Genomic DNA, 113,337 nt, shown 5'->3' with positions numbered 1-113,337 from the left:
CACGTCGAGGAGGTCCTGAGCGTCCTGCTCGCTCATCCCCGGTACCTCGGCGCCCGTGTCGTCGCGCTCGATGTGGCACGCGGCGACGAGCGCGGCAGGATAGGTCTCGACGTTGTACTCCATGCCCTGATCGGCCTGGGTCTCGGTCGGCGGGTGGTCGCGGAGTAGCTGCTCCCAAGCGGGCCTCGGGAGGGCCCGGAACGTCAGGACGTCCGTCGCCTCCCGCAGAACCCGCTCAGCGTCGTCGAGCTGGAGCTGTGCAGCGACCACCGCCGGGTAAGCCGCCACCCACTCCTCGCGGGCCGCCTCGCTGACGCCCTGCTCGATGGACTCAGTACGAGCGGCAGTACGCGCCTTCGCCAGGCCGAGGGCGGCGTCGGTGGCGCTCTGCTTAGCCCTGTCGTCATCGCAGAGGCGCAGGCTTCGCTCCGGTAGCTTCCGGGACTTGAGCCGGGCCATCTTGGCGGACCAGTGCGGGTCCCGGGCGACTGCGTCCGCCGGCGGTACGGGATGCGTCGTGGTGGACATGCGGCGCCCCCTCTCAGACGGTCTTCGCCGGGACCGCGGCGTCGAGCGTCGGCTCCTCGGTGATGCCGAACGTCACCTTGAACTTGGCGGGCTCGGACGCGGTGGAGTACGACGGGCTTCGGCTGCCGACGCGGATAGGGAAGACGTCCAGCGACTTCGACGCGGGCACGTCGCCCTTCCGCAGGATCGCGATGTACCCCGTGACGCCCTTGGAGAGCAGCGTCTCGATCGTGTCGCTGACCTTGTCCTCGTAGAAGGTGATCGAGGAGTTGTCGGCCTTGTCCTCGCCGGGAATCGTGGTGGCGAAGGTGCTGCCCATGTCCGGGGTATCGATGGGCGTGTTCTCCAGCGACCAGCCCTCGACGTCGGAGATGGTGTCCGACAGGTTGGTGGCGTTGGTCGGGCCGAGCTCGACACGGCTGGGGACGTTGTCGCCGGAGGCGATCTCCTTCAGGTAGAAGAAGAGGGTGGTGCCTCGGCGCATGAAACGCTGCTGCGTGGTGGCCACGCGACTCTCACTCTCCGGGGACGATGGCCCCGGGAATGCGGCAGGCCCGTCCCCAACAGTTCAAGCTGGGAGTCGGCCCGTACCGGTGGTCGGGCGTCCGCGATGGGCCTCCGCGGTGAGGTGTGGCGGTCAGGCGAGGGTGGTGACCTCAAGCGCGAACCGCTGGATGTAACTGTATACGCCGCTCACGACGGTGACGCCTTCCTCCTTGTCCACCTCGCGGGACATGACCACGTACCCGGCTGCGGCTACGGGGTAGGTGGGGCCCTTTTCTGTTCGGGCCATAAAGGCCGCGCGAACCTTGTCGGCCATCCACTCTGCTTGCTCAGCCGTCGCCGCCACGGACGTGACCTGGTAGAGGATCCGGGCGTCCGCGCTCGTGTCCCCGAAAGGAGGACCGTCGCTGGTGGAGCCGATCGGGTAGAGCACGCTGTACGGAGTGGTGGTGCCGGTGGGGAGACTGCTTGCTGTGGGCGCAGCTCCGTACCCGCAGGACCGGCCAGTTGCACCGGCCAGCATGCTCTGGACAGCGAGGCTGAGGATGCGTCCGGATACGGGCATCAGTCCCCCACCGCCGCTCCCACTGCGGCAAGGAAGCTGGGTCGGATCTCTTCGACGGCCGGACCCATGTGAGGGTACGGGGGCTGCTGGAAGATGCGTCCGAGGCTGTCCGGGCCGACGTATCCGTACTCAAGTCGGCGGGCTTGGGGCTTGTTGGTACCGACGACGGCCTCGGCCGTGAGTCCGGTTGCGGTGAACTCGTGCGTCCAGGAGCGCCGGTAGTCGCCGGTCGGCGCGTTCGGGCCGGGTCGGCCGCTGGCGTGTGCCTTGATCCTGGTCTCCAGCAGCATCGCGTAGTGCTGGACGACGGCGCTCACCGCGGGGAGGGCGGCTGCCGCGCGGCCGTTCAGCTGGGCTGCGATCTGCGTGGCGTTCGAGTCTGCTCGGGCGCCTCGATTACGAGAGAAGGCCATCGGTCTCCTTCGCCTGGTCGAAGTCACCGTTCGCCCACTGCTGCAGCTGCGCAAGGACGGCGGTGGTGAAGCTGTGAGGGCCGCCGAGGTCGGGGCGAGCGAGCGCCGCCTTCTCTAGCAGTCCGGCGTCGATGGCCGACAGGAAGTGGGCGGCGGCAGGCCCCGGCTCGTACGGGACGCCGACGAAAACCCGGGCGTCGCCGTCAAAGGTCGGGGCGGTCTTCCCTGGTGCGATCTGGACGACCAACTCGGCCGGTTCTCCGGCGCGGTGGTGGATCGTGTAGCCGGAGACGAGGTTCGAGCAGTCAGCTCCGTCTACCTGGAGCGATGCTCGGCCGCCGGCTGCCGTGATCTTGACCTGCCGTATGTCTGCGGGTGGGGTGTCCGTGATCTCCATGCATCGAGCGTAGGACGGTTCGCGGACACCCCGAATCGCTCAGGACGGTGGCGTGATCTCGTCGAGCCGGGTGACCCGTACGAGTTCCACAGTGGACGCCTCCGACGGGTCGAGAACTTGCCACACTCGGCCGCCAGTTGCCGCGTCGCCGGAGTTCGCGAGAACAACCTCGACACGGTCGTATCGAGCTGGGACGGGTGCGCTGAGGGGCGTCAGCAGGCGGTACCAGGACACCGTGTCGTCGAGCCACTGCCGACCGACGATGCCCTCTGCAGTCACTTGCCCGTGGCCGGAGAGCAGCGCGCCGGGCCCGTCGTAGACGACGTCAGCTGGCAGCTCGCCAAGGAGCCCCGTCTCGGGGTCGAGGACGGGGGTGCCTGTGGGACGGACCACTCGCACCTGGTCGAGGAGGAGCTTCGCCTCCAGCTCCCTTCGGACCTCCGCTGGATCGATCTCGGTAGTCATGTCACACTCCCGCCACCTGGGTGATCTGGTCCACCCACGTAGTGCGGACGACGCTCAGGGTGGATGTGTCCCCCAGGTCGAGGACCCGCCATATGCGACCGATCGCAGCCACGTCGGCGGCCTCGACCACGGTCACGGTGTCCTCGCGCGAAGCCACCGGCGCCGACAGGGGGGTCAGCAGTCGATACCTGGAGGGAGTGTCGTCCACGTACGCCTGGCCGGCCAGGTGCAGGACGACGGACGGTCCGCCTGCGGGAAAGACCGCTCCAGGCCCCTCATAGACGGTGAAGGGCGGCCCCGGCTCGTACTGGCCAGTGTCCGGGTTGAAGACCGGTTCGCCAGGCCGGTAGATCCTGATCTTGCTGGTGAGAATCTTCTTCTCGACGATCTCGCTGACGGCCCCCAGAGTCAGCCCCACATTAGAGTCGCTCATGCGTTCGAGCGTAGCCGCATGGCCGAACCCTCCAAGCGCGGCCACTTTCCATCCGCCGCCAGGTCGCCCCGCCGACTAGAATCGGCCACATGTTCGATATCTTGCCGCCCGACATCGAGCCACTTCAGGTGATCATGGCCCACCTTCGGCGGCAGCAATCCGAGGCCGAGACGATCAAGACCTACCTTGACGTCCAGATTGACCTGGTCGAGCGGCGTATGGCAGCCGCCGTCCAGGAGGCAGGTCCACGCTCGTCGCCTGCCGCCCCCAGCAGCCCTCCCGAGGATCCGGCGGCCCCGCCTCTCGAAGGTTGGGCCGTCGAATGGCGGCGTACCCCCGAGGGCGGCGTCCCCTACCGCGTTCATGCTGCTGCCTGCATCTTCGCCCCGAAGCCCGGGCCAAAGCGGGCGAAGCTGATCGACGACCAGAACGCCCGAGAACTCCTCGTCAACGGGGTCGAGCCATGCAACCAGTGCAGCCCGGATGTCAGCCTCGGCATCGACCTGTAGCGGAGGCCTCCCAGGAGTGCCGCCCTGGTCATGCACCTTCCTGTAGCTGAAGCATCTCGCAGAACGTGGACCCGGCACCGCGCTGGAGCAGCTCCTCGTAGGTGCCAGTCTCGATCACGCGTCCGCCCTCGAGAACGATGATGCGATCGGCGAGGCGGGCGTTGGCGAGACGGTGGGTGATGAAGAGGGTGGCGCGGCCTGCGGCGAGGTTCTTGAGGCGGGTGAAGATCCGGTGCTCGGCGCGGGCATCGAGGGCGGCGGTGGGTTCGTCCATGACGAGGACGGGGGCGTCGCGGTGGAAAGCGCGAGCGATGGCGAGGCGCTGCCACTGCCCGCCGGAGAGGTCGTGTCCGCCCCACCAGGAGCGGGCGAGGGAGGTATCGAGGCCCTTGGGGAGCTGGGCGATGACGGCGTCGGCGCCGGATGACTCGGCCGCGGCGTGGATGGCGGGGTCGCCCTCTGGCCGGGGCTGACCAAGGTGAACATTGGCGCGGGCGTCGAGAGGCCAGCGGGTGTAGTCCTGCGGGACCAGACCGAGGTGCCGATACACGGTCGCAGGGTCAGCTTGGGCGAGGTCGATGCCGTCCCAGTGGACGCTTCCGCTGGTAGGGAGGTACAGACCGGTCAGGAGTTTGGCCAGGGTGGACTTCCCGGAGCCGTTCTCGCCGACGAGGGCGACGACCTCACCACGCTTGAGGTCGAGGTTGATGCCGGAGAGCGCGGGCCGGTCGGTTCCGGGGTAGGTAAAGGCGGCGTCGTTGACGCTGATCACCTCAGGTCCGGTCTCCGGGATGCGGGCCGTACCGCGGCGGGCAGTCCAGGGCCCGGCGACGGCAAGGAATCGGTGCCAGTCGCCAACGGCGAGCGAGGTACGGAAGAGCCCGGCGCCTGCCCGGACGGTGGTGCTGAGCGCGGCGGAGGCGGTACGCAGGGCGAGGGCGGCGGCGCCGGCGGCGGCGAGTTCGATGCGGCCGGTGGAGACGAGCAGGACGAGCGCGGCCCATGCGGCGGCGGTTGCGAGGGCAGTGAGGGCGTCGCCGATGCCACGGACCGTGAGGGCCTTGCGTGTGGCGGCCAGCTGCTCGTCTTCGAGACGGCCGGAAATGATCCGGTACTGGCTGGTGAGGAAGTCGGCCATGGTGCCGGCACGGACCTCGTCGGCGGTGGCCTGCTCGGTGGTGTAGGAGCGGAAGACATTGCGCAGGCGGGAGTCGCCGAGGTTGCGGTGGTGCGCGTCGTGCTCGATCCGAGCCGCCCGAACGGCACCCCAGGCGCACGGGGCAGCGGCAAGCAGGAGCAGGCCCAGGACGGCTGGGTGCAGGACTGCGACGACAGCGGCGGCGGCGACAATCTGGGCGGCTGCGGAGGTGAGGAGCTGGGTGTCGAGGATGAGGTCGCGGGTCTTGTCGGCACCATCGGCGGCGGCCTGGCGGGCGTTCTCGAAGTCGGGGTCCTCGTACGCTGCGAGTTCGGCTGCCGTGGAGGCCGCGATGACGCGGAGGTCTGCTTCCCGTACGACCTTCGGGGCCAGGCGGGCGGCGGCGGCACGAGCGGCGACGTCGAAGATGTAGCGCCCGCTGAGGGCGATGCACAGAACGGCCAAGGCTCCGGCTCGCCCCTGAAGCCCGGCCAGAACGTTGCCGGTGAAGAGGCCGGCGAGCACTCGCGTGGTGGCGGCGAGCGCGGCAGCGGTGAGCAGAGCGGCAACACCTTGGTAGGCGGCCAAGGACAGGACGGCTCGGTGGTCGGTAGCCCAGCCAAGGCGGACGGCTTCCCCGAGAGTCCTCGGCAGGCGGCGGGCGATGGTCCAGGTCGACATGGTCGCGTTGGCGTCCTGGTACCGGTCGGAGGCCAGGCGCATGACGGGAGGCTGGCCGACGCCGGTGGCTGTCGGCGTGATGGTGGCGGTAGAACTCACGGGCCTAGGAACGCGCGTCGTGGCGCCTGGGGGCAACGGGATTGTCGGCGGCATGTGCACATCGGGGCCGGTCAGACAATCAGGCCGTCAACTTTGCGTTACTGGATTCACTCGATCGAGGAGCCGTGGCGCGGGGAGACGGAGGCAGGTCTCCACGGGCCACGGCCGTTTGGGCACGTCCTAGGGGATGGAGAGGACGCTGGTGTATGGCCGGTCCGCGCCGTCGCCGACGTCGTGGCCGACAGGCCCCTCTACGGTGTCGACCCATGCGTGCGCCGCGTCGGGCAGCCGGCGCGCGCCGAGGGCCCATGAGGCGCGGCGGCCGGTGAGGGCGGTCGCGAAGACGGTGGCGAGACTGATCTCCATGCACGCGATCCGGCCCGGCCACCACGTCGGGGATATGTGGCGTACTGCCGTATCCAGGCAGAGAACCCGCCTGCGGCTGGCGGCCGGAAGGCAGCGCAGCGCCCGGACTACGGCGCTGCGGTATCGCAGCGGCAGGCAGGTGACCGTGAGTGAGAGAGCGAGTCCCGCGGCGGCGATGATCCGCTCGGGCACGGTGGGGGCGTCCACGGGGGAAGGCACCATCTGCGTCATCGCTTCCTCCACCTTCGGCGCGGGGTACGGGTGGGGTCGATGATGACCCCGTCCCGCTGCCACTGGTTCACGAGGTTGTCGATGCCCTGCCTCACGGCGTGAGGGTCGCGGCCGGTGGGGATCGCGAGTTCGTCAGCGAGGCATGCGGTGGTGCCGTTGGTGACGAGGGCCTGCCAGATTCGTGAGACGTCCGGGCTGAGCATCAGCCACGTCGCACTGCGGACATCGAGGACAACGGTCCCGTGCTCGTCAGTGGCGTAGTGGATGTGTGCGGCCGGGGTCAGCATGGCGCCCCCACGGAGAAGCACGTGCCGGTGAGCCACCAGGAGACCGTCAGCATCTGGTGCATGTCGGCAGAGCCGATCGGGGTGCGGCCCTGACCGAGCTCGGCGAGGGATTCGAGCACGGCGCCACGGTCGAAGAGGCCGGACGTGGTGAGGGGGCTCACGGTAACCAGGTCGCCCAGCTGGGTGCGGTGCTGCCGGAAGGCCATGACCCTCTGAGGGGTGAAGGAGCCCTTGGAGCGGCGTCCGAGCAGCCAGGCAGGCAGGTCAGGCAGGGCTGCCGACAGCAGGGGCTTGAAGGTGTAGAGACCACGACGGGCCGCCGGCGATACGGCGAACGCGGCGCGGACCACAGTGTTGTCGAGATAGGGGTAGACGGGATCGATGTTGAGGGCGTCGGCGTACGGGGCCCATCCGCGAGCTGCGGCGCCGGTGAACCGTAGCGCGGCCCACTGGTCGAATTCGTCGGCCCCCTGAGGCGGAGCCGTGTCGGCGGCGGCCTGCCTGAGCAGCGCGGCCACCTGGGCGCGGCCGTCAGGGGTCAGCCAGGACGCGGCGGCTCCAAGGCGGCACCAGGACCACCCGCCCATGCCGGGCGCCGGCTGCTGCCGGTTCTTCTCCAGCTGTTCCACGGCCTTCCCAAGTACGCCGGTCCGGCCGAGCGCCGCAGTGTCGCGTAGGCCGTTCCAGAAGGGGCCCGGCGCTATGTTCCGCATCCGGGCGTAGGCAACGACCTGGCGGTGCGCGGCGCGGCGCTTACCGTCCTGAAGGAGCCGGACCCAGACCGAAGAGGTCGCGTCGAGGACGACGTCGCCGCCGTGCCCGGTCAGGTGGAGCGGCAGCCCGGCCACGGGCCCGAGGTACGTACGGTCCATCTCGAACAGGGCGGCGCCCATCGCCGGCTCCAAGCCGGTCGGCTGGCCGGTGGGGAAGGAGAAGGGCAGGTCTTCGTCGGCACCGTGAGCGATGGTGTGCTCGATGCCGGTGTGCTCGGCGATCCTGGCAGCAAAGGACGCGTCCTCGGCACTGGTGTAGGCGTCGGTGTAGGTGACTGCGTGCACCTGGCCGACCTGGGAGCCGAGAACAACGGCTGCGGAGGAGTCGAGCCCTCCGGAGAGGTCCGCGCCCACCGGTGCTCCAGCGGCGCGCACCCGGTACTGAACGGCCTGGGTCAGAACGGATCCGAATTGAGCGGCGCCGGATTGCAGGTCCTCGACGGGCTGGATCGCGGTGACGTCGACGAGCTGGGGCGCCTGGCCGGCACGGAGCAGCAGGCCGTGGCCGCCCGGCACAAGACTGATCCCCTCGTATGGGCTGCGGCCGGGCCAGTGGTCGCTGCCTGCGACGATTCGCGCGGACGCCAGTACCAGGTCGGGGACGAGCCGCTTCTTGAGGAGGCGAAGGTGGGTCGCCCACGTGCCGTCGGCGGTGTAGTAGATCGGCCGGAGCCCGGCCAAGTCCCCGCAGACGAACCTCTCGCGCTCGTTCTTGGCGATCACCCAGTAAGAACCCGGCCAGCTCGTCAGGTCCTCCCACCGACCTGCCCGTACAGCGACAAGCGCGCGGTGCAACTCCGCCTCCTCCACCGGGCAGTCCCCGACGACCGTGACGGTGGCGCTGCCCTCGGTCGCGCTGCGCGCGCAGCTACCGGGGCGCGTGCGGACGCCACCGAGATCGGCGACGCTGAAGCCGCTACCGTCGGCCGCCGGTCCACCGGCGAGCCACTGTTCTCCCATGCCTCTCTGCCTCCTGCTCGATTCCGGAAACGGGCCCGGGGGCCGCCGCAGTGCGGCGACCCCCGGGTTCGCGTGACGCGGGGCGGTCAGCCCTCGAAGTAGTTGTCCTTGTCGGAGTCGTTGAAGGTCTGGCGCCCGAGGGTGAGCTCGTCGACGGGGTGGACGTTGACCTCGGCCGTGAAGTCGACGGCGGGGACCGCGGGGACGGTGGTCTCGATCTGCTCCGGCATGGCCGGCCTCCTTGATGTCGGTGGTGCCTTCTTGGGTGGTGCACGTCTATGACACTGCAATCGAACTCCCTTTCTTAGAGCGGAACTTGGTGACTTCTTAGGTGAAAACTAGGCGGGCAGAGCAGCAACAGCGAGCGCACATGAATCCGGGGGCCACCGCAGTGCGGCAGCCCCCGGATGGGCATGACATCGGGCCGGTCAGCCCTCGAAGAAGTCCTCCTTGTCGTCGGAGCGGCCCGTGTAGGTGCCGAGGGTGAGCTCGTCGACGGAGTGGATGTTGACTTCGGCGGAGAAGTCGACGACGAGAGTGGTGGGCTGCTCGGCCATGGCCGGCATCCTTGGTCTCAGGGAGTGTCCTGTGAACGGTGCACGTCTAGGAGACCGCCTTCGAACTGACTTCTTTAGAGCATGAGTTGGAGAGTTTCTAGGGGAAGGGTGGGGGATCAGCTCTGGCTGAGCAGATCTGCCACGGCCTTCTGGTGGATCGCGTAGACGTCCGGGAGTTCCGCCAGGGACGCGCGCTCGTCGATGCCGTGCAGGCCTTCGTAGGGGACGCCGAACCCCGCCGTGGCGGGGATACCGTGACCGGCGAGGAGGTTGCCGATGTTCGACGGGCCTGCGGTCTTCGCCCGGACATCGAGCCCGGCGGCCCGAGCCGTGGACAGCAGGGCGGCGGCTGGTTGCTCGTCCTCCTCCAGCCGGAAGGCGGGCCATGCAGCGACCTCGGCGACCTGGGTCGGTACGGGTGCGGGTAGTGCAGCGTCCAGCTCAGCGACAGCTGTGCGGACCAGAGTCTCGGCGTCGTATGTGTCGAAGGTGGGCGTGGTGCGGACGTCCACGTTGATGTCGACGCGGTCGGGGGTTACGGAGAAGCCTTCGCCGCCGTGGAAGGCGGTGACGGTGAGCTTCGGCCCGAGCGGGAACCCGGAGGTGCTGTCGGGGCCCGGCAGCTTGGCGGCGTTGAGCAGGCCCACCAGGTGGGTGGCCCGGGTGATGGCGCTGGTGACGGTGCGGCTGGAACCGGAGTGCCCGGACTGGGCGTGTACGCCGATCGTGGCGCGCCAGAGGCCGCGGCCGCCAACGACGACCTCGTCCATGCCCGGGTATCCGATGATCACGCCGGCCGGGCGAACGGCTTGGGGGTCGGCAAGGTAGGCGCGGGCGCCGCCGAAGTTACCGGTGTGCTCGTCGACGTCCAGGAGCACGGCGAGCCCACCCCCGAAGTCGTGAGGGCGGGCGGCGAGGTCGGCAGCGATATGGCAGTACATCGCCGCGGCGAGCTTGGAGTCGGCCGCTCCCCGGCCCAGAAGCCAGCCATCCCGGACCTGCGCGGACGTGGGATGGAAAGACCAACGGGTGGTGTCCCCGTACGGGGCGGTGTCGACGCACGCGTCGAGCGTCCACCACAGGCCGGGCCGGTCACCCGCGACCTCGACCAGGAGCCCGACCAACGCGCCCACGTTGTCGTGGAGGCGCCGGTGCGGCACCTTTCGGGCAGTCAACCAATCCTCCAGGACGCCTAGGACGGGACCGTAGTCGTCAGCCCCACCACGGCTCGGCTGGCGGACCAGCTCTTGCGCGAGCTCCACCACCGACCGCATCGTCTCGTCCCGCCCGGTCTCCTGAGGGCCATTGGTCATGCCCATCCTCCCCGACTTCCCTATCTGCAACGCACGGGCAGGTCCCGCACGTCTCGTATCGTGCCCAGCAGCCGCGAGGCCGCGCACGCCTCTCGCCCGTGATGGACGAGGCCGGCTGCGGCTTCGCCGTTGAGGACGATGCCGCAGTCGAAGCCGTCCGCGCTGTGCAGAGACGGCAGTGGCACCACGGCCTGTTTCTCCGACGCCACGAAGAACCGCTCCAGCGTCTCCCCGCGGTCGACGATCCCGATGCTCAGCGTTCGGACCCCGTTGCGACGCTCGGCCGGGTCCCTCAGCTCCATGAGCCGCGTCAGGTGCTCGGCCAGCTCCCGGTGGCGGGGCGGACCGTAGAGCACGCGAGTGTGCACCAGCTCCGGGTTCTGTGCGACAGCCGTCTCGATCGCGTCCAGGTATCCCTTCTCGCGGCTCCGGCTCCCCGTCACGACCAGGTGCTCGCGCGCGCCGGTCACCACCGAGGTCATCGCCTCGACCAGGTCGGCCCATCGCGTCACGAGGGTGCCCTGCGCCTGGTGCAGCGCACGCGCGACGCCCTGGTGTGCGTCCTGATGGGCGAACAGCAGCTCACCGGGCTTGTCGTACAGGTCGCAGAGGCCACGTCGGTTGCGTAGTCCTGTACGCCGTCGTCCTGACTCCCAGGCGCTGAGCTGACTGGTGTCGCTCGTCCCGCCCGTGATCGAGTTCAAGAGTGCGACGGCCTCCTCCAAGGTGAGGTTCTTCTCCAGCCGCGCCCTCTTGAGCGCCGATTCTGCCGGCGTGCCCATCGAGACCCCCTCCTCATGACTCCGCCGTGCTTCCAGATGGTCCTGATCGCCGTGCTGGTCGTGCAGGGAAGGGGAGCCCACGCTGTCCAGGCTTCGCAGGAGCCCTTGGACGAGCCGGGCCACGTTCTTGGCCCGCTGGATGGCTGCCTCGGCCGTGACCACGAACGGCGGCACGGGGCTGGCCAGAGGATGTCCTAGGCGTGCGGTCGCCTCGCTGAGGAGGTAGTGCACGCAGTTGGACGACGGCAACGTGCAGGCTGCATCCTGCACGTCGTTGCGCAGCGCCTCGCCGTACCGGTTGAGCTGCGCCACGACGGCGACGGCCTCAGCCACGGTTGGCAGGGTCTCGCCCGTACCCCAGGTGAGCGCCTTGGCCGCGAGCGCGGCCGCGTCTTCATGAAGGGCCCGTGTGCCCCTGGTCATGTCACACCGACGAACTTGAGCGTGGGTGCGTCGGCCGCCGCCTCGGGGCGGTAGTCAGGCTCAGACGAGAGTCGGCGCCTCAGCCTCTCCAACGACTCCTCGGCTGGTGGGAGTCCGGCCTCACGTCGGCGCAGGTCGAGGTTGGCGGCGTCGTTGACCGGCTCCCGCTCCAAGCCCTTGGGGCCGTTGCGGTATTGGGTTCCGAACTCCTGGGCAGCGCCGTACTGGAGGCGGATGCGGTCGTAGAGGTGGGCCCACTGACGGACCGACGCCTCACCGAGCTGCACAGCCCGGTACATGAGCCGCTCGGCGTGCCTCTGGAAGGGGGGCTGATTGTCGGCGCGCAGTGCGATCCGCCAAGCGGCGCTCGCCCCCTCGTCCCCGACCAGTCCTCGGCCCGGCCAGCCGTGAGTATCGGTGATTCGCCGCAGGTAGTCCCCGTTGGTGTAGTCGGTCAGGCGGCCTCGCCCGACCTCCCCGTCCGTGAGCTGCCCGCGCACCAGGCGCGTCCAGTACGCGTCGGCGTTGGCCGCTCGGGCGATCAGCTCCCGGGCGAGGTCCAGACGGAGTCCTCGCGGCGGCGTGGCGGAAGCGTTCTCGGTCACTTCGTTCCTCCAGCTTCCCGCTCCGCCAGGAGCTCAGCGGCCACGGCCGCGAGGCAGGCGGTCAGCCAGAGTCGGTCGGCAGGGGTGTCGGACGAGTCGAACACGAGCGTGGCAACGCGACGCAGGCTGCTCGCTGCCTCTGCACTCTCGGAGGCCTGCGGAAGCAGATGGAGAACTGCTGTGATCAGGTAGCCGCGTGTGTGCTCCATGACCGAGGCGGGAGGCGAGATGCGCTTCTTCCACCATGCCTGGGCCTGCCCGCACCTCCCCCTGATGCCGAGGTGGCTGAGGTCAGCAGAGGAGACCGTCAACGTCTTCAGACGATCCACCAGCGCGTCGAGGGCGAGGGAGTGGGGGACGGGGAACGGCTGGGTGGCGCACACCCTCGTCCCGAACCCGGGGCTGCTGGCCACGCTTCCCTCGTCCCGCAGTTTGCGCACCGCCTCGCTGACATCGCTCGTCGAGGAGACCAGGCTGCGGGCGAGGAGGATGGCCGGAGGGAGCGAGCCGCCCGGCGGGTAGACGCCGGCCTGGATGAGCCGGCGGAGCAGGGCGGCGATCTGTTCGGGCCGGTCAACCGGAGCGTCGACCCACCACGACCTCGTCGCCGATCGGGCGATCAGTCCTTCGGTCTGAAGGTCCTGGAATGCAAGCTCGACCCGGCTGGTGAGAGTGCGGGCACTGCCCATCTCCGCCGCGATTCGACCCGCCGCCAGCCGTGTCCCGGGAAGGTACGCGCCGTTCTTGATCGAAGCACGCACGTGGTCTGCGATCTCCCGAACGCCGGGCCCAGGCGTCTCCGCCTCCATCAGGCCGCGCAGCAGGGAGGCTGCCGCATAGGTGAGGGACTCCAGCGATGGGATCGGTCCGGGCGTGCGGTCCGGTCTCCGAACGGCGGCGAGGAGCCCCTCCCACCGGGCGCGGTCCGCCGGCGACGTGTCCGCCTGGTCCCGGCATGCCTCGGCCCGCGCGATCCACGGCTCCACGAGGGCCCAGACCTTCTCGCGGTCTCGCTCAGCCTCGTTGGGCGTGCGGTGGGGACGGCTCTTCGCTGCGCCGTGCACGCGGGCCAAGGCTGAACGGAGATGTGCGTACCCCGACGGTCTCTTCGAGTCAGAGACAGTCCCAGCAGGGTTCGAGGTGTCCGGCTTGCCGTGTCTCTCATGCATGAGCGGAAGCGTCATCGCTCACCCTCCTCGTTGATCACGACCAGCGATCCCAGGAGATCGGCGGCCGCCATCGCCAGGTGCCGCAGGTGGGCACGATCAGTGATGTAGTCCCCGACAGGGGTTCGGTGCTGCTTCCGCGCCGCTTCGGCGCGAGCGACGGCTCCGGCAACGTCCGGGTACGGCGGCATCCACTCGCGCTTCTTGGCGATCGAGATCAGCCGGTCGAGCATCCGGTCCAGCCGAGTGACGGCGCGACCCATCTCGGCCACGTCGTCAACAGACGGTTTCGGAGAGCGGCGGCGCCAGAGCCGAAGCAGCCCCCGGCCCCACCGCGCAGCGGGCATGTTCATCGGTCCAGACGGAGCCCCCAGGACCTCGTCCAGATCGTTCGCCAAGTCCTCGTCGTTCAGGAACCGCGTCTCCAGCGCGTGGATGACCTCTCGGGCCCCCGAAGCGAACGCGCTCGGTGTGAGCAGAGGACTCACGCCGCCACCGGCCCGGCTTCCCCTTGAGCGTTGGTCTTGGGACGGAGCAAGGTGATGGAGATGTCCTTTCCTCCTGGCACCGTGGACACCGATACCTCGTCGGCGAAGGCGTTGATCAGCGCCCATCCGCGGCCGCTCTCGTCCAGAGGGCCCGGGCTGCCGGGCACGGGCTGCCGTTCGAGGTTGTCGCTCACCACCAGCGTCAGCCCGCCCACTTCCGTCTGCATCAGGAGTTTGGCGCTGGCGCACTGCGTGGAATCCAACCTCGCGTGCAGCAGCACGTTGGTGAGCAGTTCGGTGACGACGAGCACGGCGCGGTCCTCGAAGTAGGACAGGCCCCACATCTGCAGATGAGCCCGAAGCGTCTCCCGGACCGGACGCAGGGAAACGGTCCGCAGGTCGCTCAGATCCATGACGAGTCGCCCAGGCGCGCTCGCCGTCGTCGCCCGCCTGATCCCTCTCTCGCCAACGGTGTTGGTGACGTGCATCCAGTCTTCCGTTCGTCGGCGGAACCCCTGCAAGGAGCTCCGGTTGCGGTGTGTACTGGTGTCGTTTCGATCGGCCACCATTGAGCCAGCGGTGATGCCGAAACGTGCAGGTCCTGATGCCGACAGCCGAGAAGTCGGCATCGCGAGATCCAGGGGGCGGGATGCCACAGCCAGAGAAGCCGCGTACGCCGGGAACTACGCCCGCTGAGTTCTTCGGCTACACCTTGTGGAAGCAGCGCAAGAAGGCGGGCCTCTCAGGAAAGGCTCTCGGCGCGAAGGTGCAGGTCACTGACGACGTCATCTACCGCATCGAGCAGGGTCGGTATCCCAGCTGCCAGTACGACTTGGCTGTCCGTCTCGATCGGTTCTTCGAGACCGACGTCTTAACGGACGCCTGGCCCATGGCCTTCGGGTCTCAGGAAGCCGACAGTGCAGGCTCCGATGCCGACAGGACGCCGGACAGCGTGGAGTTGAACCCAGTACAGGCTGCTGCAGGCAGCATGCTGAACTCCGTTGGATCCGTACGTACAGGAAGCCCTGATCCCATGGACCGCCGCGAGTTCCTTCACGTCGCCGCCCTTGCTCCTCTCGACGTCACCCACCTCCTCGATCCCTCACGGGCCGAACTGCCCACCTCCGTGAGCGTGCTCGACATCCACCAAGTGACCGACCTGGCTACCTACATCAGCCGGATGGATAACGTCTACGGCGGCGGCGGGCTCGTTCGTGACCTGTCTGGACAGTCGATGCGCTGGGCGATCAGCCTGCTGAAGGTCGACTGCCACCCCGCCCTACGAGCGCGGTTGTTCGCTGCTGTCTCACGGCTCGGGATAACGGTTGGCGCGTCTGCCTTCGACGCCTACGCGCACGATGAGGCCACGAAGACGTTCACCTTCGCCGCCCTCTGCGCCGAAGAGGCCCGGGACTGGCACCTACGCGCGAAGGCGTACTCCTTCCTCGCCAGGCAGGCCATCTGGATCGGAGAGCCGGACGACGGCCTGACTCACGCCCAGAAGGGCCTGGTCCGCTCGGACCGACTCACGGCGACGGAACGGGCGATGCTGCACACGGCGACGGCTCGCGCCTGGGGCAAGATGGGGATGGTCCGCGAAACGATGCAGGCAGTGGGGCTCGCGGACGAGGCCTTCGAGGACGCGCGTCCGGAGGAGGATCCGCCTTGGATGGCGTACTACGACGAAGCCCAGCACGCCGGCGACACCGCACACGCCCTCTACGATCTCGTCCTCCTGGCAAATCAGGACCCGGGCCCGGCGGCTCGCCGCTTCGAGCAGGCCGTCCAGGGGCACGGCGAGCAGTTCAAGCGTTCCCGAGCGATCTCACGAACCAAGCTCGCATCCCTGACCATGGCGAAGGCAGACCCCCGAGAGGCTGCCGCCATCGGTCACACGGCGCTCAACGAGGCGGGGCACCTTACGTCTCAGCGAGCGATCGATGATCTACGCGAACTGGCCAGGTACGCGCACCACCACGAAGCCGTCTCCGAGGCCGCTGCCTTGCACGAACGCATCCGAGCTACGGTGCGTTCATGACACCTCCCAACTCCGGCACAGCCCGTGTTCCGCTGGACGACGCGTGCTGCGCCGTCGGGTTGGACAGTGCGGACGCCGTACCGGTGCGTATGGCTGAGAACGAGGTCTGGCGCCTCCCCGGCCGAGGCGTCATCGTCCGCATAGGGCAGGCAGGGCAGGAAGCAGCCGCAAGGCGCGAGGTCGCAGTGGCCAAGTGGCTGCATGGGGGTGGACTGCCTGCGGTGCGCCCCCTGCCTGTGGAGCAACCCCACGTTGTGGGGGATCGTCCTGTCACGTTCTGGCACGAGGTTCGCTCCATCGAGCAAGGTTCCATCGACGACGTCGCCCTGCTGCTGCGCCAGCTTCATGCCCTCACACCGCCGAGTTTCGAACTCGGGCGTCTGGACCCCTTCGTGCGCGTCCCGGAGCGGCTGGATGCAGCGTGGACTCTCTCTCTGGACGACCGACGATGGCTCGCTTCATTGTGCGAGAGCCTGTCCACGGAATGGCAGAGCATCGCGCCACGAGTCGAGACCGCCGTGATCCACGGTGACGCGTGGCCTGGCAACCTCGTCAGGACGCCTGATGGCCCCCTCCTCATGGACCTGGAGCGATTCTCCTTGGGTCCAACAGACTGGGACCTTGTTTCGACGGCAGTCCGATGGCAAACGACAGGTGCTGTCACCACAGGCGAGTACCAGCACTTCTGCAAGGTCTACGGCCGGGACGTGACTACCGCAGGTCACTACCGTCTGCTCGCCGGAGCCAGAGAGCTGCGGATGGTCTCCTACGCAGCTCAGCACGCGACCAGCCACCCCGAGTGGGCCTCACAGGCTCAGCATCGCGTGGACTGCCTGCGCGGCCGAAAGGGCAGTCGGCCTTGGAACTGGAAGGGCATCCTCTAGGCCCGGCCGTCGGGGATCGCGTCCGGACGAGGCCCGAAGCTCCGACGGCAGCGCGGATGGCTGATGGGCCACTCGGCGGCTTCTTCCACGGTGCGCAGCGTGCGGGTGGCCTTGTCAGGGTCCTGGTGGGACGTCCAGCCGCAGTCCAGGCCGTCGAAGACCTCGACCATCGTGACTCCGGCCTCGCGGGACCGGTTGAGGGTGCCGGCGTTGTACGCGACGGAGCTCTTCGTGAGGGTGGCAGCCTCCGCCCACGCGCGGACCGGCACTCGGGCACCGTTCCGGTAGACGACGTGGGTAAGACGGTGATCGGCGGCCAGCCGACGGGCCAGGTTCGTGGCGGCCTGCCTCCCGGTCATGTTCCCCGCCGCCAGGAGCGGCACCTCGCGGCGGGCGGCCGCGCGCGCGGCGCGGTAGAAGCGGTTGGCCATCCGCTCGGCTTCCTGGGAGCGGTGCAAGAAGTCGGCGTAGGAGTCGGAGGCGAGAGCTTGGAGGGCGTCGCGGTGGAACAGGGTCCAGGTAAAGGTGGTCCCCAGGGCTTCGGCGGCGGCCCGCGCGCCTTCCTCGTAGAGATGGGGAAGCTGCCGACGGACGAACAGCTCGGCCTCGTCGTCAACGCGTCGGCGGAAGTCCGCGATGGCCTGCTTGAACTCCTCCAGCGTGGCCGCGGTTGCTTGGGCACGCGGCTTGTCGGCAAGCTGGGTGAGGACGGCGTGCTGCTTGTTGGCGAGCCGCTGCCAGGCGTCGTCCAGGACTGCGGCGACCCGCCGTGCGATCTCGCCCGGATCTCCCGGTGTCAGCGGAGGCCATGTGTACGGCACTCTCCTACCTACCTCGGCGGTGATGCGTCAGGGGCGCGGTGACGAGGTCGACGCTCGCTTCTCCAGGGGCGGGGTCGTCGGGGGCGAGGAGGTCGGCCAGGCCGGCGAGCTGCCTTTCGAGGCCTGCGAGGTTCTGGCTCTGGTCGATGGTGATGACGCCGTCCACGGTCATGCGCAGCGGTTCGGCCAGCAGCGCGGCGCGGCGTTCGGCGAGAACTTCGGCGGCGACGGAGCGGGCTCTGCCGAGCCGCGCGTACCGGGCGGCGAGGTCCTGCTCGTCGGTGGTCGTGCCGAGCTGCGCGCGCAGCCAGGCCAGGATGGTCGGGTCCATGGGCACTCCCCTGGGTACGGGTGTCCGCCCGCGCTCGGAAGCGGCGCGGGCGGACGGTGAGAGGTGGTCGCAGATGTGCTCAGGCGCCGGGCAGCTCGGAGGCCTTGCGGCGCCGAGCGGGCGCCGGGCGCTTGGGCTCCGGCTCCGGCTCCGGCTCCGGCTCCGGCTCCGGCTCCGGCTCCGGCGTAGGGTCCCCGCCAGCCGGCGCGTCCTCACCTCCCGGCTCTGTGGCCGATTCCTCGGTCTCCGACTGGGGGCCGTCCTCCCAGGCGTCGGGGTGGGTGATCAGCTCGGCGACCACCTCCTCGGGTTCGTCGCCCGGGAGGAGGACCACCGGTTCGTGGGTCTCCGGGTGCGTCAGGTGCACGGCGGCGTGCAGGCGGCGCCCCATCACAGCACCTTCGCCACGAGGTGGGCCCGCGGGTCGTGCATGACGGGCATGGCGCTCGCGTTGACCTTGGTCCAGATGCGGATCGGGTCCGAGTCCACGTCCCGGGTGATGACGATGCCGGGCGCTTCCTCCTTCTCGATCTCAGGGTTCTTCCCGGAGGACAGGACGATGGAGTCTGCGTTCAGGCCCCACTGCACGTTGGCCCACTTCTGCCGCTGAGGCGGGACGTAGATGTACCTGTCGTCGGGGATCGGCTTGATCCAGGCGCCGTCGACGCGGACCTGCCCCTTGTAGATGCGGACGGGCGGCAGGCCGTACTCGACGCGCACGCTGTTGACCTGGCTCGGGGTCAGCGAGCTGGTCGGCGTGTTCGAGGGGTTCACCGAGTTGTAGTACGCGGCACGGTACGCCGCGTTGCTCGCCCAGGTGTTGATCACCCGACGCGAGGTGAGAGCGAACTCGGGCTCTGGCGAGCCGATGTCCTCGAGGTACTGGAGCCAGGCGAGCTCGTCGCGGATGGGGTCCGACGTCGGGTCCGACCACACCTTCGGGGCGGTGGGGGTGTTCTCGGCCGGGACGCCGAAGTCGACCTCGGTGATGTAGTTGTTCTCGTTGACCGTCAGCTTGCCGTCGAGGAGGACGTCGGCGGCCGCAAGCTCGATACGGCCCTTGGTCGCCTCGGCGTGCCGCTCGGTGTCCGAGTAGAGGTTGTTCACCAGCCGTTCGGCGTCCGCCCCGCGCTGCATCTCGTCGAGGATGATCTCCTGCTCGCTGACGGTGAGCTTCTGCGAGATGACCGGCAGGCCGCCCTTGCGGGTGGTCTCCCACGCCTCGCGGGTCGCGAGCGGCGCGCTGGCGTCGTACGCCCGGAACTTGGCCGCGTTCACGTAGCGGCCGGAGTCCTTGATCTCCCACATGGTGCTCTGGAGCTTGAGGGCGGGGAAGACAGGGCTGTCGCCCGTGGTGAGCGTCCACTCGTCCGGCGTCGGCACGGCTCGGGCGAAGACGGTCAGGTCGCGGGTGGTGACGTCCTTGATCAGGTCCTGAAGGGTCATGGTTCAGCGGCTCCTTACACGTACCGGATCAGGGCGTTGGTCGAGGTGACGTCGGCGGGGGTGAAGCCGCCGGGGACCTTCGCGGCACGAACGGTGCCGTGCCAGAGCAGCGCGACGGGCACCTTGGTGGCGGTGGGCGCGAAGAGGGTTTCGGCGAGGACGAATCCGGCGAGGATCTGCCGGCCGTCAGCGGCGGCCTTGTCGAAGGGGCCGTAGAGGCCGGAGGCGGTGATCTTGCCGACCGGCACGCCGGACTTGAAGACGCTGTACGGCTGGCTGGTGTCGGTCGACGGCACGTAGTGCGTGCCGGACGTGAATCGGGTGATGTCGAGCGTGACCGTATCGGCGTCATCGGTGCCGTGTCGGCCGCCGAGCCACTCGGTGTTCGCCGTGACGCTGCGCTGCGTCGTGATCGGCTGAAGCATGAAGGTGCCCCTCCCAGGGACGCGATGGCGGAGTCCGCGCGCTCACCTCCTGGTGGCGCCGTCCACGAAGCGGGAGGGGCGTGGTCCCCTGGTCCGGCCTTATCCCGCCGGTGGGAGAGGGTTTGGTCAGCTGATGTAGCCGCGTCGGCGGGCCATGTCGAGTCCTGCCGAGCCGGGCTTCGGCGGGGTCACGCCGCGCGGGGGCGGGCCGCCGGCGGGCGAGCCACCCGGCGCGGGCGGAACGGTCACCCGCCCCGTACCGAACAGCTCCGGACGCCGCTCCGCAAGCTGCTCGACCGCCGCGGCGACCGTCTCCTCGTCGGCGTCATCCTGGCCGTCCAGAGCGCGGTCGATCAGCAGGACGGCGTCGTCCAGATCCTCACCGGCGGCTCCAAGGCCCGCGAGGGCGGCGCGGCGAATCGCGGCGCGCTCCCTTGCGACGGCCTGGGCCTCGCGGGCTTCGGCCCTGCGCAGCTTGTCCTGCGCGGCCTGCTCGCGCCGCTCAACCTCGGACAGCGCGGCCCGCTCGGCGTCGCGCGTCGCGGTGACGAACTCCGTCAGCTTCTCGGTGTCGGCGAACCCGAGGCCGTCGAGGAGCTTCTTCACGGCAGCGCGGCCACCCTGGGTCTTCTCGCGGGCCAACAGCCGAGACAGGTCGTCCTGCGTGACGCCACCGGTTCCCGGGTCGTCGTCGGGCTTGTTCGGGTCGTGCTCGGGCGAGGCACCCAGGATCGGGTAGATGGGCCGCCCGTCACGGCGGTACCCGACCGGGCAGAGCGGGTTGGGGAGCGAAGGGCGCGTCATGCGTGAACCGTCCACAGGTCTCCAGCGCCCCCACGCCGATGATCAGTCTAGCCGCGCGGCGCGACACTCAGCCTCGACCAATACCTGCAAAGCCCTAGCACCCTTAACTTTCCTCGTGATATTTTCACGGCCGTGATTAAGGTTGAGATCGAGCGCATCCGCGACGCGACCGCACAACTCTGCGAGCCCCTTCACGACGCCTTCGCGTGGGCGGTCCAGCGACAGCGAAGCCAGGTCCCCGAGATGGACGGGCACTCCTACGGGTGGTTCCGCACGCATATGACCAGGGCTCTGGTCCACCACCGGCTCGGCGGCGCGGCCCCCGCCCTCGCCGACTGGAAGCTCAGCGGAAACCACCGCCGCAACGGCGAGCTGTGGCTGACGAACAACGAGTACCGGACTCGCCTGCTGCACGGGTTCCGGGACGATCACGTGCCGGCACCGGGCCCTAACCGGCAGCGCCGGGCCTACTACCAAAACCGCCCCCTGACGGAGTTCGGTCAGCCGACCCTGCTGGGCCCCGAGGACAACGACCTGCTTATCCTCTGGCGTATCGACGCCAAGGGAGCACCACTTTTCAGGGTGGTGCGGACCATCGGCGCGTGGCGCTTCGGCAAGGAGCAACTGGTCGACCTGGACTTTCCGCTGCTTGCCAGCGCGTCCGACCTGCGAAACCTTCGCTTCGAGCCGCAAGATGAAGGTCTGGAACTAGAGCTTCCGAACGAGGAGATGAACGATGCAGACGGCACTGGAGGCTTCTCCTGGTGAGCGGCTGCGCACCCTACGTGACCTCCTCGGGCTTACGGGTACGGCCCTCGCAGGCATTGCTGGAGTGAGCCCTAGTTGGATCTCACAGGTGGAGACAGGGGCAAGAGAGCCCTCCGATGATGGATTGCGGAAGATCGCCGGGGCCACCGATACACCCATGGGCTTCTTCTACGTACAGCCATCAACTGTTCCTCTGGACTCACTTCGCTTCCGGAAGATGGCTTCGGCCAGCCGTACCGTCACCCGTCGAGTGAGCGCGTTCTACCAGGAGGGATTTCGCGTAACTGAACATGTCACTAGGCAAGTCGGATACCCAACGCCACCCCTTCCGTATGCCATCGAAGAGCATCTCAGCGACGTCGACATCGAGAATTTCGCTGCACAGACACGTGAAGCATTGCGTCTCGCCGCCGATAAGCCGATCCCGCACCTCACCCGTGCACTTGAGCGCAGCGGCGTCGCTGTCGCACCGATTGTGCTCCCGGACCCGTCAGGCGACACCAGCAGTCCCACTAACAAGCACTTCGGAGTTTCCTATTGGGCTGGGATCTCCGAAACGGCCCTCATCGCATATTTTCCGGGAAACGCAGGTGACAGGGACCGATTCACGCTGGCGCACGAGCTGGGGCACCTTGTGTTGCATACCTTCCGACCCCGCGCAGCGGACCCCGAAGGTGAAGCGAACCGTTTCGCCGCTGCCCTGTTGGTCCCTCTGGAACGAGCCAAGGAAGAACTGACTGATCGCCTCACGCTTGAGGGCTTCGCGCGCCGGAAGGCTACGTGGGGTGTATCGATCCAGGCTCTGATTCTTCGAGGCGCCGCAGTCGGAAACATCAACGATGCCCGAAAGCGATCGTTGTATGTCCAGCTCTCACAGCGAGGCTGGCGAAAGGATGAGCCTGTCGAGGTAGGCCAGGAACACCCACTGCTGCTGTGGTCTCTCCTGAAGAAGCAATACGGCGAACGTCCCTACGTCCCTGCATCTGAAGACCTCGCTATTCAGCCTGCGGTCCTTCGATCACTGGCACCCCAGCCTTCAAGCCCGTCCAGCGCCAGATCCAGCGAGACAGCTGAAGGAACTGTCGTTAGTCTCAGTGACCGACCCGCCCGTCGGCAGCGACGGGCACTCTAGCCGCACATCTCGATACTCCCGCGATCCTTACCAAACAGGACCCCAGGTCCCGCTGGGTCATTTTGGCTGCGAGTTGATATCCAATTCCCTCCGCAGAGCAGCCATAAGGGCATCGCGCTCCTTTTTCCCGGTCTCCATCGAATCCCATTCTGCATTGTACGCGTTGACCATCAAGCGGCGAAGGGTACCTATGTAATCGTCTACAACACTTTTCACGAGATCCCCCGACACGGCTTCCAGATGCAATTGGGCCTGGGTGACCCGCTTGGTCACAGACCCCGTTCGCTGTCGGTACGACGGGGCGCGCTGCACTCCTGGTATCCAACGGCGACGCTTCCATGACCGCCGTTCATCGAATAGGTCGTTGGCGAGCTGCCAGTACTCATCCACTGCGGCCAAGAACTCTTTCACCACGCCGATCTTCATCTTGGTGACTTCTGTCTTAGCCTGAGTCAGCGCGTTGACCTGCGCAACGGTATGGCTCGCCTTCCCAGCGATTATGGCTGCTGAGATCGTCGCTACAGCACCCACGGCAAGTGCCACAATGGCGACTGCGGTATTACCTCCTGTTTGCCCCGAGGTTGGAGCAGGTGAGGGCCCCGATGCAACAGCGAGCGGAAGCTCGAGATGTAGCATTCTCGGCACCTCCCGGGGTCTCCATGCCCAGTTTCTAGTACCGCTCGGCCACATCCCTTTCGCAACTGGATGAGCCCCGGGGCAGACCGGGAACTCACTTCAGCAGTTCGAGGTCACAACCGGGGCGCGGTCCCCTTCTCGTCGAGCCCGCCCTCATGCGCGATGCGCTGGAGTTCGTCGGTCCACGGCTCGCCTTTCAGCAGACGGTTGAAGCCGTCCATCGCAGACCAGAGAAGGGCGAAGGCGATGAACGGCGACCGCTCGGCCAGGTCCTCCGTGTCGGCGGGACGCGTCGGGGTGTCGTAGAGGGTCGTGGTGCTGTCGTCGGAGTCGTCGAAGAAGAACCGGGCGCCCGTCAAGGTCGGGTGAGCCAGCTGCGTCTCTCCCCTCCAGTAGGCGAGGAGCGCCGGAGCGAGACTGGCGATCAGCGGGCCGAGGTTGTTGTACCGGTTGTCCTTGTGGGTGGGGGTGACCGTCGCCTGCACCAAGTCGGCGATCGTCGGGTCGTACTCCATGCCGGCCTCATCCGCCGCCTCGCGCAGCCTCTGCTGCGAGTACTGGAGGGCGCGGTTCATGGAGTCGACGGCGACCGTTCCGTCTGCCGAGAGCCAGCGAATCTGCGCCATGTGCTCGATCAGCGCCCGACGGTTCGCCGCGGCCTCGTGCCCGAACCCCTTCCGGTGCAGAAGGATCACCGCGTGGGTCTGCCGGTGCATGGCGGCCAGCAGGCCCCACGCAACGATGTAGGGCCGCGTGTCGCCCTCGGTCGGGGCGTGGCGAGACACGCCTTCTGTGAGCGCGGCCAGCTGCTCTATGCCCCGGTACGCCCGCTGAGTGTCGGTGGTGACGTCTTGTGCCATGGACCATATGGTGCAGGGTCCCTCCGACGTCGAGGGCGTCTTTTCACGTCACGGCTACTCGGGCGCAATCAGAGGGGCGGCCGGTATCTCGGGTCCCGCCTTCGGGAGACCGAGGTACGCACGGACGGCGCCGTTGTCTCCGGTGGCATCGGCGAGGCGGAGGGCGGCTTCGAAGGCGCGGGACTGGATCCGCACGATCTCGTCCTGTGCGTTGTCGATGGGGTATCCGGCGTCAATGAGCATCTTGACGCCGGTCTCCACCGAGAGGACTCCGGCGCCGACTCCCTTGACCACCTCGTCCAGGACGGCGGCCCGGTCGGTGGGAGTGTGCGGCCCCCACATCAGGCGGGCAGGCACGGACTCCCCCGCGGGCCATCCCTCAGCGTGCCCAGCCTGGTGGAGCCGTTGGACCATGCGCAGCAGGACCGCGTACTTGTGGTTGCGGGCCAGGCGCATGGAGGCGACCAGCGAATCCAGCGGGCCGAGGGCGAGCTGGAGGGCGTAGCCGGAGGGCAGGGCGGTCGGGTCGAGGGTGCCGAGGCCGGCGGCGGTGAGGCGGGAGTTTGCGGCAACGCGGTCGATGAGGTGGTCGACTCGGGCCCGGAGTTCGGCGAGCTGGGCGGAGGTGTCGAGGACGTCCATGCTGCCGTTGTCGTTGAGCTGCCAGACGGTCCCGGCCCGGACCTTCACCGGCAGGGGCTGTCCGGTGGCTCGGTCGATGGGGAGGCGCGCGCCGGACAGGCCGACGATCGGGGAGCCGGTCGTCGCGGAGGCGCCGGAGCTGTCGGTGTCGGTGGCCGACAGCTCGTCGAGGCCTTGGAGGACGGTGGCGATGGTCGGCTTGCCCCAGTGCTCGCCGCTGTTGGGGATGGAGTTGGTGATGTGGATCAGCGGGATGAAGTCGCATCGCAGGTCGAGCCGGTCGAGGACTTCGCCGTCGGCGCGGACGCGGAAGGTGGCCTTGTGCAGCGGCAGGTCGTACAGCAGGTCGGCGTGCGTGAGGTCGTCCAGCTCCCATTCGGCATCCGTGAGGTAGCAGGTCCACGGGCTGGGCCGGTCCGGTGCCCACGGGTAGGGGCGGGTGATGGTGCTGCTGTCCGGGTCGAGCTGGTCGCCGGTAACGAGGACCGGCGTCCCGTCCTCGTCGTACAGGAACTCGCGGACCGCTCCCCCGCCCTTGGCCGTGCCCCGGCGGCTGGCCGGGCCGATGGGGGCGAGCTCGTAGGTGATGCGCCGGACCCTGGTTTTCAGACCGCGCCGCTTGTCCTCGGGCAGCTCCCACGCCAGGTGGACCCGCATCGGGAAGTCTGCGCCGTCCTCACCGTCCTCCGGCCACTCCGGGAAGTACAGGCCCGGGTCCCAAGTACGCAGCAGGACGCGTCCCTTCCCCGGGTCCCATGCCAGGGTGTAGACGCCGTCCCCCAGCAGGATCGCATTCCGCTCGGCCTGCTGGACCCGGAGAGGCAGCAGCTCCTTCTCCGCCCACGCCCGCAGCCGCTCCTGCACGATGCGCGCGGCGTCGGCCTCCGGAGACGGCTCGTCGCCGGCGTGCTCGGCCCCGGCCACGCTGATGGTCTGCTCGGATCCGAGGAGGTAGCCGAGCGCGGTGTCCACGATCTTCGACGGATCGCCCAACTCCCGACGCTCGGCCCCGCTGTCGTCGTCTCCGCTCAGCTCAGCGAGCTGCCCGGCCTGGTTGGAGTCGTAGGCGGCCAGCAGCCGGTAGGCGGCCAGGCGGCGCAGGTCCTCGTCGGGTATCCACGACGACGTCAGGTCCGCCCAGGCGTTCCGCCCCGGGCGGCGCGGGTCGGCCATGGCCGGCTTGTAGTCCAGCCAGCTCCAGGCGTCGGTGATCAGCTCGCGCAGGCCCACAGTGCCCCTCCAGGCAGTCGGCCCCGCGCCAATGATCAGGTTACGGCGTCGCCTCAGCACCGCGCGCTTCGGCCACGGCCTTGCCGTACCCAGGAAGCCCCGGCTGCGGGGAGGAGGAGCAGCCAGCAAGGAACCCTGCTCTGTCGCCCGGGGTCTGCTCCCGTACACCGAGCCACCGAGCACATGCCCGGCTCCGCTTCCCCGTCGAGCGGTCCTCGCCCCGCCTCAAGGCCTGGCGGATCTTCCGCAAAGCACGGGTCAGCCCCAACCGGCTCACGTCAATCACCAAGGCCGTCCTCGCCCTCGAGAGACGACGCTGAAGATCCTTACTGAACACACCCGGGCTGCAAGGCGCTACAGATCCTTCCGTACTCTGAACTCTGCCTTCCCAGCACATTGCGGACCGACGTCCCGTACCATGGCGAAGCGACCTCAGTGGTGTGGTCTGGGATTTCGCGTTCCCCCTGTGCAGGCGAGGTGCCATCAGGAAAACTGCGCTTCAGGCCGGTCGAGCACACCGTTCGCAGGGGCGTTGGAGGGGGAATCGTGGCAAAAGTGACGCTGTCCGAGGCGCTGGCAGAACTCCGCGAAGAGCTGTACAAAGCCGCTGATACCGGTGGCAACGAGCAGTTCAGGTTCGAGGTCGAGCAGGCCGAACTCTGTCTTGAGGTCGAGTTCCGCAAGGACGGCAACGGCAAGGTCAACGTCGAAGTCGGCGCCTTCGGCACCAAGGGTGCAGTGGAGGCCGGAGGTGGGGGTGGGGGCACGCAGCGGCAGACGCTGACGTTGACGCTGAACGTCCGCGACGAGGCCCTGGGTGGACAGCCCGCCCGCATCCGCCGGCACGAGACGCCCGGCGGGGAGCCGAGGGCTGATGTCCCGCCTGGCGGCGACGCCTGAGCAGTTACAAACGTGGAGGCGCGGGCGTAACGGGAGAACGACAGTGGACGCGCAGAGAACGGCGTACATCAAGCCCGACCAGCCGGTGGGCGGGTCGGGTTCGGGGTATCTCATCGGGCCCCGGCTGGTGCTGACCGCGCTCCACGTCGTCCACGACGACGGTGTCCGCGCGTCTGGTGCGACCGTCTGGGTCGGGCATCCTCGCGCGGACTCCGGGCTTCGCGAACGCACCGCGACGGTCATCTGGCCAGCCCCGGATCTCGGCCCGGACAGTGCCGGGGTGCCGGACGTCGCACTGCTGCTTCTGGACCAGGACGCCGATGAAGGCCACACGACGGCCGTGCCTTGGGGCCGGCCCCAGGGCGATGCTCCGCTGGCCTACGCCGGGATCGGGATTCCGGCGTTCCCCACCCTCTCGGGCGGCGGCGTCCAGTACGAGAGCCTCCGCGGCGAACTCGCCCCCCTGACCACCGCCGGCAGACGCTGGGTCCTCGATTGCCGCGTCTGGCCCGCCGCCACACAGCAGAAGGAACGCCCCTGGGCCGGCGCCTCCGGCACGGCCATCTTCACTCACGGACACCTCGTCGGCGTCGCCGTCGAATACGGCACCGGCATGGGCGAACGACGCCTCACCGCCGAACCCGTCCACCTGCTCCTCACCGACCCAGGATTCACCACCCTGCTGACCGAGCACGGTTTCCCCAGCACCCGGAACACAGCCGACGACATCACCGCCGGCGACACCACCATCCAGGCCGAGGCAACCAGCACGGGCACCGTGGTAGACCTCAAGACACTTCGCCCTGACATTCACCTGGTCCTGGACTCGCCCGCGACACGAAGCCGACACGCGTGGTTGGTGCTCGCTGAACAACGCAAGCTCGCTATGGCCGGCGTTCGGACCACTATCGGTGATGAGTCATCCGGTGGACCGGTCGAGATCTCGTTCGCCGACCGCCGCGAGCAACTCACTGAGGCCCTGCGCGAGGCCGGTACTCGTGCTTCGGCTGTGTTGGTATCCGGCGAGTCGGGCATCGGCAAGAGTGCGCTGACGCTGTCGGCCGTCGCCGAGCTGGAAGCCGTAGACCCTGCCGGGTTCCAAGGAGTGGTGGTGAACTTCCGGAGTCTGCCGCAGTCCAGCTTGGAGCTGCGAGCTGCCCTTGGGATGTCGCTGGAGGACGTGCTCGCAGAGACATCGGCACCGTCTCGGGTCTTGGTCATCGACGCGGCTGATGCTGCTCTGGAGCGGTCCGCTGGCCTCTTGGGCGATCTGGTGCTGGCAGCGGCTGCGGCGGGTGTTGGGCTCGTCGCGGTCACATCTGACGTGGCACTGAGTTACGTACGGGAGCAGGTGGAGCTGGGATTCGCGAAGTCCGTTTCATCTTTCGCGATGCGGCCGTTGGGCGATGAGGACATCTCGGTCGTCTCAGGCCGCTTTCCACTCTTGCGCACGGTTTTGAGAGACCTACCCGTGAACTCGCTGCTGCGCAGGCCCGTCGTGTTGGACCTTCTGGTCCGAACCGGGGCGGAGCCAGATAGCTCACTGGGTGAGTGGGAGTGCCTTGATCTGGTGTGGAGCAGGATCGTACGAGGCGATGGGCGACCAGGCGTCGGCTCGGCGGAGGCACGCGAACAGACCTTGCTCGCGGTAGCCGCAGAGACCATACGGCTGCCCGAGGCCCGTGGACCTGGCGCAGGCATCGACGCCGCAGCGGTCGATGCGCTGCGTCGGGATCATCTGCTCGCGCCACCGAGCCGGTATCGGAATAGGCCGGACTTTGCACATGACGAAATCCGACGGTATGCGACCGCCATCCTTCTCGTCCGTGGTCAAAGTCCCACCGAGTTGCTGCAGGCAGCGGGAGCGCCGCGGTGGGCGTTGTCGGCCGCCACTCTTGCATGCGAGGGGCTGCTGAAAGCACCGGACGCTCGACCCGTCCGGAAGTTTATCGAACTGCGCTCGCAATTCGAGGTTTTCGCAGCAGCACGCGGACCCAGGTGGACTGACGTTCCGGTGGAGGCAGTTTTTGGAACGCCATTCGCGTACGAATGTCTGAAATCCGCGTGTGCGAATCAATCTGTCGGTCTGGCACTCGACGACGTGATTCGAGTCGTTCAGCAGAGACATAAGGTCAACGGGCTTATAGACCATCTCATCACGAATCCTGTTGTGCAGATTCTTCTCGATGAGAAAAACCCCTGGGACGTGTCGAAAGATTCGTTCGAATTGCTCTCGGACTGGCTACAAGCCCTGTCCCTAGCAGACGCCCCGGTCGGCAACGAACTGCGAATCCGCCTACGGGACCGCCTCCTTTCCCATTGGAACTCATTTCCTCGACGCGAAATCGAAGCGGACGTACCGTCCGGGGGAATTTTGCAACGCCGTCGACGCCGACGTGAGCTGGACCGCCACCTGACAAGGGAGAATTTCGTCGAAACGTTGGCGCTGCTCGGCCCGGACATTGATGATGCCGTCGAAGCGTGCCTTCGAGCTATTGCGGACGATGCGCCGGCGTTCCTGGCTCCGGCTGCGGACTCGCTATGGAGCGCCCGGGCCCTGGCGCAGAAGGATCCAGAGCTATTGGCGACGTTGATGGTGGCCTACTACATCGACGACGAGCCAAGCTGGCACAGAGCTGAGGGGGTCCGAGGGCATCAGGGGCGGTGGAGGGGTTTCGGAGCACCTCTTTTCCAGTACTACTTTGGTGGGTTCTGGCAGCTGTTCCAGACGGCACCGCTGTCGACCTCTGTGCGGGTGTTGAACAGTATCCTCAATAGCGGCGCGCAGGCACGCGTGGCAACGCTGTCGCGACCTAGTCCGCCTCACGCGTTGCATGATCCTTCCGATGAAGAGGATGAGGGTTCTGATGGTGAGACGGAGAAGAGGGAAGGAGAAGACCGCGGTGCGATTCTGAGCATTGACGGAACTACCCGCCTGTACGTGGGCGACAGTCATGTATGGAGCTGGTACCGGGGCACGTCGGTCGGGCCGCACTCGGCGATGAGCGCACTCCAGGCAATGGAACGACTTATCGACACGTTGTTGAGTCGGGGTGCGTCACCAAGAAGGATCGTCGCGATACTCCTAAACGGCTGCGAAAACCTGGCTGTTCCGGGGATGCTGTTCGGTCTGCTCGTGCGTCACATGGAGAACGTTAGCACCGAACTTGATCTTTTCCTCGCCGAACCAATCGTATGGGATTTGGAGTTCAGTCGCGCAACGAATGAGTATTCAGGCTTGCGCGCGAAAACTGAAGGGCTCGCGAACCTCGAACGTCGTCAATGGACACCGCGTGAGGTAGCTATGCGACTGATGCTGCAAGGCGGGCAGGAGCGTGCCCAGGCTTTGAAGAAGGTCGCCGATAGCCTTGTCGAAAATGGCGACCGTCTCGGTGTCAGCCAGGAGCTCACGAAGAATTGGGCCGCCAGTCTGGATGTGGACCGGTATCGAATTCAGCAGCATGGCAATGAGATGCACATCGAGGTCGAGCCCCCGCCAGAGCTGCGTGCCGCACTGGAGAAGCACGCGGTTTCCCAGGAGGCCATACAGACCAGCCTGCGACTGCAGAATCGGTATTGGGGCTCGGTCAAGCATGACGTCGAGCACGTGCCGCTCCCGTCGGAGCAGATCGCCGCGGACCTGGCGGCAGGCCGTGCCCTGCTGGAGGCTGATGGAGATACGAGCGCGACTCGGCATGTGGATGCCGTTGCCCATGTTGTCCGAGCGGCGGTCGAACGAGCCGCCTCTGGTGATATGGAAGCGCTGGGCAACGAAGCGCAGTTCGCAACCGAGCTCGTCCTCGGCATCGCATTGTCGTTCAAGGAGGCCGAGGACCAACGCCACGAGGACCAGTACTTCGACCTAGGTGCCGACCGAGCCGCGGCTCAAGCCGTGCCAGCGTTCCTCACGCCCGCCCTAGCAGCGCCGCTGGAGACGATCGACGGCTCGACCGAAGATGTTGCCGAGGCTGGTCTCGCTATGGCAGGCAAGGCGTCCTTGGAGACTCGGCTATACCTGGCCCGTGGGTGCGATGTCGTCTGGAGGTCCCCATGCCGCTTCGACCCTTGCATCCACCAGACCGTATTGAACTGGTTGCTTGAAACCGCCCGTGGCGCAGAAATCGGCCCGTGGGACCAGAACGGCCAGCGGCGGCCGAATGTTCAGATTGCCGGTGACGTTGCCGAACGCCTCCAGGAACTACGGAGTGACTCCGTAGACATCGCGGTTCTGGACGCAGCCATTCGCGGACTTGGAGTAGCAGCGTCGACAGACCACTGTTGCACCGACGCCGCAGCCACGCTGTTCGCCGCGTTTCTCGACGTCGAACGACGCGCCATGGTCACGCAGGAGAGTAAGGGCTGGTCTGCGGACGACCGGGGGGCGCACGCCCTCGTCGCCGCACGCGCTCTGCTCGAAGGCTTCGCAAAGAACGGCGATGCCGGACCGTTGCTCGAACACCTCGATGTCCTTCGCGCCAGTGCACAGCTGATGTCGAATTTTCTCCACGGCCTTGCCGCAGCAGGTGCAGAGAACGAACGCTTGGCCGAAGCTGCCCGAGATGTCTGGCCGTCGTTGCTGCGCCGTGCCCTGGGGTACCTGAGCGACGACTCGAGCCCTTACAGCGACCCCCACTGGGGGGACTGGGCTGCCGCTGCCCTGCTGCCGGACCCTCTTGCGTGGGCGCAGGGCCTGTACAACGAGGTCGTCGGTGAACCCATCGACTGGATCCGCGCTAAAGACCTCGTTGAGGTGATTGACGATTGGCTGCCGGCCGCTCGAGGTGAGGTCAAATCCGTCGACGCGCTCATCCGCATCCTGCGAAAACTCCCGGAGGAAGTGCAAGTCGCCCGCGGCGTCTCCTGGGTCTCCGACCTGTGCATTCAAGATGGGCGTGTCACGGTCAAGCAGTCGTGGCTTTCGAACAGCTGGCTCAAGGAAATTCGTGGAATGGCCGATGAACTCGACGAGTTGGACGAGTGGCAGATTCTCGTCGACTCCCTGGTCGTCGCCGGCAACGAGGGGCTGGCGCCGTACAGCAGGTGATGCCTCAGATTCCCTGCCGTCCTCTCTTGACTCTTCCGGATCTACAGCTAGTTCCGGCAGTGGATCTTGATCAATGGCTTCTTCAAGTGGACACCGATCGGGTGACGGCCTGACCCGTGAAGGCGAGCACCACTGCAGGACAAAGGCCGGTCAGCCCCACAGGGTCGTTCACTCTACGGGGCGGCCGCTGAAGAAGCTCAGTAATGCAGGTGACGGCCAGCACGATTCCGTAGGCCGTGATGGTCCAACTCCCCCGGATTGTCATGATCGCGAGGCTACCGGAGCGGTCGCGCAGGCAAAGCAGAAGTCCACCGGCCGGTCCGGGGCGGCTGCCGTGGCGGCTCCCTGGATGAGCAGAGCGTGCTGGCACTGCGGGCACGTGTGGACCTCGGGCGTAAGGTCAAACGCCTCCTCGTTTCCGAAGTGGCCGAGGATCACGCCGGCGTACTCGTGGGCCGCCTCCCGGGGAGTGAGCCGCTCGGTGCAGAACAGGCACTCGACGTTGAACATGTCGTCGATGTCGAGGTCGTCGACGTCCTGGGCGTCTTCATACCCGCGTGCAACCAGTGCCCACTGCCTGCACAGCGGGCATTGGACGGTCGAGCGCCGGACCGGCCCGAGTCGGGGCGCCAGATCCTTCATGCGCTCGCGGACATACTCCTCGATGAACGCGAGCCCGTCACGGACGTGCCTCATCTCCTCCCGAGCTTCGCTGAGCTCGGGCGCCTGCAGCCACGGGAGAAGGTGATCCTCCACGAACGCGACGAGGAAGTTCAGGACCCGGGCGGTGGTCGAGGCCACCACGCTCGCGCGAGCCTGCTCTCCGGTCAGCCCCCAGTGCTGCAGCGCGTTGCGGCTGCGGGCGAGGTCCTTGAGCGCCTGCTCCTCCCGGCCGGTGAAGGTGATCCCCACGATGTTCTTCAGTCGCTGCCGGGTCTCGTCGGGGCTGCAACTGGAGAGTGAGCCATCCTCCAGGGCCTCGCGGGTGGCCTGGCCAGGGTGGGTGAAGACCAGGCTCCAGTGCTCGATGAGCAGCCGGGCCTTGAGGAGGACCTCAGCCCCGGCGGCCAGGTGCAGCACCGCGTACTTCAACTCCCGGGCGGGGGAGCCGCCGGAGTCGCGCTCCAGCAGGTCGACGACGCTGACGAGGTAGTCGAGACCGTTGGCGACGGGCGGGAAGTGCGGATCGCCAACGAACTCGGCCTTGCGGATCCGGTGGGCGGACGGCCAGCGTGCCACCTGCGGCACGATGTTGGCTGGCCGCTCGGTGTCGTCCCCGACGATGCCCGTGGGTAGGTTCGTCACGACGGGCCTCTCCCCTCTCGTTGGCTCCTGGAGAACCAGGCTCGTATAGGGGAATTTAGACGAGCAAGCACCTCAGCATGGCTTGGTGTGCGACGTGATGAATGCAGCTTCGGGAACCGCTCACACCGGAAGACGGCGGTCTGCCGCAGTGAGCGCGTCAGCCCCACATGCCGAGGGCGGCCTCTTCGAAGAACCTGCTCCAATCGCCGTCCTCGCTGGCAAACGGTGTCTCGTCGACCCGGGTGATGCTCTCGCGGAGAGTCTCTACGGCTTCCGCGCGTCCCTGGTCGTCGTCACGGGGGAGCCTCTTGAGCTCGGCGAGACCAGCCTCGACCACAGAGAGGGTATGGACGAGCGAGGAGACATCCTGGTGCATGGGGACGTAGAACTCCTCGCCTTCGGCGAACGAGTAGATCTGCCCGGTCTGGGGATCGAGAGCGACGGTGGCGTACTGGAACTCCCCGAGGACCTCCCACTCCTCGGTCCCCTCGGGGAGGACGGCGCCTTCGGCGTCGAAGGTGGCCTGTAGGGAGGGTCGGCACTCGAGCTGGTCGGGGGAGCCGAGGTCGAGTTTGGTGGAGAACAGCTTGCTCGACGGCAGACCCACGGTGGCCAGGAACCTGGCTGTGCCTGGGTGCATGCGGCTGGTGGAGCGGGGGAAATAGGTGACGCCGGTGAGCCCGAACGCGCTCAGAACCTGGTCGGCCCGGATGTCGATCAGCACGGTTCAGCCTTTCTTATGGGTGGCCTTGGGCTTTGTGGCGTTTCTCCAATTCTGCCATGTAGTCGCGATGCTCCTTGTCGCGCTTGTAGAGGTTCTTCTCCGACTGGTCATAGGTGTTGGTGTGGCTAACTTCCAGGTCAGGGTTCTTCGATTTGAAGTGGAGGTCTAGCCATTGATCGCACTTGGGGGAGAGCTGGCATGGCTCGCGTTCGGTGTAGACGGCGGCGAGGTTGGCCTCTTTGCCGTGCCTGAGCAGTGGATAGCCGAGGGTGCGTTCGGAGTGGGGGCCTTCGCTGTCACCGACGAGGATCATCTCTTTGCCGGTCTCGGGGTCGATGTACCGACCGGCGGCGAAGTTGGAGCCGGTGTAGTCCTGCTTGGCGTAGCGTGCGATCTCTGTGGCGCGGGACAAGTCCGTGCTTCCCGGGTCGATCTTCGTCGAGGTGACCTTGGGGCCCTTACGGCCAGCGGGCAGGTTGAAATCGTGCTTCTCACGGGGGGCGGGCCGCCAGACGGTGCCGTCCTTCTCCATGATGTCCCAGATCCCGGAGCTGTCGGTCTTGGAGACGCTGCTGGTGGTGCCGTCGTAGTGCAGGACCTTCACTGACCCGTCGGCGTTCAGCAGGTACATCGGGACGTCGTCGTCATCGCCGTCGCACTTCTTGAACTTTTCCTTGACGTCGTCGTCGTGGTCCTTGTGGCTGCCCTTGCTCTTGTCGATCTTGCCGCCGTGGTCCTCGAGAGTCTTGACCATCTCGTCGGCCTTCTTGTCGACCGCGTCCTCGGCCTTGTCCATGACGGTGGCGAGCTTGTGGAACCTGCTGTCCTTCTTCACGGACGACTTGCGGCTTGCGCCGCCTTCCTTGAACTCGCCCTTCTTCTTGTCGAAGTTGTTGGCGGTCTTCTGGTAGTCGCCCGCTGCGCTCTCGAACTCGACGAACTCGATGACGAGGTCCTGGGCCATGTCCGCGCTGCCCGATGCCATCACGTCGTAGGTGCCGCCGCCACCGAGCTGATCGGAGAACAGCTTCTCGATCTCGGCGAGGATCTTGCCTTCGATCTTGTCAGTGACGATCGACGTGATCTGCTCGATGGCGTAGTCGATGGCTTCCTGGATGATCAGCCGGGCGGCGGCGATGGCCGCGGCAGACAACAGGCCGCTGAGTCCGACAGTGAAGAACATGCCGACGACACCCGCCGTGGCGGCCGCCGCTGTAGCGGACAGTTTGGTGATGATGGCGATCTTGCAGGCGACGATGAGACCGGCACACTCATCGAGCGCGCCGCCTAGATCGTCGCAGCCCTTCGCGAAGGTCGACAGGTCTCTCGTCGTGAGCTTGCCCCAGCGGCGGTCGATGGCCTTGACCGTGTCGCCCTTGCTCTTGCCGGCGACGATGTGGGAGCAGGCGTCGTTGCCTTCCTTGACCGCGTCGCGGATACCCTCGGCCAGTTTGCGAAAGTCTTTGGCCGAGGCTTTGACTTCATCCTCGTCGATCTGCGGCCAGTCGACGCCCACCAGGTCGAGAACTTCGACCAAGTCGTCGGGCAGTGTCATCCCCATTGGTTACCCCCGTCCCCGTGCCAACCTCCCCACCCTCCACGCCGACTGAACTGCCGTCAACTTTGCTGACGTGAGGACGTTGCGAAACCGGTCAGCTGCCCCGTCACCGTGGCGAGGAGTGTCCGCGCCTACACCTGTCGTCTCAGGACAAGGCAGGTCAACGCCTCATCCATGCCGACGAAGACCCTGCCTCGCGTGTCCATGGCTAGCGCGCGAACGGGCGGACCCAGCCTCAAGGTTTGCTGAGCACCGGTCTCGCAGTTGATCCACTCCACCAGTCCGTCAGCCCAGGCCACCACCGCCGTGGGGCCGCTCGCAGTCCAGGCGGCATCCATGGCGACGACCGGGCAGGACCGCTGCATGAGCGTTCCGGCCATGGGTTCATGACCAGGAGACCAAGCTCGCACCGTGCCGTCCTGCCCGCCGCTGTAGACGAGCGGCACAGTCGTCGCTCCGTCTTCGCTAGTATGGGTGAGGGCACCCAGAGCCGTCACCATCCCCTCGTGCAACGACACCGAATCGGTGATGTCGCCGAAGGACCGGACCGCACCGGTTCGATCCCCCAGGACCACCGTCCCCAAGTCGTCGCCCTCGGCGTAGGCAATGCTGGTGCCCTTCTGGCCCCGTAGTACGTCTGCCAGGCGCTGGGCAGGGGTGGGGCCGTCGTCGAGTAGCCCCGCAATTCCGGAACCTTCTGAACTCGCTGCCCAGGCAGATTCCACATCAAGGTGACCGTGCTCATCCAGGTACAGCACTGTCCCGTCTGACGAAGCCGTCAGCGACGCAGCCCTATCCGACGGCAGGGACACGCGACCTCGTGCCGAAGCGTCTGCGCTCTGCACGGTCCGCACCGCGCTGCCGGCCCCGGCCACCAGGAGGCTGTCTTCCAGCGGTCCTCTACCCGTCGCCAGGGCGGAAACAGGTCCTGGCCAGGGCGGTGTCATGTCTCCTCGCACACGGCTCCACTCCACACCCCAATCAGTGCCAGTGGCTAGCTTCTTCAACGCGGGCGAGCAGCGTGGATCTGCGCTGTCACCCAGAACACTGAGCAGGATCAAAGCCCGGGATGCCGGTGACTGTTGTCTGCACAAGGCTTGCCCTGCCTTGAGCCACGCCGTACGCAGACCCCCGTATTCACCATCTGTGCCTTTCTCGTAGGCAGCCGTGACTTGCCAGGGATCCGCCCGGCAGATCGCTCCCGGATCGGCCAACTCGACATCTGTCGCTGGCTCCGACGACGCGTTGACCGCTATCTCCTCGGCCCAAGACGCCCGCCACTGCTCGAAACGGTCCTGGTCTCGCCACTGCTCCAGGTCCAGATCCAGCTCCGCACAGCCACTCCCTGCCAGCCGCTGATGCGCGCCGCTCCCCGTCCGGGACTCCACGATCAAGCGGGCATGCCCCACGCGGGCCAAGTCCAGGACCAGCTCGGCCACCTCCGCCTCGTGAAGATCAGGCAGCACGATCACCGTGCGCCGCGGGTCACGGGCCAGGGCCTCCACCAGCTCAGCCGGCGACCGGGCCACCACGCCGAGCTGGTCGGCAAGCGACCACACGGTGCCCCACAAGCTCCTTCCCGCCGAGGGAACGACAGCATGTACGGCGCGCTCCGGCGCCGTCCCGCTCTGCGTGCCGTGACGCACAAGCCAGGCCAGCAGCCCCGACTTCCCACACCCTTGTGATCCGGACACCAGACACAGACGAGGCGCATGCGGGTCGGCCAGCCAGCCCAACAGCGCCGCTGCCGCTGGCTCCCTCCCCGCAGCAGGCCGATCCCAGCGCATCAACCGCGCCCCGCCTGCCCGGCAGCGTGGACGATCAGCTCCTTGATGCCCTCCTCGCGGGACTCAGCGGAACTTCCGTAGTCGAAGCTGTGAGTGAACTGCGCCCGAGGAAACGTCTCCTGCATCCACACGGCACAGTAGTGACCGGGCATGACACACGGCTCCAGCTCACAATGAATGCGAACCACCTGCTCCGGCTTCACACCCTGAGCAGACAAGTCACGCCAGATGATCTCCTCCGGGTGCGCCCGGCCGGGCCCGGTGACATCCGTAACAACTTGCTTCGAACCTGCCGCATCGACGTACTCGAATGCGGCGGAGAAGGGGAAGTTCAACGTGTGCCGCAGATCGTCCAAAACGCGCGGCCACCACGACTCCCGCTCCTCGAACGCGACAGGGTCGATCCGGCGCAACTCCGCATTCAGGTCGCGCAGGACCCCCGCAGCCTCTGCCAGCCCTGAGGCCACGGCCATCAGCGGCAGCGCACGATCCAACGCCAGCAGAGCCGCACTCAGCTTCGCCACATCCGTGTTGACGAACATGTCCTCCGCGACGTCCTGCAAGAGCACCGCCTGAACAGCACCGTCAGGACGCACGCACAAGTGCGCCAGGCCGTCACCGCCGATACGCGGCCAGTCCTCCATCGCCTCGTGGGGCCTCGGCAACGAGGAACGCACAGCAACAACTCCAAGGGCCACCGGATCCCGGTCGCCCGGAGACCTGAAAAAGGAGGCCACACCCCGAGGCACGCCGGTTTCCTCCAGAAAGGCCTGGGCCGTGTCGGGCAGTCTCGCTCCAAGCAAGCTCGCCCGCTCGAAACGACGAAGACCCTCACGGCCGAAGTGCTGAACCAACTCGTCGTGGCGCTCCGGAACGGAAGGCGGCATGGGAACCTCGCAGTACAGACAGGCAACCGATAGTCACACACGACCATAGCTCCGGCCGACGGACCACTCGCAGCCCTTGCCGAGCTCCACGTTGGTCCGATTGCTCATCGGGCCGTTTCCACGTGCGGGCCGGTTCCGGTCACCGGCACTCCAAGACAGCAGCTCGTTGCCTAGGCGGCCGGCCGTTGGTAAGCCGCCAGGCGCCGCAGGTCCTCGTCGGGAATCCATGACGACGTCAGGTCCGCCCAAGCGTTCCGCCCCGGTCGACGCGGGTCGGCCATGACCGGCTTGTGGGCGGCGCGCTTCTCGTCAGCGGTCGGCTGTCCCCCGTGCAGCCGGAGAGGCAGGTGATGGCCAGCAGAAGGCCGCTCGCCGGGACAGTCCAACTCCCCCGGGTTGCCGTGATCGCGAGGCCGAGCCAGCGTTGCCTTCCTGTTTTGGACAGGCCGCAGCTCATGGGAGCGGAGCGTTTCTGCAGTGAATTGGGTACCCCAGACGGCTGACGTCGCACCAGCTCACGTGGAGCGCACGCGGTCAGAACGGTATCCCTACGTTTGTGATCAAGAACATGCTGCGCAACACCGGCGCGCTCGCCCTCATCCTGACTCCTCTTGCCCTCCCTTCGACGGCCACTGCTGCGCCAACGGCTGCGGAGGTGTTGAACCTCGTCGATGCCGTTGAGCAGCTCCCCCTCGCAGACGAGGCGCGGGCCGGCTACAGCCGGGACAGCTTCAAGCACTGGAACGCCGGCCTCGACCTGTCTGACGGCTGCAATACGCGCGCCGAGGTCCTCCTTTCCGAGGCGATCGAAGCGCCGACCGTGGCGGCCGGCTGCAAGCTCGCGGGCGGAAAGTGGCTGTCGTACTACGACGGCCAGGAGGTCAATGACCCCGCCAAGTTGGACATCGACCACATGGTCCCGCTCGCCGAGGCCTGGGACTCTGGGGCCTCGAACTGGGGGGCGAAGCGCCGGGAGGCGTACGCCAACGACCAGGACGCCGCCACCTCGCTCGTCGCCGTCACCGCCCGAACCAACCGGAGCAAGAGCGACCAGGACCCGCGGGAGTGGATGCCCCCGCTGCCGGACTCACACTGCCGGTACACCTCGGAGTGGGTCGCCACCAAGCTCCGCTGGGGACTGGCTGTAGACCAGGCTGAGGCCGACGCTCTGGCCGTGTACGCGGAGGCCTGCGAGACCACCGTCGTCCACTACACCCCCGCACCCTAATCGGCCCGGGAACGTGCTGTGCCCCGCACCAGGGTGCGGGGCACAAGGAAGTGCACACCAGCTTGACCAGTCGGTTCGACCTCCCACTCTCACCGTAGGGCACCGCCCCCTGCCAAAACGCAGCAGTTCACTCCCACGGGCACGATCCACCTGCTCGCACCACACGGACGAGCTACCGGGTCACCGGTGACGACGACAGGCTTGTTGACAGGGGTGATCCGAAGGTGCCCGACCCCAAGGTGTCAACGGACCGTTCCCATTTGGGGCTGTTCCGACGACAGGACCAATGAGCAGCCGCTCGGAAAGCCAACGGGACCCGCGGGACAAGCCCTGTCCCGGACAGTCAACGGTGTGCCCCAGAGCGGCTTTTACCGCCCTGGAGATGTGCGAGTCAGAAGATGCGGTTGTATGCGTTCCAGCCGCCGCCGATCTTGACGCGGGTGGCGAACGGGGCCGTGGTCTTGCTGGTGCCCTTGTAAAGCCACAGGACTCCGGCGGTGTCGCGGGCGACGGCGTCGGTCTTGCCATCGTCGGTGAGGTCCCCGGTGATGGTGAGCTGGTTGTAGGTGTTCCAGCCCGCGCCGACCTTGGTGCGGGTGTTGTACGGCACCGAACCGCTGCCCGTGCCCTTGTACAGCCACAAGATTCCGGCCTTGTCCCGGGCCAGAAGATCGGCCCGGCTGTCACCGGTGATGTCGCCGGCGGCGGCGAGCTGGTTGTACACGCCCCATCCGCCGCCGACCTTCACCCGGGTCTTGAACCGTGCCGTGGTGAAGCTGCCGGTGCCCTTGTACAGCCACAGGACGCCGGCCTTGTCCCGGGCCAGGAGGTCTGTGTATCCGTCCCGGTCGAGGTCTCCGGCGCCGGTGATCTGGTCGTAGATGTTCCAGCCGCCGCCGACCTTGACGCGGGGAGCGTTGGGCCTGTCGCGAACGTCCTGACGGTCGTAGTACCACAGGGTGCCGGCCGCGTCACGGGCGACGAGGTCGCCGTGTCCCCGGGTGGCAGCGGACGGCTTGACATCACCGAAGGAGAAGGGGAGCTCCTTGAGCGGGGAGAGTGCGGTGAGTATGTCGTACGTCTGCCAGCCGGTGCCGATCTGATCCCTGATGGAGAAGGGGGCGGTCGCCTGGCCGGTGCCGGAGTACTGGAACAGCGCACCGGTGACATCGCGGGCCAGAAGGCCATGGCGGGGAAGGACGGGCTTGCCCAGTGCGGTGAACGGGGCGCTTGCCTGGCGGACGTCGCTGTCTCGGGTACCGAAGTCGTAGATGTTGTAGGTGGTGAGCGCCTGAAGACGGGCGGTGTACTGGTCTGCGGACGTGGTCAGGTCGTAGCCGATGGTGTGGTCACCCGCCTCGAGGCGGCACTGCAGGTTCGCCACTGTGGACAGCAGTGCGGTCGAGGTCAGGGTGCAGCTCGCGCCGGGACCGGTGGTGACCCCGCCGATGCGGATGGGCTCCGATGCGCGCCAGAAATAACCATCGGCCTGCCGGAACCGCAGGGTCAGATCCCCTGCCTCGTTGGCGTGGAACCGCAGCTGCTGGCGTACCGTTCCGCCGGAGGGAATGTCGGGCACATCGAAGTCAGCGGTGTTCAGAGCGGCGTGCGCTGCGGTCTTGACGACTACCTGGGCGTGGCCGTGGGTGGCATCGGCAGGAGTGGCCCCGGCGGTGCGGGCGGTCTCGATGCCAGCGGCCAGGTCGCCGCCCCTGGGGACATAGGCGAAGCCCCAGTGGACCGTGGTCATGTCCGCCGCGTCCCTGGGCACGCTGAAACCGGGCCGCAAGCCGGACGGACCGCACACGTAGACGGCGGGGAGACCGGTGACTTCCTCACAGCCGTTGGCCTGCGCGACGAATCCTTCAGGCACTCCGGCTCCGTCGCCGGCCGGCCCGTTCAGCGGCTTGGTCGAGAACGCGATCACGGTCTTGCCGTCGGGGGTACCGGACACCGTCTTGGGCTCGAGCCGCGGCGCGGTATCGGGTGCTGCGGTCTGGTCGTATGCAGACAGTTTCACGACGTTGTCCTCGGCGCCCGCGGGGCCGCAGGTGGCGAGCGTCGCGACGGTGAGGAGACCAGTGGCGGCGGTGAGAGTTGCAATACGGCGTGCTGCTTGATTCATGGTTCTTCCCGTACGAGGTGAGCTTCAACGACTGAGGACGCTGTCACGGCCTCGTCGGATGGGGCGAAACAGGCCGGGCAACAGGGCGGGCCGCACTCCTTTCGAAGGGCGGCCCGCCCTGGCGGAGCGTCGGCTGCTGGACGAGGGGGTTAGTGGATGCTGGTGATAGAGGTGGCCCAGCCGCTGGTGCCGGCGAGGCGGGGGACTCCGTGTTGTGTAAGGCCGCCGGGGTAGGTGAGGAGACACCCACTGGGGCAGAGCCTGCTGGTCCAGTTGCCTGTTTCGTCCACGTACTGGACGGGCGTGTCAGGGTCAGCCGGGGTGGTGGCCCAGAAGTCGCCGTAACGTTCTCCGGCCGCAGTCTCGAACTGCTTGAACGGGAACATCTGGCCCTCGTCCTCGACCGAGAGGGACTTCACGGTTCCCTGGATGTTGCCGGGCGAGGTGAGGTAGGGGCGCTGGCTCCAGCCGCCCGTTCCGTACTCCGTCCTGTCCGCGAAGGGGAAGGAGAGGCTGCAGGCATCGGGGCAGGTTCCGGTGAGCTTGCCGCGGTAGAGGTAGAGCTTGCCATCGGCGGGATCGCGGCCGACGAGGTCGCCGACGCCGTCGCCGTTGACGTCGTCCACGGCGAGGTTGGTGAAGTCTCTCCAGCCGCCCGTGCCCAGTACGGTCGGGCTGGCGCTGAACGGTTCGGACTGATTCTGTCCTGCGCCGATGGCGTTGCCACTGTAGAGCAGGAGCTCGGCGTTGACGCACTTTGCCGGCGTGGACGTGTCCCAGATGCATTCGACGGTGATGAGGTCGTTGCCGGGCTTGCCATCGATGTTGCCGGGCATCACGATCTGACGCAGGCCGAGCCAGTCGTCCTGAGCGGGGTGGGCAATCTCCTGGCGGGTGTACGGCCAGGGGGAGCCGAGTCCGTTACCCGGGTAGACAAAGAGCTTGTACTTGTAGGCGCTGTTTTCGTCTTTGACCTGCAGGCGGACGACGAAGTCCTCATAGCCGTCTGGCGCCTTGGTGGGGCTGATGAAGTCTTGGAGGTCACCTCCGTGTGCGAGGAGTGCTCCACTCCAGCCCCCGGTGCCGACGTTTCGGGCCGCTGCGGGGCTTCCGAGGGTTCCATCACCGGCGTAGAGGGCCAGTTTGCCATTGGTGTCAGTGGCGACGAAGTCGGCGTATCCGTCTCCGTTGAGGTCCCCCCGCCGGTCATGGGGGTAGGTGCCCGGTGTGAAGGGAGTGACGCCCGGTTCATAGACGAAATCCGACTTGGTGACGGCGAGCTGCACGGCCTCTGCAGTCTCGTCGACGGGAGAGTGGTTGTCGGCGGCATCGTAGGCCACGACGTACAGGGTGCTGTACGGGTACCCCGACGGGGTGACGGTGACGGTGGCGGTGTTATTCGCGTCCGTACCGGCATTCACCCACGTTCCGTTGGAGCAGCGGGTGTTGCTGACCGACACGAAGTGATCCATGGCCCAGCAGTAGCCAACGACATCGGCTGTGGGGTGGGTGAGGCGGATGGTGACCTGCTTGCGGGCCGGGTACATGTCCTTGGGCCGGGCGGTGCCATCGGGGTTTTTCGTAGTGCCGTCTTCATCGACGCGGCTACCGTCGGTGTTGAGGACGGTCACGGGGATCTTGGGGAAGTAGCTGTCGACAGTGAAGGAACAAGAAGCGGTGGGGGCGCTGTTGGGTCCTTCGTAGTCGGCGGCGTAGACGCTCCAGGTGTAGGTGCCGTTAGGAAGATTCTTGCTGGGCATAGTCGCAGATGCCCATTGGCCGCTGGTGACCCTCTTCCAGTTCGCGTTTGGCGCGAAGGAGATCGCCGTGCCACTGGAGTTCTTGACGGAGAACACTGCGTCCACGTTGCCGCGGTCGGGATCGGTGACTTTGGCAGTGAGGGCGATGCCGCTGTTGCCGATGACCGTGCCGCAGGGGACTGGCTTATTGCCGTCGCCCGAAGGGACCCAGGAGCCCTCGTACGCGGCTGAACTGTCCACACGGGGCTTGAAGTTGAAGTTGACCTCAAGGACCGGGCTGTTACGGAAACGCTTGAAGCTGTTCTGATCGCCGAGGTAACTGTCGGGGACGCGCAGTCCGAAGACGAGGGGATCCCACCCGCTGTTGGCCGCCTGCTGGACGTAGTTCGTGAGCGCGGTGCTGGTGAAGTCGTGGCCGAGGTCGCCGGGGCAGTAGGTGTCGTTGCCCCCGGCGAAGGAGCCGGAGTCGAGCTTGCTGCCCCAGTAGCTTCCCTGGCTGCTCCACGTCGGGGTGGTGGAGATGTCGTCCGCGGACCACAACTCCGTCGGCCCTGCGACACTCGCAGTACATGACCAGGTGTGGGTCTGGACCACGGCGAACGTGGCACTGTTGATGGTGGCGCCTTGCAGCCCGTTGGTGTTCATGGCGAAGAACGAGCGTGTGTTGCCATCACCGTTGAACCCCACCCGCGGCTCGTCCGCAGGGGTGGAGGAGTTCCAGCCCGTCCCGTTGGGGTAGGCGGCGCTCGGCGTCGCCGAATACACCACCGCCCACTTCTCGCGATATCCACCGTCGAAGACCGGGTCGATGACCAGCGGGAACTGGTCCGCCGTGGCGAGGAGACCGGCGTCCGGGGTCAGAGTAAGGGTGTCACCACTGACGCCCACAGCGACGGGAGCACTGGCGGGCGCCTCGGACTCCGAAGCCTCAGCGGCAGTCATCACCGCTGACCTAGCGGCCGCGGTAGTCAGCTGCTCCTCAGATGCAGCCGCCGGCTGCTCCCACATCTTGGGTGCGGGCGCACTGAAAACGGTGTCCCCGGCCCCGTCCTTGGCCAGAAGCTGGTGATCGACGGTCTCGGTGAGGGTGACCCCGTCCGTCTGCACGCCGAGTTCGATGCTGCGCAGGGCAGGGTTGGCCGCTGCAGCATGGGTGTTGACGACCAAGTGCTGGGCGAAGCCGTCGACTTCAGCTATGAGCTTCAGGTCCACTCCAGGAAGCACGGAGTGGTAGGTCGCGGTGTCACCGTTGATAGCGGGTTCGGGCAGGGAGGTTGGCCAGGACAGAGCTAGCTTCTTGCCCTTCTTGACCATCGTGGCCAGCGGCTGGTCGCCGCCACCCGAGAAGGCGATGGAGAAGGCCGGGGCAGCCGGGGCGATCGACCCGTCGGCCTTCTTGATGAGCATGGGGTCGGCCTGACGCCATCGGCCCTCAAACCGGGTCCACTTCGGAGTCGAGTACGAACGGCGGGTGGTGGTGCCGTCGGGGTTGGCGAAGAACTCGGCCGTCTCCTCGCGACGGTCGATGATCTCCACACGCTGACCCGTTCGGGCGGCCGTCTCGAAAGCCGTCTTCTCGAATTGGGCTGCCGGTGCCTCGGTCTCGCCCACAGTGCTGACGGTCGCGGAGGTCTCGGACAAGGCCAGAGCCGCCGAGACGGGCAACGCCAGCGAGGCGGCTATCGCCAGAGCGATCGACCTGCGGCCGCGTCTGGATGTGGTAGTTCTCATGTTCTGTGATGCCTTTCCGGAGGGCACGGCTCTCTTTACAGGCAAGAAAGCGGATCCTGTCTCTCCTGGCGGCGGACTCTATCCCGACGACGGACGCAGCGATCCGGCGGGCATCTATTTCCGTTACGCAGAGAAGAGACTCCGACAAGGAGAGCCACATCCGCAATCGGAGGAACCCCGTCCAGTTAGAGGCGTGTGGCTTTTGCCCCTCAATGACGCACAAAGCGCCTGGTTGAACTGTTGGTCGTGCTTGCAGGAGGCCGTCGTGGAATGGTGGGCGACGTCCACACATCCGGAATACTCCTTCACACTTACGCTTGCCAGGTGCGCATGTGACGGTGTTGGATGCGGTGATCATCAGACTTTCATACGCTTTATGGGGTGGGGATTTTAAATGCTGTTCCGCCATGGCTTTGCCATGCCCTTTTTTAGACGCCCGGAAGGGGGAGCGGCAAACCAGGTACGTACTGGGATTGCTGGCGTTCTTTCCGCAGCCCTGAGTGTTTCGCTGCTTTCCGCACCCGCGTGGGCTGATCAAGCCGAAGTCCCGGGGCGTCCGCCTGCGCCGAAAACCGAGTCCGTCAACGGCACCGATTACTTCCCCACGGGCCTGAAGAGAAGACCTAAAGCGGACCCACCCTGGCAAGCACCATCGGTCACCTGGCCCACCCCCGGCACGCAACAACTCACCGTTGGCAGCGAAGCGCAGAACCGTACAACGGTCGGCGGACTGCCCGTCCGACTCGGTCACGCCGCCTCGCGCGCGAACAAGACCACCGTCGGCTCCGACCGGATGGAGGTCGCGGTCAAGGACCGTGGCACTGCCCAGAAGGCTGGAGTCGAAGGCCTGCTGATGTCGCTGCGCGACGCCGATGCAGCATCCGCCTCCCCCGGCCGACTCGACGTTGAGATCGATTACACGACCATCCGCGGTGCATACGCAGCAGGATGGTCCTCTCGTTTGCGTCTCGTAACGCTTCCGGCATGTGCGCTGACGACTCCCGAGAAGCCTGAGTGCCGCAAGCAGACACCGCTGGCAACTCAGAACGACACCAAGAACCACACCCTGAGCGCCACGCTCACGACGCCGGGTTCCACCACCCCGCAGGTCCCGGTAACCGGCGCAGCAACCAAGACGTCCTCGACTCTGCCCTCGCTTGCGATGAACACCGCAGGCGTCACACTCCTGGCTGCGACGGCCGGAGCCAGCGGTAGCGAGGGCTCCTTCAAGGCGACCTCACTCGCCGCCTCCGGCTCCTGGTCGGCCGGTGGGAACTCGGGCGGCTTCGGCTGGAGCGTGCCGATCGACGTACCCACCGCACCGGGTGGCCTCATCCCGAAGGTCGCTCTGTCCTACAACTCCAGTGCCATCGACGGGCGTACGGCTTCGACGAACAATCAGCCGTCCTGGATCGGAGAGGGTTGGGAGTACTCACCCGGCTTCGTCGAGCGCCGCTACGCCTCCTGCGAGAACGACAAGCAGGACGGCAACAACACCACCAAGACCGGCGATCAGTGCTGGAAGTCGGAGAACGCCACCCTCTCCCTCAACGGCTCCTCCAACGAGCTCGTCTGGGATGCCACGAAGAAGACGTGGAAGCTTGAAGGAGATGACGGCTCCCGTATCGAGCGGATCTACGACAGCGAGCCGAACAACTCGGGTGACGAAGACTCCGAGTACTGGAAGGTGACCACCCTCGACGGCACCCAGTACTGGTTCGGCAAGAACCGCCTCCCGGGCTACACCAGCGGCAAGACCGAGACGAACTCCGTCTTTTCCATCCCGGTTTACGGCAACCACGCTGGCGAGCAGGGCAACGCCGCCGACTACGCCTCCTCCGCCGAGCAGCAGGGCTGGCGCTGGAACCTCGACTACGTCGTCGACCCCCACGGCAACGCCATGGCCCTCTACTACACCAAGGAGCAGGGCTACTACGCACAGAACAGCAAGATTAACGACCCCAAGCCCTACACCCGCGGCGGCTACCTGAACCGCATCGACTACGGTCTGCGAGCCGGCGGCGTTTACAGCACGACCAACCCGGCCGGCCGCGTCACCTTCGGCACCGCCTCCCGTTGCACGGCTGCGGACTGTGCGTTCACCGAGGCCAACGCCACCAATTGGCCGGATACCCCTGTCGATCTGAACTGCACTTCCGGCACCGAGTGTCTGCAGGCTGCCCCGTCCTTTTGGTCGAAGCAGCGACTGACCAGCATCAACACCTTCTCTCTCGTCGGCACCACCCTGCAGCCGGTTGACACCTGGGCTCTGGCCCAGTCCTTCCCCTCGACGGGCGACACCTCCACCCCGTCACTGTGGCTGGACTCCGTACAGCGCACCGGCAAGGCCGGCCCCCTCACCGACATCACCTTGAACAAGACGGTCTTCGGTGGTGAGCTGATGCCGAACCGGGTCGACGCCGCTGAAGGCCGCCCGGCGCTGAACCGCAAGCGCATCACCAGCGTCACCAACGAAACCGGCGGCCAGACCCTGGTCGCCTACCACCCCACAGACTGCACCCCGACGAGCCTTCCCTCCGAGGACACCAACTCCAGGCGGTGTTACCCGTCCTGGTGGACCCCCGATGGCTACGTCGACCCGACCAAGGACTGGTTCCACAAGTACCTCGTCTGGACGGTTACCGAAAGCGACACCACCGGCGGCAGCGGGTCAGAGGCGAAGACCACCAGCTACGACTATGCCAACGGCCCGCACTGGCGCCGCGACACCAGTGAGTTCACCCTCGACAAGCACCGGTCCTGGAACGTCTTCCGCGGCTATGGCACCGTCCGCACGTACACCGGCACCACGAACCGGGTGAAGACCGAGAAGACCTACTACCTCGGCATGGCGGGCGACACCCTCGCCGACGGCACCGCCCGCACCGTCGCGACCATCAACGGCGTCACCGACCGCGAGGACTTCGCCGGCTCCACCGCCTCCAGTGCCACCTACGACAAGAACGGCACTGACGGCAAGATCGTCGCCAAGACCACCTACACCCCCTGGGAATCGGCCGCCACCGCCACCCAGTCGGTGGCGGGCATCACCGACCCCGACAAGCCAGAGACTCCCGCGCCGACGCTCCCGGCCAAGAACGCGTACCTGTCAGGGACGGAGACTGAAAAGGCCAGCACCCTCCTCGACAACGGCACCTGGCGTACCCTCACCACCACCCGCAGCTACGACCCCACCTACGGCCTCCTTCTCAAGGAGACCGATGACGGTGCAGGAACCGTCGAGTCCCGCTGTACCTCGACCACCTACGTCACCCCGGACACGACGAACTGGCTCATCGCGTACCCGAGTGACGTTGTCACCACTGACAACATCGGCTGCGTCGGACGGCCTACCGAGATCACCAGCCGAGCACGCACCTACTACGACAACCAGGCCCTCGGGGCAGCACCGGAGCCAGGTAAAGCCAACCCCACCAAGATAGAGCAGCTCGCCGAGTACACGAGCGACCTGACTCCCGTCTGGGACACCGTCTCGCAGGCCACCTACGACCAGTACGGACGCGTCCTGATCGCCAAGGGACAAGACGGACAGCCGGTCACCACGGCCTACACCCCGGATGCCGGTGCACAGCCCACGACCGTCACCGCCACCAATGTCAAGAGCCACACCGCCACCACCACCTTCGACGGCATGCGCGGCCTTACGCTGACCTCGACGGACGCCAACAACCGCACATCCACGAGCGAGTACGACGCGCTCGGCCGCCTCACCAAGGGCTGGAGCACGGGCCGCACCACCACTGAACAGCCCAACGCCACCTTCACCTACAACCTCTCCAACAGCCTTCCCTCTACAGTCACCACGAAGTCGCTGTACGAGAACGGCACCTGGGGTACCAGCACCACCTTCTACGACTCGCTCCTGCGCGCCCGCCAGACCCAGGCCGATGCCATCGGCACCACGGGCCGAGTCGTCAGTGACACCTTCTACGACAACCACGGCCGCGCCCATCTCACCAACGCACCCTTCTACAACAGCTCCGCGGTCTCGAACACGATGCTGGTGGTCACGCCCAACCAGATCCCGCAGGCCATGCGAAGCGAGTACGACGGCCGTGGCCGCGTCATCGAAAGCATTCAGCTGTCCCTGAACGTGGAGAAGTGGCGCACCAGCACCACCTACGGCGACTACTGGACGGCCATCGTCCCGCCGGCCGGCGGGACCGCCGCTCTCACCCTCACCGATGTGCGCGGCCGGACAATCGAGGAGCGGCAGTACAAGGACCGCACCCCGCTCATCAACGCCGCGGCGACCCAGTACGAGAAGATCAATCGCACCTACACGAGTGCCGGGCTGCTCGCCACCATTTCGGATACGTCCAAGCGCAACGCCTGGACCTACTCCTACGACCTGCGCGGTCGTCAGGTCTCCACGACCGATCCGGACAAGGGTGCCAGCGAGACCCACTACAACGCCGACGGCCGCATAGAAACGGTGAGTGACGCCCGCTTCACCCTCGCCACCACCTACGACGAACTCGGCCGCAAGACCAGCCTGCGCACCGGCTCAGTCACCGGCACCAAGCTCGCCGAGTGGACCTACGACATGACCGGCGGCCTGGGACTGCCCGCCACGTCAACCCGCTACGACTCCTCCATCACCGCCAACGCCGCGTACAAGACCGCGGTCAGGGGCTACGACGCCGCCGGCCAGCCGACGGGCACCACAGTGACCGTCCCGTCCGTGACCGGCGAGGAGCTGCTCGCCGGGACCTACTCGATCGCCACCACGGCCACCCCGGTCAGCCGTCTGCCGAAAACTGCCGTCTACAGCACTACCAACACCAACGCCACCACGCACCTGCCTGCCGAGACGGTCACCAGCCACTACGGCGCGCAGGACATGCTCGGCATCGTCGACGGCACCCTCAGTCAGTCCTACCTCCGCGGCGCCAGCTACACCCCCTTTGGGGAACTAGCCCAGGCCCAGCTCGGCAACCTTGGCAAGATCGTCACCCAGACGAACGCCTACGAGGCGTCCACTCGGCGTCTGATCACGTCCAAGACCGACCGCGAGGCCACCGGCCCGGCCACCCCGTCCAGCATCACCTACGGCTACGACCCCGCCGGCAACATCACCACCATCCGCGATGCCCAGGACGACGGAGCCTCTCTCGACCAGCAGTGCTTCGCCTACGACTGGGCCCGCCGCCTCGCCGAGGCGTGGACCTCGGGCGATGCCTGCACCACCAGGCCCGTCAACGGCACCGGCACCCCGAACCTGGGCACCGTCGACCCCTACTGGACCAGCTGGACGTTCACCGATACCGGCCAGCGCGCCACGGAGACCCTCCACAAGGCCGGCGTCATCACAGCCGACACCACCCGCACCTACACCTACCCGACTTCCGCCGGCGCCGACCAGGCACACGGCGTGCGCAGCGTCACCGCCACCGGCGGCGCCACCGGAACTGACACCTACACCTACGACAGCACCGGCAACCTCACCAAGAAGGCCCCCGCCAACGCCGGACCGGTCCAGGACCTGACCTGGAACGAACAAGGCAAGCTCGCCACCTCCACGACCTCAGGCAAAACCACGTCATTCCTCTACGACGCCGAAGGCACCCGGATCGTCAAGCGCGACCCGACCACCACCACGCTCTACCTCCCCGGCGGCCAGGAACTCGCACTGACCCGCAAGGTCGGCACCACCGCAGCCGTTATCGCCGGCGGCACCCGCTACTACACCGTGCCCGGCGGCTCCGCCATCCGCACCAGCAACGACGGCAAGGTCCGACTTCTCGTCGCCGACCACCACAACACCAACACCCTCTCCTTCAGCGCCACCACCCTCACCTTCAACCGCCGCAAATCCCTCCCATACGGCGGCCAACGAGGAGCAACACCCGCCTTCTGGCCCGGCCACAAGGGCTTCGTCGGCGGCGACATCGATCCCACCACAGGGTTCACCCACATCGGCGCCCGCGAATACGACCCCACCCTCGGACAGTTCATCAGCGTCGACCCCGTCCTCTCGCTTGACCAGCACCAGTCACTCAACGGCTACAACTACGCCAACAACACCCCCATCACCCAGTCCGACCCCACCGGCCTTCGAGTCGACGAAGGAAACGGGAACCACGAATACGAGGACATCCACACTGTAGATCCAGGAACCGGACGGCCATCGCAGGGAACCACGGGTGGAAGTGCAACCACCAACGGAAGCAACGGGGAAGGCAGCTCCGGAACTACGAGCGCCGGAAGCAGTAATGGCTACGACGTAGTTCTGGCCGAAGAAGTTCCTCCCCAGAAATATCAGTACGAATACAACGGCGTATGCATTTTCGCCATGGCCAGTAGTTGTTCGGCACCTCAGACAGCTGCACCGACGGAAATTCCTGACCTCCCTTGCGCTAGCGGAGAATCCGCATGGGTTTGCGGCGCCAGGAATGACCTGTACAAGTTTGCGATCCTGTCTGGAATGCAGGGTGGATCCATCGGGCTCTTCGGGCTCAGGCCTGGTTCTCGCATGATCCGGGCCACGGGAACCCCTGAAGGGGTATCCAACGCCCAATTTTCGAAGATCGCCGGAATTTTTCGAAAGGAATTGGAGATCGAGGCGAACGTTGTGGTTCAGGGAAGCAGAGCCAGCGGAAATGCCAGCGGACGGTCCGATCTCGACATAGCGGTACGCGTCACTCCGGAAACGTTCAATTCGATGGTCCACGCACGCTGGGGGAATGTGAACCCCGGAAGCTCGCGGGCGAATACGCGAGACTGGGCCATCAAGACCGGTAAAATTACAGCCGGCGACGTGAAGCCTAAGAAGCTAAGCGGTATTCGGGATGCCGTTTTCGCTATAGTGGGTGACGAAATCGTCAAGGTTGACGTTTCGGTAATTAGGATGGGAGGCCCCTTCGATGAGGGACCATTCGTTGACATCAACTGAGCTGTCGGGGCGTGACATGGATTGCAATATCTATGTCGACTCGAACTCGCCGGAGTTCATCATGACGCTGATCGCTCGCTCTCTTGATCTGGCGCCACTGCCGACAGGTGCGAGGTACGGATCGATGGAGGTCACTTCCGCCTACAATGACTACCAAACAGAGGGAGGTGATCCATCCAGCTTTCTCCAGTGGGCGACAGTACTCGAATGTGACCCAGCTCCGGGGACTTTGATGAGGCAGGCCGTCGAGGATATCGGCGCTATCATGGCGGTCCTCCGAGAAGCGGGATATCGAGCTGTGGCAGACTGTGACTACGAGGATCAGCTCCCAGCAGTCGAATGAACTCGAGTGCACGCTGCCCGGACGTCGCTTGCGTGTACGGGATATGTGATCGGCTGATACAGCGGTAGTACCGCGAACGGTCTGATAGTCGGCCACAGCTGAAGGGTCCGTCGATTGGCTGGCGGACCCTTCAGGGCATTGCTCCTTGCGGCCTGATCATTTTGCAAAGTACATTTTCGCCTGCACGGTGATGGCAGTAGATCGGCCCGTCGACTGAAGTGGTTTTCAACAATAGGAATCGGGAACTTGCCCCGGCCGAGAGGTACGGCTCCTCATGAGCTCGTGACACAATCTTATGGCGTCAGGCGAGGCATCGCTGACACGCAGCCGCTGCCTCACCTCACCCCTGCCGAGACAGACACTGCAAAGCCGACCGGAACCAGGCGCGTGCCGCAGCTCGCGACCCCTTGGAATGCAAGAAGGGAGTGTGCATTCTTACCGGCGCCCGTCGAAGCGATCGTCTTTGCTGCTCGGGGGAAGCGTCTCGAGCTGGTCGGGATCGGCAAGCTCGGTGAGTCCGTGCACAGCGGCGTCCATACGGTCCGGACTCTCCATGCCTTCGACCCAGGTGATCATCTGATCCTCTAGCGCGGTGTACTCGCCGACGTGGTGGACGAGCTGCTGCTCGTATAGCTGTGCGACCGGTGCGGCGCGGAGGCGTTTGCCGACCTTGGCCGTGACCTCCAGGATCATCGGCATGAGTAGGCCCTTGGTGACACCGTCGCGGCGTAGCTGCTCCCATGCCTGGGTGACCACTTGTTTGGCCATGTCGCCGCCGTAGTTCTTCTCCACCACGATGGCGTCGGCCTTGAGCTCCAAGGCCAGGCGGCATGCGGCCAGGCCCCAGTCGTTGGCGCCCATCGAGCCGGACCTGTCGGCGAGGACGTACAGCTGTCGGTCGAAGTCGCGGGCGACGCCGACGATGCCGGTCTCGTCTCCGACGGTGCTCTCGCCACCGGCAGGGTCAACGGCGACGATGATGCGCGCCATGTCGAGACCGGAGAACTGGACGGCGTTGATGCGGGCGTTGTCGATCCACTCGCGCTGCCACACGCCTCCCGCGGGTGGGCGGGGCTTCTGCATGTAGAGGGCGCCCCAGACGCGTTCGCCGACGCGCTTGCGGGTCTTGGCATGGTGGGCGGCGCTGAACCGCTCGGGCCACAGTGCTTCTCCTGGTGCGCGGCCAAGGGGATCGTCTGGGCTGTCGGCGAGTGCGGGGAGGTCGATGACGCGCCAGGCGTCGCGCTCGGTGGCGAGGATGCGCCCGGCGAGGTCGTCTTCGTGCCAGCGGGTCTGGATCAGGCATATGGCGCCGGTCGGTTCGAGTCGGGTCTGGATGACGGAGGTCCACCAGTCCCAGGCGCGCCTTCGCATGGTCGGGGAGTCGGCGTCCGCCATGTCCTTGACCGGGTCGTCCACGATGGCGATGTGTGCGCCGCGTCCGGTCAGACCGCCGACGAGGCCGGCCGCGAGGAGTCCGCCTTCGCCGCCGACGATGTCGAAGCGGTTGGCGGCCTGGCTGCCGGGCTTGAGCTGGAGGCCGAGGTCGTCGCCCCAGGTGAGGATGGCGTCTCGGATCCACCGGCCGTGGTCGTCGGCGAGGTCGGCGGAGTAGCTGGCGATCATCAGGCGGTGGCCGGGGTTGCGGCGCAGGTACCACAGCGGGGCCCAGCGCGAGGCGCGCCGGCTCTTGCCGTGCCGGGGGGGCATGGTGAGCATGACGCGGTCGCACCGGCCTTCGGCCATGTCGATGAACGCCTGGTCGATCAGGTCGAGATGAGGGGCCTGCATCTCGCGGTCGCCGGTGAGCACGGCGGCGAGCGCCCCTGGGGAGCGGTCCATCGCGAGTTGCCGTTCGGCGCGTACGAGCTCGGCCCGCAGCTCCGGGGAGGCGGAGCGGGCTATGGAGCGGCGCTGCGCCGACGGCAGCGTCCTGTAGCGGGCTACGACACTCGCGGTGTCCCGGGCCCTCATTCGGTGTCCGGGTCGGTGAGCGCGATCAGCTTCTCCAGCTCGTCCACGGTGGTGTTCTCGACCTGAACCGGTCCGCCGTCGGGGCCGGACAGTTCGGTGCGGGCGGGCATGTCGAGGCCGAGGAGCCGGGCGCGGCGTTCCATGATCCGCAACGTGCGGTCGACGGCGGCGAGGTCCTGGTCGCGGACAGCCTTCTTGTAGGCGACGAAGAACAGCCGGTCGAGACGGTCGGCCTCCAGGGCGCGGAGCTCGTCAACGTCGTCTTTCAGCTCGGCGCGCCGGTCGGCGAGGGCCTGTCGGACGTCGCGGCAGGCGGCGTGGATCAGGGCTTCGTCGCTGGGCGGGTCCTGCTTCTTCCGGTACCGGTCGATGCCGTACCCCTGCGGGTAGGCGATGCCGTCGCTGTTGACGGCGGGGTCGGCGGCGAGCTTGCGGGCGATCGTCAGCCAGTCCACGCCGGCGAGGCGTAGGTCGATGGCGTCCGAGCGGCGGCGCGCGATGGCCGCACGCGCAGCCTTGTCGGGGCGTCCCACGTTGGGGTTCCTTCACAGCTCGGGTGCACCCCGCGCCCTACAGACATGATCCCACCTCGCTGCAGGTCAGCCACCTTCCGTCGATCAGGCCCCCCGGCACGCTGCCGGCCGCGCTTCATCTCCGCGTTGAGCAAGTGAAGTTGATAGACTGGCTACGTGAGTGGATGGTCGCGCGAGCCGTGACGTCCAGCCGCAGCAGTGCCCAGAACCGAGTTGGCCGACGCTTACTCGCGAGTTCTGGTCCCAGCGGTCTCCGGTCAGAGCAAGCCGAAGCCACGTACCACGAGACAGGCTTACCTAGTTTCTGGGTTTCAACGTCGGATGAAACTCAGTTCGATCACGCATGTGGTCGAACTGAGTGCGTTCGCGTGCGAAGTTCGGCCCCTGAACAGAAGGACCGAACCGATGGACTCTGCCATCATCTGGATTCTCGCTTGGTCGGGTGTGGTCTCGATCGCGATCTACGCGTTGACTGGATTGCCGGGACAGCTAATTCCCTTGATCGACGCATGGCGCAGCCTGTTCAACGCCTTTCGCGACGACGACGCGCAGAACGCTCCGCACGACAGCGAGTCATTCACACTGGAGACCGCCGTAAGGTCGGCCGCCGACCCGGCGCAGCTTGGAGCTGCCGGGTCGGCGGCTGATGGAGAGCGGCGCGACGAGTTGGGCTCCGCCACGCCAGCACCGCCTTCACATCAGTGACATCTGCTCGCCGTCGCCGGGCTTCTTCGGCGGGACGAACTCTGGCGGGGCATCGGTCGCGTTGCGGTGAGTACGCAGCCACCAGGCGAACTGATAGTTGCGGCAGGTCCGGAATCTCTGAGAGTTCCGGCGAGGCTCGGTAGCGGGGATGTCGTGCTCGCCCCATCCTGTGATGGGGCGAGCGTTCTCCAGATGGACGCGGAGGCCTGGCACGAGGGCGGGTCCTTCCCAGGACTGCCCCGGGGCCGCCTCGAAGGCGAGGTGGGCGTTGTCGCTCCATCGCCAGGGGTTGGGCAGGGCGCACAGGTACCAGGCGAGCGGCTGATTGCGCGCAGGCAGCTCGATGAGCTGATGCCGGCGCTTGGGGTCCACGCGCGGGCGGTCCGGCTGCCCGAAGGCCCTCAGGCAGTGCTGATCGAGGGCGACATGGCGTACGCCCGCGAGCCACATGATGTGGTACCGAGAACGCGACTCGATCCCCACCATTATTCGGTCTGACATGAATTCCCCACCGGTTTCTCAATTCCCGAGAGAATCATTCCTCTCTATAACCAATTTTATCAAATTCCCCACCAATTCCAGGTGCCTGTCATGCCGGAACCCATTCGGGTAAGGCATGTTGAATTCCTCCTCGAAGGCCCTTTCGTACTCCTCCCTCGGGAGGGGTACGGGGCGTCGGCATGTGGCCTTGATGTTGGAGCCGCTGAGGTCGGTGACCTTCACGTCCTCGAAGTAACGCCGGAGGAGGGGTTCGAGGGTTTCGGGGGTGTGGAAGCGGAGCTTCTGCCACTTGCCCTTGACGAAGTTCATCTCGACGTTGTCCTCGTCGAGGAAGCTCATCTTCGTGGTGGCGGTCTGCGAGGTGACGCGCTTGGCCTGCTCGTCGCGGAGTTCGCGGGCGAGGTTGCGGGTGCCGAGGCACACGACACCGTCGGCCGCGCACAGGGCGTTGACGGTGGTCAGTACCCAGTGCTGGTAGTCGAGGCTGGTGGTGGCGTTGATGACGGAGTCGAGGACGACGACGTCGTAGAGGCCGTTGGCCTGGATGTCGCCGTCGATGTCGCGGATCATGCCGACGACGGCCCGGATGTCGACGGCGTACGAGCCGTCCCGGCAACGGTAGGGCTCGTAGTCGTGGATGTTGAAGCCCTTGGCGCGCAGGTGCTTGGCGTAGTCGCCGTACCCGGCGCCGAAGTCCACGACCCGGTGGCTGGGCTTGAGCCAGGGGGTGACGAGCTGATCCCAGGTCTCCGAGCCGTAGGCGAGTTTGCCTGCCTTGGCCTTGGAGGAGAACTGCCGGAGCCGCTTGGGCTGGACGATGTGCTGGTTCCAGACGGGCGCCTTGCCCTCGATGGCGGTCCAGTCGTAGACGCCGTACTCGCCCGTGAGGTCGGCGTGCAGCTGGGCGGCCTCGGAGGAGGGGACGGTCCAGGCGAGCAGGTCGAAGTGGTTGATGCTAGCCACGACGGCGTACTCGGCGTTGAGGACGATGCGGCCCTGGTCGTCGATGACGACGCTGCCCCACGGGCCGTGGCCGGCGGCCATGTGCCCGATCGCGTTGACGAAGGAGAGGTTCTTGCGTTCGGCGACGCGGATGGACTGCCACGGGATCCAGGACCAGGCGCCGAGTTCACCGGGGTCGGCGTAGACGACGCTGGCTTCGGTCTCGACGCGGTTGTGGAGCAGGTTGAACTGGATCTCGTCCTGCAACCTGACCTTGCTGCCGAGCATGACCGCGGGTGTGTGGGTCAGGCCGATCGCCTTGAGCCCCTTCGTTCTCTGGTGACCGGCGACCAGGGTCCCGTCCGCGTTGAGGATGACGGGCTTGACGACGCCGTGCCGGCGCAAGGACGCCTGGAGCCGAACGAACGCGGTCTCGCTCAGGCGCCGCGGGTTGTAGTCGGCGGGGCGGAGCTGGTCGAGCGGGTACGACTCGTGGAACGTCGTGGTGGGCACCTTGCTCATGCGGACTCGCCCTCCTGGTGGGCCTGCGCCAGGACGTGCCAGCCGAAGCCCATGTCGCTGTTCGTGTCGTCGACGAACCGCGTGTAAATGGCGTCCAGGGCCTCGACCTCCTCGGCGGTAATGCGGACCCGCTTGGACTGCCACTGGAGGTAGCCCCACTGGAGGTAGTCGACGGTGGCGGCCGCGCCGGTGCCCGCTCCATCGGAGGTGAGCTCCAGGGTCTCGGGCAGGGAGGTGTCGTCGAGGAGCCGGTCGACGCTCTCGCGGTCGTAGCCGGTGCCGCCGAGGTCGGGGATCTCGGAGAGGACTTCGGCGAGAAGTGCGGTGTCGTAGCCGGCGAGGTCGTTGGTGCGGTTGTCGACGATGACGATGCGGGCGGCGGCCTCGTCGTCGACATCCACCCAGGTGGCGGCGATCTGTTCCCAGCCGAGCTGCTGGGCGGCGGCGACGGTGTGGTTGCCGGCCAGAATCTCGTTGGGGCGGCCGGTGTGCGTGCCCTTGTTAACCACGACGGCGCGGTACTGGCCGTTGACGGTCAGGGATTCGGCGATGGCCGGGAGATCACCGGTGCGCGGGTTGCGGTAGTAGGGGGTCAGCTCCGCGATGGGCACAGCGAGCGGGAGGAGCTGGTCGGGGATGTTGGCGAGCGCGGTCACGAGGCGTCCCTTGGTAGGCCGTTCCCCGCGCCCTACAGGAAACCCACCCTAGACGGTCGGCGGCGCTGTGCCAGCCGCGCACGTCCTATCGGCTCAGGCTGGGGGCGACTCTAGCGATCCCCACTCCGACTCGCATCACCCTCGCGCGCAAGATCGGTGTAGCGGATGCCACCACCGCACGGGTGCCTGCCCCGATCGCAGCCGTCGGGCTGGCATCGTGCCGCGGGTCCCGGCAGGCCACACGAAGGACCGTTTCCCCGGTGCACCTCGCCCCCCACAGGGGCCACCAGTGTTCACCTTCTTCGATAAGGCCGTCAGAGGGGCGTCTGAGGGGACGAGCAGCTGAATCGGCTGTGGGCGCAGTTGCGAGGCGAGCCGGTATCAGGGGCGTTCGGCGGGGCGGGTGCCGTCCTCGCGTGGGGCTCGGATGTTGTCTGGCGCGATGCTGCGTGGGCGCCTCCCGGCTGGACGCGGGGCTGTGCCCCGTTGGAACGGGGTGAAGGCGATGGCGCGAAATGCCGAGGATTTCCAACATGAATTCACCCTTGAGAGTGACAATGCGACGGGGTGGCGCGGCCAGGCTTTCACCGTGGCATGCAGACTTTCGACGCGAGTTCGCCTCAGAGATAGTTTCTGCCCCGCCCCTTTCGCCCCTCCTTGCGCAGGGTATGCCGACCTTAATCCCAAGCCTCTACCGGCGAGATCGGGAGTTCCCTGCTCCGTTTTCACGGCTGTTGGCGATTCCTGCTGGTCAGCCCTTCGGCTAGTGTCCCGGCAGGAACGGAAAAAGGGGCTCCGAGATCGATTGGCGTCTGCCTCGAAGCCCCTCTGTCCGTGCCGGACCAGCTCACGACCTAAGGAGAAGTCGATGATCCAGCACGTCCGCCGAAAGCTCGCTAGCGCCCTTCCGGCGGTGCCAGAGGTTAACATTCCGATCTCCAGCCTCCTGCAAACGGCCGTGGAGAGTGTTCTTCAGATCCGTCTCCGCTTCGGCACCGTCCTCATGGCCGGTCTGATCGTCACGGCTCTGGTGAGGCCGGAGGCGATTCCGCCACACGCGCTGTTCACCTTCTCCCTGGCCCTCTGCGCCGACCGCAGCGGCCTGGTCTATCTCAAGATCCGTCGACTTCGCTGAGACTGACCCCATGGCCGGCCGCTCGGTTCTCGGGCGGCTGGTCCCCCGCGTTCCCCCTCCCCGGCCCCGCAAGCTCGCTACGCCCTGCCGCCACGCAGCGGGCTACGACGCGAAGGAGGTGATCCGTCTGCAGCCACGGCCCAACCCGCAAGGGCTCAAACCCCTCGGCGCATCGCACGGCCGGTGCCGTCGCTCTGGCGCCGACGGAGCGAATTGGTCCGGCGCCAGCGCCGCCTACGTCATTTTCTGCCGGGAACACCGTTCCGTGTACGCGCAGTTCGCCGCAGCCGTCACGGGGAACCCCTCCGTAGGCCGAGACCTTGCGCAGACCGCCTTGGAGGAGCTGGGCGATAGGTGGCTGACCGCGCTGCGGAGTCCCTGCCCGGCCGGGTACGCCTGGGCTGTGCTCGCGGAAGTGCTCACATGCCATCGAACAGCGGCCGTTCGAGCACTGTACGAGGATCTGCGTACGGCGGAAGCCGATGCCTTGGTCCTGCGGCACCGTCTGGGCTATTCGGTTTCCGACGCCAGCCGCGTCATGGGGCTCTCACCCGACGCCTTCGAGCTGCTGCGACGTAACGCACTGACCAATGCCGCTCGCCCCGGAGCTGGCCGGCATATGCCCCCGTCGGATGCGCGCTGACCTGCGATAGTCGTGCGCCGGAGCATTCCACGCCAGACCTACGGCTGGTTCGCTCCGAACGCGTTTCGCTCGATGGTGGCTTCGGGTAGCCCTGGAGCGGACTGCCCTCCTAGCATGTGATCTCTACCTTCGGAGGGCCGGCGTACCCATGCGGGGGACGCGAGGCCGGGAGCGTGGGGAGCCTCTCATTCTTGATTTCAGTAAACCCAGCGTCGCGAGAATGTATGACCATCTTCTCGGCGGAACCGACAACTACCAGGTAGACCGAGATGCCTGTAAAGAACTCCTGAGACTCGCACCGAGTACGCAGGAACTCGCCCGTGTCAACAGAGCATTCCTCGTAAGGGCAGTTCGCTACCTCGCCCAGGAGCGAGGGGTACGCAGGTTCCTCGACCACGGCTCCGGCTTGCCGACCAGCCCGAACGTCCACGAGGTCGCCCAGGCCATCGACCCATCCTGCGAAGTCGTCTACATCGACAACGACCCCGCCGTGTCGGCCCACGGCCGGATGAGCCTCGCCGAGGACCCCATGACCACCGCGGTCCTGGAGATGGACATGCGGCACACCGACCAGATCTTCGAGTCACCCCGGGTGCAGAAGCTCCTGCGGGGAGGCCAGCCAGTCGCGGCCCTCTTCGTCTCTGTGCTGCACTGCATCAAAGACACCTCCGACCCCTGGGCCCTGGTCCGCCGGGTCGCCGAGCGTCTGCCCGCAGGCAGCTACATGGTGATCTCCCAGCTCGCCAGCGATGACCCCGAACTACGGGAGAGCATCACCGACTTCATGGACGAAGTGACGGGCGGCACCTGGGGGGAAGTCCGGGCCCTGAGCGAGGTGAAGAGGTTCTTCGAGGGCCTCGAACTGCTTGAGGTGAGCGAGCAGGAGCCCGTGGAGGTCTCTCTCTGGAACCCTGACAGCGACCTCGCCCCGCGCCAACGCAGCACCGAATGGATCGAGTACGGAGGAGTGGCGCTCATCAAGTAGCGGGGGGCTCAGTCAGCGAGCTGATCGATGTACCGCTGGAGCAGCGCCATGGAGTGCTCCTTCTCACCGCACGCGTGCCACAACTCCTCCAAGGACTGCTGATAGGGCTCGACCTCGGCCAGGTCAGTGATCAGTTCGCCGCCCCGGTTCCTGTTCTCCAGGTAGACCGCCTTGCCCAGCTCGTCATCGTGCGGCTTGAGCAAGGCCATGGCGTTGTGCAGGGCAGAGCCGGCAGCGACTACAGGCAGGATCCGCAGCCGGACACGAGGCTTGTTCTCGGCCACGTTGTACAGGTGGCGGAGCTGCTCGCGGTGGACGACGGGGCCGCCCTGCTGGATCAGCAGGGCGGCTTCGCCGATCATGGCCTCATAGATGGGTGCGCTGTCTCCGTCGAGCAGGACCTGGCGCCGCATACGGAACTCCAGGCGCTCGCTCATGTCCTGTTGCTGCCTCGCCTGGATGGCGGAATCAGGACGGGTCCGGGTGAACTCCCGCATCAACGCCTTGGCGTAGGCACGGGTCTGCAGCATCCCGGGGATACTGGACTCCTGGTAGACCCTGATGGCCTTGGCACGCGACTCCATCGCGAACAGCGCCCGGAACGCCTCAGAGCTGCCGTGAGGCGGGGCCCAGTCGGGCGTCTGCTTCGCCCGCGTCAGCAGGTCCAGAGCTTCGTCGATGTCCTGCAGCGGCGCCTCGTAGTACCGCAGCAGAGCCCGCACGCGATCGGGCGTCATCGGGGTTCGGGCGTTCTCATACCGACTCAGCATCGAGGCCGAAGTAATCTCCGGGACGGCTGCCAGGACGTCGGACTGGAGCCGGCTGCCGCGGTGGTACCGCAGCATGTCGGCGACGGCCCGCTCAAGAGGATGAGCGGACCGCCGCGGATTCGAATCCTCCGGGCCCGGCAACGAGGCAAGATGGCGGGGCAATTGAACTCCCTGTACGCGGGCAGCACTGCGCCGCCCATGTAATCAGAGAATGTCGATCACCACGCAGTTCTCGCAACCTATGGCCGGGGCTTTTCAGACAGTCATGGCTGCGAACTCTCCGTTGGAAGCACCATCCACGAACGCCGCCAGCTCGGATCGCGTGAAGATGAGTGCCGGGCCGTCAGGGTAGCGCGAGTTGCGCATGGCCACGTTTTCGCCGACCTCGGCAACCTCGACGCAGTCGTTGAGTGCGTCGCTCGCCTTCGCCTTGATCCACTGGGCGTCCGTCAGGGTGCTGGCGCCTACTCCGTTGTGAACTTCTCCCACTTTCACTACCTCTCATTCGGTGTCTGGCCAGCAGGGACAGCCTGGATCTTCCCACCGCCAGCTCATGCGCACGTCTGCCTTTCACGCAGCCGTGAAAATTTCACGTGCTGGTGAGAGTGGACGAAATGCTAGACCTTCGGGACGGGAACCGCCGTCCCTCGAAAGAGCGTTCTCGGCAGCATTGAAAGCCGATATAGGATGATCACATTTACGGGTGTGAAGCTGGTTGGAGAATGGCCGGAGTTTTTCGCTCTTCCCGACGGTATTGATGATCTGGCAATGATGCCTGCGCGGTCGGGCTAGACTCTTTCGATTTTCTGGCGCTGTAGCCTCCTGGCGGCTGCTGGCGACCTTCGGTCGAGCCTGAGTCAGCACCGCCGTACGGGACGGGTAGTGGCCTGGCGGCTCTGCGGAGCAGGCGCCGGTCCGGCTGGCATCCCTGCTGGTTGTTCGACCGGCGGTCATTCGGCGTCGCACGAGGCTTCGTGCGGGCGCCGCACCCCTGGCGGAGGTGGAGGCGTCAAGGTGCTCCAGCAGGGACGCGTGAGAGGGACCGGCGGCGGTGAGGGCTGGAAGCCAACGTTCCGTTGACCCCCAGGCCAGTTGCCGAAAGCAGCCGAGCGGGGGACGAAGAGGCTCGCTTCGGTGCGAGTGGAGGTCAGCGGTTGTTGCAGCGGCAGATCCCGGGGGGCAGGCACCAGGAGTCGCACGACTTGCACCACACGGCGCCCGGCACGGGCGGGGTGGGCTCGTTCTTCTCGGTCGTCTGCTGCTCGTTCATGCTGGTCTGCTTCCTGTGCGCGTGTAGAGGGCTGCTTCGAGTTCCGTTCGATGCCGGGCGGCGTCCGGGTCGGGCTCACGGCTCCAGCAGGCGTGGGGTTCGCGGTCACAGACGGGCGTGGCCGACTTGCCATCCCGTTCGGCGACGAGGCGGCGGTACAGGTCGTACTCGTCGGCGTGGCCGTAAAAGTCCTGCGAGGTCATGGCACTCCCGGGTACACGTGGACCCGCCGTCGGCCTGGGCCGGGGCGGGTCCGCTCGCGTGCGTGGATGTGGCGCGGCAGGTGGCTTCGCTTCGGTGCGGAGCCGGTGCCTGACGGGTAGGGCGCGGGGGATTGGCCACCCGTCAGGCACCGAGGGGATGCCGCATGCCACGGCAGTCGGTGGGCCGGTTCCTCGGCTGTGGCCGTTCCCTCCAACGAGATAGACCGTAGCACTGTTCAGTGTTGGGATCTATATCGAGCCTTGATCTTGATGCCCTTGGGCCGACTCGCCGTGCCTGTAGCCGCCCAGGGGTGCCGCCGTGGGAGGTCTCTTCGCCGGTGAAGAGCAGGGCCTGCTGGGCGGTGCGGGGCCGCGCGTTGAAGTCCTCGGACCTTGGGGCATTCCGTTGAAGCGGGGCGCAGCCGGGGCTTCGCGCACGGGGATGACGGTGACGACCGTCTGGATCCGGAGGGTCGGGAAGGCATCGCCCGGCAGCTCGGTGACGGTGCCGCGCGCCTCCCGGACGCGGGCGACGTCGAGCACGTCGGGATCTATCTGCACGGCGATGCCCTCTCAGGCGTATTCGGTGCAGTCGGCGGCGAGCGGGTGGCTCTTGTGGTCGTCGCAGACGGCGTCGCCGGTGGCAGGGTCCGTGCCGCCGTCGCACAGCTCGCAGACCCAGTAGCCGCAGACGACGCAGATCGCGGAGGCGAGCTGCTCGGCGTCGTTGTCCAGGTCGGTCCGGCACGCGCGGCAGATGCGCGGCGGCAGCGTTCCGTCGTCGGGCCAGGTCTTGAGGCCGTTGATGCGAGCGGGCCGCTTCACGTCTCGTGCGCCTGCCGGTCGTCTTCCTCCTGGGCGGCGAGGGCGGCCGCTTCGAGCTCGACCAGGCGCGCCGCGATCACGATGAAGCACCGGACGGAGACGTGGCCTTCCGCTCTTCCGCGCAGGACCGAGGCAGCGAGTGGGGTGAGCCTGTCAGCGTGTTCGAAGGTGGCGTTAGCGCCGGTGCGGCGCGCCGTGTGGAGCATAATGGCGGCTTCACGGACAAATTTGGTCACGTCCGGGTGGTATTCCTGGAGGATGTCGACCGTCACCGGCAGGCCCTCGAACAGGTTGTGGTTGACGCTGCGCGCGGTATGGGTGGGGTTCATCGTGGGCTCTCCGTAGTAGAGGGGGCGGCCCGCCGGCGGGCCGCCCCTCGGCGGGTCGGTCAGGCGGCGAGGTCGACCGTCTCGCCCTCGACGCCGGCGGCCTCCTGCTCCACCTCGGTGGCGGCCTCCTGCTGCGGGGCGTCACCCTCAGGGCTCGCGGTCTCCTCGGCGGCGGGCTCGACCGCCTCCGAGGCGATGGGCTCACCCTGCGCGTCGCCCCCCTCCTGCTCCGGCGTGTCGTCGGCCGCGGGCTCCAGCCGGGCGAGCGCGGCCGCCGCTTCGCCGACGAGGTCGGGGGCGGCCGCCTTGGGGCTGATCAACAGCTCGCTGGCGTCGGCGTGGGCCTTGGCCTGCTTGAGCTGCCAGCGGGCCTTCTGCACGGATGCGGCAACCCGGTCGATCTGCTCCAGCCGCTTGCCGACCTGCCCCTCCAGCATCCGGGCCAGCTCCATCGGGTCGATCTTCGCGATGCCGTCCAGCAGCTCGCACACGCGCTCGATGGTGTCGAGGTCGCTCTTGGTCTTGGTCTGGGCGCGGCCGACCTCGGCCTTCTTCTCGGGCGTCAACTCCTCGACCTCGACCATCGAATCCTGCTGCGCCGCCTTCTCCTGCTTGCGCATGGCGTAGGCGATGTGGACGAGCTGATTCTCGCTCTTGTCGCCCTTCTTCCAGTCGTCGAAGACGGCCTTCTGATTGGCGGGCGAGAGCGCGGCGATCTGGACGGCGGCTTGGGTGCCGATGTGCTTGGCATCCACGGCGGACTGGATCTCGGGGCGCAGGTTGAGCAGGGTGAGCCGCTGGTTGACGAAGGGGACCGACTTGGAGAAGGTCTCGGCGACGGCGGGCACCTTGTCGGGGTCGCCGTCGTGTTCGTGGTCCAGGACGCGCTTGAAGCCGCGGGCCTCCTCCATGGGGAGCATGTCCTCGCGGTTGAGGTTCTCGGCCATGGCCTTCTTGAAGCTGTCGAGGTCGCTGATCTCGGCGTCGCCGTCGGCGAGGAGGATCTTGGCCTCAATGGTGATGTTGCCCGCGATCGCGTTTGCACGGAAGCGGCGCTCGCCGGCGACGAGCTCGTAGCCCTGCTCGGCCTTGCGGACCACGATCGGCTGGAGCAGGCCGTGCTGCTTGATCGAGGCGGCCAGCTCGTTCAGCGCCTCTTCGTTGAAGGTCTCGCGCGGCTGGCCCTCGTTGCGGGTGATCTGGCGCATCTTCAGGGTCTGGTACTTGTGCGGCATGTCGCCTCCAAGAGGTCAGCGGGTGGGGTCTTTCCCCTCCCCCTTGCATGCTTTTATTCTATATGCATTTAGGGTGGGAGTCCACAAATTTCTGAAGTTTTTGCAGGTCAGAGACGTGGGGCGCGAACCTTGAGGGCCCCCGCCCCACGTCTCACTCGCCGCAGCCTTCCATCCCGCCCGAGCCCGCCTGCCGGTCGAACCTCTCGACGTTCACGATCGCCAGCGCACCCAGCACCTCCTGCGCCAGCCCCTCATCCAGGGCGACATTCTCCTCACCCTCGGACTCCGCCAGCCGAGCAAACACTCGCCCCACTTCGATCCCCACCCGTACCTCTTTGCGTCGTGACGCCATACCGCCCGAGCGTGCCTCAGCTTAGATCCCCACACGACAGAGATGGCGGCACACATCAAGGCCCGAAGAAAGGCATCACCCCGGCCTCCTCCCCAGAGGCAGAGGGTGACACCCACACGCTAGGTAAGCGTTCGTGTTTTAACCGTTATAGATCTTGCTTCGGACCACCCGGTATTGTCAACAAACGAAGACAATGAACGCCTCCACCCGCCACCACTCTGGCCGGAGTTGACAGACTTAAGAGGAGTTACGACCAGATGCCGTCGCTCGGCCCGCAGGTACCTCTCGCCAGCAAGCTGGCTTTGCTGCTCGGCAAGAAGCGCGACAAGGTCGGGAAGACACCGAGCACGCGCGCCATCGCCACAGCGACGGCCCAGGAGGCTGGCGGGAAACCGGCCATGACCCACCAGGTCGTCAACGAGCTGCTGACCGGGGAGAAGACGGACCCCAAACTGTCCCAGCTCCTCGGACTCGCACGGGCTTTCGAGACTCCGGTAAGTTTCCTGCTCCCCGGATACAACGGCTTGACCTCGCTGACGGTCTATGAGGAATACCCCGAGGCACGCGAAGCCCTACGCCTGATTCACGACCTGGGGCCGGGAGGGGCCCATGAGCTACTGGAAGCCGCGCGTGAGATCCGCTCACGGCACGGCCGCAGCAACCTCACAGTCCCTGAAATCCCTGAACCCCTGCCCGCTGTACCCGAGGCCCCGCGGCCTGGCAGACGGCGCAGGCTCAGTTTCGACGAAGCAGCCCAACGGGCTGCCTCCGACCTGGAAGGACCCTAGAACAACATGGACGGCATAGTCTTCGGCCTGTGCACCCTCTTCGGCTTGACGGGGACCGTGCTCTCTGCCCGTGAAGCCTGGCGCCAGCGGGACCGAGTCGACTACCGCATCGCACGGGCCGCACGAACAATCGCGTTCGGCGTGTGCACCCTCGGGGTTCTCCTCGCCGTTCCTGCGGTCGAAACCGCAGTCGAGTCCGCGACCGGCATGAACAACGCGGCCAAGATCGGCGCCCACGTCTGCGCGGTCCTATGGTGCGGAAGTCTCCAGCTCATGCTGGTGGACTGGTCGTACACCCGGGAAGTCCTCAAGGCCAGCCTCTACGCGCGGATCGCCTTCGCGGTCGTCGTGCTCGCCGCCATGCTCCCGCTGTTCGTCGCAACCACGGACGAGACCATCGAGTTCACCACAGCACACGCTGCCGCGCCCGGCGTCACCGTGTACCTCATGGTCTACCTGTCTTATGTGGCGGTGACCTGTGGAGAGATCGTCTTCTTGTGCTCAGGGATGGCCTTGTCCATGCGTCGAGGCGGGCACTTCTGGACCGCACGAGGGCTCGCGGTGTCTGCGATCGCAGCCATGCTGGGCGTCGCGTACGCCCTGAGTAAGGGCTCTTACCTGGTCACACGCTACCTCGGGCACCCGTGGCCGCTGGAGACCGAGGAGATCGTCTCCCCGGTCCTGGCCGGCCTGGCAGTGGTCGCCCTGATCACCGGCCTGACGATGTCGATGGTCGGACGGCGGATCGCTGCCCGGAAGGTTCCCGTCTCAGCCACCTGACGCACTGTCCGTCTTGCGCCAGTGCAGGACGACACGCCCAGGCTCGATCGTTCGGACACCCCGCGCGCGTGCCGGGTACACGACGACGGCCTCCAAGAGGAGCAGGGTGATCGCCCTCTTGGAGGCCGTCGGCGCAGTGTTCCACCAGCGCACCAGATCGGTGGCGCTGCCCAGCTTGAAGTTCGCCATCTGCTCCGCGTAGCGGAGCCGCTTTCGTGTCTCCTTGAGGGTCTTCGTCAGCTCGCAGTCGGCGATGACCAAGGCCTCACTGCTGATCTGCCGCTGCCCGTAGAGCGTGGCGGCTTCCTTCCGCCGCCCCTCAAGGTCGGCGAGGTCCGCCGTCAGCTCCTTGACCTGCTCCTTGACGGCCTCCTGCGCCCGGAGAAGCTGCGCGCGAATGCCGGGCTTGAGGAGTTCTGCCACCACGTACTCGCCGACGTAGTTCTCCAGCAGCTCGGCGTCGATCCGGACCTCTCCGCACCCACCGCGCCCGTTCTTGTCCTTCGGGCGGCAGCGGTACCCCGGGGTGCCCGAGTTCGTACGCGCACCTTGGAGAGCCTTCGTGCAGTTGCCGCACGTGCTCGCCTCATCGTTGAGGAGGTAGTCATGTGTGTCGTCCGGCGCGGCCGTCTTCCGGGCCTTCTCGCGCTCCTCCAAGGCGTGGAACTCCTCGGCGGTGATCGGGCCGCAGTGGCCGGCATCCACCAGCTCGCCGTTCGCCTCACGGCGGAGACCAGCGATGGCCGGGTTGCGGAAGAGGCGGCCGACGGAGGCGTCCTTCCACTCCCCTCCGAGCGTCCCGCGGTAGCCCTCACCGTTGGCCCAGGCGGCGACGTCGCCATTCGAAGCGCCAGCCAGGGCCCGGCTAACCATCTGGCGGGTCGGCTCCACCTCGTCGTCGCGAAGCCGTTGACGCGACTGGTCGTCAAAACCGTACAGCCGAGGCATTCGATGGTCGTCCGTTCTTCTCGTACGCGTATAGCCGCCCGATCCTAGGCCACAGCCCCGTACAGGGGCTGCGGCCTAGGAGAGTCGTTCGGGTCCGCGCGATCATCAGCGCGTCGGCGGCGTCACCTCCAACACGCTCCACAACGCAGCGGTCGGAACCTTCACCGTGCTCCCCAGCGGAAGCGTTCGTACGGGGAAGGCCCCTTCCTTGATCAGGGCATATGCCTTGTGGACTCCGATCCCGAGCGCCCGTGCAGCCGTGGTGACGTTCACCGTGGGCGGCAGCGCGAGCAGTTCGTCCAGGGTCATCTGGCTGGCCCTAGCGCCTGCACCTACAGCGTTTTCCGTTGTCATCCCGTTGTCGCGATCTCCCCCACGCCAACGTGACTTAAGGATACGCCAACACTGGAGTGTTGGGGCAAGATGTGTACACGGTTCAACGCGAACCGTCATAGAGGGACAAGGAGCGAGGACCCCAGAGTGACGGAGAAGTTCAACCCCTCCTACACGCGCTACTGCGTCTGCCAGGAGCCAGTGATCGGCGAGGATGGCGCCCCGGTCCTGGACGACGCGGGCAAGCCGAAGCAGCGAAACATCGGCGCTACCTGCCCCAAACTCAAGGAGAAGAAGCACGGGAAGTGGAGTCTGTACTTCGAGCTGGAGGCCGGCGAAAACGGTGACCGGCGCCGTGTCCGCCGGCACGGGTTCGTCACCAAGGACGCGGCAATGAAGAAGGCGGCCGAGCTCTACCGGGAGGCCGTCAAGGGCACCGACATCCTCAGCGACGCTACCGTGGCCGAGGACCTGGACGCGTGGATCGCTCGCAAGAAGCGGCTCGCCCGTACGACGACGCACGGGTACGAGGATCACATCCGGCTGTACCTCAGGCCTCACCTCGGGCACATCAAGCGGCGCGACCTCAAGCTCCGGCACATCGAGGCGATGTTCACGGCGATCGAGCGGGAGAATGCCGAGCGGCTTCTGCACCACGCGCGCATAGTCGAGCTGACGGAGGCGCGCGACGCGGCACACACGGCGTGGGTCAGAGCCTCCGGGAAGACGGAGGAGCGTCGCGTCAGGCGCAGCGCGTATCTGGATGCGAACGCGGCGCTCCGCGAGGGCAGCAAGGGGCGGCGGAAGATCACCTCGGTCAACACGATGCACCGCATCCTCGCGACCTTGAAGTCCTTCATGTCGGACGTCATCAAGCGCGGCGACTACACCACCAACTGGGCCAAGATGGTGGAGCTTCCGCCGGTGAAGAAGCCCACGGCGCTGGTCTGGACGCCAGAACGCGTCGCCGAGTGGAAGCGGACGGGCCAGAAACCGTCCCCGGTGATGGTCTGGACTCCGGAACAGACGGCCGACTTCCTCGCCTTCATCGCGTCCGACCGGTTCGTTGGGCTGTGGAACGGGCTCATCTTCAGGGGACCGCGTCGCGGGGAGATGTGCGCGCTGCCCCCGTCGGAGGTCAGCCTGTACTCACCGGTGCAGTACTTTCGGATCTCGGCACAGGTCGTCGAGATCGCCTACCGGGTGTACGACGAAGCGCCGAAGCAGGACAGCGTCCGCACCGTCACCCTCGACGCCGGCACCGCCGAGCTCTGGGTGGAGTTCGACACGACGCGCGCGAAGGAGCGCGAGGCATGGAGCGAGGCCCACGCCTACGTCGAGAGCGACCGCTTCTGGGTACACGAGGACGGCAAGCCCCTCCACCCGGACTGGATGAGCCGGAGGTTCAACCGTCTCGTTGAGCTGTCCGGGCTGCCCCCGATCCGACTGCACGACACCCGGCACCTGTCAGCGGCACTGGCCCTGCTCGGCGGGGCAAAGATGAAGGTCGTCCAAGCGCGACTGGGCCACAAGTCGTTCCAGATCACGTCCGACACCTACACGACGGTCCTCCCACAGCTCCTGGACAACGAGGCCGAAACCACCAGCTCAGTCGTCCCCCGCCCGCAGCCCGGCTCGACGACAGCCTCCGCGAACGGCAGCTCACGCAATCCGGGGACGTGTGCCGCTGATCACGCCGCTCGGGACCCTGCCGAGGGGCCGCAGGTGACGCCGGACGAGGCCACCGATGCGCCAAACGAGGGATTCGGGCGCGTCGCGTGACCTGCGTCCAACCACTGTCCAATCAGGTGTGATTTCCTGCCTAGGACGGGCCGCCAAGACCCTTCGCGCTCTCGCCTGACCGACAAAGTGCCTGGTCAGAACGATTTTTCCTGGTGGGGCGGGTGGGACTCGAACCCACGGCCGACGGATTATGAGTCCGCTGCTCTAACCGGCTGAGCTACCGCCCCGTACGGTGAGGCGCGTACAGGTGTGCGCGCCGTCTGCCGCAGCATAGCCGCTCATACGATCTCCTGCTCCGGATGATCGGCTCCGCTCGACCATGAAGACCGCGCCGCGCCGCGCATGGTTCCCCGAGACGCGAAAAAGGACCCCGAAGGGTCCTCTTCCGTTCGCTCCCCCGGCTGGACTCGAACCAGCAACCCTCCGGTTAACAGCCGAATGCTCTGCCAATTGAGCTACAGGGGATCGCGCTCCCCCGACTGGACTCGAACCAGTAACCTGCCGGTTAACAGCCGGCTGCTCTGCCAATTGAGCTACAGGGGATTGCTGCGTTGCACCGAACGTACCCACTCCGGATGCTCCGGGCGGGCGGTTGCTCGCTGCGACACATACATTAGCGCAAGCAGGGGGGTGCTCCGCCAATCGGTATCGCCGTGGGCACCAGCGATGCATCAGTGAAGCTCTCCAGGGAAGGTGGTGGCCATGCGATACAAGATGACGTTCGTCGTGGGACTCGCCCTCGGTTACGTGATCGGCACGCGTGCCGGACGCGAGCGCTACGAACAGTTGAAGAAGTCCGCGAAGGACATCAGCCAGAACCCGGCCGTGCGCAACGCGGCCGAGTCCGCCGCCCAGACCGGACGCCAGGTCGCGGGCAAGGCCGCGCACGTCGTGGGCGACAAGGTGGGCGACAGGCTGCCGTCCTCGGTGACCGACCGGCTCCAGACCCTGCGCGGGAACGGGCGGTCCAACGGGAAGGTCGCGGAGGACGACTGGGGCACCAGCAACACCTGAACCGCCCCACGTGCGGCAGAATCATGTGTCATGGGGATAGTCGCCGGACTCGACAGCTCAGCGGAGTTCACACGCATCGTCGTCTGTGACACGGACACGGGTGCCGTACTGCGGCAGGGATACGCCCCTCACCCGGGCGAACCCAAGGCCGTCGACGTCGACCCGCAGACCTGGCTGCTCTCGCTCGGGGAGGCCGCCACCGGCGGCATCCTGGAGGGCGTGCAGGCCATCGGCGTGTCCGCGCAGCAGCACGGACTCGTACCGCTCGACGCGCAGGGCGGTCTGGTGCGGCCCGCGCTCGTCCGCAACGACAAGCGGGCCCAGGTCGCGGCCGCCGAACTCGTGGAGTCGCTCGGCGGCCGCGAGGCCTGGGCCGAGGCCGTCGGCTCCGTGCCCGGCGCCGGGCAGCCGGTCGCCAAGCTGCGCTGGCTGGCCCGCACCGAACCCGAGCACGCCCGGCGGATCGCGCTGCTCCTCCAGCCGCACGACTGGCTGGTCTGGCAGCTCCTCGGCCGGCCCGCCCGGCGCACCACCGACCGCGGCGCCGCCTCCGGCACCGGCTACTGGTCGGCCCGCACCGGCGCCTACCGCCCCGACCTGGTGGAGCTGGCCCTGGGCCACCAGGCCGTGCTGCCCGAGGTCCTCGGCCCGGCCGAGGCGGCCGGCACCACGCCCGAGGGGCTCCTGATCTCCGCCGGCACCGGCGAGACGATGGCCGCCGCGCTCGGCCTCGGTCTCGGCCCCGGCGACGCGGTGGTCTCGCTCGGCGCCTCCGGCTCCGTGATGGCCGTCCACCACGAGGCCCTCTCCGACCCCCGGGGCATGATCACCTCGTTCGCCGACGCCACCGGCATGCACCTGCCCGTCGTCCACACCACCAACGCGGTGCGGGCGCTGCGCGGCACCGCCGAGATGCTGGGCCTCGAATCGCTCGACGAGCTGTCCGCGCTCGCCCTGAAGTCGACGCCGGGCGCCTCCGGGCTCGTCCTGCTCCCGTACCTGGAGGGCGAGCGGACCCCGAGCCTGCCGCACAGCGCGGGCACGCTCAGCGGGCTGCGGCGCGAGTCGATGAAGCCCGAGCACCTGGCGCGGGCCGCGTTCGAGGGGATGCTCTGCGCGCTCACCGACGCCATGGACGTCCTGCGCGGGCGGGGCGTCGAGGTGCGGCGGGTCTTCCTGCTCGGCGCGGCGGCCGCGCTGCCGGCCGTGCAGGCGCTGGCGCCCGCGCTGTTCGGCGCGCAGGTCGTCGTCCCCCAGCCGGCCGACTACGCGGCGCTCGGCGCCGCACGGCAGGCCGCCTGGGCGCTCGGGGTGGCGCGGGGCACGCTCTCGCCGTCCGCTCCCCCGGCCTGGCAGGGCGCCGCCGCGCAGATCCTGGAGCCGGGCGACGAGCTGGCCGCGGGCCAGGCCGTACGGCAGCAGTACGGGGCGACGCGGGACCAGATCCACCCGGGTGCGTTCGGCTCACAGGCCGGTTCGCACGCCGGTTCGTAAAGTCTTCACCAGGGCTCGGCCCGCACCCCGAAACGGAGTCGTAACGCCTCGGGGGTGCGGGCGATAGTAGGAGCCGTGCTCATAAGACTTCTCCGAACCCACCTCGGCCCCTATCGAAAACCCATCACCCTGCTCGTCCTGCTCCAGTTCCTGCAGACCTGCGCGAGCCTCTACCTGCCGACCCTGAACGCGGACATCATCGACAACGGTGTCGTCGCCGGGGACACCGGATACATCCTGCGCTTCGGCGCCCTCATGGTCGGCGTCTCCGTCGTCCAGGTCGTCTGCAACATCGGGGCCGTGTTCTACGGCGCCCGGACCGCCTCCGCGCTCGGCCGGGACGTGCGCGGCGCGGTCTTCGACCGGGTGCAGTCGTTCTCCGCGCGGGAGCTGGGGCACTTCGGCGCGCCCTCGCTGATCACCCGTACGACCAATGACGTGCAGCAGATCCAGATGCTGGTCCTGATGGCGTTCACCCTGATGGTCTCGGCGCCCATCATGTGTGTCGGCGGCATCGTGATGGCCCTCGGCCAGGACGTGCCCCTCTCGGGCGTGCTGCTCGCGGTCGTGCCGATCCTCGGGGTCTCCGTCTCGCTGATCGTGCGCAGGATGCGGCCGCTCTTCCGGACCATGCAGGAGCGGCTCGACACGGTGAACCGGGTGCTGCGCGAGCAGATCACCGGCAACCGGGTGATCCGGGCGTTCGTGAAGGACGGGTACGAGGAGGAGCGGTTCCGCGGCGCCAACGCGGAGCTGACCGACGTGTCGATGGCGACCGGCCGGCTGATGGCGCTGATGTTCCCGACGGTGATGACCGTCGTGAACATCTCCAGCGTGGCCGTCGTCTGGTTCGGCGCGCACCGCATCGACAGCGGCGGGATGCAGATCGGCGCGCTGACCGCGTTCCTCGCGTATCTGATGCAGATCGTGATGGCGGTCATGATGGCCACCTTCATGTTCATGATGGTGCCGCGGGCCGAGGTCTGCGCGGAGCGTGTCGAGGAGGTCCTCTCGACCGAGTCCAGCGTGGTGCCGCCGGCGGACCCGGTGCGGACCCTCGACCGGCGGGGGCATCTGGAGGTCCGGGGTGCGGACTTCCGGTACCCGGGTGCGGAGGAGTCGGTCCTCAAGGAGGTCGGGCTCGTCGCCCGGCCCGGTGAGACCACCGCGATCATCGGCTCGACCGGCAGCGGCAAGTCGACCCTCCTCGGACTGGTCCCCCGGCTCTTCGACGCCACCGGCGGCGAGGTCCTCGTCGACGGCGTCGACGTCCGCGACCTCGACCCCGAACTCATGGCCAGGACCGTCGGACTCGTCCCCCAGAAGCCCTACCTCTTCTCCGGAACCGTCGCCACCAACCTCCGCTACGGCAGACCCGACGCCACCGACGACGACCTCTGGCACGCCCTCGAAGTCGCCCAGGCCGCCGACTTCGTACGGAAACTGGAGAACGGGCTGAACGCCCCCGTCGCACAGGGCGGCACCAACTTCTCCGGCGGCCAGCGGCAACGGCTCGCCATCGCGCGGACCCTCGTGCAGCGGCCGGAGATCTACCTCTTCGACGACTCCTTCTCCGCGCTCGACTACGAGACGGACGCCCTGCTCCGGGCCGCGCTCGCCCGGGAGACGGCCGACTCCACCGTCGTGATCGTCGCCCAGCGGGTCTCGACCATCCGGGACGCCGACCGGATCGTCGTCCTCGACGAGGGCCGGGTGGTCGGCACCGGACGGCACCGGGAGCTGATGGCGGACAACGAGACCTACCGGGAGATCGTGCTCTCCCAGCTCACCGAGGCGGAGGCAGCCTGATGGCCGGTCCTGGCGGACGCATGATGGCCGGTGGCGGCCCCGACCAGCGGTCGATGGACTTCAAGGGTTCGGGCAAGCGGCTGATGAGGCAGCTGGCGCCCGAGCGCGGCGCGCTCTGGGCGATGCTGATCGCCTGTGTGCTGTCGGTGGCGGCCTCCGTGGTCGGCCCGAAGATCCTCGGCAAGGCGACCGACCTCGTCTTCGCGGGCGTCGTCGGGCGCCAGATCGAGGGCGGCACGAAGGCGGAGGCGATCGAGAACCTGCGTGCGGCGGGCGACTCCGGCATGGCGGACATGCTGTCCGGGGTCGACTTCACGCCGGGGCGGGGGATCGACTTCTCCGCCGTCGGCGACGTGCTGCTCGTGGTCCTCGCCGTGTACGTGGCGGCGGGCCTGCTCATGCTGGTCGCCACCCGCCTGTCGATCACGGTGATCAACCGGACGGTCTACCGGATGCGGGAGGACGTCCAGACGAAGCTGGCGCGGCTCCCCCTGTCGTACTTCGACAAGGCGAAGCGCGGTGAGGTGCTGTCGCGGGCGACCAACGACATCGACAACATCTCGCAGACCCTCCAGCAGTCGATGGGCCAGCTGATCAACTCGCTGCTCACCATCGTCGGCGTCCTGGCGATGATGTTCTGGATCTCACCGCTGCTCGCGCTCGTCGCCCTGGTGACGGTGCCGGTCTCGGTCCTCGTCGCGGCGAGGATCGGCAAGCGCTCGCAGCCGCACTTCGTCCAGCAGTGGAAGTCCACGGGCACGCTCAACGCGCACGTGGAGGAGATGTACAGCGGGCACACGCTGGTGAAGGTCTTCGGCCGGCAGGCGGAGTCCGCGCGGGACTTCCGCGAGCAGAACGAGGCCCTGTACGAGGCCGGGTTCAAGGCGCAGTTCAACTCCGGCGTCATGCAGCCGGTGATGTTCTTCATCTCGAACATCAACTACGTCCTGGTGGCCGTCGTCGGCGGTCTGCGGGTGGCGAGCGGCACGCTCTCCATCGGTGACGTGCAGGCCTTCATCCAGTACTCGCGCCAGTTCTCGATGCCGCTGACGCAGGTCGCGTCGATGGCGAACCTGGTGCAGTCGGGCGTCGCCTCGGCCGAGCGGATCTTCGAGCTGCTCGACGCCGAGGAGCAGGAGCCGGACGCCCCCACGAGCGTGACGGGGGCGCCGTCGGCCGGCGGCCGCGGCACGAGCGGCCTCAAGGGCAGGGTCGCCCTGGAGGACGTCTCCTTCCGCTACGAGGCCGACAAGCCCCTCATCGAGGACCTGTCGCTCTCGGTGGAGCCGGGGCAGACGGTCGCGATCGTCGGCCCGACGGGGGCGGGCAAGACGACCCTGGTGAACCTCCTCATGCGGTTCTACGAGGTGACGGGCGGCCGGATCACCCTGGACGGGGTGGACATCGCGAAGATGCCACGGGAGGAACTGCGGACCGACATCGGCATGGTCCTCCAGGACACCTGGCTCTTCGGCGGCACCATCGCGGACAACATCGCGTACGGCGCGACCCGCGAGGTGACCCGGGCGGAGATCGAGGAGGCGGCGCGGGCCGCGCACGCCGACCGGTTCGTCCGCACCCTGCCCGACGGGTACGACACCGTCCTCGACGACGACGGGGCGGGGGTCAGCGCGGGCGAGAAGCAACTGATCACCATCGCGCGGGCGTTCCTCTCCGACCCGGTGATCCTCGTCCTCGACGAGGCCACCAGCTCGGTCGACACCCGTACCGAGGTCCTGATCCAGAAGGCGATGGCGCGCCTGGCCCACGGGCGCACCTCGTTCGTGATCGCGCACCGGCTCTCCACGATCCGGGACGCGGACGTGATCCTGGTGATGGAGAACGGCTCGATCGTCGAACAGGGCACGCACGAGGAGCTGTTGTCGTCCGGCGGGGCGTACGCCCGGCTGTACGCGGCGCAGTTCGCGCAGGCGGTCGCGGAGGTCGACTGACCTGCGGGCCCGCCCGTTCCGCGAAGTGATCGACTCACCGGTGACCCGTGTCGCATGATGTGCGGCATGGGTCACATAGCCAAGAATTCCTGGGTGCCGTCGGTCACCCTCCGCGTGGGAGCCGAGGGCGTGGACGTGGCGGCGCTGCTGCTCGGCGCGGACAGCCGGGTCCGGGGGGACGCGGACATGGTCTTCGACGGGCAGCCCGCCCATCCTTCCGGCGCGGTACGGCACGAACCGGGTTCACTGGTCCTGGCGTTGCACGAGGTGGAGGCGGACGTCGAGCGGATCGTGATCGCCGGTGCGGCGGACGGCGGCGCCCTGACGGCGGTCGCCCCGGACGGGGCGGCCGTCGCCTCGTACACGGTGCCGGGCACACCGGACGCGACCGCCGTCGCCTTCGCGGAGTTCTTCCGGGAGTCGGGCGGCTGGAAGTTCGGCGGGATCGGGCAGGGGTACGGCTCCGGGCTCGCCGGGCTCGTCACCGCGTACGGGGTGGAGGTGGCGGAGGAGGAGCCGGCACCGGCCGCCTCCGGACCGGTCCCGCTGACCGGGGTGGTGAAGGTGCCGGGGCGGACGCCGTCCACGGGCGGCTCGCCCGCCGCCGAGGAACCGGCCGGGACGCCGACGCCCGTCACGGCGGGGCCGTTCCCGCCCGCCGACCGGCCGTACGAGCTGGTCGAGGGCTGGGATTTCGGGCCTGTCTTCGAACCGGTCGTCTTCGAGGGCGTCGGCGACGACGTGATCACCCTCGACAGCCGTGTCCAGCCCGGCCCCGTCCTCGTGGAGCTCGCGCACGAGGACGGCGGATACGTCGGTCTCTTCCCGCTCGACAGGCGGAACAAGGAGGGGGAGTACGTGTTCAACACCACCCTGCCCGACTTCCGGGCCAGTTCGGTCGTCGCCACCCCCAAGGACCGGTCGCTGCGGTTGAAGCTCGCCGGGGAGAACCGCTGGGTGCTGCGGGTGAAGCCCGTCGCCGCGGCCCGCCGTCTCGAGGGCATGCTGAGCGGCTACGGCCCTGAGGCGTTCCTCTACCTCGGCGGCGGCGCCGACCTCCGCGTGGACTTCAAGGGCGAGCCCGACGGCGGCGGCGGCTACGTCGGCATCCAGAGCTACGGGGTCCGGGGGCGCTCCGGGGGCGGGCTGCCCGACTCGGATCTGCTCCTGAACACGACCGGGGCGCTGCGGCGGACGGTCCCGGTCCCGCAGGGGCCACAGCTGCTGCTGTTCAGCGCGGACGGCCCGTGGACCCTCACCGCCACCGAGGTGAACCCCTAGTCCAGATAGCCGCGCAGCTGGTCCGCGTAGGCGTGGTCCCGCAGCTTGTTGAGGGTCTTGGACTCGATCTGGCGGATGCGTTCGCGCGTCACGCCGAAGAGGCGTCCTATCTCCTCCAGGGTGCGGGGCCTGCCGTCGTCGAGGCCGTAGCGGAGCTGGACCACCTTGCGTTCGCGCTCGCCGAGGGTGGAGAGCACGTCCTCCAGGTGGCGGCGGAGCAGCAGGAACGCGGCGGACTCGACCGGTGAGGCGGCGTCGCCGTCCTCGATGAGGTCGCCGAGGGCCACGTCGTCCTCCTCGCCCACGGGGGCGTGCAGGGAGACGGGTTCCTGGGCGAGGCGGAGCACCTCGCCGACCCGCTCGGGGGCCACGTCCAGCTGGGCGGCGACCTCCTCGGCGGTGGGTTCGTAGCCGCGTTCCTGGAGCATGCGGCGCTGGACGCGGATGACCCGGTTGATCAGTTCGACGACGTGCACGGGGACGCGGATGGTCCGGGCCTGGTCGGCGAGGGCCCGGGACATCGCCTGGCGGATCCACCAGGTGGCGTACGTGGAGAACTTGTAGCCGCGCGCGTAGTCGAACTTCTCGACGGCCCTGATGAGGCCGAGGTTGCCCTCCTGGACGAGGTCCAGCATGGTCAGGCCGCGGCCCACGTACCGCTTGGCGACGGAGACGACGAGGCGGAGGTTGGCCTCGATGAGCTTGCGTTTGGCGATCCGGCCGAGGACGACGAGCCGGTCGAGGTCGCCGGCCAGCCGGGAGTCCAGGTCGGGGGTGTTGGCGAGTTTCTCCTCCGCGAACAGCCCGGCCTCGACCCGGCGCGCGAGGTCGACCTCCTCCTCGGCGGTGAGCAGCGGGATGCGGCCGATCTCGCGGAGGTACTGGCGGAAGAGGTCGGTGGAGGGCCCGTTGCCGCCGGGGTCCGGGCGGCGGCGCTGGGGCGGGACGGCGGGCTCCTCCACGTCCTGGCCGGGTTCTGCCTGGTTCTGCGTCACGGTCCGGGTCTGCACGGCGGGCGACCTCCAGAAGGGGCGGAACGGCACCGTCATCCAGTGTGGGGTACGACACATCGCCGCCACGAGGGGCGTGCGGTGACTTTTTGAGACCGGGGGGTGACGGAACGTGCGTCAGAGGGCGGCGGCGCCGTTGTTCCTCAGGGACTGCCCGTACTGGGTGAGGACCCAGAGTTCGTTCTGGACGGCCGCGAGCCGCTCCGGGTCGCCCTGGGCGCCGAGCCGGGCCAGGGTGCCCTGGACCTCGCGGATGCGCCGGTCGACGGCGCGGAGCCGGACGGTGACGAGCTGGTCGCCGGCGTAGGCCTCGTCGACGGTCTTGGCGAAGATCGCCTCGACGGCGAGTTCGGTGACGAGGGCGCGCACGGTGTCGTTGGGCGCGGCCTCGCGGACGGTGGCGAGGTAGTCGGCGGGGGCTCCGGTGGCGCCGCCGGCGTCCTGGACGCACTGGCGGACGGCCGCGTAGGGCGGGGCGGTGAACTCGTCGGCCCCGTAGGCGTCGAAGGCCGGGGAGACCAGTTCGGGCCGCTGGAGGGCGAGCTTGAGGAGTTCGCGCTCGGTGCGGTGGGCGGGGCTGCGCAGGTTGAGCGCGGGCCCGGTCTGGCCGCCGGCGGGTGTGCCGGCCGTCGCCTGGGTCTCGTAGCCGCGCCGGGGGGCCTGCTGCTGGGCGGGGCCCTTGCCGCCGCGGTCGCGGGCCCAGCGGGCGAGCTGGGCGACCCGCTTGACGACGAACTGGGTGTCGAGGATGCCGAGCATGCCGGCCAGCTGGACGGCGACCTCGTGCTGCGCGCCGATGTTCTTGATGCGGGCGACGACGGGCGCGGCCTCGTCGAGGGCGGCGGCGCGGCCGGCCGGGGTCTCCAGGTCGTACCGCTTGACGATCTGGCGGAGGGCGAACTCGAAGAGCGGGGTGCGGGGCTGGACGAGCTCGGCGACGGCCTGGTCGCCCTTGGCGAGCCGCAGGTCGCAGGGGTCCATGCCGTCGGGGGCGATGGCGATGTACGTCTCGGCGGCGAACTTCTGGTCGTCCTCGAAGGCGCGCAGGGCGGCCTTCTGGCCGGCGGCGTCGCCGTCGAAGGTGAAGATGACCCGGGCGGAGCCGTTGTCCATGAGGAGACGGCGGAGGATCTTGATGTGGTCGCCGCCGAAGGCGGTGCCGCAGGTGGCGATGGCGGTGGTGACCCCGGCGAGGTGGCAGGCCATGACGTCGGTGTAGCCCTCGACGACGACGGCCCGGCTGACCTTGGCGATGTCCTTCTTGGCCAGGTCGATGCCGTAGAGGACCTGGGACTTCTTGTAGATCGGGGTCTCGGGGGTGTTGAGGTACTTGGGGCCGTTGTCGTCGTCGCGGAGCTTGCGCGCGCCGAAGCCGACGATCTCGCCTCCGACATCCTTGATCGGCCACATGAGGCGGCCTCGGAAGCGGTCGATGGGGCCCCGGCGGCCGTCCTGGGAGAGTCCGGAGAGGATCAGTTCCTTGTCGGAGAAGCCCTTGCCGCGCAGGTAGCGGGTGAGGTGGTCCCAGCCGGCCGGGGAGTAGCCGACGCCGAAGTGGGCGGCGGCGGCCTGGTCGAAGCCGCGCTCGGCGAGGAACTTGCGGCCGATCTCGGCCTCGGGCGAGTCGAGTTGGCCGATGTAGAACTCGGCGGCGACCTTGTGGGCCTCGACCAGGCGGATGCGCTCCCCGCGCTGGTGGCCGGGGTTGTAGCCGCCCTCCTCGTACCTGAGGGTGATGCCCGCCTTGGCGGCGAGGCGCTCGACCGTCTCCGAGAAGGAGAGGTGGTCGATCTTCATCACGAAGGCGATGGTGTCGCCGCCCTCCTGGCAGCCGAAGCAGTGGAAGAGCCCCTTGCTGGGGCTGACCTGGAAGGAGGGCGACTTCTCGTCGTGGAAGGGGCAGAGGCCTTTGAGGTTTCCGCCGCCCGCGTTGCGGAGCTGGAGGTACTCGGACACGACGGCGTCGATCGGGACCGCGTCCCGGACCGCCTTCACGTCGTCATCGTTGATCCTGCCTGCCACGCATGAAGTCTACGTGCGGGCGGAGGTGATCAGATCAGGCTCTCCAGGGGGACGGAGGGGTCGGCGAGGGCGTCGGTGTCCACGGCCGTACGGGAGCGGATGAGCTGCTGGACGGTCTCTGTGACGTCCCACACGTTCACGTTCATGCCGGCGAGGACCCGGCCCTCCTTGAGCCAGAAGGCGATGAACTCGCGCTTGCCGGTGTCGCCGCGGACCACGACCTGGTCGTACGAGCCGGGGGGCGCCCAGCCGGAGTACTCCATGCCCAGGTCGTACTGGTCGGTGAAGAAGTAGGGCACACGGTCGTAGGAGACGTGCCGGCCCAGCATGGCGCGGGCGGCGGCGGGGCCGCCGTTGAGGGCGTTGGCCCAGTGCTCGACGCGGAGCCGGGTGTGCAGCAGCGGGTGGTGGGCGGCGGCCACGTCTCCGGCGGCGAAGACGTCGGGGTCGGAGGTGCGCAGCGACTCGTCGACGGCGATGCCGCCGCCGTCGGCGCGGTCGACGAGGGCGAGCCCGGAGTTCTCCGCGAGGGCGGTGCGGGGGGCGGCGCCGATCGCGGCGAGCACGGCGTGGGCCGGGTGCTCCTCGCCGTCGTCGGTGCGGACGGCGAGGACCATGCCGTCCTGGCCGACGATCTCGGTGAGCCGGGCCCCGAAGTGGAAGCGGACGCCGTGGTCGCTGTGGAGGTCGGCGAAGAGCTGGCCGAGTTCGGGGCCGAGGACCCGGTACAGGGGGGTGGGGTCGGATTCGACGACGGTGACCTCGGCGCCGTAGCCGCGGGCGGCGGCGGCCGCCTCCAGGCCGATCCAGCCGGCGCCGGCGATCACCAGGTGGCCGTTGTCCCGGCCGAGGGTGGCGAGGACCTGGCGGAGCCTGTCGGCGTGGGCGAGCCGGCGCAGGTGGTGGACGCCGGCGAGTTCGGTGCCGGGGACGTCGAGGCGGCGGGGCTCGGAGCCGGTGGCGAGGAGCAGCTTGTCGTAGCGGATGACGGTGCCGTCGCCGAGGCGCACGGTGCGGGCCTCACGGTCGACGGCGGTGACGGACTGCCCGAGGTGCAGTTCGATGTCGTGGCCCGCGTACCAGGCGGCCTCGTGGACGAAGACGCCGTCGCGTTCCTTGGCGCCCGTCAGGTACCCCTTGGAGAGGGGTGGGCGCTCGTAGGGGTGGTCGCGTTCGTCGCCGATGAGGATCACCCGGCCGTTGAACCCTTCGGCGCGCAGGGTCTCCGCCGCCTTGGCCCCTGCCAGGCCCCCGCCGACGATGACAAAGGTCTGATCTGCGTCGACCACGTCGTTTCCTCCTCTTTGCGACCGCTTCCAACCTACGCCCCCGGGCGTTCGTCGGGCCGTACCGCCTCGGGGCGTGCATGCGAGCGTCCCGCACGCGGGGTGGCGGCGGAAGAGGGCCGACTCAGCCGTGGTGCGGCCGGAGGTGGGTGTGGAGGGCGCGGGCGGAGGCGTCGGTGAGGGAGGCGATCTGGTCGACGATGACGCGCTTGCGGGCCCGGTCGTCGCGCGCCGCGTCGAAGAGGGACCGGAACTGCGGTTCGAGTCCGTCGGGGGCGCGGGCGACGAGGGCCTCGGCGAGTTCGGCGACGACGACGCGCTGGTCGGCGCGGAGGGCCTCCTGTTCGGCGCGCTGCATCACGTACCGGTCGGCGACGGCCTTGAGGACCGCGCACTCGTTGCGGGTCTCGCGGGGGACGACGAGTTCGGCGCCGTAGCGGGTGAGCCGGCCGGAGCCGTAGGCGTGCCGGGTGGCGCCCTCGGCGGAGAGGGCGAACCGGCCGATGAGCTGGCTGGTGGCGTCCTTGAGGCGGGACTGGGCGACGGCCGAGCCGTCGTAGCCGTGCGGCCACCACTCCTGGTCGAGGAGCCGGTCGAGGGCCTCGGCGAGCTCCTGCGGGTCGGTGTCCTCGGGGACGTAGCGGCCGATGGCGACGGCCGCGATGTCGGCGCGCTCGGGTTCGGCGAGGAGGAGGTTGGGGTCGATGTGCCCGGCGTGCAGGCCGTCCTCGAAGTCGTGGACCGAGTAGGCCACGTCGTCGGCCCAGTCCATGACCTGGGCCTCGAAGCACTTGCGGTGGCCGGGGGCGCCCTGCCGGATCCACGCGAAGACGGGCAGGTCGTCCTCGTACACGCCGAACTTGGGCGAGCCGGGGTCCTGGGGGTGTCCGCCGCGCGCCCACGGGTACTTGGTGGCGGCGTCGAGGGTGGCCCGGGTGAGGTTGAGCCCGACGCTGACCAGCTCCCCGTCGGCGTCCTTCACGAAGCGCTTGGGTTCGATGCGGGTGAGGAGGCGGAGCGACTGGGCGTTCCCCTCGAAGCCGCCGCAGTCCTTGGCGACGTCGTTGAGCGCCTGCTCGCCGTTGTGCCCGAAGGGCGGGTGGCCCATGTCGTGGGAGAGGCAGGCGGCCTCGACGAGGTCGGGGTCGCAGCCGAGGGCGGCGCCGAGCTCCCGGCCGACCTGGGCGCACTCCAGGGAGTGGGTGAGCCGGGTGCGGGGGCTGGCGTCCCAGGCGTGTCCCCGGGTGCCGGGGGTGACGACCTGGGTCTTGCCGGCGAGCCTGCGGAGGGCGGCGGAGTGCAGGACGCGGGCGCGGTCGCGCTGGAAGGCGGTGCGTCCGGGGCGTTTGTCCGGCTCGGCGGCCCAGCGGTCGGTCGCGGCGGAGTCGTAGCCGGGGGTGTCGGTGACGCCGGTGCCGTCAGTGCCGTAGGTGCTCTCTGCGATGCCTTCCATGCGTCGACGGTAACCGGAGGGGCCGACAGAAGCGCTCAGACGGCGACGAGTTCCCGCCTGGGGGTGGTGGTGCGGCCGGCCAGGGCCCGGTCGTAGCGGTGGAGGACGAGGCGGGCGAGGGCCGGGTGGGCGCCGAGCGGGGCGGAGGCGATCCAGGGGGCGTGGTCGGCGGCGCGGGTGGCGAAGAGTCCGGGGGCGGTGAAGCAGGAGGCGACGGCGACCCGGTGGCGGCCCCGGGCGGCGAGCGCGCGGACGGCCTCGGGGACGGTGGGCGCGGCGGCGGAGGCGTACGCGGGGACGACGGGGACCCCCCCGAGCCGCTCGCCGAGGAGGGCCGCGATCCGGCGGAGTTCGGCGCCGGAGCGGGGGTCGCGGGAGCCGGCGGAGGCGAGGACGACCCCGGCGGTGGGGGAGGTGCCGGCCGCCGCGTCCCAGCCGGCCCGCGCGAGCCGGTCGGCGAGGGCCTCGACGAGGAGGGGGTGGGCGCCGAGGGGGTCGGCGACGCGGGCCCGGAGGGCGGGCTCGGCGGCGAGGGCGGCGGGCAGGTCGTGGGTGACGTGGTGTCCGGGGGCGAGGAGCAGGGGGACGAGGACGGCGCCGCGGCCCTCGGCGGCCAGCTCCGCGAGGGTGGTGTCGAGGAGCGGGGTGTTCAGTTCGATGTGCGCGAGCCGTACGTCGAGTCCGGGCCGGAGCTCACGGACCCGGTCGAGGAGCCGTCCGAGGGTGGCGCGGGCACGGGGGTCCCGGCTGCCGTGGCCGACGGCGACGAGGGTGGGGCGGGCCGGGGCGGAGAGGGCCGGGGGCTTCTCCGCGAGGGCGGGGACGGGCGCGGCGGAGAGAGCCGGCGCCGGGAGGGCCGGGGGCTTCTCCGCGAGGGCGGGGACGGGCGCGGTGGGACCGGGTGTGTTCATGGGCGGCGGAACCTCCTGCTCGTGCTTCCGTGGCCGGTGGCCGTACGGACGCACGTGGCCGAGCTGGGACCCGAGCTGCTCGGTGATTCTGCCGAGCAGCTCGGCGGCGTGGGCGAAGGTGCTGTCCGGCTCCGTCATGAACCGATCCTGCGGCCCCCAGGTTGCCTGCCCGTTGCACGGGGGTCACGGCTGTTTTCCGTGACCTCACGGGCCTCCGCCGCGCGGTGTCAGGCGTCCAGCCAGACCCGGAGCGGGCCGGTCTCCCGGAAGCCGGCGGCGAGGGCGGGGGCGAGGTCGTCGCCGGACTCGTAGCCGACGACGGTGCGGTCGTCCGCCACCAGGCACAGGCAGCCGTCCCAGACCCGGGCCGGGTCCGTGTCCCCCGTGGCGAAGAGGTTGGAGACGCCGGTGACGCTGCCGCTCGCGCTGAGGACGGCTCCGCCGAGGATCCGGCCGTCGGCCGCGTACCCGGCGGCGACGGTGGTGGAGGGGTCGGCGAGGAGTCCGGGGCGGAAGAGCGCCGCCTCGTCGGCGTCGCCGTCGCTCCAGGCGAGGGCCCAGGCGGCGAGTTCGTCCGGGGTGCGGACGGCCCGCCAGTCGCCGGTGGCCGGGGGGACCGGAAGACCCGCCGGGCGGTGGATCCAGGTGGCCTCGAAGAGGAGGCGGAAGCCCTCGGCCGTCAGGTCGAGGCGGGCGAAGCTGTCCTTCACCGAGGCGCCGGGGGTGCCGCGGTCGATGCCGGGGAGGACGTCCTTCACGTCCGCGTCCCCGGTCAGCGTCACCGCGTCGGGGTAGTAGAGCGGGGTGCGGCGGTCGTTGGTCCAGGCGCGGGGGCCGAAGGCGCCGGGCCGGCCGTGGGCGGCGCACATGGCCCGGCACCATTCGGCGTTGTTGCGGACGGCCTCCGCGAGGACGGCATCGATGATCACGCGCGGATCGTACGGCCCGGACGCTCCTCACCTCCCCTCTTTTCTCCTTCCGAATCACGGAATATCTTTTCCACTATGAGAATGTCCCCCGCGTCGCTCCCCCGACGCGTCGCCGCCGAGTTCATCGGCACCTCCGCCCTCGTCGCCGTCGTCGTCGGCTCCGGCATCCGCGCCGACTCCCTCAGCCAGGACATCGGCGTCCGGCTGCTCGCCAACGCCGCCGCCTCTGCCCTCGGCCTCGGCCTGCTCATCGCCCTCATCGGGCCGCTCTCCGGCGCCCACTTCAACCCCGTCGTGACCCTCTCGGAGTGGTGGTCCCGGCGCTCCGGGCGCGCGGGAGGGCGCGAGGTCCTCGCCTACATCGCCGCCCAGCTCGCCGGAGCCGTCACGGGGGCCCTGCTCGCCGAGGCGATGTTCGGGCGGACGCCCGGCGCCTGGGCCACCGAGCCGCGCGCCGCGCTCCACCTGCTGCTCGGCGAGGCCGTCGCCACCGCCGGGCTCGTCCTCGTCGTCCAGGGCCTGCGCCACATCGGCCGCCCGGCCCTCGCGCCGGTCGCGGTCGCCGGCTACATCGGCGCGGCGATCTGGTTCACCTCCTCCGGCTCCTTCGCCAACCCGGCCGCCACCGTCGGTCGCGCCTTCTCCGACTCCTTCACCGGGATCGCCCCCGCCTCGGTGCCCGCCTTCGCCGCCGCCCAGCTACTCGGGATGCTCCTCGGGATGGTCCTGGCCGGTGTGTTGTACGGAACACGCGGGGCCTCCGGCGAACCGAACGCCGCCGACGCGCGTCGGACGGGGTGACGGACCGGCACCGGTCCGCGACCGCGATCCTCGGAGGTTCCCGCATGCGGGCACGGCTCACCCGGTTCCCACCCCGCTCCACCCGGGCCCGCCGCCGTACCGTCCAGGCCGTGATGGTGGGCGCCGTCCTCGCGCTCACCCCCGTCACCTGGATGCACACCGCCGCCGCCGGGAAGCTCCGCACCACCGCCGACGTGCCCGCCCGGGACGTCGGCGTCGTCTTCGGCGCCGGTCTGTGGAACGGGCGCCCCACCCCGTACCTCGCGCACCGGCTCGACACGGCCGCCGAGCTGTACCGGACGGGCAAGGTGCGGGTCCTCCTCGTCACCGGCGACAACAGCCGGACCGCGTACGACGAGCCCAGCGCCATGCGCGCCTACCTCACCGAGCGCGGGGTGCCCGACGGCCGGATCGTCAGCGACTACGCGGGCTTCGACACCTGGGACTCCTGCGTCCGGGCCCGGAAGGTCTTCGGTGTCGACCGGGCCGTCCTCGTCACCCAGGACTTCCACATCAAACGGGCCGTCGCGCTCTGCGGGCGGGCGGGCGTCGACGCGTACGGGGTCGGCGTCCCCGAACCCCACGACCGCACCTGGTACTACGGCACCACCCGGGAGCTGTTCGCGGCGGGCAAGGCCGCCCTCGACGCCGGACTGCGCCCCGACCCGCACTTCCTCGGGCCGCGGGAGAGGGGCGTCACCGAGGCACTGGCCGCACCCCACGGGACGCCGTAGCCCCGGCCCCCTCGGCGCCGGCCTCACCCCACGGCCCCCCGGGGGCTGAGCGGAGGGCAGCGCGCCCGTAATCAGCCGCGTCGCCCCGCGTAACACGGCTGACCCACGCTGGCGCCATGTCCGAGTCCACCGCCGTTCCCACCCACTGCCCCTACTGCTCCCTGCAGTGCGGCATGTCGCTCCGCCCCACCGGCGTCCCGGAGCTGCCCGCCGAGGTGGTCGACCGGACCGACTTCCCCGTCAACCGGGGCGCGCTGTGCGGCAAGGGCCGCACCGCCCCCGCCGTGCTCTCCTCCCGGGTCCGGCTCACCGAGCCCCTGGTCCGATGCCCTGACACGGGGGCGCTGGCGCCCGCGTCCTGGGAGGAGGCGCTCGCCGCCGTCGCCGACGGGCTGCGCCGGACCCGCGCCGACCACGGTCCCGATGCCGTGGGGGTCTTCGGCGGCGGCGGCCTCACCAACGAGAAGGCGTACACGCTCGGGAAGTTCGCCCGGCTCGTCCTCGGCACCTCGCAGATCGACTACAACGGACGCTTCTGCATGTCGTCGGCGGCGGCCGCGCACGGCAGGGCCTTCGGGCTCGACCGGGGACTCCCCTTCCCGCTGGAGGACATCCCGAGGACCGGGTGCGTCGTCCTCGTCGGCTCCAACCTGGCCGAGACCATGCCGCCCGCCCTGCGCTACCTCACCGAGCTGAAGGAGAACGGCGGCAGGCTGATCGTCGTCGACCCGCGCCGCACCCGCACCGCCGAGCAGGCCGATCTCCACCTCGCGCCCCGCCCCGGCACCGACCTGGCGCTCGCCCTCGGCATGCTGCACCTGGTCGTCGCCGAGGGGCGGGTGGACGAGGAGTTCGTCCGGGAGCGGACCGCCGGCTGGGAGGAGGCGCGGGCCGGGGCCATGTCCCACTGGCCCGAGCAGGTCGAGCGGATCACCGGGGTGTCCGTGCCGAAGCTGCGCGAGGCGGTCGCGATGTTCGCCGACGCCGACAACGCCATGGTGCTGACCGCCCGCGGCCCCGAGCAGCAGTCCAAGGGCACCGACACCGTCGGCGCCTGGATCAACCTCTGCCTCGCCACCGGGAACGCGGGCCGGCCGCTCAGCGGCTACGGCTGCCTCACCGGCCAGGGCAACGGCCAGGGCGGCCGCGAGCACGGCCAGAAGGCCGACCAGCTGCCCGGCTACCGCAAGCTCGACGACCCCGCCGCCCGCGCGCACGTGGCCGGGGTGTGGGGCGTGGAGCCGGAGTCCCTGCCGGGGCCCGGGCGGAGCGCGTACGAGCTCCTCGACGCCCTCGGCGGAGACGTGCGGGCGCTGCTCCTCATGGGCTCCAACCCGGTGGTCTCCGCGCCGCACGCCGCCCACGTCGAGGGGCGGCTGCGCTCGCTCGACTTCCTCGCCGTCGCGGACGTCGTGCTCTCCGAGACCGCCGCACTCGCCGACGTCGTCCTGCCCGTCACCCAGTGGGCGGAGGAGACCGGCACCATGACCAACCTGGAAGGGCGGGTGCTGCTGCGCCGCCGCGCCCTCACCCCGCCCGCCGGGATCCGCACCGACCTGGAGGTCCTGCACGCCCTCGCCGCACTCCTCGGCTGGGAGAAGGGCTTCCCGACCGACCCGGAGGAGGTCTTCGACGAGCTGCGCCGGGCCTCCGCGGGCGGCCCCGCCGACTACGCGGGCATCAGCTACCGCCGGATCGAGGAGGAGCAGGGCGTCTTCTGGCCCTGCCCCGAACCGGAGCACGCGGGGACGCCCCGGCTGTTCCTGGACCGGTTCGCGACGCCCGACGGGCGGGCCCGGTTCGTGCCGGTGGTGCACCGGCCCGCGGCCGAGGAGACGGACGCCGACTACCCGGTCCTGCTCACCACGGGCCGCGTCGTGTCCCAGTACCAGTCGGGCGCGCAGACCCGGCGGGTCGCCGAACTGAACGCGGCGGCGCCCGGCCCCTTCGTGGAGCTCCACCCCCGGGCGGCCGAGCGGCTCGGCGTGACCGAGGGCGAGCGGATCGCGGTGGTCTCGCGGCGCGGCCGGGCCGTCGCACCGGCCCGGATCACCACCGCGATCCGGCCGGACACCGTCTTCATGCCGTTCCACTGGGCGGGCGAGGGCCGGGCCAACACCCTGGTGAACCCGGCGCTCGACCCGGTCTCCCGGATGCCCGAGTTCAAGGTGTGCGCGGTCCGTCTGGAGCGGCTCTGACGCCCGCCGGCTACGGCCGGTCGAACCAGTCGCCGCTCTCGATGACCGGGCCGAGGGGTGCGTCCGGCGCCGCCAGGAACACCCAGGCGGACACCCGCGCCCCGTCCCGTACCCGTACGACGTCCATCGCCACCCGCTCGTAGCCGACGGGCAGCTCCAGGCGGTCCAGCAGGCCGAACAGTTCGCCGTAGGTGCCGGGTGCGGGCGTGAGCAGGGTTCCGGCCACCCGGCCCGCCTCCGCCGGGACGACGTACGGATAGCCGGGTCCGTCGTACAGGACCGCCCCGTGCAGCACGGCGTCCGCCTCGGCGCCGATCCGGCCGGCGAGGAACCGGTCGTGGTTGTACGCGCCCGGGCGCAGCGTCCCGTACACGAAGAACGGCCGCTCGTCGTCGGCCGGGCCCTCGGTCTCCAGGGCCGCCGCGGTCTCCCGCTCGACCCAGCGGGCGTACTCCTCGCCGGCCCGGGTCACCCGGGTGGCGAGGATCTCGGGCGTCTCGTAGTCGTGGGCGGCGAGGAGGTGCGCCTCCAGGGCCGGGTAGCGGGCCTCGGTGGTCTTGAACACCACCTCCCACTCCTGGCTGGTCTCGATCGCGCCCTGCCAGTGGTACACGGAGGTGACGGGCCCCGAGATCCGGGCGCAGGCGGCGAGCCGCGCCTCGACGGCGCCGCGCGCCAGGGCGTCGGCCTTGGCGCGCGCGTCGGTGGTGGTGCGGACGGTGACGATCACGTCTCCACCGTACGGGCGAACTGGGCCGCGTGCAGCCGGGCGTACGCGCCCCCGGCGGCGAGGAGTTCGTCGTGGCCGCCCTGCTCGGCGATCGAGCCGCTCTCCATCACCAGGATGGTGTCGGCGTCCCGGATCGTGGAGAGCCGGTGGGCGACGACGAAGCAGGTGCGGCCCGCGCGGAGCGAGGACATCGCCTGCTGGACGAGGAGTTCGGTGCGGGTGTCGACGGAGCTGGTGGCCTCGTCGAGGACGAGGATCACCGGGTCGGCGAGGAAGGCGCGGGCGAGGGTGACCAGCTGCTTCTCCCCCGCGCTGAGGCCGCCCCCGTCCTCGTCGAGGACGGTGTCGTACCCGTCGGGCAGGGTGCGGACGAACCGGTCGGCGTGCGCGGCCCGCGCCGCCGCGACGATCCGCTCCCGCGAGACCTCCCCGGGCGCCCCGTAGGCGATGTTGTCGGCGATGGTGCCGCCGAAGAGCCAGGTGTCCTGGAGGACCATGCCGGTGCCGGAGCGCAGCTCCTCCCGGGTCATCGCCGCCGTGTCGACGCCGTCGAGGATGATCCGGCCGCCGGTCACGTCATGGAAGCGCAGCAGCAGGTTGACCAGGGTCGTCTTGCCGGCCCCGGTGGGGCCGACGATCGCGACCGTGCTGCCGGGCTCGACGGTGAGCGACAGGTCCTCGATGAGCGGCTCGCCGTCCTCGTAGCGGAAGGCGACCTTCTCGAAGGAGACCCTGCCGCGGAGTTCGGCGGGCCTGATCGGCTCCGCCGGGTCCGGGGACTCCTCGTCGGCGTCGAGGAACTCGAAGACCCGCTCGGCGGAGGCCACTCCGGACTGGAGGAGGTTGGCCATCGCGGCGACCTGGGTGATCGGGCCGTTGAACTCGTACGAGTACTGGATGAAGGCCTGCACGTCACCGACGGACAGCGTGCCGCTCGCCACCCGCAGTCCGCCGACGACGGCGATGGCGACGTAGTTGAGGTTGCCGACGAAGGTCAGCGCGGGCTGGATGAACCCGGACACGAACTGGGCGCGGAAGCTCGACCGGTACAGCTCCTCGCCCAGTTCGTCGAAGCGGCGCACGGCCTCGTCGCGGCGGCCGAAGGCGACGACCTCGGTGTGGCCGGTGATCATCTCCTCGACATGGCTGCCGAGCTTGCCGGTGACCGCCCACTGCTTCACGAACTGCGGCTGGGCGCGCTTCCCGACGAAGGTGGCGACGGCCACCGAGACGGGCACGGTGGCGAGGGCCACGAGGGCGAGCAGCGGCGAGATCCAGAACATCATCGCGAGGACGCCGAACAGGGTCAGTACGGCCCTGATCATCTGGCTGAAGGCCTGCTGGAGGGTCTGGGTGATGTTGTCGATGTCGTTGGTGGTGCGGGAGAGGACCTCGCCGCGCGACTGCCGGTCGAGGTAGGTGAGCGGCAGCTTGGCCAGCTTGTGCTGGGCGCGCTCGCGGAGCCGGTGTCCGGCCCGCTGGACGGCGGTGGTGACGATCCTGAGCTGGATCCAGGTGAAGAGGGCGGAGCCGGCGACGACCAGGACGGAGAGGGCGAGGACCCGGCCGACGGCCGTGAAGTCGACCCCGGCGGGGCCGGTGGCGCCGGTGACGACGAGGTCGGTGGCGCGGCCGAGGAGGAGCGGGCCGAGGACGGAGAGGAGGACGGCGGTGGCACCGGCGGCGAGGGCGGTGAGGAGGAGGGCTCGGTCGGGGGCGAGGGTGCGCAGGAGGCGGAGGCCGGAGGAGCGGAAGGAGAGGGAGCGTTCGAGGGCGGCGGCGGGGAGGCCGGGCCCTCGCTGCTGGGGCGGGGGGCCGGTGCGGGCGGGGGCGGCTTCGGGGGTGGTGGCGGGTTCGGGGGCGGCGGCGGTGGTGGCGGCTTCGGAGGTGGCGGCGCCGGGATCTGTGGTGGCGCCGCTTCCCCGGACGGCGGGCCCCTCGGCGGGGCCGCCGGGCCCGCCGGGGGGATCGTCCGTCGCCCGGCCCTCCGCGGTGGTCGTGTTCATGCCGCTTCCTCCTCGGTGAGCTGGGAGAGGACGATCTCCCGGTAGGTGGCGTTGTCCCGCATCAGGGAGGTGTGGGTGCCGGTGCCGACGTTCCGGCCCCGGTCGAGGACGACGATCCGGTCGGCCTGCCGGATGGTGGAGACGCGCTGGGCGACGATCACGACGGTCGCGTCCGCCGTCTCGTCCCGGAGGGCTTCGCGCAGCAGGGCGTCCGTGCGGGGGTCGAGCGCGGAGAACGAGTCGTCGAAGAGGTAGAGCCGGGGACGGGCGACGAGGACCCGGGCGATGGCGAGCCGTTGCCGCTGGCCGCCGGAGAAGTTGGTGCCGCCCTGTGCGACGGGGGCGTTCAGCCCGTTCTCCAGTTTCCGTACGAAGTCGGCGGCCTGGGCGACTTCGAGGGCGTGCCAGAGGTCGTCGTCGGTGGCGTCGGGTCTGCCGTAGCGGAGGTTGGTGGCGACGGTTCCGGAGAAGAGGTAGGGCTTCTGGGGGACGAGTCCGACGGTCCTGGCCATGAGTTCGGGGTCGAGGTCGCGGACGTCGACGCCGTCGACGAGGACCTCGCCGCCGGTGGCGTCGAAGAGCCGGGGGACCAGTCCGAGGAGGGTCGACTTGCCGCTGCCGGTCGAGCCGATGATCGCGGTGGTCTCACCGGGCCGGGCGACGAGCCCGACCTCCTTGAGGACCGACTCCTCCGCACCCGGGTACCGGAAGTCCGCACCCCGGACCTCCAGATGCCCCCGCCGGTCGAGGGTCCGCACCGGGTCCGCCGGCGGGACGACCGAGGAGCGGGTGTCGAGCACCTCGCGGACCCGCTCGGCGCCCACCTCGGCCCGGGGCATGTTCATGAGGAGGAAGAGGACCATCATCACGGACATCGCGGTCTGGAGCAGATAGCCGAGGAAGGCGACGAGCCCGCCCGGCTGGAGGGCGCCGGACTCGATCCGGTGGGCGCCGACGTACACCAGGGCGACGGTCGTGAGCTCCCAGACGATGAGCACCGTCGGGTACATCAGGGCCTGGAGCCGGCCGGCCCGGAGGCCGACGGAGAGCAGCTCGTCGTTGGCGGCGCCGAACCGTTCCCGCTCGTGTCGGTCGCGGACGAAGGCACGGACCACCCGGACGCCGGTGATCTGCTCGCGCAGCACCCGGTTGGCGCCGTCGACGCGCTCCTGCATGCCCCGGAACAGCGGTCGCATCCGCAGCACGATCGCCCCGACGGCCCCGGCCATCACGGGCACGAAGAGGAGCAGGACCAGGGCGAGCGGCACGTCCTGGCGCAGGGCCATGGCGATCCCGCCGACGCAGAGGAGCGGCGCGGCGACCAGCATGGTCAGGACGAGGACGGTGAACGTCTGGATCTGCTGGATGTCGTTGGTCGCCCGGGTGATGAGGGAGGCGGCGCCGAACCGGCCCCGCTCCCGGGCGGAGAAGTCCTGGATGTGCCGGAAGACCTCGGAGCGCAGGTCGCGGGCGACGCCCATGGCGATCCTGGCGCCGAGGTACGTGGCGGCGGCCGCGACCACGGCCTGGAGGAGGGTGACGGCGATCATCACGGCGCCGCCGCTGAGGACGCGGCCGGTGTCGCCGCGCAGGACGCCCTCGTCGATGACACCGGCGTTGAGGGTGGGCAGGGCGAGGGAGGCCAGGGACTGGACGAGCTGGAGGGCGACCAGGAGCACGAGGAGGGGGCGGTACGGCCTCAGGCGGGGGACGAGGAGTCGCAGCAGCACGGTGACGTGTCCTCACGCGCCGTAGGGGCGGCTGGACTTGGCGTCCCTGAGGGCGTTTCCCCACCAGACGAGCTGGTCGAGGAGGGCCTTGGCCGCGATCTCGGCGCCGGCGGGGTCCTTGTGGCGCCCGGTCTCGTCGAACAGACCGTGGGCGTTGTGGAAGGAGACGGTGTCGCGGAGGGTGACGGCGTGCATCTCGGCGTAGACCTGGCGGAGTTGTTCGACGGCGCGCAGTCCGCCGGAGATGCCGCCGTAGGAGACGAAGCCGACGGGCTTGGCCTGCCATTCGGTGTAGTGCCGGTCGATCAGGTTCTTGAGGGAGGCGGGGAAGGAGTGGTTGTACTCGGGGGTGATGACGACGAAGGCGTCGGCGGCCTCCAGCACCGGTGTCACCTTGGCGAGTTCGGCGGTGACGGCCGGGTTCGGGTGGTACGAGAGCGAGGTGGGGAGGTCGACCTCGGCGAGGTCGACGACGGTGACGGTGAAGTCCTCGCGCCCGGCGAGGCGGGAGCGGAACCAGTCGGCGATGACGGGGGCGAAGCGGCCGTCGCGGTCGCTGGCGACGACGAGGGCGAGTTCGAGGGGGGCGGGAGCGGTGGTGAGGGGGGAGACGGTGGCCGTTGCGGGCTTCGTGATGTCCATGTCGCTGATCGTGGTACCTCAAGTTTAGTTGAGGTCAAGCGCCGTTCCGGGGAGCTTCTCCATGACCTCCCCGCCGCCCCTCTCCCCCGGCGCCCTGGAGACCGCCCGGGGATCACGATGGCCCTCCTGGAGTCCCGGCCGGGGCGGGTCCGGCGCCCGGTCACCCTGGCCGGCCTGTCGGGCTACCGGGCCGCCCTGGCGGCCAACTCCCTCTCCGTCGCGCCCGTGACGGCGATCGACGAGATCACGTTCACGGTGGACGAGGAGCTGATGGAGGGGGTGTACTCGGCGTACGACTCGGTGGAGTGGGACGAGCTGTAGAGCGGAGCGGGGGCATCGGCATGGTCGCGAGGTACCTCGTGTCGCCGCACGGCGGGCGCCGCGCCCACCCGGACATCGCCTCGGCGCTCCGGGCGGCGGCCGCACGCCGCCGGCCCACGCGGATCGAGATCGCGCCCGGGCGGTACGAGGAGACGCTCACCGTCCGGGGCGAGGTGGAGCTGACGGCCGCCGAGGGCCCCGGCTCCGTCGTGATCGGCCGGCCACGGGGCACCGTCCTGGACTCCTTCGGGTCGGTCCGCGTCCACGGCCTCACGCTGGTCGGCCGCGAGGCGGACGTCGTCGGCTGCCACACGGGGACGCTCACCCTCGACCACTCCGAGATCTGGGCGCACAGCGGCGTCGCCCTGCACGCCCGGCCGCACACCTCCGTGACGCTGCGGGACAGCGTGGTCGCGCACGGCCGGGCGCTGTTCACCGGCGGCACGGGGCTCGTGGAGCGGTGCCGGTTCACCGACGCCGCCGACAACGCCGTCGCCGTGCTCGAAGGGGCCCGCGTCTCGGTCCGGAACAGCCGGATCGAGGACAGCCGCATCCACGGGCTGCGCGTCAGCGACGCGCACGCCGAGGTGATCGGCTGCGAGCTGACCGGCACCGGGAAGGCGGCTCTCACGGCGGACGCCCGGGCGCGGCTCACCGTGGCGGACTGCGTGATCACCGCCGTCCACGCGGAGGGGATCATGTTCACCGAGCAGTCCCGGGGCTCCGTCGACAACACGCGCGTCACCGGGGCACGGCACGGCATCGGGGCGGCGAGCGGCGCGGACCCGGTGGTGCGCGGCTGCGTCCTCACCGACTGCCGGGACACCGGGATCAACGTCCAGACCGAGGCCCGGGGCCGGTTCGAGGACTGCCAGGTCGTGAACTCGGGGAACATCGCGGTGTTCTCGACCGACGGCGGCGCGCCCGAGGTGCACGGCTGCCGTGTCGTGGGCGGGAACGTCGGCGTCGCCGTCATCGAGGGCGCCCGGGGCCGCTTCACCCACCTCGCGGTCGAGGACCTGACCAACACCGCGCTCCGCGTCTTCGACGAGGCCGGGGCCGCCTTCGCCCACGTCCGGGTGGAGCGCTGCTCGTCCGGCCTGGAGGTCCGGGGCAACGGAGGCACCACCGCCGAGGTCGCCGACGCGGTGTTCCGCGACGTCGAGATGGCCGCGGTGGCGGTCGGCGGCCAGTCCCGCGTCACGCTCAAGGACGTGACGGCGGACGGCGGCATCCTCGGATTCGGCGTCGCCGACGAGGCCCAGCTGCGGGTGACCGACAGCACCGTCACGGCGGTGAGCGGCGCCGGGGCCGGCGCGCTGGGCAGCGGACGGCTCATCGCCCGGAACCTCACCGTGACCGGCTCGGGGTCGCTCGGCGTCTACGGGACGGGATCGGCCTACGTGGACATCGCGCGGAGCGAGTTCACCGACTGCGCGACCGCCGGGGCGAGCTTCGACGAGGAGGCCGGCGGGCAGGTGGTGGACTGTGCGGTGAACGGCACCCGCGGGGTGGCCGTCGCCGGAAACGGCCGGGTCGACACGGTCCGGCTGCGGACCTCGCTGAAGGTCGTCCGGCACGCGGAGAAGCCGGCCGGGCCGCCGCCGCAGATCATCAACATCTTCAACGGACCGGTCTTCAACGGGCCGGTCCGGGACATCCAGGTGGCCTGGGGCAACGAGAACGTCGTCCAGAACCGGGACGAGAACGCCCGGGACCAGAACGAGAACGACACCGAGAACGACACCGACACCGACGCAGACACCGAAGGGGACGGTTCCGGCTCATGAACGACCCGCAGAACCCCGACCGCTCGCAGAACGCCGACTCCGCTCCGGAGGTGCGCCGTTACGACGGGCCGGTCTTCAACCACTCCGTCTCGCACGCCCAGTTCGCCTGGAACAACGAGACCGTCACCCAGAACCAGCAGACCAACACCACCGTCGCGCCGGGGTACGAGGAACTCGCCGCGCGGGTGAACGAGCTCATCCGCCAGCTCCCCGGGTCCGGCCTCGCCGAGCAGGACCGGCAGGACACCCAGGACGCGGCCGAGGAGGTTCTGGCGGAGATCACCCGGCCGGAGCCCGTCGAGGAGGGCCGGGTGCGCCGGGCGCTCACCACCCTCCGGGGCGCCCTCGCACCCGTCGCCACGGGTGTCGTGGCGGGGACGACCGTGGGCGCGCAGGAGTGGGCCCTGGCGGCGATCGGGAGCCTGACCGGGGTGGTGTGAGCGGGTGGTCCGAGGGCGTGGGGCGACCGGGTGCCCGACCCGGTCGTGCGCGAGCGGTGCCGCCGGGGCCCGAGCGGGCCGGTCCGGGCGCGAGCGGTGCCGCCGGGGCCCGAGCGGGCCGGTCCGGGCGCGAGCGGTGCCGCCGGGGCCCGAGCGGGCGGCTCCACCCGTGGGGCGGCCCGGCCGGGCGGCTCCCCCGTGGGGCGGCCCGGCCGGGCGGCTCCCCCGTGGGGCGGCCCGGCCGGGCGGCTCCCCCGTGGGGCGGCGGTGTCACCCGTTCGGCGCGGAACATCCGCTGACACGAAGAAACCCGCTCTGACCTGCGTACATGGGGGAAATCCAGGCGACACACCGTATCGGACGGCCCAATCCTGATGCCTCATCAGGAGGCGCCGGGCGCGCGGCGGCTCTTATCTCGGTCACAGAAGGCCGTTCCGGGAAGTCCCTCCCGGGAGGACCGCCCCGCTCGACCGCAAGCGCGCCCCGGAGGCCCCCATGCGCACCACTGTCCGCCTGTTCACCGGTACCGCGCTGACGGTCGCCGCGCTCGGAGCCCTGGCCGCCCCCGCGGCGTTCGCCGGGAACTACGAGTCGCTCGAGGTCTACCCCTCCGATGCCTCCCCCGGCACCACCGTCACCGTCAACACGCTCGCCTGCGGCAAGCACGGTCACGGCGTCGGGGACGCGAACTCGCTCGGCGCGGGTGAGTTCCAGCTGAGTCCGAGCACGCACAAGGAGGTCGTGGTCGGACAGTTCCGCGTACCGGAGCACGCCAAGGCCGGTACGTACGGCATCAGCGTGGCCTGCGACAACGGCAAGACGGCCCGGGGCGACCTGACCGTCACGCACCGGCGTCCCAGCGGCCACGTCCAGACCGGTGTCGGGGGCAGCGTCGGCCCCGACACCGCCCAGGTCACGGCAGGTGCGGCGGTGCTGGCCGCGGCTGCCGTGGGCGGGGTCCTGCTCCTGCGCCGCCGGGCGAGCGGCGCGCGGGGGCACTGAGGCCACCGCCTGTCCTGCCCCCGCCGCGAGCCCGCATACGGCCCGGCGGGGGCAGGGCCACATCCACGGCCCGCCCGTGGGCCGGTACGGCGGCCCGCCTCGTGGGCCGGGCCACGAACCGACCGAGGGAATCCAGGTGAGCAACAGGACCAAGGGCTGGGGCATAGCCGTGGCCGCCTGCGTCGGGCTCTGGCTCGTCCAGAACGGATCGGAGCAGGTCACCCCGCCCGTACCGTCGGCCGCGCAGGCCTTCGCCGCCGGGCCCAGCGTGCACACCGACGCCGCCGCCGACCCGCTGCCGCCCTCGGCGCCGGTCCGGCTGCGGATCCCCGAGACCGATGTCGACACGCCGATGATGCGGCTGGGGCTCGCCTCGAACGGTTCGCTCGACGTACCGCCGGCCGGGAACCGGAACATGGCCGGCTGGTACGAGGACGGCACCCCGCCCGGCGCCAAGGGCACGGCGATCGTCGCCGGCCACGTCGACAACGCCGAGGGCCCGGCCGTCTTCTACACGCTCGGCGCCCTGAAGAAGGGCCACCGGATCGAGGTGGACCGGCAGGACGGGCGGACGGCCGTCTTCACGGTCGACGCGGTCGAGGTGTACGAGAACGAGGACTTCCCGGACCGCAAGGTGTACGACGAGGCCGACCGGGCCGAGATCCGGGTGATCACCTGCGGCGGCGGCTTCTCGAAGAAGAACGGCTACCAGGGCAACGTGGTCGCCTACGGCCACCTCATCGGGGTCAGATAGACGGCGGGGTCGCACCCGCCGGCCGACGGATGGCCGCGAGGTCGAACCCACCGGCCACCGGCGGACCGCGAGGTCACGCCCACTGGTCGAAGGCCAGCTTCGCGACCAGCGAGAGCACCACGAAGAGCAGCACCCCGCGCACGAACTCGGCGCCCTTGCTCAGCGCCATCCGCGCCCCGACCATGCCGCCGGCCAGGTTGAAGACCGCCATGACGGCCGCCAGCTGCCAGTACACGCTGCCCTGGTGGGCGAACATCGCGAGCGCGCCCGCGTTGGTGCAGACGTTGACGATCTTGGCGGTGGCGGAGGCGGTCACCAGGTCGAGGTGGAGCACGGCGGTCAGCGCGAGGACCAGGAAGGTGCCGGTGCCCGGCCCGAACAGGCCGTCGTAGAAGCCGATCCCGCCGCCGACCACGACGATCGCGGTCACGATCCGGGCCCGGGTCAGCGGCGCCCGGTCCTCCCCCTCGGCCTTCGCGCCGAACGAGGGCCGCAGCATCACGAAGGCCGCCACGGCGAGCAGTACCACCATGATGACCGGGCGCAGGACGTCGCTGCTGATCCCCGCCGCGAAGAAGGCGCCGCCCATGGAGCCCGCGAGGGCGGCGAGCCCGATGCGTACCGCCGTCCGGACCTGGACGGGCGCCTTGCGGACGTAGGTGACGGCGGCGCCCGTGGTGCCCACGATCGCGACGGCCTTGTTGGTGCCGAGGATGTGCGCGGCCTGGACGTTCGGCAGGCCGAGCAGCAGGGCGGGCAGCAGGAGCAGCCCGCCCCCGCCGACCACGGCGTCGATCCAGCCCGCCACGAGCGCGGCGAGGCAGAGCAGGACGAGGGTGGTCAGCGATATCTCGGGCATGCCCGAGAGCCTAGGGAGACGATCGTTGCCCCGTCCATCAATCTCTGGAGAGTTGAGCTACGTCTGAGCTCGCGGCGCCCGGCTCCCGGTCGGGGGCGGGCGGTGCGGCCGGGGTGACGGAGACCGTGAGGAGGGTCGCGGCGAGCGCCCCGGTGCCGAGGAGCGCGGCGGCGAGCCGCCGTCTGGCCCGCTCGACGACCGGGACGCGCGGGGCACCGTGTCTAGACATGGTCGAAGTCCTCGCTGTGGATGCGGGAGGCCGGCACTCCGGCCCGGATCAGGTTGGCGGTGGCGGCCCTCGCCATCGCGGGCGGGCCGCACAGGTACACGTCGTGGGCGGCGAGGTCCGGCACCAGGTGGCGCAGGGCGCGCGGGGCGAGCGAAGCGGGATGGGGGCACCCCCGGCCGCAGGCTGGGGGAGGGCCGAAGGAGTCGTCCGGGCGGCCGACGAGGAAGTGGAGGGCCGCCTGGCGTTCGCGGGCGATGGACTCCAGCTCCTCCCGCAGGACGAGGGAGGCCGTGTCGGAGGCCCGGTAGAGCAGGGTCACGTCGCCGGGTCCGCCGGGCAGCGTCTCGAAGAGGGCGCGCAGCGGGGTGATGCCGACGCCTCCGGCGAGCAGCAGGACCTTGCGGCGGGTGCGGCGGTGGGCGGTGAGCGCGCCGAACGGGCCCGAGGCCAGGACGCGGGTGCCGGGGCGGAGCCGCCGGATGCGGCGGGTGTGGTCGCCGAGCGCCTTGACGGTGATCCGCAGGGTGTCGTCTCGAACGGGTGCGGAGAGGGAGAAGGGCAGGGCGGTCGCCCACAGTCCGCGCCGCAGGAAGCGCCAGCGGAAGAACTGGCCGGGTTCGGCACCCAGCCGGGCCACTCCCCTGCCCCGGACGAGGACGGAGACGACGCCGGGGCCCTCGTCGCGGACCTCGACGACCCGCAGCTCGTGGCGGAGGGCGGCGCGGACGGGGACGACGAGCCGGTACCAGAGGAGGAGGACGGCGACGGTGCCGTGCGCCATCGACCAGAGCCAGCGGGTGAGGAGGCTGCCGGCGATGTCGGGTCCGGCGAGCTGGTGGACGAAGCCGAGGGCGGCGGCGAGGAGTCCGCCGAGGTGGATCGCGCGCCAGGTCTCGTGCCGGACCCGGCGGCGTACGGCCCGGGCGGAGGTGACGCCGACGGCGACGAACAGGGCGGTGCCGGCGGTGGCGGCGGCGATCGCCCCGTACGCGAGGAGGTCCCCGGTGGCGGTGACGAGGTCGGTACGGGTGTGGACGGCGTAGCCGCAGAGCGCGAGGACCGCGTGGGCGGCGATCAGGCCGAGGACGTACCGGCCGCCGAGGGCGTGCGCGCGGGCGAGGCGGTCGGCGCCGACGCCGTGCTCGACGGCCGGGACGCGGGCCATGAGCAGCAGCAGGACGAGGACGCCGTACCCGGCGAGGAGTCCGCTGAGGTGGGCGCCGGTCGCGAAGAGGACGTCGAGACGGGCGGACGGCCGGGCCTGGACGCCCCAGAGGAGGGTGACGGCCCCTGCACCGGCGAGGATCGCGCTCCGCAGCCGCTCGGGGGCGAGCCGCAGGGCGGGGACGGGCCCCGGGCCGGCCGGAGCGGACCGGTCGGGCCGGCCGGGCATCGGGACCGGGGCGGGCGTCGGGACCGGGCCGGGCGTCGGCCGGACCGGGGCGGGGCGGGGCGCCGTGCCCTGCCGGGGCGGTATCGGCGGGGCCTGGGCCGGCCGGGGTGGTATCGGCGGCGCGGGCGCGGGAACCGGGGCGGCGGACCGCTCGGTGTCGAGGGGTACGTAGAGAGGGTGGTGGCGGGCCTCGGTGGTCACATCCGGCACCCTAGGTCCGCCCGTATACGGGAATCCGCAGCTCAGCTCCGTCCCCCCGATCCTTAAGCCTGGCTTGAGCCGAGCCTGATCACGGGTTAACCCTGACGGCCGCCCCGCCCGGCCTCACAGCGGGCGCGGCCGGGGGCGGAGATCAGCGTTCCGTACGGGAAACAGCCGGGATGCCGTCGGGTAACACCGGCCGCGCACGCTTCCCGGTATGAGTACACGGATCGTGGTGGTCGGGGGCGGAACGGCGGGCGCCCGGCTCGCCCAGCGCCTGCCCGTCACCCTCCTCGGCGAGGAGCCGCACGCCCCGTACAACAGGGTGCTGCTCGCCGACGTCCTCGCCGGACGGTACGCCCCGGAGGTGATCGCCCTGCCCGGGACCCGGGAGCCGGTACGGCTCGGGGTGCGGGCGGTGCGGATCGACCGGGAGGCGCGGACGGTGGAGTGCGCGGACGGCTCGCTCGTCGGTTACGACCGGCTGGTCCTCGCCACCGGTTCCAACCCGGTGCTGCCGCCGCTGCGCGGCCTGCGCGGGCCGGAACTACCCGAAGGCGTCCACGCCTTCCGCACGCTCGACGACTGCCTGGAGCTGCGCGGCCGGGTACGGCCCGGGACGCGGGCGGTGGTCATCGGCGGCGGGCTCCTCGGGGTCTCGGCGGCGCGGGCCCTCGCGGCACGCGGCGCGGAGGTGGTGCTCACCCAGCAGGGCGAGCGCCTGATGGAGCGCCAACTCGACGACCATGCGTCGGCCTTGCTGCGCGAACACGTCGAGTCCCTCGGGGTCGAGGTGCACACCGAGTGCCGGGTGAGCGGGCTGCGGCAGCGGGGCGGGGCGGTCACGGCGGTCGAACTGGCCGACGGCTTCGTGCTCGACGCCCAGGTCGTGGTCCTGGCCTGCGGGGTCCGCCCGAGGGTGGCCCTGGCCCGGGAGGCGGGGCTCGACGTCGCCCGGGGGATCGTGGTCGACGACGAACTGCGCACCTCGGACCCGTACATCCACGCGGTCGGCGACTGCGCGGAGCACGCGGGCCGCGTCTACGGCCTGGCGGGCCCGGCCCTGGAACAGGCGGACGCCCTGGCGGAGGTCCTGGCTCCCGTGGTGGGCACGGACCTCGCCCCCTACACCGGCACCCGCGCCCTCACCCGCCTCACCCTCACCGGCGCCCACCCCCTCGACCTCGCCGCCTTCGGCGAGGTCACCCCGCGGCCCGGTGACGACATCGTCCAGCTCACCGACGCCACCCGCAGCGCCTACCGCAAGGTCGTCGTCCGCGGGGACCGGCTCGTCGGGGGCGTCCTCCTCGGCGACCTGGCCGCGGTCGGCGCGCTCGCACGGGCCTGGGAGGGCGACGAGGCCCTCCCGCAGGCCCCCTTGCTCCACCTGCTCACCGACGACGGAGGCTCCTGACATGAGCGCTGACACGACCGCCGACGCGGCCGCCGGCACGACCACCGACCCGACCGCGCACACCCCGACGATCGTCCTGGTCGGCCACGGAATGGTCGGCCAGCGGTTCCTGGAGTCGCTCGCCGAGCGCGGGGTCACCGAGCGGGCCAGGGTCGTGGTCCTCTGCGAGGAGCCGCGCCCCGCCTACGACCGGGTACAGCTGACCTCGTACTTCTCCGGCAGGACGCCCGAGGACCTGTCGATGGTCGAGGCGGGCTTCATGGAGAAGTACGGCATCGAGCTGTACGTCGGCGATCCGGCGGAGTCGGTGGACCGGGAGGCCCGTACGGTCACGGCCCGTTCCGGCCGGGTCTTCGCGTACGACTCGCTCGTCCTGGCCACCGGCTCGTACCCCTTCGTCCCGCCGGTGCCCGGCAAGGACGCCCGGGGCTGTTTCGTGTACCGCACGATCGAGGACCTGCTCGCGATCGAGGAGTACGCGAAGACGGCGACGAGCGGCGCGGTCGTCGGCGGCGGTCTGCTCGGTCTGGAGGCGGCGGGCGCGCTCAAGGGCCTCGGGCTCGACACCCACGTCGTGGAGTTCGCGCCGCGCCTGATGCCGGTGCAGGTCGACGAGGGCGGCGGCGCCGCGCTGCTGCGCACGATCGAGCGGATGGGTCTGACCGTCCACACGGGGACGGGCACGCAGGAGGTCGTGACGTCGGACGGCGCCGTGACGGGCATGAGGCTGTCGGACGGTTCCGAACTGGCCACGGACATGGTCGTGTTCTCGGCGGGGGTACGGCCCCGGGACCAGCTGGCCCGCGACTGCGGTCTCGCCGTCGGGGAGCGCGGCGGCATCGCGGTCGACGAGCGGTGCCGTACCTCCGACCCGTCGGTCTTCGCGATCGGCGAGTGCGCGCTCGCCGCCGACGGGCGGGTGTACGGCCTGGTGGCGCCGGGCTACGAGATGGCCCTGACGGTGGCCGCGACCCTGGCGGACGAGACCGGCGAGGGCGAGGGGTTCACCGGCGCCGACCTGTCGACGAAGCTGAAGCTGCTCGGCGTGGACGTGGCCTCCTTCGGCGACGCGCACGGCACGGCCGAGGGGTGTCTCGACGTCGTGTACTCCGACTCCCGCTCGGGTGTCTACAAGAAGCTGGTCGTGAGCGGCGACGGCGTCCTCCTCGGCGGTGTCCTGGTGGGCGACGCCGAGCAGTACGGACTGCTCCGGCCGCTCACCGGCACCGTGCCGCCGGTCTCCCCCGAGCAGCTGGTGCTTCCGGCGGGCGCGGGCGCCCCGGTGGCTCTCGGCCCCTCGGCGCTGCCGGACGACGCGGTGATCTGCTCCTGCCACAACGTCACGAAGCACGCCATCGGCGAGTGCGCCACGCTCGCCGAGGTGAAGAAGTGCACCAAGGCCGGTACGGGTTGCGGCAGTTGCGTGAAGACCATCGAGAAGCTGCTGCCGGCCGCCACCGACAAGGGGCTCTGCCGCTGCTTCCCGTACAGCAGGAGCGAGCTGTACGAGATCGCCCGCACCCTGCGGGTGGCCTCCTTCACCGCGCTGCTCGACTCGCACGGGCGGCCGGAGGCGCGGGGCGGCGAGGGCTGTGAGGTCTGCAAGCCGACCGTGGGCTCGATCCTGGCCAGCCTCGCCCCGACGCTCGGCATCGGCGGCTACATCCTGGACGGCGAGCAGGCCTCCCTCCAGGACACCAACGACCACTTCCTCGCCAACATGCAGCGCAACGGCTCGTACTCGGTCGTGCCGCGCATCCCCGGCGGCGAGATCACCCCGGACAAGCTGATCGTGATCGGCGAGGTGGCCCGCGACTTCGGCCTGTACACGAAGATCACGGGCGGTCAGCGGATCGACCTCTTCGGCGCCCGGGTGGACCAGCTCCCGGCGATCTGGACGCGGCTCGTCGACGCGGGCTTCGAGTCGGGGCACGCGTACGGCAAGTCGCTGCGCACGGTGAAGTCCTGCGTCGGGCAGACCTGGTGCCGGTACGGCGTCCAGGACTCGGTGAGAATGGCGATCCAGCTGGAGCTGCGCTACCGGGGCCTGCGCGCCCCGCACAAGCTCAAGTCGGCGGTCTCGGGGTGCGCCCGCGAGTGCGCGGAGGCGCAGTCGAAGGACTTCGGGATCATCGCGACGGCCAACGGCTGGAACCTCTACGTCGGCGGGAACGGCGGCGCGACCCCGCGCCACGCGGATCTGCTCGCCCAGGACCTGTCGGACGCCGAACTGGTGCGGTTGATCGACCGGTTCCTGATGTTCTACATCCGGACGGCGGACCGCCTGGAGCGGACGTCGACCTGGCTGGAGCGCCTGGAGGGCGGGCTCGACCATCTCAAGGACGTGGTGGTGCACGACTCGCTGGGGCTCTGCGACGAGCTGGAGGCGCTGATGGCGGCGCACGTCGCCGGCTACCAGGACGAGTGGGCGCAGACCCTGGACGACCCGGAACGCCTGCGGCGCTTCGTCTCCTTCGTGAACGCGCCGGAGGCGCCGGACCCCTCGGTCCGGTTCGTGCCGGAGCGCGACCAGATCAAGCCGGATCTCACGTTCCTCACCCTGGAAGGGGTCACCTCCCGATGACGACGCTCGAACTGTCCCCGTCTCCCGATTCCTGGATGGCGGTCTGCGAGGTGGCCCGGCTGACCCCGGGCCGGGGTGTGGCGGCGCTGCTGCCGGACGGCCGTCAGGCCGCGGTCTTCCGGGACCGGTCGGGTCGCACGTACGCGATCGACAACCGCGACCCGTTCACGGGGGCCCAGGTGCTCTCCCGGGGGCTTCTCGGTTCGGCGGACGGGCGTTCGTTCGTGGCCTCGCCGCTCCTGAAGCAGCGCTTCGACCTGGAGACGGGCCGGTGCCTGGACGACGAGGAGGTCGCGGTGGCGGTGTATCCGGTGCGCTCCCTCTGAGCCTGCCCCCACATCTTGACTGATCGTTCCAGAACGACGTACGGTCAGGGGGTGGCCAGGACCAAGGAATTCGATCCCGACGCCGCACTCCAGGCCGCCCTTGAGCTGTTCTGGGCGCGCGGCTACGAGGCGACGACGATGTCGGACCTCGTGGAGCGCCTCGGCGTCGGCCGGGCCAGCATCTACGCGACCTTCGGCAACAAGCACGACCTGTACCTGAAGGCGATGGACCGCTACCTGGAGACCAGCGACCCGCGGATCGTCGAGGAGCTGTCCTCGCCGGGCCCGGCGCTGTCGGCCGTCCGCGCGTTCGTCCGCCGCTTCGCCGCCGAGGCGTCGACGGACGGGAAGCGGCTGACCGGCTGTTTCGTCACCAACTCGGCGGCGGAACTGGGGCCGCACGACACGGCGGTCGCCCGCCGGGTGGAGCTCAGCTGGGAGCTGGTCGAGACGCTCCTGTACGGGGCGCTCACCCGGGCCCGCGCCGGGGGCGAACTCCCGGCCGGCCGGGACCCGCGGGCGCTCGCCCGGATGCTGCTCGTCCTGCTCCAGGGCATCCGCGTGGTCGGCAAGGCGTCGAGCGACCCGGCCAGGGTCCGGGACGCGGCGGAACAGGCCCTGAGCCTGCTGGACTGAGGGACACGGGTCGAAAGGGCGCCCACGGGGGGCGCCCTTTCTTCGGCCCTCATTATGGAACGTACGGTCAAATATGGGGGGCGGATCATGCACACACAGGACGCGGCGGAGGCGATCGCCGGGCCACCGGCGAGGGGCGCCCGGGAACGACCGGCCCTCGCCGGGCCACCGGCGGGGGCCGGTCGGGAACGACCGGCCCGGCACGGCTTCCTCCTGCTCGGCGCCGTGCAGATGACGCTCATCTTCACGCTCGCCTCCCTCGCCGTGCCCCTCCCCCGCATCGCCGCCGAGTTCCGGCTCGACCGCGCCCAGTTGATCCTGCTGAGCGCCGCCTACGGACTGACCTTCGCCGGGCTGCTCCTGCTCGGCGGGCGGCTCGCCGACCGCTTCGGCGGGCGCCGGACCCTCACCGCGGGCCTGCTCGTCTTCGGTGCCGCCTCGGCCCTCGCCCCGCTCACCCCCGGGTACGAGACGCTGCTCGCCGCCCGGTTCGGGCAGGGGGTGGGCGCGGCGCTCGTCGCCCCGGCGGCGATGGCCGTACTGCGGTCCCTCTTCCCCGAACCGGCCGCGTACGGCAGGGCGATGGCCACCTGGGGCGGCCTCTCCGTGCTCGGCGCGACGGCGGGGAACCTGCTCTCCGGAGTGATCGCGGCCGCCACCTCCTGGCGCGGCACCTTCGCGGTCCCGGTCGCGGTCACCCTCGCGACCCTGTTCCTCGCGCCACGGCTGCTGCCCGCGACACCACCGGGGCGGGGCCGCGCCCTGGACCTCCCCGGCGCCCTGCTCGCCACCGCGGGCATCACGCTCGCCAGCTACGGGCTCGTCCTCACCGACGCCCACCCCTGGGGCTCCGCCCCGGTCCTCGTCCCCCTGGTCGCCGGACTCGTCCTGCTCGCCGCCTTCGGGGCCGTGGAGCGCCGCACCGCCGACCCGCTCCTGCCCCCGGGCTTCCTGCGCGACGGCCGCCGCGCCCTCGGCCTGGCGGCGATCGGGCTCACGGCGGCCGGCACGGCCACGGTCTTCGTGCTGCTCTCCCTCGCGTTCCAGCGGGAGCGCGGCTGGAACGAACTGCTCACCTCCGCCGCCTTCGTGCCCTTCGCGGCCGCCCTGCTCGGCGCGGGACGGCTCGCGGGTCCGCTGATCGGGCGGTACGGCCCCGGGCGCGTCACCGCGACCGGGCTCGGGACGGCGTCGGTGGGGCTCGGGCTGCTCGCCACCACCGGCTTCGACAGCTCCGTGCCGTACGCGTACGGGCTGCTCCCCGGCCTGCTCCTGCTGCCGGCCGGCGGCGCCCTGTCCTTCGCGGCAGCCGCCGTGCTGGCCACCGAGGGCGTCCCGGCGCACCGGGCGGGTCTCGCGGGCGGTGTCCTGAACACGGCGATGGAGCTGGGGCCGACCGTGCTCTTCGCCGCGCTGCTCACGCTCGGCGGCGACACGGTGTCGCTGGCGGCGGCGGCCGCCCTCTTCGCCGCCCTCGCGGTGGCCGCAGCCCTCGCCGCCGCCTCCACGATCCGCACCGGGTGACGCGCATCCGCGTCACCTCTCGCACGCACCTCGCCTACCGCCATCCACCAGGGAGTCGATCCACCATGTCCGCACGCTTCACCGACCGCGTCGTCCTCGTCACCGGTGCCGGTTCCGGTCTCGGCCGGTCCATCGCGCTCGCCTTCGCCGCCGAGGGCGCGAAGGTCGTCGTCGCCGGCCGTACCGCCGAGCCCCTCGCGGGCACGGTCGGCCTGATCGAGGCCGCCGGGGGCACCGCGGCGGCCGTCACCGCCGACGTGGCCGACGCCGGGTCCACCCGGGAACTGGTCCGGCGTACGGTCGAGGTCTTCGGCGGTCTCGACGTGGCCGTCAACAACGCCGGGGTCTTCCGGGGCGGCGGCCACAGCGCCGCCGACTTCCCCCTGGACGACTGGCGGACGCTGCTCGACATCAACGTGACGGGGGTGCTGCACGCCCTCCAGGCCGAGGTGGCGCACATGCGGGCGCACGGGGGCGGGGCGATCGTGAACATCTCGTCGAACCTGGGCCCGCACGTCCGGATCCCCGGCGTCTTCGGCTACCAGGTCTCGAAGGCGGCGGTCTCGGCACTGACCAGGGCCGCGGCCCTGGACCACATCGCCGACGGGGTCCGTATCAACGCGGTCAGCCCCGGCGCCGCGGAGTCCACGATGTCGCTGCGGCCCGGCGAGACGGAGGCCGAGCGGGAGGTCCGGATGAAGGCGGAGTCCCCGCTGGGCCGGATCTCCTCCGCCGCCGAGGTGGCGGCGGCCGTGCTGTACCTCGCGTCGGACGCGGCGGGCTCCGCCGTCGGCACGGACCTGGTGATCGACGGCGGCGTCTCCGCCTGACGCGTACGGCGGGCGCGTGCGGCGCCGCACGCGCCCGCCGGGCTCAGCCCTGGGCGGCCGCCGGGTCCATCCAGAACAGCTCCCAGTGGTGGCCGTCCAGGTCCGTGAAGGAGCGGCCGTACATGAAGCCGAGGTCCATCGGCTCCTTCGCGGGGGTGCCGCCGGCGGCGAGGGCGGCGTCCGCCAGCTCGTCGCACTTCTCGCGGCTCTCCGCGCTCAGGGTGACCAGGACCTCGGTGGCCTTGGTGGCGTCGGAGAGCTCCTTGCCGGGGGCCATGAAGGACCGGAACTTGGGCTCTTCGAGCAGCATCGCGAAGATCGTGTCGCTGAAGACCACACAGGCGGTGGTCTCGTCGCTGAACTGCGGGTTGGAGGAGAACCCGAGCTTCTCGAAGAAGGCCTTGCTGGCGTCGACGTTCTTGACGGGCAGGTTCACGAAGATCATCTGCGGGGCCATGACGGGCTCTCTCTTCCTTCGGTCGGCCGGGCCGCTCGGTGCGTTCCGGCGCTTTCACGAGGTAGGACGGGCGCCTCGCCCGTAACTCATCGCTCTCCCGAGGATTCTTTTCCGCTCAGCCCACGGTGCGCAGCTCCAGCGCCGCCAACGGTACGAATCCACCGCCGGTGCCCTCGGTGCGCGCCCCGGGCCCGGCGAGCCGCCGCAGCAGGGCGAGGGCGATCCGCTCGCCCTGTGCCTTGGCCCGCTCGGCCCGGGGCCCGGCGTGGAGGCCGTCGACGGTGGCGCGCCAGAGCTGTGTCCAGCGGCCGAAGTGGGCGGCGGTGAGGGGCCGCGCGGAGTGGAGGGCGGCGTGCGGGGCGTAGGCGTCGCGCCCGTAGTCGGCGGTACGGAAGAGGGCCCGCTCCCAGAAGTCGGCGATGCGCGGCAGGTGGACCTCCAGGTCGATCCCGGCGATCTCGGTGAAGAACGGCCCGATGAGCGGGTCGTCGAAGGCCGCGCCGTAGAACCGGCGCAGCAGCACGTCGAGGTCGCCGCGATCGCTGATGTCCCGGGTGGCACGCATGCCCCCAGTCTCCCGCCCCGCCGCCCGCTCCCCAAGTGCCGAAGGTCCTCCGGAGCCGGAGGGAGACATGACGGGACGCACCCGCTCCCGCGCCCGCCCCGCGCCCGCCGCTTCCCCTTCACCGATTGTTGATGCACAGTCAATTCCGTACTCCTAGGTTCCGGAAGCGCGCGACCCCGTCGCCCGACCGGCGTGACGGGGCGGTTCACCACCCTTCTCAGGAGTGAGACGTGGAGCGACGCAGTTTCCTGCGTGGAGCGGTCATCGGCACGTCGGCCGCCGCCTTCGGCGGCAGTCTCTGGCACGGCGCGGCCTTCGCCGCCCCCGCCCAGCCGGGCACGGGCCCCTACGGGGCGCTCGGCTCGGCGGACGCGAACGGCATCCTGCTGCCCGCCGGGTTCACCAGCCGGGTCATCGCCCGGTCCGGCCAGTCGGTCCCCGGCACCTCGTACACCTGGCACAGCGCCCCCGACGGCGGCGCCTGCTTCGTCGACGGCACGGGCTGGATCTACGTCTCGAACTCGGAGATCAACCCGAGCGGCGGCGCGAGCGCGGTGAGGTTCAACTCCGCGGGCGCGATCACCGGGGCGTACCGCATCCTCTCCGGCACCCGGCAGAACTGCGCTGGCGGCGCCACCCCGTGGAACACCTGGCTCTCCTGCGAGGAGGTGTCCCTCGGCTACGTCTACGAGGCCAACCCCTGGGGCGGCACCAGCTACCGCCGCGACGCGATGGGCCGGTTCAAGCACGAGGCCGCCGCCGCCGACCCGGTCCGCAAGGTCATCTACCTGACCGAGGACGAGACGGACGGCTGCTTCTACCGGTTCATCCCGACCACCTGGGGCAACCTCACCTCCGGCACCCTCCAGGTCCTCAAGGCCTCGACCGCCACCTCCGGCTCCTTCACCTGGCAGAACGTGCCGGACCCGGACGGCTCCCCCACCGCGACCCGCAGTCAGGTCTCCGGGGCGAAGAAGTTCAGCGGCGGCGAGGGCTGCTACTACGCGAACGACACCGTCTGGTTCACCACCAAGGGCGACAACCGGGTCTGGCAGGTCAACCTCGCCGCCGGGACGTACGAGCTGGCCTACGACGACTCGCTGGTCTCCGGCGGCGGCGCACCGCTCACCGGCGTCGACAACGTCACCGGCACCTCCTCCGGCGACCTGTTCGTCGCCGAGGACGGCGGCACCATGGAGATCTGCGTCATCACCCCGGACGACGTCGTCGCCCCGTTCCTGCGGATCAGCGGCCAGTCCTCCTCGGAGATCACCGGCCCCGCCTTCTCCCCCGACGGCAAGCGCCTGTACTTCTCCAGCCAGCGGGGCACGAGCGGCAGCTCCTCCGGCGGCATCACCTACGAGGTGACGGGCCCGTTCCGCGCGTAACACCCACGGGGCGGGCCGGCCGCTTCCCGCGTACGCCTACGACGTGACCGGCCCGTTCCGCGCGTAGCACCGCAGGTCACCCGTCCGCTGACCGGCGGACGACAGTTCCACCGGCCGTTGGGCGCCGCCGAGCAGGGCGGCGCCCAGCGGCGTCAGTGTGTGCAGGACCGCGTTGCCGTGGCGCAGGGTCGCGATGAGCCCGGCCTCGCGTAGGACGCCCGCGTGCTGGCTCGCCGAGGCGAGCGAGACCCCGGCCCGGCGGGCGAGTTCGCTCGTCGTGCCCCCGTCGCCGATGGCGTGCAGGACGGTCGAGCGGGTCTGGCCGACCAGTTTGGCGAGCGAGGAGCCGCCCGGCGCCCGGACGGTCGGCGCCTCGCCGTGGGTCACGGGGTAGACGAGGACCGGCGGCAGCTCGGGATCGCGCAGCACGACGGGGGTCCCCCGGCAGAAGTACGAGGGCTGGAGCAGCAGCCCCCGCCCGTCGAGGTGGACCTCCCGCTCGACCGGGTAGTCGGCCTCCAGGACGGGCGCGCGCCAGCGCAGCATCGGCGGCAGCGAGGCGAGGAGTTCGTCGGCGCCGCCGTCCAGGAGCGCGCGGCCCCGGCGGGCGCGGTCGGCCTCGACGCGGGCCCGGATGTGCGGCCAGTACGGCTCGACGGCCGCCCGGTGGTAGCTCCGCAGGGCCCCCACGAGCCGGTCGAAGGGCTCCGCGCCGCCGTCGGCGAGGGCGCGCAGCGAATGGGGCACGGTCCGCCCGCCGGAGCGGTCCGCGGCGAGCAGGGAGAGCTCCCCGCGCAGCCGGCCGGAGTCGGTCGAGCGGATCGCCTGGAGGCCTTCGTCGAGCCCGTGGACGCCCTCGGCGGGCGTCAGGAAGTCGGGGAAATAGCCGCGGCTGGGAACGAGCGCGGCGAGGAGCCGGGTCTCACCGCCGAGCCGCATCCGGGTTTCGGAGCGCCATTCTCCGTAGACGACGGGGCCACGCCGGTCCCTTAACCGGTGAAAGCTCAGAATCGTTTCCCACAGAACATCGGGCCGGGCGGCCGTCCGCACCCCCGCCAAGTCGTTTCCGGTGAAATGAATCCGCAGCATGACGTCCCCACCTGTGCACTCGCAACCACCCCCGACGACGAGTATGCACACCATCACTGCACGTTACCAGGGTGTTTCAGCCACAGTTGAAAAGCATCGCGGCAATCGGGCCGGAACCGAAAAGCTGTACGGGTCGGGCAGGAAACCTTCAGGACCGAGGTGACGTGGTGAAGACCGTGGGGGGCTTTGCCCGTCCGGCGGCGGTCGGCGAGGGTTGCGGCTCACCTGCCCGGCATCGGTAAAGGGCGCGGCCTCCGGGTGGGGATCCGGGGGTCGCGCCCGCTCCGTTCTCGGGTCGAGGACTTTGCGGCACGGACTTTGCGGCGAGGAAACAGGAAAGTTCAACGGCCAATATTTGAATCGGCCGTAATTGAACACGAACTCACATCCGGTCGACGATCACGCGAAATGAGCGCGCCGAAAGGCCCGGCGAGGCACGGGACGAAGACGACGGGGCGGACACCTCCGCACAAAGGTGTCCGCCCCGCTCTCTTTGGCGCCCGGAGCCGCCGCCCGTCGGTGAGGGTGAAAGTGACCGACGGCGGCCCCGGTGGTACCGGGGTGGTTCCGTGTTTCCGCTGCTGAACCGGCGTTCAGGAGGGCCCGACCGCCGCTCCTGAACCCCGGTTCAGCAGGACCGGGGGCCGTTCCTGAACCCCGGTTCAGGAGGACCGGGGGGCCGCTCCCGAACCCCGGTTCAGGAGGACCCGCGGCCGCTCCCGAACCCCGGTTCAGGAGGACCCGCGGCCGCTCCCGAACCGGCGTCCGGCACGGTTCAGCGGCTGTCGCTGCCCTTCGACTCGGCCGCCGCGCGGCCGGCCTCCAGACGCGCCACCGGGATCCGGAAGGGCGAGCAGGAGACGTAGTCGAGGCCGACCTCGTGGAAGAAGTGCACCGACTCCGGGTCGCCGCCGTGCTCGCCGCAGACACCGAGCTTGATGTCGGGGCGGGTGGCCCGGCCGGCCTCCACGGCGCTGCGCACGAGCGCGCCGACGCCGTCCTTGTCGATGGTCTCGAAGGGGCTGACGCCGAAGATGCCCTTCTCCAGGTACGCGGTGAAGAACGAGGCCTCCACGTCGTCGCGGGAGAAGCCCCAGACCGTCTGCGTCAGGTCGTTGGTGCCGAAGGAGAAGAACTCCGCGGCCTCGGCGATCTGACCGGCGGTCACGGCGGCGCGCGGCAGCTCGATCATGGTGCCCAGCGCGAGCTTGAGCTCGACGCCGGTGCGGGCCTGGACCTCGGCGATGACCTGCTCGGCCTCCTCGCGGACGATCTCCAGCTCCTGGACGGTGCCGACGAGCGGGATCATGATCTCGACGCGCGGGTCGCCCTTGGCGTCGACGCGCTGGGCCG

Annotated in this window: 102 protein-coding genes, 3 tRNA genes and 1 pseudogene (2 of these 106 only partly in view); 36 read left to right on the top strand and 70 right to left on the bottom strand. The window is 69.2% G+C overall.

Annotation, left to right across the window (positions count from 1 at the left end):
- The 7 genes from ACRRSS_RS06360 to ACRRSS_RS06330 all read right to left on the bottom strand — a co-directional run.
- Positions 1-528 carry the 5' portion of a hypothetical protein gene (locus ACRRSS_RS06360; protein ID WP_435970234.1) on the bottom strand. Its footprint begins 84 nt before the window's first position, so only the first 528 of its 612 coding nucleotides appear in the window; its start codon is at positions 526-528; its stop codon lies beyond the left edge, outside the window.
- 13 nt (positions 529-541) lie between these two features.
- Positions 542-1,036, bottom strand: coding sequence for a hypothetical protein (locus tag ACRRSS_RS06355; protein ID WP_435970233.1), 495 nt, complete (start codon positions 1,034-1,036; stop codon positions 542-544).
- Between the two features lie 129 nt (positions 1,037-1,165).
- Positions 1,166-1,465 (bottom strand): hypothetical protein, encoded by a 300-nt coding sequence (locus ACRRSS_RS06350; protein WP_435970232.1) that lies wholly within the window; start codon positions 1,463-1,465, stop codon positions 1,166-1,168.
- Between the two features lie 131 nt (positions 1,466-1,596).
- Entirely contained in the window at positions 1,597-2,010 is a 414-nt protein-coding gene (locus tag ACRRSS_RS06345; RefSeq protein ID WP_435970231.1) for an HK97 gp10 family phage protein, read from the bottom strand.
- Entirely contained in the window at positions 1,994-2,407 is a 414-nt protein-coding gene (locus ACRRSS_RS06340) for a hypothetical protein (RefSeq protein ID WP_435970230.1), read from the bottom strand. Before ACRRSS_RS06340 ends, ACRRSS_RS06345 begins: the two co-directional genes overlap by 17 nt.
- A gap of 39 nt (positions 2,408-2,446) precedes the next feature.
- A complete protein-coding gene (locus tag ACRRSS_RS06335; protein ID WP_435970229.1) occupies positions 2,447-2,872 on the bottom strand; it encodes a DUF6093 family protein in 426 nt (141 codons plus the stop codon).
- 1 nt (position 2,873) lies between these two features.
- The gene (locus ACRRSS_RS06330) at positions 2,874-3,305 is read right to left on the bottom strand and encodes a DUF6093 family protein (protein ID WP_435970228.1); all 432 of its coding nucleotides are present in this window, start codon (positions 3,303-3,305) and stop codon (positions 2,874-2,876) included.
- A gap of 89 nt (positions 3,306-3,394) precedes the next feature.
- Between ACRRSS_RS06330 and ACRRSS_RS06325 the strand changes: the two genes are divergently transcribed.
- On the top strand, positions 3,395-3,814 hold the full coding sequence (locus ACRRSS_RS06325; protein ID WP_435970227.1) for a DUF6233 domain-containing protein: 420 nt from the start codon (positions 3,395-3,397) through the stop codon (positions 3,812-3,814).
- 28 nt (positions 3,815-3,842) lie between these two features.
- Here the strand turns inward: ACRRSS_RS06325 and ACRRSS_RS06320 are convergent, their stop codons facing one another.
- From ACRRSS_RS06320 to ACRRSS_RS06265, 12 genes are all read right to left on the bottom strand, one after another.
- On the bottom strand, positions 3,843-5,732 hold the full coding sequence (locus tag ACRRSS_RS06320) for an ABC transporter ATP-binding protein (RefSeq protein ID WP_435970226.1): 1,890 nt from the start codon (positions 5,730-5,732) through the stop codon (positions 3,843-3,845).
- A 180-nt stretch (positions 5,733-5,912) separates the two neighbouring features.
- Positions 5,913-6,329: a lasso peptide biosynthesis B2 protein gene (locus ACRRSS_RS06315; RefSeq protein ID WP_435970225.1), complete on the bottom strand. Its 417-nt coding sequence runs from the start codon at positions 6,327-6,329 to the stop codon at positions 5,913-5,915.
- Positions 6,326-6,616: a PqqD family protein gene (locus ACRRSS_RS06310; RefSeq protein ID WP_435970224.1), complete on the bottom strand. Its 291-nt coding sequence runs from the start codon at positions 6,614-6,616 to the stop codon at positions 6,326-6,328. Before ACRRSS_RS06310 ends, ACRRSS_RS06315 begins: the two co-directional genes overlap by 4 nt.
- Positions 6,610-8,349, bottom strand: a complete 1,740-nt coding sequence (locus ACRRSS_RS06305) for an asparagine synthase-related protein (RefSeq protein WP_435970223.1) — start codon at positions 8,347-8,349, stop codon at positions 6,610-6,612. Before ACRRSS_RS06305 ends, ACRRSS_RS06310 begins: the two co-directional genes overlap by 7 nt.
- Before the next feature lie 86 nt (positions 8,350-8,435).
- A complete protein-coding gene (locus tag ACRRSS_RS06300) occupies positions 8,436-8,579 on the bottom strand; it encodes a hypothetical protein (protein ID WP_435970222.1) in 144 nt (47 codons plus the stop codon).
- 198 nt (positions 8,580-8,777) lie between these two features.
- Positions 8,778-8,906, bottom strand: a complete 129-nt coding sequence (locus tag ACRRSS_RS06295; protein ID WP_435970221.1) for a hypothetical protein — start codon at positions 8,904-8,906, stop codon at positions 8,778-8,780.
- 116 nt (positions 8,907-9,022) lie between these two features.
- Positions 9,023-10,219: a M20 family metallopeptidase gene (locus tag ACRRSS_RS06290; protein ID WP_435970220.1), complete on the bottom strand. Its 1,197-nt coding sequence runs from the start codon at positions 10,217-10,219 to the stop codon at positions 9,023-9,025.
- Between the two features lie 20 nt (positions 10,220-10,239).
- Entirely contained in the window at positions 10,240-11,334 is a 1,095-nt protein-coding gene (locus ACRRSS_RS06285; RefSeq protein ID WP_435970219.1) for a hypothetical protein, read from the bottom strand.
- 86 nt (positions 11,335-11,420) lie between these two features.
- Positions 11,421-12,029: a DUF6624 domain-containing protein gene (locus ACRRSS_RS06280; RefSeq protein ID WP_435970218.1), complete on the bottom strand. Its 609-nt coding sequence runs from the start codon at positions 12,027-12,029 to the stop codon at positions 11,421-11,423.
- Complete coding sequence (locus tag ACRRSS_RS06275; protein WP_435970217.1) at positions 12,026-13,213, bottom strand: GntR family transcriptional regulator; 1,188 nt, start codon at positions 13,211-13,213, stop codon at positions 12,026-12,028. Before ACRRSS_RS06275 ends, ACRRSS_RS06280 begins: the two co-directional genes overlap by 4 nt.
- Complete coding sequence (locus ACRRSS_RS06270; protein ID WP_435970216.1) at positions 13,210-13,593, bottom strand: hypothetical protein; 384 nt, start codon at positions 13,591-13,593, stop codon at positions 13,210-13,212. The genes ACRRSS_RS06275 and ACRRSS_RS06270 overlap by 4 nt, the downstream gene beginning before the upstream one ends.
- Positions 13,594-13,679: 86 nt before the next feature.
- The gene (locus ACRRSS_RS06265) at positions 13,680-14,171 is read right to left on the bottom strand and encodes an ATP-binding protein (RefSeq protein WP_435970215.1); all 492 of its coding nucleotides are present in this window, start codon (positions 14,169-14,171) and stop codon (positions 13,680-13,682) included.
- Between the two features lie 161 nt (positions 14,172-14,332).
- On the opposite strand from ACRRSS_RS06265, the gene ACRRSS_RS06260 reads away from it, so the two are divergent.
- Both ACRRSS_RS06260 and ACRRSS_RS06255 read left to right on the top strand, forming a co-directional pair.
- Positions 14,333-15,721, top strand: a complete 1,389-nt coding sequence (locus ACRRSS_RS06260; RefSeq protein WP_435970214.1) for a helix-turn-helix domain-containing protein — start codon at positions 14,333-14,335, stop codon at positions 15,719-15,721.
- Complete coding sequence (locus tag ACRRSS_RS06255; protein WP_435970213.1) at positions 15,718-16,605, top strand: phosphotransferase family protein; 888 nt, start codon at positions 15,718-15,720, stop codon at positions 16,603-16,605. The genes ACRRSS_RS06260 and ACRRSS_RS06255 overlap by 4 nt, the downstream gene beginning before the upstream one ends.
- On the opposite strand, the gene ACRRSS_RS06250 is transcribed toward ACRRSS_RS06255, so the two are convergent.
- The 6 genes from ACRRSS_RS06250 to ACRRSS_RS06225 all read right to left on the bottom strand — a co-directional run bounded on the left by ACRRSS_RS06250 (position 16,602) and on the right by ACRRSS_RS06225 (position 20,432).
- The gene (locus ACRRSS_RS06250; protein ID WP_435970212.1) at positions 16,602-17,426 is read right to left on the bottom strand and encodes a hypothetical protein; all 825 of its coding nucleotides are present in this window, start codon (positions 17,424-17,426) and stop codon (positions 16,602-16,604) included. The two genes, ACRRSS_RS06255 and ACRRSS_RS06250, sit on opposite strands and share 4 nt — an antisense overlap.
- Positions 17,427-17,430: 4 nt before the next feature.
- Positions 17,431-17,757 (bottom strand): hypothetical protein, encoded by a 327-nt coding sequence (locus ACRRSS_RS06245; RefSeq protein WP_435970211.1) that lies wholly within the window; start codon positions 17,755-17,757, stop codon positions 17,431-17,433.
- 79 nt (positions 17,758-17,836) lie between these two features.
- Positions 17,837-18,148: a hypothetical protein gene (locus ACRRSS_RS06240; protein WP_435970210.1), complete on the bottom strand. Its 312-nt coding sequence runs from the start codon at positions 18,146-18,148 to the stop codon at positions 17,837-17,839.
- Positions 18,148-19,203, bottom strand: coding sequence for a major capsid protein (locus ACRRSS_RS06235; RefSeq protein WP_383045895.1), 1,056 nt, complete (start codon positions 19,201-19,203; stop codon positions 18,148-18,150). Before ACRRSS_RS06235 ends, ACRRSS_RS06240 begins: the two co-directional genes overlap by 1 nt.
- Before the next feature lie 14 nt (positions 19,204-19,217).
- Positions 19,218-19,628: a head decoration protein gene (locus ACRRSS_RS06230; protein ID WP_435970209.1), complete on the bottom strand. Its 411-nt coding sequence runs from the start codon at positions 19,626-19,628 to the stop codon at positions 19,218-19,220.
- Between the two features lie 126 nt (positions 19,629-19,754).
- Positions 19,755-20,432 (bottom strand): hypothetical protein, encoded by a 678-nt coding sequence (locus ACRRSS_RS06225; RefSeq protein WP_435970208.1) that lies wholly within the window; start codon positions 20,430-20,432, stop codon positions 19,755-19,757.
- Positions 20,433-20,564: 132 nt separating this feature from the next.
- Between ACRRSS_RS06225 and ACRRSS_RS06220 the strand changes: the two genes are divergently transcribed.
- Positions 20,565-21,200, top strand: coding sequence for a hypothetical protein (locus tag ACRRSS_RS06220; RefSeq protein ID WP_435970207.1), 636 nt, complete (start codon positions 20,565-20,567; stop codon positions 21,198-21,200).
- Positions 21,169-22,332 (top strand): helix-turn-helix domain-containing protein, encoded by a 1,164-nt coding sequence (locus ACRRSS_RS06215; RefSeq protein WP_435970206.1) that lies wholly within the window; start codon positions 21,169-21,171, stop codon positions 22,330-22,332. The genes ACRRSS_RS06220 and ACRRSS_RS06215 overlap by 32 nt, the downstream gene beginning before the upstream one ends.
- A gap of 57 nt (positions 22,333-22,389) precedes the next feature.
- On the opposite strand, the gene ACRRSS_RS06210 is transcribed toward ACRRSS_RS06215, so the two are convergent.
- The 3 genes from ACRRSS_RS06210 to ACRRSS_RS06200 form a co-directional block, all read right to left on the bottom strand.
- Positions 22,390-22,968 (bottom strand): hypothetical protein, encoded by a 579-nt coding sequence (locus ACRRSS_RS06210; RefSeq protein WP_435970205.1) that lies wholly within the window; start codon positions 22,966-22,968, stop codon positions 22,390-22,392.
- 113 nt (positions 22,969-23,081) lie between these two features.
- Positions 23,082-23,828 carry a DUF5677 domain-containing protein gene (locus tag ACRRSS_RS06205; protein WP_435970204.1) on the bottom strand — a complete coding sequence of 249 codons (747 nt, stop codon included), beginning with the start codon at positions 23,826-23,828 and terminating at the stop codon, positions 23,082-23,084.
- A 54-nt stretch (positions 23,829-23,882) separates the two neighbouring features.
- Complete coding sequence (locus ACRRSS_RS06200) at positions 23,883-25,700, bottom strand: hypothetical protein (protein ID WP_435970203.1); 1,818 nt, start codon at positions 25,698-25,700, stop codon at positions 23,883-23,885.
- Positions 25,701-25,873: 173 nt separating this feature from the next.
- Between ACRRSS_RS06200 and ACRRSS_RS06195 the strand changes: the two are divergent.
- The 3 genes and pseudogenes from ACRRSS_RS06195 to ACRRSS_RS06185 form a co-directional block, all read left to right on the top strand.
- Positions 25,874-26,020 (top strand): annotated as a pseudogene (locus ACRRSS_RS06195) (IS5/IS1182 family transposase); the annotation flags it as partial.
- Between the two features lie 226 nt (positions 26,021-26,246).
- Complete coding sequence (locus ACRRSS_RS06190) at positions 26,247-26,600, top strand: trypco2 family protein (protein ID WP_266745045.1); 354 nt, start codon at positions 26,247-26,249, stop codon at positions 26,598-26,600.
- 43 nt (positions 26,601-26,643) lie between these two features.
- The gene (locus ACRRSS_RS06185; protein WP_435970202.1) at positions 26,644-31,644 is read left to right on the top strand and encodes a hypothetical protein; all 5,001 of its coding nucleotides are present in this window, start codon (positions 26,644-26,646) and stop codon (positions 31,642-31,644) included.
- 261 nt (positions 31,645-31,905) lie between these two features.
- Here the strand turns inward: ACRRSS_RS06185 and ACRRSS_RS06180 are convergent, their stop codons facing one another.
- The 5 genes from ACRRSS_RS06180 to ACRRSS_RS06160 form a co-directional block, all read right to left on the bottom strand.
- Complete coding sequence (locus tag ACRRSS_RS06180) at positions 31,906-32,949, bottom strand: hypothetical protein (protein WP_435970201.1); 1,044 nt, start codon at positions 32,947-32,949, stop codon at positions 31,906-31,908.
- A 157-nt stretch (positions 32,950-33,106) separates the two neighbouring features.
- Positions 33,107-33,673, bottom strand: a complete 567-nt coding sequence (locus ACRRSS_RS06175) for an SUKH-4 family immunity protein (RefSeq protein ID WP_435970200.1) — start codon at positions 33,671-33,673, stop codon at positions 33,107-33,109.
- 13 nt (positions 33,674-33,686) lie between these two features.
- Positions 33,687-35,228 (bottom strand): nucleic acid/nucleotide deaminase domain-containing protein, encoded by a 1,542-nt coding sequence (locus ACRRSS_RS06170; protein WP_435970199.1) that lies wholly within the window; start codon positions 35,226-35,228, stop codon positions 33,687-33,689.
- Between the two features lie 134 nt (positions 35,229-35,362).
- Complete coding sequence (locus ACRRSS_RS06165) at positions 35,363-36,790, bottom strand: hypothetical protein (protein ID WP_435970198.1); 1,428 nt, start codon at positions 36,788-36,790, stop codon at positions 35,363-35,365.
- Positions 36,791-37,017: 227 nt separating this feature from the next.
- A complete protein-coding gene (locus tag ACRRSS_RS06160; RefSeq protein ID WP_435970197.1) occupies positions 37,018-37,905 on the bottom strand; it encodes an SUKH-4 family immunity protein in 888 nt (295 codons plus the stop codon).
- A 556-nt stretch (positions 37,906-38,461) separates the two neighbouring features.
- On the opposite strand from ACRRSS_RS06160, the gene ACRRSS_RS06155 reads away from it, so the two are divergent.
- A complete protein-coding gene (locus ACRRSS_RS06155; RefSeq protein ID WP_435970196.1) occupies positions 38,462-39,133 on the top strand; it encodes an HNH endonuclease family protein in 672 nt (223 codons plus the stop codon).
- A gap of 391 nt (positions 39,134-39,524) precedes the next feature.
- Here ACRRSS_RS06155 and ACRRSS_RS06150 read toward each other — a convergent pair whose 3' ends face one another.
- Complete coding sequence (locus ACRRSS_RS06150) at positions 39,525-41,258, bottom strand: FG-GAP repeat domain-containing protein (protein WP_435970195.1); 1,734 nt, start codon at positions 41,256-41,258, stop codon at positions 39,525-39,527.
- 149 nt (positions 41,259-41,407) lie between these two features.
- The gene (locus ACRRSS_RS06145; RefSeq protein WP_435970194.1) at positions 41,408-44,629 is read right to left on the bottom strand and encodes a hypothetical protein; all 3,222 of its coding nucleotides are present in this window, start codon (positions 44,627-44,629) and stop codon (positions 41,408-41,410) included.
- Between the two features lie 514 nt (positions 44,630-45,143).
- Between ACRRSS_RS06145 and ACRRSS_RS06140 the strand changes: the two genes are divergently transcribed.
- Positions 45,144-51,665, top strand: coding sequence for an RHS repeat-associated core domain-containing protein (locus tag ACRRSS_RS06140; protein ID WP_435970193.1), 6,522 nt, complete (start codon positions 45,144-45,146; stop codon positions 51,663-51,665).
- 778 nt (positions 51,666-52,443) lie between these two features.
- Here ACRRSS_RS06140 and ACRRSS_RS06135 read toward each other — a convergent pair.
- Together ACRRSS_RS06135 and ACRRSS_RS06130 are read right to left on the bottom strand one after the other, a co-directional pair.
- Entirely contained in the window at positions 52,444-53,982 is a 1,539-nt protein-coding gene (locus tag ACRRSS_RS06135) for a terminase large subunit domain-containing protein (RefSeq protein WP_435970192.1), read from the bottom strand.
- Complete coding sequence (locus tag ACRRSS_RS06130; RefSeq protein WP_435970191.1) at positions 53,979-54,515, bottom strand: hypothetical protein; 537 nt, start codon at positions 54,513-54,515, stop codon at positions 53,979-53,981. Before ACRRSS_RS06130 ends, ACRRSS_RS06135 begins: the two co-directional genes overlap by 4 nt.
- 405 nt (positions 54,516-54,920) lie before the next feature.
- Between ACRRSS_RS06130 and ACRRSS_RS06125 the strand changes: the two genes are divergently transcribed.
- Positions 54,921-55,220 carry a hypothetical protein gene (locus ACRRSS_RS06125; protein ID WP_435970190.1) on the top strand — a complete coding sequence of 100 codons (300 nt, stop codon included), beginning with the start codon at positions 54,921-54,923 and terminating at the stop codon, positions 55,218-55,220.
- Here the strand turns inward: ACRRSS_RS06125 and ACRRSS_RS06120 are convergent.
- Genes ACRRSS_RS06120 through ACRRSS_RS06110 form a run of 3 tightly spaced genes read right to left on the bottom strand, consistent with a single transcriptional unit; the run spans position 55,209 to position 57,841 of the window.
- Positions 55,209-55,721, bottom strand: coding sequence for a hypothetical protein (locus tag ACRRSS_RS06120; protein WP_435970189.1), 513 nt, complete (start codon positions 55,719-55,721; stop codon positions 55,209-55,211). The two genes, ACRRSS_RS06125 and ACRRSS_RS06120, sit on opposite strands and share 12 nt — an antisense overlap.
- Before the next feature lie 18 nt (positions 55,722-55,739).
- A complete protein-coding gene (locus ACRRSS_RS06115; RefSeq protein ID WP_435970188.1) occupies positions 55,740-57,185 on the bottom strand; it encodes a methyltransferase domain-containing protein in 1,446 nt (481 codons plus the stop codon).
- On the bottom strand, positions 57,182-57,841 hold the full coding sequence (locus ACRRSS_RS06110; RefSeq protein ID WP_435970187.1) for a ParB/RepB/Spo0J family partition protein: 660 nt from the start codon (positions 57,839-57,841) through the stop codon (positions 57,182-57,184). The genes ACRRSS_RS06115 and ACRRSS_RS06110 overlap by 4 nt, the downstream gene beginning before the upstream one ends.
- Before the next feature lie 868 nt (positions 57,842-58,709).
- On the opposite strand from ACRRSS_RS06110, the gene ACRRSS_RS06105 reads away from it, so the two are divergent.
- Complete coding sequence (locus ACRRSS_RS06105; protein WP_435970186.1) at positions 58,710-58,976, top strand: hypothetical protein; 267 nt, start codon at positions 58,710-58,712, stop codon at positions 58,974-58,976.
- 791 nt (positions 58,977-59,767) lie between these two features.
- The gene (locus tag ACRRSS_RS06100) at positions 59,768-60,604 is read left to right on the top strand and encodes an SAM-dependent methyltransferase (RefSeq protein ID WP_435970185.1); all 837 of its coding nucleotides are present in this window, start codon (positions 59,768-59,770) and stop codon (positions 60,602-60,604) included.
- 8 nt (positions 60,605-60,612) lie between these two features.
- On the opposite strand, the gene ACRRSS_RS06095 is transcribed toward ACRRSS_RS06100, so the two are convergent.
- The 8 genes from ACRRSS_RS06095 to ACRRSS_RS06060 all read right to left on the bottom strand — a co-directional run bounded on the left by ACRRSS_RS06095 (position 60,613) and on the right by ACRRSS_RS06060 (position 65,561).
- The gene (locus ACRRSS_RS06095; protein WP_435970184.1) at positions 60,613-61,374 is read right to left on the bottom strand and encodes a DUF5753 domain-containing protein; all 762 of its coding nucleotides are present in this window, start codon (positions 61,372-61,374) and stop codon (positions 60,613-60,615) included.
- A gap of 255 nt (positions 61,375-61,629) precedes the next feature.
- Entirely contained in the window at positions 61,630-61,863 is a 234-nt protein-coding gene (locus tag ACRRSS_RS06090) for a DUF397 domain-containing protein (RefSeq protein WP_435970183.1), read from the bottom strand.
- A 658-nt stretch (positions 61,864-62,521) separates the two neighbouring features.
- Entirely contained in the window at positions 62,522-62,644 is a 123-nt protein-coding gene (locus ACRRSS_RS06085; protein ID WP_435970182.1) for a hypothetical protein, read from the bottom strand.
- Positions 62,641-62,847: a hypothetical protein gene (locus ACRRSS_RS06080; RefSeq protein WP_435970181.1), complete on the bottom strand. Its 207-nt coding sequence runs from the start codon at positions 62,845-62,847 to the stop codon at positions 62,641-62,643. The genes ACRRSS_RS06085 and ACRRSS_RS06080 overlap by 4 nt, the downstream gene beginning before the upstream one ends.
- Before the next feature lie 573 nt (positions 62,848-63,420).
- Positions 63,421-63,672, bottom strand: a complete 252-nt coding sequence (locus ACRRSS_RS06075; protein ID WP_435970180.1) for a hypothetical protein — start codon at positions 63,670-63,672, stop codon at positions 63,421-63,423.
- On the bottom strand, positions 63,669-64,001 hold the full coding sequence (locus ACRRSS_RS06070) for a hypothetical protein (protein WP_435970179.1): 333 nt from the start codon (positions 63,999-64,001) through the stop codon (positions 63,669-63,671). The genes ACRRSS_RS06075 and ACRRSS_RS06070 overlap by 4 nt, the downstream gene beginning before the upstream one ends.
- A gap of 59 nt (positions 64,002-64,060) precedes the next feature.
- Positions 64,061-65,236, bottom strand: a complete 1,176-nt coding sequence (locus tag ACRRSS_RS06065; RefSeq protein ID WP_435970178.1) for a ParB/RepB/Spo0J family partition protein — start codon at positions 65,234-65,236, stop codon at positions 64,061-64,063.
- 151 nt (positions 65,237-65,387) lie between these two features.
- On the bottom strand, positions 65,388-65,561 hold the full coding sequence (locus tag ACRRSS_RS06060; protein WP_435970177.1) for a hypothetical protein: 174 nt from the start codon (positions 65,559-65,561) through the stop codon (positions 65,388-65,390).
- 284 nt (positions 65,562-65,845) lie between these two features.
- Here ACRRSS_RS06060 and ACRRSS_RS06055 point away from each other — a divergent pair, with 284 nt between their 5' ends.
- Positions 65,846-66,376 (top strand): hypothetical protein, encoded by a 531-nt coding sequence (locus ACRRSS_RS06055; protein ID WP_435970176.1) that lies wholly within the window; start codon positions 65,846-65,848, stop codon positions 66,374-66,376.
- A 6-nt stretch (positions 66,377-66,382) separates the two neighbouring features.
- On the top strand, positions 66,383-67,156 hold the full coding sequence (locus tag ACRRSS_RS06050) for a hypothetical protein (protein ID WP_435970175.1): 774 nt from the start codon (positions 66,383-66,385) through the stop codon (positions 67,154-67,156).
- Here the strand turns inward: ACRRSS_RS06050 and ACRRSS_RS06045 are convergent.
- Together ACRRSS_RS06045 and ACRRSS_RS06040 are read right to left on the bottom strand one after the other, a co-directional pair.
- Positions 67,145-68,104: a recombinase family protein gene (locus ACRRSS_RS06045; RefSeq protein WP_435970174.1), complete on the bottom strand. Its 960-nt coding sequence runs from the start codon at positions 68,102-68,104 to the stop codon at positions 67,145-67,147. The genes ACRRSS_RS06050 and ACRRSS_RS06045 overlap by 12 nt on opposite strands.
- 105 nt (positions 68,105-68,209) lie before the next feature.
- Entirely contained in the window at positions 68,210-68,413 is a 204-nt protein-coding gene (locus tag ACRRSS_RS06040; protein WP_435970173.1) for a DNA-binding protein, read from the bottom strand.
- Between the two features lie 114 nt (positions 68,414-68,527).
- Between ACRRSS_RS06040 and ACRRSS_RS06035 the strand changes: the two genes are divergently transcribed.
- Positions 68,528-70,219 carry a tyrosine-type recombinase/integrase gene (locus ACRRSS_RS06035; protein ID WP_435970172.1) on the top strand — a complete coding sequence of 564 codons (1,692 nt, stop codon included), beginning with the start codon at positions 68,528-68,530 and terminating at the stop codon, positions 70,217-70,219.
- 111 nt (positions 70,220-70,330) lie between these two features.
- Here the strand turns inward: ACRRSS_RS06035 and ACRRSS_RS06030 are convergent.
- From ACRRSS_RS06030 to ACRRSS_RS06020, 3 genes are all read right to left on the bottom strand, one after another.
- A tRNA-Ile gene (locus tag ACRRSS_RS06030) sits at positions 70,331-70,407 on the bottom strand.
- Positions 70,408-70,572: 165 nt separating this feature from the next.
- Positions 70,573-70,645, bottom strand: a tRNA-Asn gene (locus ACRRSS_RS06025).
- A 5-nt stretch (positions 70,646-70,650) separates the two neighbouring features.
- Positions 70,651-70,723: transfer RNA gene (locus tag ACRRSS_RS06020), tRNA-Asn, on the bottom strand.
- A 159-nt stretch (positions 70,724-70,882) separates the two neighbouring features.
- Here ACRRSS_RS06020 and ACRRSS_RS06015 point away from each other — a divergent pair.
- The 5 genes from ACRRSS_RS06015 to ACRRSS_RS05995 all read left to right on the top strand — a co-directional run bounded on the left by ACRRSS_RS06015 (position 70,883) and on the right by ACRRSS_RS05995 (position 77,730).
- Positions 70,883-71,194: a YtxH domain-containing protein gene (locus ACRRSS_RS06015; RefSeq protein WP_435970171.1), complete on the top strand. Its 312-nt coding sequence runs from the start codon at positions 70,883-70,885 to the stop codon at positions 71,192-71,194.
- A gap of 30 nt (positions 71,195-71,224) precedes the next feature.
- Positions 71,225-72,688: an FGGY family carbohydrate kinase gene (locus tag ACRRSS_RS06010; RefSeq protein ID WP_435970170.1), complete on the top strand. Its 1,464-nt coding sequence runs from the start codon at positions 71,225-71,227 to the stop codon at positions 72,686-72,688.
- Positions 72,689-72,763: 75 nt separating this feature from the next.
- Complete coding sequence (locus ACRRSS_RS06005; protein WP_435970169.1) at positions 72,764-74,497, top strand: ABC transporter ATP-binding protein; 1,734 nt, start codon at positions 72,764-72,766, stop codon at positions 74,495-74,497.
- Positions 74,497-76,449, top strand: coding sequence for an ABC transporter ATP-binding protein (locus tag ACRRSS_RS06000; protein WP_435970168.1), 1,953 nt, complete (start codon positions 74,497-74,499; stop codon positions 76,447-76,449). The genes ACRRSS_RS06005 and ACRRSS_RS06000 overlap by 1 nt, the downstream gene beginning before the upstream one ends.
- A 66-nt stretch (positions 76,450-76,515) precedes the next feature.
- Entirely contained in the window at positions 76,516-77,730 is a 1,215-nt protein-coding gene (locus ACRRSS_RS05995; protein ID WP_435970167.1) for a TerD family protein, read from the top strand.
- Here the strand turns inward: ACRRSS_RS05995 and ACRRSS_RS05990 are convergent.
- The 6 genes from ACRRSS_RS05990 to ACRRSS_RS05965 form a co-directional block, all read right to left on the bottom strand.
- Positions 77,727-78,779: an RNA polymerase sigma factor gene (locus tag ACRRSS_RS05990; protein ID WP_435970166.1), complete on the bottom strand. Its 1,053-nt coding sequence runs from the start codon at positions 78,777-78,779 to the stop codon at positions 77,727-77,729. The genes ACRRSS_RS05995 and ACRRSS_RS05990 overlap by 4 nt on opposite strands.
- Before the next feature lie 78 nt (positions 78,780-78,857).
- Positions 78,858-80,762: a DNA primase gene (gene dnaG / locus ACRRSS_RS05985; RefSeq protein ID WP_435970165.1), complete on the bottom strand. Its 1,905-nt coding sequence runs from the start codon at positions 80,760-80,762 to the stop codon at positions 78,858-78,860.
- Between the two features lie 29 nt (positions 80,763-80,791).
- A complete protein-coding gene (locus tag ACRRSS_RS05980; RefSeq protein WP_435970164.1) occupies positions 80,792-82,051 on the bottom strand; it encodes an NAD(P)/FAD-dependent oxidoreductase in 1,260 nt (419 codons plus the stop codon).
- 121 nt (positions 82,052-82,172) lie between these two features.
- Entirely contained in the window at positions 82,173-83,501 is a 1,329-nt protein-coding gene (locus tag ACRRSS_RS05975; protein WP_435970163.1) for a deoxyguanosinetriphosphate triphosphohydrolase, read from the bottom strand.
- A 35-nt stretch (positions 83,502-83,536) separates the two neighbouring features.
- The gene (locus ACRRSS_RS05970) at positions 83,537-84,550 is read right to left on the bottom strand and encodes a sirohydrochlorin chelatase (RefSeq protein ID WP_435970162.1); all 1,014 of its coding nucleotides are present in this window, start codon (positions 84,548-84,550) and stop codon (positions 83,537-83,539) included.
- An 89-nt stretch (positions 84,551-84,639) separates the two neighbouring features.
- On the bottom strand, positions 84,640-85,341 hold the full coding sequence (locus ACRRSS_RS05965; RefSeq protein WP_435970161.1) for a hypothetical protein: 702 nt from the start codon (positions 85,339-85,341) through the stop codon (positions 84,640-84,642).
- Positions 85,342-85,416: 75 nt separating this feature from the next.
- Here ACRRSS_RS05965 and ACRRSS_RS05960 point away from each other — a divergent pair, with 75 nt between their 5' ends.
- The 3 genes from ACRRSS_RS05960 (at position 85,417) to ACRRSS_RS05950 (ending at position 89,074) form a co-directional block, all read left to right on the top strand.
- On the top strand, positions 85,417-86,142 hold the full coding sequence (locus tag ACRRSS_RS05960; RefSeq protein WP_435970160.1) for an aquaporin: 726 nt from the start codon (positions 85,417-85,419) through the stop codon (positions 86,140-86,142).
- Between the two features lie 44 nt (positions 86,143-86,186).
- Positions 86,187-86,876, top strand: a complete 690-nt coding sequence (locus tag ACRRSS_RS05955; RefSeq protein ID WP_435970159.1) for a SanA/YdcF family protein — start codon at positions 86,187-86,189, stop codon at positions 86,874-86,876.
- 116 nt (positions 86,877-86,992) lie between these two features.
- The gene (locus ACRRSS_RS05950) at positions 86,993-89,074 is read left to right on the top strand and encodes a molybdopterin oxidoreductase family protein (RefSeq protein ID WP_435970158.1); all 2,082 of its coding nucleotides are present in this window, start codon (positions 86,993-86,995) and stop codon (positions 89,072-89,074) included.
- Between the two features lie 10 nt (positions 89,075-89,084).
- On the opposite strand, the gene cutA is transcribed toward ACRRSS_RS05950, so the two are convergent.
- The 4 genes from cutA to ACRRSS_RS05930 are packed head-to-tail and all read right to left on the bottom strand — an operon-like array spanning position 89,085 to position 94,182.
- Positions 89,085-89,804, bottom strand: coding sequence for a divalent cation tolerance protein CutA (cutA, locus tag ACRRSS_RS05945; RefSeq protein WP_435970157.1), 720 nt, complete (start codon positions 89,802-89,804; stop codon positions 89,085-89,087).
- The gene (locus tag ACRRSS_RS05940; RefSeq protein WP_435970156.1) at positions 89,801-91,810 is read right to left on the bottom strand and encodes an ABC transporter ATP-binding protein; all 2,010 of its coding nucleotides are present in this window, start codon (positions 91,808-91,810) and stop codon (positions 89,801-89,803) included. Before ACRRSS_RS05940 ends, cutA begins: the two co-directional genes overlap by 4 nt.
- The gene (locus tag ACRRSS_RS05935; protein ID WP_435970155.1) at positions 91,807-93,540 is read right to left on the bottom strand and encodes an ABC transporter ATP-binding protein; all 1,734 of its coding nucleotides are present in this window, start codon (positions 93,538-93,540) and stop codon (positions 91,807-91,809) included. The genes ACRRSS_RS05940 and ACRRSS_RS05935 overlap by 4 nt, the downstream gene beginning before the upstream one ends.
- Before the next feature lie 12 nt (positions 93,541-93,552).
- Positions 93,553-94,182 (bottom strand): NADPH-dependent FMN reductase, encoded by a 630-nt coding sequence (locus ACRRSS_RS05930; protein ID WP_435970154.1) that lies wholly within the window; start codon positions 94,180-94,182, stop codon positions 93,553-93,555.
- A 117-nt stretch (positions 94,183-94,299) separates the two neighbouring features.
- Between ACRRSS_RS05930 and ACRRSS_RS05925 the strand changes: the two genes are divergently transcribed.
- The 5 genes from ACRRSS_RS05925 to ACRRSS_RS05905 all read left to right on the top strand — a co-directional run bounded on the left by ACRRSS_RS05925 (position 94,300) and on the right by ACRRSS_RS05905 (position 98,489).
- Positions 94,300-94,503 (top strand): hypothetical protein, encoded by a 204-nt coding sequence (locus ACRRSS_RS05925; protein ID WP_435970153.1) that lies wholly within the window; start codon positions 94,300-94,302, stop codon positions 94,501-94,503.
- Positions 94,488-96,293 (top strand): right-handed parallel beta-helix repeat-containing protein, encoded by a 1,806-nt coding sequence (locus ACRRSS_RS05920; RefSeq protein WP_435970152.1) that lies wholly within the window; start codon positions 94,488-94,490, stop codon positions 96,291-96,293. Before ACRRSS_RS05925 ends, ACRRSS_RS05920 begins: the two co-directional genes overlap by 16 nt.
- Positions 96,290-96,733, top strand: coding sequence for a hypothetical protein (locus ACRRSS_RS05915; protein ID WP_435970151.1), 444 nt, complete (start codon positions 96,290-96,292; stop codon positions 96,731-96,733). The genes ACRRSS_RS05920 and ACRRSS_RS05915 overlap by 4 nt, the downstream gene beginning before the upstream one ends.
- A gap of 495 nt (positions 96,734-97,228) precedes the next feature.
- Positions 97,229-97,735 carry a hypothetical protein gene (locus ACRRSS_RS05910; protein WP_435970150.1) on the top strand — a complete coding sequence of 169 codons (507 nt, stop codon included), beginning with the start codon at positions 97,229-97,231 and terminating at the stop codon, positions 97,733-97,735.
- A 136-nt stretch (positions 97,736-97,871) separates the two neighbouring features.
- Complete coding sequence (locus ACRRSS_RS05905) at positions 97,872-98,489, top strand: class F sortase (protein WP_435970149.1); 618 nt, start codon at positions 97,872-97,874, stop codon at positions 98,487-98,489.
- Positions 98,490-98,562: 73 nt separating this feature from the next.
- Here ACRRSS_RS05905 and ACRRSS_RS05900 read toward each other — a convergent pair whose 3' ends face one another.
- From ACRRSS_RS05900 to ACRRSS_RS05890, 3 genes are read right to left on the bottom strand one after another with little or no spacing between them, the layout of a single operon-like run.
- Positions 98,563-99,348 (bottom strand): sulfite exporter TauE/SafE family protein, encoded by a 786-nt coding sequence (locus tag ACRRSS_RS05900; protein WP_435970148.1) that lies wholly within the window; start codon positions 99,346-99,348, stop codon positions 98,563-98,565.
- A 37-nt stretch (positions 99,349-99,385) separates the two neighbouring features.
- Positions 99,386-99,577, bottom strand: coding sequence for a hypothetical protein (locus tag ACRRSS_RS05895; RefSeq protein WP_435970147.1), 192 nt, complete (start codon positions 99,575-99,577; stop codon positions 99,386-99,388).
- Positions 99,570-100,970, bottom strand: a complete 1,401-nt coding sequence (locus tag ACRRSS_RS05890) for a ferredoxin reductase family protein (protein ID WP_435975262.1) — start codon at positions 100,968-100,970, stop codon at positions 99,570-99,572. The genes ACRRSS_RS05895 and ACRRSS_RS05890 overlap by 8 nt, the downstream gene beginning before the upstream one ends.
- A gap of 418 nt (positions 100,971-101,388) precedes the next feature.
- Between ACRRSS_RS05890 and ACRRSS_RS05885 the strand changes: the two genes are divergently transcribed.
- The 6 genes from ACRRSS_RS05885 (at position 101,389) to ACRRSS_RS05860 (ending at position 108,485) form a co-directional block, all read left to right on the top strand.
- Positions 101,389-102,585, top strand: a complete 1,197-nt coding sequence (locus ACRRSS_RS05885) for an NAD(P)/FAD-dependent oxidoreductase (RefSeq protein WP_435970146.1) — start codon at positions 101,389-101,391, stop codon at positions 102,583-102,585.
- Position 102,586: 1 nt separating this feature from the next.
- Positions 102,587-105,169 carry a nitrite reductase large subunit NirB gene (gene nirB, locus ACRRSS_RS05880; protein ID WP_435970145.1) on the top strand — a complete coding sequence of 861 codons (2,583 nt, stop codon included), beginning with the start codon at positions 102,587-102,589 and terminating at the stop codon, positions 105,167-105,169.
- Positions 105,166-105,495 (top strand): nitrite reductase small subunit NirD, encoded by a 330-nt coding sequence (nirD, locus tag ACRRSS_RS05875; RefSeq protein WP_435970144.1) that lies wholly within the window; start codon positions 105,166-105,168, stop codon positions 105,493-105,495. Before nirB ends, nirD begins: the two co-directional genes overlap by 4 nt.
- A gap of 51 nt (positions 105,496-105,546) precedes the next feature.
- A complete protein-coding gene (locus ACRRSS_RS05870; RefSeq protein ID WP_435970143.1) occupies positions 105,547-106,131 on the top strand; it encodes a TetR/AcrR family transcriptional regulator in 585 nt (194 codons plus the stop codon).
- A gap of 87 nt (positions 106,132-106,218) precedes the next feature.
- Positions 106,219-107,655, top strand: coding sequence for an MFS transporter (locus ACRRSS_RS05865; protein WP_435970142.1), 1,437 nt, complete (start codon positions 106,219-106,221; stop codon positions 107,653-107,655).
- A 65-nt stretch (positions 107,656-107,720) separates the two neighbouring features.
- Complete coding sequence (locus ACRRSS_RS05860; protein ID WP_435970141.1) at positions 107,721-108,485, top strand: SDR family NAD(P)-dependent oxidoreductase; 765 nt, start codon at positions 107,721-107,723, stop codon at positions 108,483-108,485.
- Between the two features lie 43 nt (positions 108,486-108,528).
- Here the strand turns inward: ACRRSS_RS05860 and ACRRSS_RS05855 are convergent, their stop codons facing one another.
- A complete protein-coding gene (locus ACRRSS_RS05855) occupies positions 108,529-108,942 on the bottom strand; it encodes a VOC family protein (RefSeq protein WP_435970140.1) in 414 nt (137 codons plus the stop codon).
- Positions 108,943-109,057: 115 nt separating this feature from the next.
- Positions 109,058-109,507: a group III truncated hemoglobin gene (locus tag ACRRSS_RS05850; protein WP_435970139.1), complete on the bottom strand. Its 450-nt coding sequence runs from the start codon at positions 109,505-109,507 to the stop codon at positions 109,058-109,060.
- A 230-nt stretch (positions 109,508-109,737) separates the two neighbouring features.
- Between ACRRSS_RS05850 and ACRRSS_RS05845 the strand changes: the two genes are divergently transcribed.
- Positions 109,738-110,895: an alkaline phosphatase PhoX gene (locus ACRRSS_RS05845; RefSeq protein ID WP_435970138.1), complete on the top strand. Its 1,158-nt coding sequence runs from the start codon at positions 109,738-109,740 to the stop codon at positions 110,893-110,895.
- Positions 110,896-110,931: 36 nt separating this feature from the next.
- Here the strand turns inward: ACRRSS_RS05845 and ACRRSS_RS05840 are convergent, their stop codons facing one another.
- Positions 110,932-111,984 carry a helix-turn-helix domain-containing protein gene (locus tag ACRRSS_RS05840; protein WP_435970137.1) on the bottom strand — a complete coding sequence of 351 codons (1,053 nt, stop codon included), beginning with the start codon at positions 111,982-111,984 and terminating at the stop codon, positions 110,932-110,934.
- A gap of 775 nt (positions 111,985-112,759) precedes the next feature.
- Positions 112,760-113,337, bottom strand: partial view of a pyruvate, phosphate dikinase gene (ppdK, locus tag ACRRSS_RS05835; RefSeq protein ID WP_435970136.1) — the final stretch only. 2,134 nt of this gene lie beyond the right edge of the window; only the last 578 of its 2,712 coding nucleotides appear in the window; the start codon falls outside the window, past its right edge; it ends in the stop codon at positions 112,760-112,762.

It is taken from the genome of Streptomyces sp. Qhu_M48 (assembly GCF_051305195.1).
GTDB lineage: Bacteria > Actinomycetota > Actinomycetes > Streptomycetales > Streptomycetaceae > Streptomyces.
The sequence above is the reverse complement of the archived record's forward strand: the minus strand, read 5'-3'. Positions and strand labels throughout refer to the sequence as shown.

Excerpts from the sequence above, each read along its gene's own strand:
- ACRRSS_RS06345 (WP_435970231.1), bottom strand. The coding sequence starts at position 2,010 with ATGGCCTTCTCTCGTAATCGAGGCGCCCGAGCAGACTCGAACGCCACG.
- ACRRSS_RS06340 (WP_435970230.1), bottom strand. The coding sequence starts at position 2,407 with ATGGAGATCACGGACACCCCACCCGCAGACATACGGCAGGTCAAGATC.
- ACRRSS_RS06335 (WP_435970229.1), bottom strand. The coding sequence starts at position 2,872 with ATGACTACCGAGATCGATCCAGCGGAGGTCCGAAGGGAGCTGGAGGCG.
- ACRRSS_RS06330 (WP_435970228.1), bottom strand. The coding sequence starts at position 3,305 with ATGAGCGACTCTAATGTGGGGCTGACTCTGGGGGCCGTCAGCGAGATC.
- ACRRSS_RS06325 (WP_435970227.1), top strand. The coding sequence starts at position 3,395 with ATGTTCGATATCTTGCCGCCCGACATCGAGCCACTTCAGGTGATCATG.
- ACRRSS_RS06315 (WP_435970225.1), bottom strand. The coding sequence starts at position 6,329 with ATGACGCAGATGGTGCCTTCCCCCGTGGACGCCCCCACCGTGCCCGAG.
- ACRRSS_RS06310 (WP_435970224.1), bottom strand. The coding sequence starts at position 6,616 with ATGCTGACCCCGGCCGCACACATCCACTACGCCACTGACGAGCACGGG.
- ACRRSS_RS06305 (WP_435970223.1), bottom strand. The coding sequence starts at position 8,349 with ATGGGAGAACAGTGGCTCGCCGGTGGACCGGCGGCCGACGGTAGCGGC.
- ACRRSS_RS06300 (WP_435970222.1), bottom strand. The coding sequence starts at position 8,579 with ATGCCGGAGCAGATCGAGACCACCGTCCCCGCGGTCCCCGCCGTCGAC.
- ACRRSS_RS06295 (WP_435970221.1), bottom strand. The coding sequence starts at position 8,906 with ATGGCCGAGCAGCCCACCACTCTCGTCGTCGACTTCTCCGCCGAAGTC.
- ACRRSS_RS06290 (WP_435970220.1), bottom strand. The coding sequence starts at position 10,219 with ATGACCAATGGCCCTCAGGAGACCGGGCGGGACGAGACGATGCGGTCG.
- ACRRSS_RS06275 (WP_435970217.1), bottom strand. The coding sequence starts at position 13,213 with ATGACGCTTCCGCTCATGCATGAGAGACACGGCAAGCCGGACACCTCG.
- ACRRSS_RS06265 (WP_435970215.1), bottom strand. The coding sequence starts at position 14,171 with ATGCACGTCACCAACACCGTTGGCGAGAGAGGGATCAGGCGGGCGACG.
- ACRRSS_RS06260 (WP_435970214.1), top strand. The coding sequence starts at position 14,333 with ATGCCACAGCCAGAGAAGCCGCGTACGCCGGGAACTACGCCCGCTGAG.
- ACRRSS_RS06255 (WP_435970213.1), top strand. The coding sequence starts at position 15,718 with ATGACACCTCCCAACTCCGGCACAGCCCGTGTTCCGCTGGACGACGCG.
- ACRRSS_RS06245 (WP_435970211.1), bottom strand. The coding sequence starts at position 17,757 with ATGGACCCGACCATCCTGGCCTGGCTGCGCGCGCAGCTCGGCACGACC.
- ACRRSS_RS06240 (WP_435970210.1), bottom strand. The coding sequence starts at position 18,148 with ATGGGGCGCCGCCTGCACGCCGCCGTGCACCTGACGCACCCGGAGACC.
- ACRRSS_RS06235 (WP_383045895.1), bottom strand. The coding sequence starts at position 19,203 with ATGACCCTTCAGGACCTGATCAAGGACGTCACCACCCGCGACCTGACC.
- ACRRSS_RS06230 (WP_435970209.1), bottom strand. The coding sequence starts at position 19,628 with ATGCTTCAGCCGATCACGACGCAGCGCAGCGTCACGGCGAACACCGAG.
- ACRRSS_RS06225 (WP_435970208.1), bottom strand. The coding sequence starts at position 20,432 with ATGACGCGCCCTTCGCTCCCCAACCCGCTCTGCCCGGTCGGGTACCGC.
- ACRRSS_RS06215 (WP_435970206.1), top strand. The coding sequence starts at position 21,169 with ATGCAGACGGCACTGGAGGCTTCTCCTGGTGAGCGGCTGCGCACCCTA.
- ACRRSS_RS06210 (WP_435970205.1), bottom strand. The coding sequence starts at position 22,968 with ATGCTACATCTCGAGCTTCCGCTCGCTGTTGCATCGGGGCCCTCACCT.
- ACRRSS_RS06205 (WP_435970204.1), bottom strand. The coding sequence starts at position 23,828 with ATGGCACAAGACGTCACCACCGACACTCAGCGGGCGTACCGGGGCATA.
- ACRRSS_RS06170 (WP_435970199.1), bottom strand. The coding sequence starts at position 35,228 with ATGACACTGCCCGACGACTTGGTCGAAGTTCTCGACCTGGTGGGCGTC.
- ACRRSS_RS06160 (WP_435970197.1), bottom strand. The coding sequence starts at position 37,905 with ATGCCGCCTTCCGTTCCGGAGCGCCACGACGAGTTGGTTCAGCACTTC.
- ACRRSS_RS06150 (WP_435970195.1), bottom strand. The coding sequence starts at position 41,258 with ATGAATCAAGCAGCACGCCGTATTGCAACTCTCACCGCCGCCACTGGT.
- ACRRSS_RS06140 (WP_435970193.1), top strand. The coding sequence starts at position 45,144 with ATGCTGTTCCGCCATGGCTTTGCCATGCCCTTTTTTAGACGCCCGGAA.
- ACRRSS_RS06135 (WP_435970192.1), bottom strand. The coding sequence starts at position 53,982 with ATGAGGGCCCGGGACACCGCGAGTGTCGTAGCCCGCTACAGGACGCTG.
- ACRRSS_RS06125 (WP_435970190.1), top strand. The coding sequence starts at position 54,921 with ATGGACTCTGCCATCATCTGGATTCTCGCTTGGTCGGGTGTGGTCTCG.
- ACRRSS_RS06120 (WP_435970189.1), bottom strand. The coding sequence starts at position 55,721 with ATGTCAGACCGAATAATGGTGGGGATCGAGTCGCGTTCTCGGTACCAC.
- ACRRSS_RS06115 (WP_435970188.1), bottom strand. The coding sequence starts at position 57,185 with ATGAGCAAGGTGCCCACCACGACGTTCCACGAGTCGTACCCGCTCGAC.
- ACRRSS_RS06105 (WP_435970186.1), top strand. The coding sequence starts at position 58,710 with ATGATCCAGCACGTCCGCCGAAAGCTCGCTAGCGCCCTTCCGGCGGTG.
- ACRRSS_RS06100 (WP_435970185.1), top strand. The coding sequence starts at position 59,768 with ATGCGGGGGACGCGAGGCCGGGAGCGTGGGGAGCCTCTCATTCTTGAT.
- ACRRSS_RS06095 (WP_435970184.1), bottom strand. The coding sequence starts at position 61,374 with ATGCTGAGTCGGTATGAGAACGCCCGAACCCCGATGACGCCCGATCGC.
- ACRRSS_RS06085 (WP_435970182.1), bottom strand. The coding sequence starts at position 62,644 with ATGAACGAGCAGCAGACGACCGAGAAGAACGAGCCCACCCCGCCCGTG.
- ACRRSS_RS06080 (WP_435970181.1), bottom strand. The coding sequence starts at position 62,847 with ATGACCTCGCAGGACTTTTACGGCCACGCCGACGAGTACGACCTGTAC.
- ACRRSS_RS06070 (WP_435970179.1), bottom strand. The coding sequence starts at position 64,001 with ATGAACCCCACCCATACCGCGCGCAGCGTCAACCACAACCTGTTCGAG.
- ACRRSS_RS06065 (WP_435970178.1), bottom strand. The coding sequence starts at position 65,236 with ATGCCGCACAAGTACCAGACCCTGAAGATGCGCCAGATCACCCGCAAC.
- ACRRSS_RS06055 (WP_435970176.1), top strand. The coding sequence starts at position 65,846 with ATGCCGTCGCTCGGCCCGCAGGTACCTCTCGCCAGCAAGCTGGCTTTG.
- ACRRSS_RS06050 (WP_435970175.1), top strand. The coding sequence starts at position 66,383 with ATGGACGGCATAGTCTTCGGCCTGTGCACCCTCTTCGGCTTGACGGGG.
- ACRRSS_RS06045 (WP_435970174.1), bottom strand. The coding sequence starts at position 68,104 with ATGCCTCGGCTGTACGGTTTTGACGACCAGTCGCGTCAACGGCTTCGC.
- ACRRSS_RS06040 (WP_435970173.1), bottom strand. The coding sequence starts at position 68,413 with ATGACCCTGGACGAACTGCTCGCGCTGCCGCCCACGGTGAACGTCACC.
- ACRRSS_RS06035 (WP_435970172.1), top strand. The coding sequence starts at position 68,528 with ATGTGTACACGGTTCAACGCGAACCGTCATAGAGGGACAAGGAGCGAG.
- ACRRSS_RS06015 (WP_435970171.1), top strand. The coding sequence starts at position 70,883 with ATGCGATACAAGATGACGTTCGTCGTGGGACTCGCCCTCGGTTACGTG.
- ACRRSS_RS06010 (WP_435970170.1), top strand. The coding sequence starts at position 71,225 with ATGGGGATAGTCGCCGGACTCGACAGCTCAGCGGAGTTCACACGCATC.
- ACRRSS_RS06000 (WP_435970168.1), top strand. The coding sequence starts at position 74,497 with ATGGCCGGTCCTGGCGGACGCATGATGGCCGGTGGCGGCCCCGACCAG.
- ACRRSS_RS05995 (WP_435970167.1), top strand. The coding sequence starts at position 76,516 with ATGGGTCACATAGCCAAGAATTCCTGGGTGCCGTCGGTCACCCTCCGC.
- ACRRSS_RS05990 (WP_435970166.1), bottom strand. The coding sequence starts at position 78,779 with ATGACGGTGCCGTTCCGCCCCTTCTGGAGGTCGCCCGCCGTGCAGACC.
- ACRRSS_RS05975 (WP_435970163.1), bottom strand. The coding sequence starts at position 83,501 with ATGGAAGGCATCGCAGAGAGCACCTACGGCACTGACGGCACCGGCGTC.
- ACRRSS_RS05970 (WP_435970162.1), bottom strand. The coding sequence starts at position 84,550 with ATGACGGAGCCGGACAGCACCTTCGCCCACGCCGCCGAGCTGCTCGGC.
- ACRRSS_RS05960 (WP_435970160.1), top strand. The coding sequence starts at position 85,417 with ATGAGAATGTCCCCCGCGTCGCTCCCCCGACGCGTCGCCGCCGAGTTC.
- ACRRSS_RS05955 (WP_435970159.1), top strand. The coding sequence starts at position 86,187 with ATGCGGGCACGGCTCACCCGGTTCCCACCCCGCTCCACCCGGGCCCGC.
- ACRRSS_RS05950 (WP_435970158.1), top strand. The coding sequence starts at position 86,993 with ATGTCCGAGTCCACCGCCGTTCCCACCCACTGCCCCTACTGCTCCCTG.
- ACRRSS_RS05940 (WP_435970156.1), bottom strand. The coding sequence starts at position 91,810 with ATGAACACGACCACCGCGGAGGGCCGGGCGACGGACGATCCCCCCGGC.
- ACRRSS_RS05930 (WP_435970154.1), bottom strand. The coding sequence starts at position 94,182 with ATGGACATCACGAAGCCCGCAACGGCCACCGTCTCCCCCCTCACCACC.
- ACRRSS_RS05925 (WP_435970153.1), top strand. The coding sequence starts at position 94,300 with ATGGCCCTCCTGGAGTCCCGGCCGGGGCGGGTCCGGCGCCCGGTCACC.
- ACRRSS_RS05915 (WP_435970151.1), top strand. The coding sequence starts at position 96,290 with ATGAACGACCCGCAGAACCCCGACCGCTCGCAGAACGCCGACTCCGCT.
- ACRRSS_RS05910 (WP_435970150.1), top strand. The coding sequence starts at position 97,229 with ATGCGCACCACTGTCCGCCTGTTCACCGGTACCGCGCTGACGGTCGCC.
- ACRRSS_RS05900 (WP_435970148.1), bottom strand. The coding sequence starts at position 99,348 with ATGCCCGAGATATCGCTGACCACCCTCGTCCTGCTCTGCCTCGCCGCG.
- ACRRSS_RS05895 (WP_435970147.1), bottom strand. The coding sequence starts at position 99,577 with ATGTCTAGACACGGTGCCCCGCGCGTCCCGGTCGTCGAGCGGGCCAGA.
- ACRRSS_RS05890 (WP_435975262.1), bottom strand. The coding sequence starts at position 100,970 with ATGCCCGGCCGGCCCGACCGGTCCGCTCCGGCCGGCCCGGGGCCCGTC.
- ACRRSS_RS05885 (WP_435970146.1), top strand. The coding sequence starts at position 101,389 with ATGAGTACACGGATCGTGGTGGTCGGGGGCGGAACGGCGGGCGCCCGG.
- nirB (WP_435970145.1), top strand. The coding sequence starts at position 102,587 with ATGAGCGCTGACACGACCGCCGACGCGGCCGCCGGCACGACCACCGAC.
- nirD (WP_435970144.1), top strand. The coding sequence starts at position 105,166 with ATGACGACGCTCGAACTGTCCCCGTCTCCCGATTCCTGGATGGCGGTC.
- ACRRSS_RS05865 (WP_435970142.1), top strand. The coding sequence starts at position 106,219 with ATGCACACACAGGACGCGGCGGAGGCGATCGCCGGGCCACCGGCGAGG.
- ACRRSS_RS05860 (WP_435970141.1), top strand. The coding sequence starts at position 107,721 with ATGTCCGCACGCTTCACCGACCGCGTCGTCCTCGTCACCGGTGCCGGT.
- ACRRSS_RS05855 (WP_435970140.1), bottom strand. The coding sequence starts at position 108,942 with ATGGCCCCGCAGATGATCTTCGTGAACCTGCCCGTCAAGAACGTCGAC.
- ACRRSS_RS05850 (WP_435970139.1), bottom strand. The coding sequence starts at position 109,507 with ATGCGTGCCACCCGGGACATCAGCGATCGCGGCGACCTCGACGTGCTG.
- ACRRSS_RS05840 (WP_435970137.1), bottom strand. The coding sequence starts at position 111,984 with ATGCTGCGGATTCATTTCACCGGAAACGACTTGGCGGGGGTGCGGACG.